General features: G+C 66.6%; 101 protein-coding genes and 1 tRNA gene (1 of these 102 cut by a window edge). 53 read left to right on the top strand and 49 right to left on the bottom strand.

Features of this window, described 5'->3' with window-relative positions; all coding sequences use genetic code 11:
- The coding region (locus SCA01S_RS22490; RefSeq protein ID WP_062783083.1) for a hypothetical protein at positions 1-617 on the top strand (617 nt) is incomplete at its 5' end.
- Positions 618-868: 251 nt separating this feature from the next.
- Here the strand turns inward: SCA01S_RS22490 and SCA01S_RS03705 are convergent.
- Complete coding sequence (locus SCA01S_RS03705) at positions 869-1,912, bottom strand: phospholipase D family protein (protein ID WP_062783086.1); 1,044 nt, start codon at positions 1,910-1,912, stop codon at positions 869-871.
- Between the two features lie 371 nt (positions 1,913-2,283).
- On the opposite strand from SCA01S_RS03705, the gene SCA01S_RS03710 reads away from it, so the two are divergent.
- Positions 2,284-3,183: an HNH endonuclease gene (locus SCA01S_RS03710; protein ID WP_062783089.1), complete on the top strand. Its 900-nt coding sequence runs from the start codon at positions 2,284-2,286 to the stop codon at positions 3,181-3,183.
- A 267-nt stretch (positions 3,184-3,450) separates the two neighbouring features.
- On the opposite strand, the gene SCA01S_RS03715 is transcribed toward SCA01S_RS03710, so the two are convergent.
- Positions 3,451-5,283 (bottom strand): diguanylate cyclase, encoded by a 1,833-nt coding sequence (locus SCA01S_RS03715; protein WP_245652431.1) that lies wholly within the window; start codon positions 5,281-5,283, stop codon positions 3,451-3,453.
- A gap of 75 nt (positions 5,284-5,358) precedes the next feature.
- On the bottom strand, positions 5,359-6,171 hold the full coding sequence (mutM, locus tag SCA01S_RS03720) for a bifunctional DNA-formamidopyrimidine glycosylase/DNA-(apurinic or apyrimidinic site) lyase (protein WP_062783091.1): 813 nt from the start codon (positions 6,169-6,171) through the stop codon (positions 5,359-5,361).
- Between the two features lie 60 nt (positions 6,172-6,231).
- Here mutM and SCA01S_RS03725 point away from each other — a divergent pair, with 60 nt between their 5' ends.
- Genes SCA01S_RS03725 through SCA01S_RS03735 form a run of 3 tightly spaced genes read left to right on the top strand, consistent with a single transcriptional unit; the run spans position 6,232 to position 9,752 of the window.
- A complete protein-coding gene (locus SCA01S_RS03725; RefSeq protein WP_062783094.1) occupies positions 6,232-6,969 on the top strand; it encodes a class I SAM-dependent methyltransferase in 738 nt (245 codons plus the stop codon).
- Positions 6,970-6,984: 15 nt separating this feature from the next.
- Entirely contained in the window at positions 6,985-8,619 is a 1,635-nt protein-coding gene (gene ubiB / locus SCA01S_RS03730; RefSeq protein ID WP_084390759.1) for a 2-polyprenylphenol 6-hydroxylase, read from the top strand.
- 2 nt (positions 8,620-8,621) lie between these two features.
- Entirely contained in the window at positions 8,622-9,752 is a 1,131-nt protein-coding gene (locus tag SCA01S_RS03735) for an acyltransferase family protein (protein ID WP_245652432.1), read from the top strand.
- A gap of 100 nt (positions 9,753-9,852) precedes the next feature.
- Here the strand turns inward: SCA01S_RS03735 and SCA01S_RS03740 are convergent, their stop codons facing one another.
- On the bottom strand, positions 9,853-10,257 hold the full coding sequence (locus SCA01S_RS03740) for a hypothetical protein (protein ID WP_211183227.1): 405 nt from the start codon (positions 10,255-10,257) through the stop codon (positions 9,853-9,855).
- 6 nt (positions 10,258-10,263) lie between these two features.
- Positions 10,264-10,683: a hypothetical protein gene (locus tag SCA01S_RS03745; RefSeq protein ID WP_062783100.1), complete on the bottom strand. Its 420-nt coding sequence runs from the start codon at positions 10,681-10,683 to the stop codon at positions 10,264-10,266.
- Between the two features lie 151 nt (positions 10,684-10,834).
- On the opposite strand from SCA01S_RS03745, the gene coaBC reads away from it, so the two are divergent.
- The 4 genes from coaBC to SCA01S_RS03765 all read left to right on the top strand — a co-directional run bounded on the left by coaBC (position 10,835) and on the right by SCA01S_RS03765 (position 14,873).
- Positions 10,835-12,076 carry a bifunctional phosphopantothenoylcysteine decarboxylase/phosphopantothenate--cysteine ligase CoaBC gene (coaBC, locus tag SCA01S_RS03750; RefSeq protein ID WP_062783103.1) on the top strand — a complete coding sequence of 414 codons (1,242 nt, stop codon included), beginning with the start codon at positions 10,835-10,837 and terminating at the stop codon, positions 12,074-12,076.
- On the top strand, positions 12,073-12,552 hold the full coding sequence (dut, locus tag SCA01S_RS03755; RefSeq protein WP_054131609.1) for a dUTP diphosphatase: 480 nt from the start codon (positions 12,073-12,075) through the stop codon (positions 12,550-12,552). The genes coaBC and dut overlap by 4 nt, the downstream gene beginning before the upstream one ends.
- An 8-nt stretch (positions 12,553-12,560) precedes the next feature.
- Complete coding sequence (locus tag SCA01S_RS03760; protein ID WP_062783106.1) at positions 12,561-13,694, top strand: aminotransferase class I/II-fold pyridoxal phosphate-dependent enzyme; 1,134 nt, start codon at positions 12,561-12,563, stop codon at positions 13,692-13,694.
- Positions 13,695-13,769: 75 nt separating this feature from the next.
- Positions 13,770-14,873 (top strand): helix-turn-helix transcriptional regulator, encoded by a 1,104-nt coding sequence (locus tag SCA01S_RS03765; RefSeq protein WP_062783109.1) that lies wholly within the window; start codon positions 13,770-13,772, stop codon positions 14,871-14,873.
- A gap of 106 nt (positions 14,874-14,979) precedes the next feature.
- On the opposite strand, the gene rpsI is transcribed toward SCA01S_RS03765, so the two are convergent.
- From rpsI to SCA01S_RS03780, 3 genes are all read right to left on the bottom strand, one after another.
- Positions 14,980-15,525 (bottom strand): 30S ribosomal protein S9, encoded by a 546-nt coding sequence (gene rpsI, locus SCA01S_RS03770; RefSeq protein ID WP_062783112.1) that lies wholly within the window; start codon positions 15,523-15,525, stop codon positions 14,980-14,982.
- Positions 15,526-15,527: 2 nt separating this feature from the next.
- Positions 15,528-16,007: a 50S ribosomal protein L13 gene (gene rplM, locus SCA01S_RS03775; protein WP_022675321.1), complete on the bottom strand. Its 480-nt coding sequence runs from the start codon at positions 16,005-16,007 to the stop codon at positions 15,528-15,530.
- Between the two features lie 158 nt (positions 16,008-16,165).
- Positions 16,166-17,275: a COX15/CtaA family protein gene (locus SCA01S_RS03780; protein ID WP_082350099.1), complete on the bottom strand. Its 1,110-nt coding sequence runs from the start codon at positions 17,273-17,275 to the stop codon at positions 16,166-16,168.
- Positions 17,276-17,432: 157 nt separating this feature from the next.
- Here SCA01S_RS03780 and SCA01S_RS03785 point away from each other — a divergent pair, with 157 nt between their 5' ends.
- Both SCA01S_RS03785 and thiS read left to right on the top strand, forming a co-directional pair.
- On the top strand, positions 17,433-17,807 hold the full coding sequence (locus SCA01S_RS03785) for a MerC domain-containing protein (RefSeq protein ID WP_062783115.1): 375 nt from the start codon (positions 17,433-17,435) through the stop codon (positions 17,805-17,807).
- 40 nt (positions 17,808-17,847) lie between these two features.
- Positions 17,848-18,858 carry a sulfur carrier protein ThiS gene (gene thiS / locus SCA01S_RS03790; protein WP_084390760.1) on the top strand — a complete coding sequence of 337 codons (1,011 nt, stop codon included), beginning with the start codon at positions 17,848-17,850 and terminating at the stop codon, positions 18,856-18,858.
- A gap of 72 nt (positions 18,859-18,930) precedes the next feature.
- Here the strand turns inward: thiS and SCA01S_RS03795 are convergent, their stop codons facing one another.
- The gene (locus tag SCA01S_RS03795; protein WP_062783117.1) at positions 18,931-21,195 is read right to left on the bottom strand and encodes an NADP-dependent malic enzyme; all 2,265 of its coding nucleotides are present in this window, start codon (positions 21,193-21,195) and stop codon (positions 18,931-18,933) included.
- Between the two features lie 90 nt (positions 21,196-21,285).
- A complete protein-coding gene (locus SCA01S_RS03800; RefSeq protein ID WP_062783120.1) occupies positions 21,286-22,914 on the bottom strand; it encodes a hypothetical protein in 1,629 nt (542 codons plus the stop codon).
- A gap of 196 nt (positions 22,915-23,110) precedes the next feature.
- On the opposite strand from SCA01S_RS03800, the gene mutS reads away from it, so the two are divergent.
- A complete protein-coding gene (gene mutS, locus SCA01S_RS03805; RefSeq protein ID WP_459541057.1) occupies positions 23,111-25,711 on the top strand; it encodes a DNA mismatch repair protein MutS in 2,601 nt (866 codons plus the stop codon).
- Between the two features lie 119 nt (positions 25,712-25,830).
- Here mutS and SCA01S_RS03810 read toward each other — a convergent pair whose 3' ends face one another.
- Entirely contained in the window at positions 25,831-27,099 is a 1,269-nt protein-coding gene (locus tag SCA01S_RS03810; protein WP_022675595.1) for a NupC/NupG family nucleoside CNT transporter, read from the bottom strand.
- Positions 27,100-27,200: 101 nt separating this feature from the next.
- On the opposite strand from SCA01S_RS03810, the gene SCA01S_RS03815 reads away from it, so the two are divergent.
- From SCA01S_RS03815 to SCA01S_RS03845, 7 genes are all read left to right on the top strand, one after another.
- The gene (locus tag SCA01S_RS03815) at positions 27,201-27,881 is read left to right on the top strand and encodes a queuosine precursor transporter (RefSeq protein WP_028657676.1); all 681 of its coding nucleotides are present in this window, start codon (positions 27,201-27,203) and stop codon (positions 27,879-27,881) included.
- A 65-nt stretch (positions 27,882-27,946) separates the two neighbouring features.
- A complete protein-coding gene (gene argB / locus SCA01S_RS03820) occupies positions 27,947-28,861 on the top strand; it encodes an acetylglutamate kinase (protein ID WP_022675597.1) in 915 nt (304 codons plus the stop codon).
- A gap of 72 nt (positions 28,862-28,933) precedes the next feature.
- Positions 28,934-29,539 (top strand): hypothetical protein, encoded by a 606-nt coding sequence (locus tag SCA01S_RS03825; RefSeq protein ID WP_062783125.1) that lies wholly within the window; start codon positions 28,934-28,936, stop codon positions 29,537-29,539.
- Positions 29,540-29,652: 113 nt separating this feature from the next.
- On the top strand, positions 29,653-29,946 hold the full coding sequence (locus tag SCA01S_RS03830) for a YggT family protein (RefSeq protein ID WP_022675599.1): 294 nt from the start codon (positions 29,653-29,655) through the stop codon (positions 29,944-29,946).
- A 4-nt stretch (positions 29,947-29,950) separates the two neighbouring features.
- Positions 29,951-30,844: a bifunctional methylenetetrahydrofolate dehydrogenase/methenyltetrahydrofolate cyclohydrolase FolD gene (gene folD / locus SCA01S_RS03835; protein WP_062783128.1), complete on the top strand. Its 894-nt coding sequence runs from the start codon at positions 29,951-29,953 to the stop codon at positions 30,842-30,844.
- 76 nt (positions 30,845-30,920) lie between these two features.
- A complete protein-coding gene (locus SCA01S_RS03840; protein ID WP_062783131.1) occupies positions 30,921-31,685 on the top strand; it encodes a hypothetical protein in 765 nt (254 codons plus the stop codon).
- A 1-nt stretch (position 31,686) separates the two neighbouring features.
- Positions 31,687-32,307, top strand: a complete 621-nt coding sequence (locus SCA01S_RS03845) for a MarC family protein (protein WP_062783643.1) — start codon at positions 31,687-31,689, stop codon at positions 32,305-32,307.
- Positions 32,308-32,417: 110 nt separating this feature from the next.
- Here SCA01S_RS03845 and SCA01S_RS03850 read toward each other — a convergent pair whose 3' ends face one another.
- Both SCA01S_RS03850 and SCA01S_RS23000 read right to left on the bottom strand, forming a co-directional pair.
- Complete coding sequence (locus SCA01S_RS03850; RefSeq protein ID WP_062783134.1) at positions 32,418-33,005, bottom strand: TMEM165/GDT1 family protein; 588 nt, start codon at positions 33,003-33,005, stop codon at positions 32,418-32,420.
- 214 nt (positions 33,006-33,219) lie between these two features.
- On the bottom strand, positions 33,220-33,675 hold the full coding sequence (locus SCA01S_RS23000; RefSeq protein ID WP_369405404.1) for a DUF1289 domain-containing protein: 456 nt from the start codon (positions 33,673-33,675) through the stop codon (positions 33,220-33,222).
- A gap of 44 nt (positions 33,676-33,719) precedes the next feature.
- Between SCA01S_RS23000 and SCA01S_RS03855 the strand changes: the two genes are divergently transcribed.
- The 5 genes from SCA01S_RS03855 to SCA01S_RS03875 all read left to right on the top strand — a co-directional run bounded on the left by SCA01S_RS03855 (position 33,720) and on the right by SCA01S_RS03875 (position 39,077).
- On the top strand, positions 33,720-35,285 hold the full coding sequence (locus SCA01S_RS03855; RefSeq protein WP_062783137.1) for a DEAD/DEAH box helicase: 1,566 nt from the start codon (positions 33,720-33,722) through the stop codon (positions 35,283-35,285).
- Positions 35,286-35,503: 218 nt separating this feature from the next.
- Complete coding sequence (locus SCA01S_RS03860; RefSeq protein WP_062783140.1) at positions 35,504-37,009, top strand: sensor histidine kinase; 1,506 nt, start codon at positions 35,504-35,506, stop codon at positions 37,007-37,009.
- Positions 37,002-37,448, top strand: a complete 447-nt coding sequence (locus tag SCA01S_RS03865) for a response regulator (protein WP_062783143.1) — start codon at positions 37,002-37,004, stop codon at positions 37,446-37,448. Before SCA01S_RS03860 ends, SCA01S_RS03865 begins: the two co-directional genes overlap by 8 nt.
- Positions 37,449-37,474: 26 nt before the next feature.
- Complete coding sequence (locus tag SCA01S_RS03870) at positions 37,475-38,560, top strand: sensor histidine kinase (protein WP_255352196.1); 1,086 nt, start codon at positions 37,475-37,477, stop codon at positions 38,558-38,560.
- A gap of 85 nt (positions 38,561-38,645) precedes the next feature.
- The gene (locus SCA01S_RS03875; RefSeq protein WP_054131623.1) at positions 38,646-39,077 is read left to right on the top strand and encodes a hypothetical protein; all 432 of its coding nucleotides are present in this window, start codon (positions 38,646-38,648) and stop codon (positions 39,075-39,077) included.
- 7 nt (positions 39,078-39,084) lie between these two features.
- Here the strand turns inward: SCA01S_RS03875 and SCA01S_RS03880 are convergent, their stop codons facing one another.
- Together SCA01S_RS03880 and SCA01S_RS03885 are read right to left on the bottom strand one after the other, a co-directional pair.
- A complete protein-coding gene (locus SCA01S_RS03880; protein ID WP_062783146.1) occupies positions 39,085-39,585 on the bottom strand; it encodes an MmcB family DNA repair protein in 501 nt (166 codons plus the stop codon).
- A 70-nt stretch (positions 39,586-39,655) separates the two neighbouring features.
- Positions 39,656-40,174 carry a hypothetical protein gene (locus tag SCA01S_RS03885; protein ID WP_082350073.1) on the bottom strand — a complete coding sequence of 173 codons (519 nt, stop codon included), beginning with the start codon at positions 40,172-40,174 and terminating at the stop codon, positions 39,656-39,658.
- Positions 40,175-40,298: 124 nt separating this feature from the next.
- On the opposite strand from SCA01S_RS03885, the gene SCA01S_RS03890 reads away from it, so the two are divergent.
- The 3 genes from SCA01S_RS03890 (at position 40,299) to lldD (ending at position 50,420) form a co-directional block, all read left to right on the top strand.
- Positions 40,299-40,375: transfer RNA gene (locus SCA01S_RS03890), tRNA-Arg, on the top strand.
- 379 nt (positions 40,376-40,754) lie between these two features.
- On the top strand, positions 40,755-49,091 hold the full coding sequence (locus SCA01S_RS03895; protein WP_062783149.1) for a beta strand repeat-containing protein: 8,337 nt from the start codon (positions 40,755-40,757) through the stop codon (positions 49,089-49,091).
- A 195-nt stretch (positions 49,092-49,286) separates the two neighbouring features.
- Positions 49,287-50,420, top strand: coding sequence for an FMN-dependent L-lactate dehydrogenase LldD (gene lldD / locus SCA01S_RS03900; RefSeq protein WP_054131626.1), 1,134 nt, complete (start codon positions 49,287-49,289; stop codon positions 50,418-50,420).
- Between the two features lie 24 nt (positions 50,421-50,444).
- Here lldD and SCA01S_RS03905 read toward each other — a convergent pair whose 3' ends face one another.
- Positions 50,445-51,425, bottom strand: a complete 981-nt coding sequence (locus SCA01S_RS03905) for a helix-turn-helix domain-containing protein (protein ID WP_062783152.1) — start codon at positions 51,423-51,425, stop codon at positions 50,445-50,447.
- A 396-nt stretch (positions 51,426-51,821) separates the two neighbouring features.
- Here SCA01S_RS03905 and SCA01S_RS03910 point away from each other — a divergent pair, with 396 nt between their 5' ends.
- From SCA01S_RS03910 to SCA01S_RS03925, 4 genes are all read left to right on the top strand, one after another.
- Positions 51,822-52,856 (top strand): quinone-dependent dihydroorotate dehydrogenase, encoded by a 1,035-nt coding sequence (locus SCA01S_RS03910; protein ID WP_062783154.1) that lies wholly within the window; start codon positions 51,822-51,824, stop codon positions 52,854-52,856.
- Between the two features lie 11 nt (positions 52,857-52,867).
- Complete coding sequence (gene ggt / locus SCA01S_RS03915; RefSeq protein WP_062783157.1) at positions 52,868-54,649, top strand: gamma-glutamyltransferase; 1,782 nt, start codon at positions 52,868-52,870, stop codon at positions 54,647-54,649.
- Between the two features lie 182 nt (positions 54,650-54,831).
- Positions 54,832-56,613, top strand: a complete 1,782-nt coding sequence (locus SCA01S_RS03920) for an AMP-dependent synthetase/ligase (RefSeq protein WP_107716506.1) — start codon at positions 54,832-54,834, stop codon at positions 56,611-56,613.
- Between the two features lie 37 nt (positions 56,614-56,650).
- Entirely contained in the window at positions 56,651-57,556 is a 906-nt protein-coding gene (locus SCA01S_RS03925) for an EamA family transporter (RefSeq protein ID WP_062783160.1), read from the top strand.
- Here the strand turns inward: SCA01S_RS03925 and SCA01S_RS03930 are convergent.
- Both SCA01S_RS03930 and trmB read right to left on the bottom strand, forming a co-directional pair.
- On the bottom strand, positions 57,520-58,050 hold the full coding sequence (locus SCA01S_RS03930) for a hypothetical protein (protein ID WP_022675298.1): 531 nt from the start codon (positions 58,048-58,050) through the stop codon (positions 57,520-57,522). The two genes, SCA01S_RS03925 and SCA01S_RS03930, sit on opposite strands and share 37 nt — an antisense overlap.
- 156 nt (positions 58,051-58,206) lie before the next feature.
- The gene (trmB, locus tag SCA01S_RS03935) at positions 58,207-58,920 is read right to left on the bottom strand and encodes a tRNA (guanine(46)-N(7))-methyltransferase TrmB (protein WP_062783162.1); all 714 of its coding nucleotides are present in this window, start codon (positions 58,918-58,920) and stop codon (positions 58,207-58,209) included.
- A gap of 100 nt (positions 58,921-59,020) precedes the next feature.
- On the opposite strand from trmB, the gene SCA01S_RS03940 reads away from it, so the two are divergent.
- Entirely contained in the window at positions 59,021-60,319 is a 1,299-nt protein-coding gene (locus SCA01S_RS03940) for an NAD(P)/FAD-dependent oxidoreductase (RefSeq protein ID WP_054131632.1), read from the top strand.
- A gap of 186 nt (positions 60,320-60,505) precedes the next feature.
- Here the strand turns inward: SCA01S_RS03940 and SCA01S_RS03945 are convergent, their stop codons facing one another.
- The 5 genes from SCA01S_RS03945 to lptB all read right to left on the bottom strand — a co-directional run bounded on the left by SCA01S_RS03945 (position 60,506) and on the right by lptB (position 66,027).
- Positions 60,506-60,865 carry a hypothetical protein gene (locus tag SCA01S_RS03945; RefSeq protein WP_062783165.1) on the bottom strand — a complete coding sequence of 120 codons (360 nt, stop codon included), beginning with the start codon at positions 60,863-60,865 and terminating at the stop codon, positions 60,506-60,508.
- A gap of 511 nt (positions 60,866-61,376) precedes the next feature.
- A complete protein-coding gene (ctrA, locus tag SCA01S_RS03950; RefSeq protein WP_022675302.1) occupies positions 61,377-62,078 on the bottom strand; it encodes a response regulator transcription factor CtrA in 702 nt (233 codons plus the stop codon).
- 316 nt (positions 62,079-62,394) lie between these two features.
- Positions 62,395-63,537: a tetratricopeptide repeat protein gene (locus SCA01S_RS03955; protein ID WP_084390785.1), complete on the bottom strand. Its 1,143-nt coding sequence runs from the start codon at positions 63,535-63,537 to the stop codon at positions 62,395-62,397.
- An 86-nt stretch (positions 63,538-63,623) separates the two neighbouring features.
- A complete protein-coding gene (gene rpoN, locus SCA01S_RS03960; protein ID WP_022675896.1) occupies positions 63,624-65,189 on the bottom strand; it encodes an RNA polymerase factor sigma-54 in 1,566 nt (521 codons plus the stop codon).
- A gap of 52 nt (positions 65,190-65,241) precedes the next feature.
- Positions 65,242-66,027 carry an LPS export ABC transporter ATP-binding protein gene (gene lptB / locus SCA01S_RS03965; protein ID WP_022675897.1) on the bottom strand — a complete coding sequence of 262 codons (786 nt, stop codon included), beginning with the start codon at positions 66,025-66,027 and terminating at the stop codon, positions 65,242-65,244.
- Between the two features lie 151 nt (positions 66,028-66,178).
- On the opposite strand from lptB, the gene SCA01S_RS03970 reads away from it, so the two are divergent.
- Entirely contained in the window at positions 66,179-66,574 is a 396-nt protein-coding gene (locus tag SCA01S_RS03970) for a hypothetical protein (protein WP_157088852.1), read from the top strand.
- A 112-nt stretch (positions 66,575-66,686) separates the two neighbouring features.
- Positions 66,687-68,033 carry a TldD/PmbA family protein gene (locus SCA01S_RS03975; protein ID WP_062783174.1) on the top strand — a complete coding sequence of 449 codons (1,347 nt, stop codon included), beginning with the start codon at positions 66,687-66,689 and terminating at the stop codon, positions 68,031-68,033.
- Positions 68,034-68,050: 17 nt separating this feature from the next.
- Here the strand turns inward: SCA01S_RS03975 and SCA01S_RS03980 are convergent, their stop codons facing one another.
- The 9 genes from SCA01S_RS03980 to SCA01S_RS21645 form a co-directional block, all read right to left on the bottom strand.
- Positions 68,051-68,449 carry a group II truncated hemoglobin gene (locus tag SCA01S_RS03980; RefSeq protein WP_062783177.1) on the bottom strand — a complete coding sequence of 133 codons (399 nt, stop codon included), beginning with the start codon at positions 68,447-68,449 and terminating at the stop codon, positions 68,051-68,053.
- A gap of 71 nt (positions 68,450-68,520) precedes the next feature.
- Complete coding sequence (locus tag SCA01S_RS03985) at positions 68,521-70,116, bottom strand: cisplatin damage response ATP-dependent DNA ligase (RefSeq protein WP_062783180.1); 1,596 nt, start codon at positions 70,114-70,116, stop codon at positions 68,521-68,523.
- A gap of 3 nt (positions 70,117-70,119) precedes the next feature.
- On the bottom strand, positions 70,120-71,127 hold the full coding sequence (locus tag SCA01S_RS03990; RefSeq protein WP_062783183.1) for a ligase-associated DNA damage response exonuclease: 1,008 nt from the start codon (positions 71,125-71,127) through the stop codon (positions 70,120-70,122).
- Positions 71,128-71,343: 216 nt separating this feature from the next.
- Positions 71,344-73,296 (bottom strand): ATP-dependent zinc metalloprotease FtsH, encoded by a 1,953-nt coding sequence (gene ftsH / locus SCA01S_RS03995; RefSeq protein WP_062783185.1) that lies wholly within the window; start codon positions 73,294-73,296, stop codon positions 71,344-71,346.
- Between the two features lie 115 nt (positions 73,297-73,411).
- Entirely contained in the window at positions 73,412-74,389 is a 978-nt protein-coding gene (gene tilS, locus SCA01S_RS04000) for a tRNA lysidine(34) synthetase TilS (protein ID WP_500797053.1), read from the bottom strand.
- Positions 74,385-75,374, bottom strand: a complete 990-nt coding sequence (locus SCA01S_RS04005; RefSeq protein WP_062783649.1) for a tetratricopeptide repeat protein — start codon at positions 75,372-75,374, stop codon at positions 74,385-74,387. The genes tilS and SCA01S_RS04005 overlap by 5 nt, the downstream gene beginning before the upstream one ends.
- Positions 75,375-75,606: 232 nt before the next feature.
- Positions 75,607-76,614, bottom strand: a complete 1,008-nt coding sequence (locus tag SCA01S_RS04010; protein WP_062783191.1) for a helix-turn-helix domain-containing protein — start codon at positions 76,612-76,614, stop codon at positions 75,607-75,609.
- Positions 76,615-76,751: 137 nt separating this feature from the next.
- Positions 76,752-79,025 carry a phosphoenolpyruvate--protein phosphotransferase gene (ptsP, locus tag SCA01S_RS04015; protein ID WP_245652433.1) on the bottom strand — a complete coding sequence of 758 codons (2,274 nt, stop codon included), beginning with the start codon at positions 79,023-79,025 and terminating at the stop codon, positions 76,752-76,754.
- Between the two features lie 246 nt (positions 79,026-79,271).
- Positions 79,272-79,430, bottom strand: coding sequence for a YdcH family protein (locus tag SCA01S_RS21645; RefSeq protein WP_022676438.1), 159 nt, complete (start codon positions 79,428-79,430; stop codon positions 79,272-79,274).
- Between the two features lie 388 nt (positions 79,431-79,818).
- Between SCA01S_RS21645 and SCA01S_RS04020 the strand changes: the two genes are divergently transcribed.
- From SCA01S_RS04020 to SCA01S_RS04045, 6 genes are all read left to right on the top strand, one after another.
- The gene (locus tag SCA01S_RS04020; protein ID WP_022676439.1) at positions 79,819-80,016 is read left to right on the top strand and encodes a YdcH family protein; all 198 of its coding nucleotides are present in this window, start codon (positions 79,819-79,821) and stop codon (positions 80,014-80,016) included.
- A gap of 167 nt (positions 80,017-80,183) precedes the next feature.
- Positions 80,184-80,756: a DUF1465 family protein gene (locus SCA01S_RS04025; RefSeq protein ID WP_245652434.1), complete on the top strand. Its 573-nt coding sequence runs from the start codon at positions 80,184-80,186 to the stop codon at positions 80,754-80,756.
- Between the two features lie 57 nt (positions 80,757-80,813).
- On the top strand, positions 80,814-81,734 hold the full coding sequence (locus tag SCA01S_RS04030) for an MBL fold metallo-hydrolase (RefSeq protein WP_043609201.1): 921 nt from the start codon (positions 80,814-80,816) through the stop codon (positions 81,732-81,734).
- On the top strand, positions 81,716-82,393 hold the full coding sequence (locus tag SCA01S_RS04035) for a DUF4230 domain-containing protein (protein ID WP_062783196.1): 678 nt from the start codon (positions 81,716-81,718) through the stop codon (positions 82,391-82,393). The genes SCA01S_RS04030 and SCA01S_RS04035 overlap by 19 nt, the downstream gene beginning before the upstream one ends.
- 164 nt (positions 82,394-82,557) lie before the next feature.
- Positions 82,558-83,544 (top strand): quinolinate synthase NadA, encoded by a 987-nt coding sequence (gene nadA / locus SCA01S_RS04040; protein WP_062783199.1) that lies wholly within the window; start codon positions 82,558-82,560, stop codon positions 83,542-83,544.
- A 203-nt stretch (positions 83,545-83,747) separates the two neighbouring features.
- Positions 83,748-84,869, top strand: a complete 1,122-nt coding sequence (locus SCA01S_RS04045; protein ID WP_062783202.1) for an alkene reductase — start codon at positions 83,748-83,750, stop codon at positions 84,867-84,869.
- 33 nt (positions 84,870-84,902) lie between these two features.
- On the opposite strand, the gene SCA01S_RS04050 is transcribed toward SCA01S_RS04045, so the two are convergent.
- Both SCA01S_RS04050 and lipB read right to left on the bottom strand, forming a co-directional pair.
- Entirely contained in the window at positions 84,903-85,235 is a 333-nt protein-coding gene (locus tag SCA01S_RS04050; protein WP_062783205.1) for a hypothetical protein, read from the bottom strand.
- Positions 85,232-85,906, bottom strand: coding sequence for a lipoyl(octanoyl) transferase LipB (lipB, locus tag SCA01S_RS04055; RefSeq protein WP_022676445.1), 675 nt, complete (start codon positions 85,904-85,906; stop codon positions 85,232-85,234). Before lipB ends, SCA01S_RS04050 begins: the two co-directional genes overlap by 4 nt.
- Positions 85,907-86,027: 121 nt before the next feature.
- Here lipB and SCA01S_RS04060 point away from each other — a divergent pair, with 121 nt between their 5' ends.
- The gene (locus SCA01S_RS04060; RefSeq protein WP_133726781.1) at positions 86,028-86,849 is read left to right on the top strand and encodes a hypothetical protein; all 822 of its coding nucleotides are present in this window, start codon (positions 86,028-86,030) and stop codon (positions 86,847-86,849) included.
- A 51-nt stretch (positions 86,850-86,900) separates the two neighbouring features.
- On the opposite strand, the gene SCA01S_RS04065 is transcribed toward SCA01S_RS04060, so the two are convergent.
- The 3 genes from SCA01S_RS04065 to SCA01S_RS04075 all read right to left on the bottom strand — a co-directional run bounded on the left by SCA01S_RS04065 (position 86,901) and on the right by SCA01S_RS04075 (position 89,186).
- The gene (locus tag SCA01S_RS04065) at positions 86,901-87,527 is read right to left on the bottom strand and encodes a class I SAM-dependent methyltransferase (protein ID WP_022676447.1); all 627 of its coding nucleotides are present in this window, start codon (positions 87,525-87,527) and stop codon (positions 86,901-86,903) included.
- Positions 87,528-87,662: 135 nt separating this feature from the next.
- Positions 87,663-88,613: a 2-hydroxyacid dehydrogenase gene (locus SCA01S_RS04070; protein ID WP_245652435.1), complete on the bottom strand. Its 951-nt coding sequence runs from the start codon at positions 88,611-88,613 to the stop codon at positions 87,663-87,665.
- Positions 88,614-88,670: 57 nt separating this feature from the next.
- Entirely contained in the window at positions 88,671-89,186 is a 516-nt protein-coding gene (locus tag SCA01S_RS04075) for a DUF2141 domain-containing protein (protein ID WP_233250975.1), read from the bottom strand.
- Between the two features lie 296 nt (positions 89,187-89,482).
- Here SCA01S_RS04075 and rpe point away from each other — a divergent pair, with 296 nt between their 5' ends.
- The 3 genes from rpe to purH are packed head-to-tail and all read left to right on the top strand — an operon-like array spanning position 89,483 to position 93,694.
- A complete protein-coding gene (gene rpe / locus SCA01S_RS04080) occupies positions 89,483-90,148 on the top strand; it encodes a ribulose-phosphate 3-epimerase (RefSeq protein ID WP_022676450.1) in 666 nt (221 codons plus the stop codon).
- Positions 90,149-90,152: 4 nt separating this feature from the next.
- Positions 90,153-92,093 carry a heparinase II/III family protein gene (locus tag SCA01S_RS04085; protein WP_022676451.1) on the top strand — a complete coding sequence of 647 codons (1,941 nt, stop codon included), beginning with the start codon at positions 90,153-90,155 and terminating at the stop codon, positions 92,091-92,093.
- Between the two features lie 11 nt (positions 92,094-92,104).
- A complete protein-coding gene (purH, locus tag SCA01S_RS04090) occupies positions 92,105-93,694 on the top strand; it encodes a bifunctional phosphoribosylaminoimidazolecarboxamide formyltransferase/IMP cyclohydrolase (protein ID WP_062783211.1) in 1,590 nt (529 codons plus the stop codon).
- 180 nt (positions 93,695-93,874) lie between these two features.
- On the opposite strand, the gene SCA01S_RS04095 is transcribed toward purH, so the two are convergent.
- Complete coding sequence (locus SCA01S_RS04095) at positions 93,875-95,335, bottom strand: PQQ-dependent sugar dehydrogenase (RefSeq protein ID WP_084390764.1); 1,461 nt, start codon at positions 95,333-95,335, stop codon at positions 93,875-93,877.
- 72 nt (positions 95,336-95,407) lie between these two features.
- On the opposite strand from SCA01S_RS04095, the gene SCA01S_RS04100 reads away from it, so the two are divergent.
- Positions 95,408-95,887, top strand: coding sequence for a free L-methionine (R)-S-oxide reductase MsrC (locus tag SCA01S_RS04100; protein WP_062783217.1), 480 nt, complete (start codon positions 95,408-95,410; stop codon positions 95,885-95,887).
- On the opposite strand, the gene SCA01S_RS04105 is transcribed toward SCA01S_RS04100, so the two are convergent.
- From SCA01S_RS04105 to SCA01S_RS04130, 6 genes are all read right to left on the bottom strand, one after another.
- The gene (locus SCA01S_RS04105; RefSeq protein ID WP_062783219.1) at positions 95,884-96,843 is read right to left on the bottom strand and encodes a ParB/RepB/Spo0J family partition protein; all 960 of its coding nucleotides are present in this window, start codon (positions 96,841-96,843) and stop codon (positions 95,884-95,886) included. The genes SCA01S_RS04100 and SCA01S_RS04105 overlap by 4 nt on opposite strands.
- A complete protein-coding gene (locus SCA01S_RS04110; protein ID WP_022676455.1) occupies positions 96,840-97,616 on the bottom strand; it encodes a ParA family protein in 777 nt (258 codons plus the stop codon). The genes SCA01S_RS04105 and SCA01S_RS04110 overlap by 4 nt, the downstream gene beginning before the upstream one ends.
- Positions 97,613-98,311, bottom strand: coding sequence for a 16S rRNA (guanine(527)-N(7))-methyltransferase RsmG (gene rsmG, locus SCA01S_RS04115; RefSeq protein WP_062783222.1), 699 nt, complete (start codon positions 98,309-98,311; stop codon positions 97,613-97,615). The genes SCA01S_RS04110 and rsmG overlap by 4 nt, the downstream gene beginning before the upstream one ends.
- Positions 98,308-100,161: a tRNA uridine-5-carboxymethylaminomethyl(34) synthesis enzyme MnmG gene (mnmG, locus tag SCA01S_RS04120; protein WP_062783225.1), complete on the bottom strand. Its 1,854-nt coding sequence runs from the start codon at positions 100,159-100,161 to the stop codon at positions 98,308-98,310. Before mnmG ends, rsmG begins: the two co-directional genes overlap by 4 nt.
- 97 nt (positions 100,162-100,258) lie before the next feature.
- The gene (gene mnmE / locus SCA01S_RS04125) at positions 100,259-101,569 is read right to left on the bottom strand and encodes a tRNA uridine-5-carboxymethylaminomethyl(34) synthesis GTPase MnmE (RefSeq protein WP_062783227.1); all 1,311 of its coding nucleotides are present in this window, start codon (positions 101,567-101,569) and stop codon (positions 100,259-100,261) included.
- A gap of 50 nt (positions 101,570-101,619) precedes the next feature.
- Positions 101,620-101,889, bottom strand: coding sequence for a DUF6489 family protein (locus tag SCA01S_RS04130; RefSeq protein WP_022676459.1), 270 nt, complete (start codon positions 101,887-101,889; stop codon positions 101,620-101,622).
- Positions 101,890-102,109: 220 nt separating this feature from the next.
- Between SCA01S_RS04130 and SCA01S_RS04135 the strand changes: the two genes are divergently transcribed.
- The gene (locus tag SCA01S_RS04135) at positions 102,110-102,496 is read left to right on the top strand and encodes a nuclear transport factor 2 family protein (protein WP_022676460.1); all 387 of its coding nucleotides are present in this window, start codon (positions 102,110-102,112) and stop codon (positions 102,494-102,496) included.
- A 192-nt stretch (positions 102,497-102,688) separates the two neighbouring features.
- On the opposite strand, the gene rho is transcribed toward SCA01S_RS04135, so the two are convergent.
- Both rho and SCA01S_RS04145 read right to left on the bottom strand, forming a co-directional pair.
- Positions 102,689-103,945 (bottom strand): transcription termination factor Rho, encoded by a 1,257-nt coding sequence (gene rho / locus SCA01S_RS04140; protein ID WP_022676461.1) that lies wholly within the window; start codon positions 103,943-103,945, stop codon positions 102,689-102,691.
- Between the two features lie 215 nt (positions 103,946-104,160).
- Positions 104,161-104,604, bottom strand: a complete 444-nt coding sequence (locus tag SCA01S_RS04145) for a CopD family protein (protein ID WP_022676462.1) — start codon at positions 104,602-104,604, stop codon at positions 104,161-104,163.
- Between the two features lie 197 nt (positions 104,605-104,801).
- Here SCA01S_RS04145 and SCA01S_RS04150 point away from each other — a divergent pair, with 197 nt between their 5' ends.
- A complete protein-coding gene (locus SCA01S_RS04150; RefSeq protein ID WP_062783230.1) occupies positions 104,802-105,206 on the top strand; it encodes a hypothetical protein in 405 nt (134 codons plus the stop codon).
- 78 nt (positions 105,207-105,284) lie between these two features.
- The gene (locus SCA01S_RS04155) at positions 105,285-106,250 is read left to right on the top strand and encodes a hypothetical protein (RefSeq protein ID WP_062783233.1); all 966 of its coding nucleotides are present in this window, start codon (positions 105,285-105,287) and stop codon (positions 106,248-106,250) included.
- 45 nt (positions 106,251-106,295) lie between these two features.
- On the opposite strand, the gene SCA01S_RS04160 is transcribed toward SCA01S_RS04155, so the two are convergent.
- From SCA01S_RS04160 to hemE, 3 genes are all read right to left on the bottom strand, one after another.
- Positions 106,296-108,458 carry a S9 family peptidase gene (locus tag SCA01S_RS04160; protein ID WP_062783235.1) on the bottom strand — a complete coding sequence of 721 codons (2,163 nt, stop codon included), beginning with the start codon at positions 108,456-108,458 and terminating at the stop codon, positions 106,296-106,298.
- 72 nt (positions 108,459-108,530) lie between these two features.
- Positions 108,531-109,028 carry a TlpA family protein disulfide reductase gene (locus SCA01S_RS04165; RefSeq protein ID WP_245652436.1) on the bottom strand — a complete coding sequence of 166 codons (498 nt, stop codon included), beginning with the start codon at positions 109,026-109,028 and terminating at the stop codon, positions 108,531-108,533.
- Positions 109,025-110,053: a uroporphyrinogen decarboxylase gene (hemE, locus tag SCA01S_RS04170; protein ID WP_054131659.1), complete on the bottom strand. Its 1,029-nt coding sequence runs from the start codon at positions 110,051-110,053 to the stop codon at positions 109,025-109,027. Before hemE ends, SCA01S_RS04165 begins: the two co-directional genes overlap by 4 nt.
- Before the next feature lie 366 nt (positions 110,054-110,419).
- On the opposite strand from hemE, the gene SCA01S_RS04175 reads away from it, so the two are divergent.
- The 5 genes in view from SCA01S_RS04175 to dnaQ are tightly spaced (at most 47 nt apart) and all read left to right on the top strand, a layout consistent with a single transcriptional unit that may run on beyond the window.
- Positions 110,420-111,262, top strand: a complete 843-nt coding sequence (locus tag SCA01S_RS04175; RefSeq protein WP_062783240.1) for a pyruvate, water dikinase regulatory protein — start codon at positions 110,420-110,422, stop codon at positions 111,260-111,262.
- Positions 111,259-111,843: a nucleoside triphosphate pyrophosphatase gene (locus SCA01S_RS04180; RefSeq protein ID WP_062783243.1), complete on the top strand. Its 585-nt coding sequence runs from the start codon at positions 111,259-111,261 to the stop codon at positions 111,841-111,843. The genes SCA01S_RS04175 and SCA01S_RS04180 overlap by 4 nt, the downstream gene beginning before the upstream one ends.
- A complete protein-coding gene (locus SCA01S_RS04185) occupies positions 111,840-112,718 on the top strand; it encodes a shikimate dehydrogenase family protein (RefSeq protein ID WP_062783245.1) in 879 nt (292 codons plus the stop codon). Before SCA01S_RS04180 ends, SCA01S_RS04185 begins: the two co-directional genes overlap by 4 nt.
- Complete coding sequence (coaE, locus tag SCA01S_RS04190) at positions 112,715-113,320, top strand: dephospho-CoA kinase (protein ID WP_062783248.1); 606 nt, start codon at positions 112,715-112,717, stop codon at positions 113,318-113,320. Before SCA01S_RS04185 ends, coaE begins: the two co-directional genes overlap by 4 nt.
- A gap of 47 nt (positions 113,321-113,367) precedes the next feature.
- A protein-coding gene (gene dnaQ, locus SCA01S_RS04195; protein ID WP_054131664.1) for a DNA polymerase III subunit epsilon crosses the window boundary here: on the top strand, positions 113,368-114,043 show its 5' portion. The gene runs 41 nt beyond the window's last position; only the first 676 of its 717 coding nucleotides appear in the window; its start codon is at positions 113,368-113,370; its stop codon lies beyond the right edge, outside the window.

Raw genomic sequence — 114,043 nt, forward strand, 5'->3', positions numbered from 1 at the left:
CTGACTTTCCTCAATTGAAGAAAGATCAGGCTACGGATTTGAAGTTTTTATGCGTCATTCAAGGTAAATATCGCTTTTACCAGCGGGTGACTCCCTCTCATATCGTCAAGAAGAAATGGATGACGGTGTCCGATGAGTTCTCTCTTGTTGAGGGAGAAAAGATCATCTTGATCAATGATGCTCCCGACGCAATTCACGACACGGCTTCTGACGAGCTATATTTTTCTGATTTTTCCATTTTGAAGACGTTTTTCAGCAAGATTGAAGAGATGTACCGTGAGGCTACCGAGGAGGAAGTGAATGCCTTCCTGCAAAATGAGGTGATCAAAGCCGTCCCAGAGTTCACTTCGGACAAAGTGAGCAAGCCGAACCGGCAGCGCATTGCGCTGGCTCAGGCAAAGCTGGCTGCATATACAAAGCAGAACGTCGAGCAGCTTCTTCAAGAGTTTCCTGAATACGTTGCGGATGTCGAGATCGCGGATGGAGCATTCAAAATCACAAGCGATAATGACCTTAAAATGGCAATTTTTTGTATTGAGGAACGGTTCTATACCACTGCCGTCAGCAAGGAAAAGCGCCTCGCGAATTCGATTTTGAAGCTTACTGGGGTGGCCTAAATGCCATTTCGCTGCGAAGGGTATTCCGTCACAGAATGGAAGTGGTCCGATTTGTACGGGGTGAACCGCACCGGATTCGCCGGAGGGATCAGCTCTTGAGTGCCAGATGAACGCATGTCCGCTTTCGGCGGGCATAAAAGGGCCTCTGGATGACCGCTCTCGCGGCGGGCAACGTCCACTATCCTGCACTGGCAGCGATCGACCAACATACGCCATCCCAATGTGGCCTGTTGACAATCGCACTGACCGTCTCACTCTCCCGCTGAGTTAGTTTCGAAGCCTTGTTTTTCGATATACTCAAATAGATGTTCAGAGTTCATCGCAACGCAACGGCGCCCTACAGGAAACCCATCACGGGACGAAATCTCCCGCCCTTGGGTCCGATCGGCGGCCCAAATGGCTGATTTCGGCGTATTTTCCTCACCGAGATCACTCAAAACCGCATCCCAGTCATCGCGGCCAAAGTAGCTTACGGTGTGGTCTTTTTCAACGACGCGAACCACGTCAGTATAAGCGTAAATACCCTTTTTTCTGCCATACCAGTACCAGAGAATCCTGACACTCTTGCGAAGCTCGATCTCATCAGCATCGCCAGCGTCGAAGGTGCAGATATGCTTCAGTCGAGAAGCAAGGATTGGCTGCCCCGTCTCTTCTACCAAGGCCAATTTTGCCTTTTCCAGCTTATCATCGGCTATGTCCGCATCGCCAAAGAGAAAGCCGCTCCCCGCAAAGCGAAGCGGATCTCTGGCCAGTTTCGCAAGAAGTGAGTTCTCACCCTCCGCCCCATGAAGGCTCCAGTCCCTTACTGCAGGATTGGCAGGCGCAGATACAGCTCTATCAAAATCTTTGCGCGTGATAGCCCGAGAGCAACCCCAATAGGCCTCATAAATTTTCTCGAGACGCTCATAGGCAGCGCGGTCAGTTTTCCGGTCGAAGACCACACCCGCCTCCATAAGTGCTGGTTGACAGGCTGCTGAGCCAAGCGCGTTGCGGGACGCGTTCGCGGATCCGATTATAGCCTTGTTATCACCAATAAAGATCTTGGCGTGCAGGTTGTTCAAGACCCTGACCTTGGCATCAGTGTAAGGTAGTTCCTCGCGGCGCAGTCCGAATGCAGTCAAAGCATTGCGAGAGGTGCCTCCCATCCGAATCTCGAGAACGACCTCGGCCTCGCGTGCGGCAGCCAACCGAGCCAGGTCCGGTCCCCAAAACGCAACCGCACAGCGTAGCCTGCCAGCCCCCTCGAACAGCTCTAGGACGGCAGCTGCGAATTGAGCATCTGAGAGAATTTCCATGGGTGCCAATGTGCCGCCTGTTGGACGGGATTTCCAGTTCGGAGCCAGAGATATCGGTGCCTTGCCGGAAGGGCGGCGTTAGCCGCCGATCGTCACCACACAGGGAATTACCGCAAAGCCCCAGGCCCCGTCTTTCGGCGGCACTGCCGCCAGCGTGAATGTAAGTCCGATTTCGACGCCCCGAACACAAGCCCTGAACGACCGGCATTGCGGCGGCAATTCCCTGACTGATGCTCGCCCGCCGTTGGCGGCTCACACCCGAACAACACAATTCGATTGGCAGCCAATAAGGCTACGACGTCATACTACCCAATCTTAAGCCGCGAACTTTAACCTTTTTCGAAAGCCTGCCTTCGGGCTATCTTTCTGCCATGGCATTCGGCGTGTTCATCCATCGGTCTGATTCGATATACGACGACACCCCAGCCGAGCGATACCAGTTTCCGAAACAGTATCTGGAACGCGCCCGAGCCTGCGCCGGCGACTGGATTATTTACTACGAGCCGAGAAAGGTTACAGGCACGCGAGGCTACTACGCAGTGGCCAAAGTCGAGCGTATCATCACCGACCCGACAACGTCCGGCATGTACCTCGCTCTGATCGCGCCCGGCAGCTATCTGGATTTCGCAAGCCCTGTTCCATTTTCTGATGAAGATGGGCCGATCGAACGCGGCCTACTCAACGAGGTTGGAGCCATATCCGGGCGAGCTCAAGCCGCCGTTCGCGGCCTGTCTTCCAGCGACTTCAATCGTATCGTGGCAGCCGGACTGGCCGATGAGAAGCCGCTGCTGCCACGGACAGATTTCCTAATCGACGAACAGATTGTTCGTGAAGAGTCAGCTCCCTTTGTTTTCGATGAGGCGAGGGAACGCGTTTCCGCTATCGTTTCCCGCGTCGTGCGCGATCGCGTGTTTCGCCGAATTGTGTTGCGAGCCTATGATGAACGCTGTGCCGTCACCGGGCTAAAGCTCATCAACGGTGGCGGGCGGGCCGAAGTTGAGGCCGCTCACATCCGCCCCGTGGAAGCCAGTGGGCCTGACATTGTGAGCAACGGCTTGGCCCTTTCCGGCACCGCACATTGGATGTTCGACCGAGGTCTGATTGGACTGGACGACGACATGCGCATCATGATTTCGCGGCAGGCCAATGATCCTGACAGCATTCGATCGGTCATCAATGGCACTGGCCGAATCTTGCTGCCACAGCGCGAAGCTGATCGCCCGCATCCGCAATTTGTCAGGTGGCACCGAGAGCACCGCTTCAAGCTCTGAAGCTGCTGCAGCATTTTCTGGGCGGCAGTCGTACCGAATTTGTTCCCCTGCACCGGTGCCAATCAGCGACGGAATGAGGCGCGAAGATATGGTCTGCGACTCGGCCGAATCGGGTATTGGATTCCGCTCGTGAGAACCGAACCGCGTCACATTTTTCTTGACAGGGGCACGCGTGATGGACCGATTTTCGAATCACTCAACATACTGAAATCAAATCAAATTGTTAGTTTACCAATTGGATTCCCGCTACCGCAGCAGGCCGATGCCTCAGGCCGCCAGGGCTTGCGGGTCGATCACCAGGCGGTTGCGGCCGTCGCGCTTGGCGGCGTAGAGTGCGGCATCGGCGGCCTTGAGCAGGGCCACGCCTTCGCGGTCCATGCCCGGCGCCCAAGTGGCGAGGCCGAACGACATGGTGACCGAACCGAGGGCGCGTTCGCCTTGGCGCACGGTCAGCAGGCTGATCGCCTGGCGTACTTCTTCCACCCTGGCGGACAGCACGTTGGCGTCCGTCGCTGGCGCGATCACCACGAACTCCTCGCCGCCAAAGCGGCAGACCACATCGCCATCGCGGAAGCGGCGGCGCAGTTCGGCGGCCACGGTCTGCAGTACCTGGTCACCGGCATCGTGGCCGAATTCGTCGTTGAAGCGCTTGAAGTGGTCGATATCGCACATCACCACGGTCAGCGGCGCGCCCGAGCGGGAGGCGCGGGCCATTTCCAGGGCTAGCGTTTCTTCCAGATAGCGGCGGTTGAACAGACCGGTCAGCGGATCGCGGATGGTCTGCTCGCGCAAGCCGCGTTGCAGGCGGTGGTTGACCAGGGCCGAGGCGATGTTCTCGCTCAACACCGCCAGGCGAAAGCGGCTTTCGGTGCCGATCGTGCCCTTGAGATAGAGCACCCCGATCACCTCGCCACCGGCCAGGAGCGGTTCGCAGTGGTAGTGATCGGCACCGGCGCCGACATGCGGGCACACGATGTCAGAGCCGGGCTCGTCCACATAGTGGCTTTGCCCGCGCCGCAGCGCCCAGCACTCCTCGGGGGCAAAGCCGGCCTGTTCCGATTCCAGCCCGCCCCAGGTGGCGGTAGGCACCAGCAGGTTGCGCGAATTGTTGTGCACGAACAGCGCGCCGGGAATCTGCGGCAGCACGCGTGGCACGAACACGCGGATGATCGCGGCGAGTTCATCGTCGGTGCGCGCGGCCTGCATGCGATGCGCCATGCCGCCCAGGATCTCGATCACCTCGCCCCGTTCGCGCAGGGTATCGGCATTGTGGCTGAGCGCGGCATTGGCGGCCTGAAGATTTTCGGCCGCCTCGGCCTGGTTGGCCACGGCGCGTTGCAGTTCATCGGCCATAGCGTTGTAGCCACTGGCCAGCCGCTCAAACTCGCGCGAGCCCATTTCGCCGGAAATGCGCGCGTGGCGCTGCCCGGCGCCAAGATCGCCCATCACCGCCAGCATCGCGCCCACCGGGCGGCGGATACGCAGGATCAGCGAGCGCGCCACCAGCGCCAGCATCAGCAGCGTCAACGGCGTGCCGAGAATGACCAGCCAGCGCGTCACGCGCAGCAGTTGCTCCACCGCCGCCATGCGATCGCCCGCCAGCGCCCGCTCGTCGAGCAGCAGATCGTTCACCTTGGCATCGACCAGTTGCATCAGTTCCAGCCCGCGCCCGGCCGCTGTCGCCGCGCGCGCCTGGTCGAACGCGCCGCGGCGCGCCAGGTTGGCGGTCGCCTCCAGCGTATCGGCGCGGCCATTGACCAGCACCTGCAACTGACGCGCCCGCTCGTTCTGTTCGCCGTTGTCGGTCGTCAGGGTGACCAGTTCCGCACTGTCGCGCCGTGCCGCCGCCAGGGCCGGGCCAACCGCGCGGGCGAAATCGGGGTTGTGCGTCAGGGTAAAACCGCGCTGGCCGGATTCGGCCACGCGCAGGCTGCCCAGCGCATGGTTGGCCGTGCGCAACACACGTGAGGAATGATCGAGCCAGCCGAGGTCGTTGTGCATCTGCACCGTCACCGTCAGCAGTGCACCGGCCAGGATCACGATCAGCCCAGCCAGCGCGGCACACAGCAAAACGATACGATGAGACAGCGATCCGACCAAGGCGACCCAACCTGTTTTGACCCGAAGGCGTAGTGTAACAGACGAGCCGCTAAAGAGAAATCGACCTCGGCAATGTTACTTTTGACACACGCCGCAAAAAAACGTCGATCGCCCGCCCTGCACCAAGCGCGCCACTGGCCGGCCACAGGCGCAGGGATCGCCCTCACGGCCATAGACGAGGAAATCCTTGGCGAAGTAGCCCAGTTCGCCATCGGGCCGGGCATAATCGCGCAGGGTAGATCCGCCCGCCGCAATCGATTCTTCCAGCACGGCGCGGATTTCCGGCACCAGCCGCTTGAGCGCAGGCAGCGAAACCGTGCCAGCCTCGCGCTCGGGATGAATGCGCGCGCGATGCAGCGCCTCGCACACATAGATGTTGCCGAGCCCGGCGACGATCCGCTGATCGAGCAGCATGAGCTTGATCGCGGCGATGCGGCCGGCAAAGGCGCGGGCCAGATGCTGCGGCGTGAGCCCCGGCCCCAGTGGTTCGGGCCCCAGCGCGGCAAACGGCGCCCAGGCATCGAGCGCGTCGTCGTCAACCAGGTCGACCGAGCCGAAACGCCGCGCATCGTTGAGCGCGAGGACATGCCCGTTGCCGGTTTCGAGCACCAGGTGATCGTGCTTGCCGATCTCGTCAGGGTCGATTCGCCAGCGCCCCGACATGCCGAGGTGAAACACCATGGTGCGTGCGCGGTCGGTGTGGATCAGGCCATATTTGGCGCGGCGCGACAGCCCGCTGACGCGCGCGCCGGTCAGCGCCTGCACCAGGTCTGGCGGAAACGGACGCCGCAGATCGGCGCGGCGCACGGATACGCGGGAAATCGTCTCGCCGGCAAGAATGCTCGCCAGCCCGCGAACGGTGGTTTCAACCTCTGGTAGTTCGGGCATCGTGCGCTCCTGCTATCATGCTTTGCGCCTGCGGCAATTCCCCTTTAAAGGCCCTGAACCATGACCAGCCCGGATAGCGTGTCCTTCGGTTACGAGGACGTCACCCCTGAGGAAAAGACCGCCCGCGTCGGTGCGGTGTTTTCCAGCGTCGCCAAAAAGTACGACGTGATGAACGATGCCATGTCCGTCGGCATGCACCGCGTGTGGAAGGACCGCTTCGTCGCCCGCGTGAAACCGCGCGAGGGCGAGCAGATTCTCGACATGGCCGGCGGCACGGGCGACATCGCCTTTCGCATGGCGCGGGAGGGCGCCGCGATCACGGTTTCCGACATCAACCAGGACATGCTCGACGTGGGCATCGAGCGGGCGATGCAACGCGGCATCGACGGCCTGGTGTGGTCGCGCCAGAATGCCGAGGAACTCTCGTTCGGCGATCGCTTCTTCGATGCCTATACGATCGCGTTCGGCATCCGCAACGTGACCCGCATCGACCAGGCCCTGGCCGAGGCGCACCGCGTGCTCAAGTTCGGCGGGCGGTTCTTCTGCCTGGAATTCTCCACCACGCAGTGGCCCGGCTTTGCCGAAGTCTATGACGCCTATTCGCACAAGCTGGTGCCCAAGATCGGCCAGGCCATTGCCGGCGACGCGGAATCCTATCGCTATCTGATCGAATCGATCCGCCGCTTTCCCAAGATGGATGAATTCGAAGGCATGATCAAAGCCGCCGGGTTCCGCCACACCAAGGTGGAACCGATCCTGGGTGGCCTGGTGGCGATCCACTCTGGCTGGAAAGTCTAAGCGAGCGCCTTTGCCGTGACCCGTCCTGCCACCCACATCCGCCGCCTGCTGGGCTGGGGCCGCATCCTGGCGCGCCACGGCGCGTTGCGCCTGCTGGAAGAAAGCCCCAACACCCCGGCGCCGGTGCGCCGGCTGTGCCGCATTGCCCGGTTCGGCACGCGCCAGCCGGTAGTGCCCGATTACGCCGGCGCCTTTCGCGCCATCGGTCCGGCGGCGATCAAGCTGGGGCAGACGCTGGCCACCCGGCCCGATCTGGTGGGCGAGGAAGCGGCGCGCAATCTGCTCGCCCTGCAGGACAAGCTGCCCCCGGTCGATTTCGCGCTGATCCGGCGCGAGATCGAAACGAGTTTCGAGCGGCCGCTGGAAAGCCTGTTTTCGCGCTTTGACGAAGAGCCGGTCGGCGCCGCCTCGATCGCGCAGGTCCACCAGGCCTGGACGGTCGACGGGCGCAAGGTGGCAGTCAAGGTGCTGCGCCCCGGCGTGCGCGAAAAGCTGGCCCGCGATATCGAGACCTATGAATGGGCCGCTGCGCATCTGGAAGCGCTGGGCGGCGAGGCCGGGCGCCTGCGCCCGCGCCTGATCATCGCCAATTTCAAGCGCTGGACCGCGCGCGAGGTGGACTTGCGCCGCGAGGCGGCCAGCGCGTCGGAACTGGCCGATGCCATGCACGCCTTTCCTGGCTATCGTGTGCCCGGCATCGATTGGGACCGCACCAATGGCCGCGTGATGACGCTGGACTGGATCGATGGCGTCAAGATCAGCAATCTCGACGCCATCGATGCCGCCGGCCACGATCGCAAGGAAATGGCCAGCCGCCTGGTGCTGGCCTTCCTGACCCAGGCAATCAGCGGCGGCTATTTCCATGCCGACATGCACCAGGGCAACCTGTTCGTGGAGGCCGATGGCACGATCACCGCGATCGATTTCGGCATCATGGGCCGGATCGATCGCCAGGCGCGGCAGTGGCTGGCCGAGATTCTCTATGGCCTGACCACGGGCGACTACAAGCGCGTGGCCGAAATCCATTTCGAAGCGCAATACGTGCCGAGCTATCACTCGGTGGACGAGTTTGCCACGGCGCTGCGCGCGGTGGGCGAGCCGATGCGCGGCCGCCCGGTGAAAGACCTTTCGGTCGGCCAGATGCTCGACGGGCTGTTTGCCATCACCCGCGATTTCGACATGCAGACCCAGCCGCACCTGCTGCTGCTGCAAAAGACCATGGTCATGGTCGAAGGGATCGCGCAGCAGCTCGATCCCGATATCAACATGTGGGAAACGGCAGCGCCGTTCGTGCGCAACTGGATCCGCGACGAACTGGGGCCAGAAGCCGCGATCGCCCAGCGCGTGCAGGACGATGCCGCCACGCTGCTGCGCGTGCCCGCCCTGATCCGCCGGATCGAGGAACGCTTCCCGCCCAAGGGCGGTGCGCCCGAAGCCCCACCCCTGCCCCATGTCGACCTGATGTGGGAGCGCAAGCGCCGCGATGGCCAGGCGCAAGGCGGATCGGGTGGCTGGGCCGGGCTGGTCCTGGCCGCAGCCTTGGGTGCAGCGGCAGTGCTGGGGCTTCAGGCCTGGCACCATCCGCATCCGCCCCATCCGCAAGATATGCCGCCGCCACCGCCGGCCGATGATTGGCATCGCCATCCGTGAACGTGGCTGCCGGTCCTGCACCGCGCCCGGCACCGTTGCCCGGGCTGCGGCTGGCCAAGCGCCATTTCAACGCGCTTGACCTGTCACGCGTCATTGCCGCGTTCTTCGTGCTGTTCTGGCATTACCAGCATTTCTTCGTGCCGCCGGTCGGCTATGGCTTTCACGTCAACCGCGCCGCGATGATCCCGCTCTATCACCCGCTGCGCTGGCTGTTCGATTATGGCCACATGGCGGTGCAGTATTTCTGGGCGGTCTCGGGCTTTGTCTTTGCCCATGTCTATTTTGCCGACAGCACGGCGATGCAGCGGTTCTGGCTGGCCCGCGTGGCGCGCCTGTGGCCACTGCACCTCTTGACGCTGGTGCTCGTGGCCGGGTTGCAGGCGCTTTATAGCCACATCAACGGCACGGCGTTCATCTATCACGAGCAGGACTGGAAGCATTTCCTGCTTTCCATCCCCTTGGCGCACTATTGGGGCTGGCAGCACAACCAGTCGTTCAACGGCCCAAGCTGGTCGCTTTCCACCGAGATCCTCGCCTATGCGGCGTTCTGGGTGCTGCTGCCGGCGATGCGCCGCGCGCCTTTGCTGGTGTCCTTGCCAGTGGCCGTGATCGTCCTGCGCCTGTTCTTCCTGGGCTGGCCCGACGAGCCGGTGCTGACCTGCATCGGCTATTTCTTCATGGGCGTGGCGGTCTATGCCGCCGCGCTCAGGGGCTGGCTGCCGGTGCCGGTGCTGCTGGGCAGCGCAGTGGCCTGCGTTGCCGCCGCCTGGATCGCCACCACCCGCTACCACGCCGAAGACGCCACGATCCTGGCCGGAACCTTTGCCGTGCTGTTTGCCACGCTGGCGATCGACCTGGCCGACAAGCGCGACCTGCTCGCCTTTGGCCGGCAGTGGGGCGAGGCGTCCTATGGCATCTACCTGTGGCATTTCCCGATGCAGGTGGCGCTGGTGCTGCTGATCGATGCCACGCTGGGTAGCCGCGCCATCGCGCAGCAACCTGCATTCCTGATCTTCTTCCTGGTGGCGTCCGTGGCGGCCGGCTTTGCCTCGCACCGCTGGATCGAACGCCCGGCGCAAAAGGCGGTGCTGCGCTGGGCGGGGCGATGGAGTGGCAAGGCCGCTCGGGCGTAGCGCTGGCGGGCTTCGACAAGCTCAGCCCGAACGGGGATCGGAGCCAGTTCCTTGCACTCCGGCTCCGTTCGCCCTCAGCCTGTCGAAGGGCAAAAGCGCCCTACCCCGCCAATTCCCCCACGCGGTGGTGCGGCAGGATGCGCCAGGCGGCGCCCAGCACGATGACGTGCAAGGCTTCCACGGCCATCGGCTGGGCCCATCCCGGATAGGCGCCAACCAGCGCCAGATCGAGCGCCCGGCCAAGCAGCGCGACGCCAAACAGCAGGCCCGGCACCAGCAGCAGATCGCCGTTGCGGCGCCAGGCGCCGACCATCATGCAAAGCGCCGCCACGCCAAAAAATGCGGTGAAATCGGCGCGGATCGTGGCCCAGCCGGCCGGCACCGCCGCGCTCACACCCAGGATCGCCGCACCGGCGTGGGGCGTGAACAAGAACGAAGCGGCCATGAAGACATCGAACAGGCCGAGCAGGAATACCAGCGCCGTCAGGGCAAAGCGGATCGGCATCGCGGTTCAGGCCAGGTTGGCGCGGTGCGGCGCGGGGGCAGGTGCAGGCACCGCGTCTTCCTCAGCCTGGCGGAATGCGTGCCGCGCGCCCAGCAGCAGGGCAATATGCGCCACGTCCAGCACCATCGGCAGCAGCCAGTTGGCATAGGTGCCGAAGGCGACGAGATTGACCAGCCGTTCGGCCAGGGCGCCGATGAAGATGAACGTGGGCACCAGCAGCAGATCGCCGTTGCGCCAAAGTGCGCCGGCGATCATCGCCACGGCGGCCACGCTGAAGAACGAGGTGCAATGCGCGCGGATGATCGAAAGACCATGCGCCGCGCGCGCCAGTTCGGCGCCATCATGCGGCGTCAGCAGCGAAGAGCCGACAATGATCAGATCCACCAGCCCGGCCAGCAGCACGAGCGCGGTCAGCACCACACGCATCGAGTCTCTCCAACGCCCTGTTCTATTTGTCGCAAGTCTGACAAACTTTCGGACAGCTTGCAAAGAAAATGAACGACGCAAATCCGCCGTTTTCCAGCCATCACGGTAGGAAACCTTGCGCCCGCACCGCCAAGGCGGCACAAGCCGCGTCATGATCGCGCCCACGCCCTCTCCCCGCATCCTGCTGATCGTCGGAGGCGGCATTGCCGCCTACAAGGCCTGCGAACTCGTCCGCCTGATCCGCAAGGGCGGGGGCGATGTCACCTGCGTCTTGACCGAGGGCGGCGCCCATTTCGTGACGGCGATGACGCTGGCCGCGCTCAGCGAAAATCCCGTGCACACCACGCTGTGGGATCTGAAGAACGAAGTGGAAATGGGCCATATCCAGCTGTCGCGCCAGGCAGACCTGGTGGTGGTGTGCCCGGCCACGGCCGATCTGCTGGCGCGCATGGCCGCCGGCATTGCCGACGATCTTGCCACCACGCTGCTACTGGCAACCGACAAGCCGGTACTGGCCGTGCCGGCGATGAACGTGCGCATGTGGCAGCATGCCGCCACGGTGCGCAACGTCGGCACCTTGCGCGCATCGGGCGTGACCGTGGTGGAACCCGATGTCGGCGCGATGGCCTGTGGCGAATTCGGCCCCGGCCGCCTGCCCGAACCCGAGGCGATCTGGGCGGCGATCCAAGGCGCGTTGTCAGACAGCGCCAGCCCGTGCGCCGCACCCACCCCTGGCCCACTCGCCGGGCGCCATGTACTGGTGACGGCCGGCCCCACCCACGAACCGATCGATCCGGTGCGTTATATCGCCAACCGATCGAGCGGGCGGCAGGGCTTTGCCATCGCCGCCGCCGCCGCGCAGGCCGGCGCGCGCGTGACGCTGGTGGCCGGGCCGGTCACGCTGCCCACGCCAGCGGGCGTTGACCGCGTCGACGTGGAAACCGCGCGCGAGATGGCTGCGGCGGTGGATGTTGCCCTGCCTGCAGACGTGGCGGTGATGGTGGCGGCCGTGGCCGATTGGCGCACCGCCGATGCCCCGGCGCACAAGCTCAAGAAGGATGGCAGTGGCACCCCGCCGCCGCTCGCCCTGGTGGAAAATCCCGATATTCTGGCCACGCTGTGCCGCGATCCGCGCCGGCCCGCGCTGGTGGTCGGCTTTGCCGCCGAAACCAACGATGTCATTGCCCACGCCGTGGCCAAGCGCGCGCGCAAGGGGGCAGACTGGATCGTGGCCAACGACGTTTCGGGCGACGTCATGGGCGGGATGGCCAATACCGTCCACATCATCGATGCCGAGGGCGTGGACAGCCTGCCCGAAATGCCCAAGGACGCCGTGGCCCAGGCCATCGTCGCCCGCATCGCCCACACCCTTGCCAACGGAACCCCCGCATGACCGTCTCATCGCATTCCAGCCCGGTCCCCATCATGTTCAAGCGCCTGCCGCATGGCGAGGGGCTGCCCCTGCCCGCCTATGCCACCGATGGTGCTGCCGGGATGGACGTGGTTGCGGCCGAGGATCTGGACCTGGCGCCGGGCGCCCGCCATGCCGTGGCCACTGGCCTGGCCCTGGCGATCCCGTACGGGTTCGAAATCCAGGTGCGGCCGCGCTCGGGCCTGGCCCTCAAGCACGGCATTTCCGTGCCCAATGCCCCCGGCACCATCGACAGCGACTATCGCGGCGAACTCAAGGTCATCCTGATCAACCACGGCAGCGAAAGCTTTTCGATCCAGCGCGGCGATCGCGTGGCGCAACTGGTGCTGGCGCCGGTGGTGCGTGGCACCTGGCTCGAGGTGGGCGAACTGGACGATACCGCGCGCGGGGCTGGTGGCTTTGGCTCGACCGGCGGCGTTGTGGCCCTGGGCAATTGAGCGCGCGCATGAACCTGCCCGATTTCCGGCTTGAGGCCTATTTCTCGCACTGGGAATTTGCCGCCCGCCACCACCTGACCGCATCCGACGCGCAAAGCATGACCGTGCGCGAACTGCTGGCGCTAGCCGATCCGGCCGATGCCGCCGCCTTCGATGCGCAATGGCTGGGCTATACCCAGACGTTCGGCGCGCCGGTGCTGCGCGCGGAAATCGCCCGCACCTATGACACCATGACGCCTGACAACGTGCTGTGCTTTGCCGGCGCGGAAGAGGGCATCTATGTGACCAACCACGTGCTCTTGGGGGCAGACGATCACGCCATCGTCATCACGCCCAATTACCAGGCCGCCGAAACCGTGCCGCTCTCGCTTTGCGCCGTCACGGGGGTGCCGCTCGATCCAGAAAATGGCTGGCGGCTCGATCTCGATCGCGTGGCCGCTGCCATCCGCCCCAATACGCGGCTGGTGTCTATCAATTTCCCGCACAATCCCACCGGCTGCATCCCCGATCGCGCCACGCTCGATGGGCTGGTGGCGCTGTGCCGGCGCCATGGCATCTGGATCTTCAGCGACGAGGTCTATCGCCTGCTCGGCCCCGATCCGGCGCGGCACCTGCCGCAAGTGGCCGATATCTATGAGCGCGGCCTGTCGCTCAATGTGCTGTCCAAGGCCTATGGCCTGCCGGGGCTGCGCATCGGCTGGATCGCCTGCCAGGACCACGAACTGCTCTCGCGCATGGAGCGGATGAAGCACTACCTGTCGATCTGCAACTCTGCGCCGAGCGAAGCGCTGGGCATCATCGCCCTGCGTGCAGGCGAGCGCATCGTTGGGCGCAACAACGCCCTGGTGCGCGCCAACCTTGCCCTGCTCGATGCATTCTTTGCCGATTATCCGCACCTGTTCGAATGGACGCGATCGGATGGCGGCTGCGTGGGCTATCCGCGCTGGCGCGGACCGGGTACGGTGGACGCGTTCTGCGAAGACCTGGTGACCCAGGCCGGCGTGCTGTTGCTGCCTTCGGGCATCTATCATTCCGAACTGGGCCCCGTCCCCACCGACCGGTTCCGCATCGGCTTTGGCCGGGCCGACGTGCCCGACAGCATCGCGGCCTTCCGCGCCTATCTCGAAAAGCGGCAGCTCTGATCAGGCCGGCTGTTTTCCTGTCACAATCTGCGCTAACCCCCCCGTGGGGAACGGCGGGCAGGTGATTTGGCGGGCATGTTCGATGCGGGGCTGATCGGCGATATCTATGAAGCGGCGGCCGTGCCCGAACGCTGGCTGGCGGTATTGCAGTCCCTGGCCGAGCGATTGGGCGCACAAGGCAGCAACCTGATCCGCATCGGCCCGCAAGGCATGGCGATCACCTCCACCGATGGCGTCCGCGCCATGACCGAGGCGTTCATGGAGCAGGGCTTCAACGCCCAGAACACGCGCGTGGGCCGCCTGATGGAACGCGGCGCGCATCCCGGCTTCCTGACCGACAGCGACCTGCACACCTCGCAAGAACTGGCGACGCTGCCAATCTATGCGCAATTCCTCACGCCGCACCGTGCCGACGCCGGCGCGGCAACGCTGGTTCAGGGCGCGGGGGACGATGGCCTGATCCTGGCAGTGGAAGGCTTTTCCAGCCATGCCGCCTCGCGCACGGCGGCGCGCCAGCTCGACAGCCTGCGGCCGCACCTGGCCCGCGCCCTGGCACTGAGCGCGCAATTGCGGATGCAGCGCCTGTCGGCCGCGGTCGGTGCGCTGGAATTGGTGAGCGTGGCAGCGGCGGTGATCGATCCGGTTGGCCGAATCGAGGCGATGAACGCCCTTTTCACCCAGGCGATGGACCACCTGCTGACCCAGCGCGCCGGCGCCCTGCGCGCCCTGCACCCTGCCTGCGACAGCCAATTGCGCGCCGCGATCATGGGATTACAGGCCGGCAGCGGCAACCCCGGCGGTGCCTCGCTGCCCTTGCGCGACGCGGCCGGCCTGGCCCGCCATGCCCTGCACCTCGTGCCGCTGCGCGGGGCTGGCCACGATGCCTTTGACAGCGCCGGCGCGGTGATCATCCTGGCCAGTGCCGGCAACCCCAGCGTGCCGGGCGCCGACCTGATCCGCGCGCTGTTCGACCTGACCCCGGCCGAAGCCCGCGTCGCCCGCGCCGTGGCCCAGGGCCTGTCCCCCACCGATATCGCCCAGCGCCACGCCGCCTCGCCCGCCACCGTGCGCACCCAGCTCAAGCACGTTTTCGCCAAGACCGGCGTGACCCGCCAGAGCGAACTGGCCGTCCTGCTCGCCTCGCTGCGCAGCCCGGCCGATGCGGACGCAGCATCCTGACCCGCGCGTAACCTGCAAACAAAAAGGGCCGGCCCTAAGGCCAGCCCTTGATGCGTTCTTTGCCGAAGCGTGCCTGGTGGTTCGAGAACCGCCAGGCGAAGCGCGATTAGCGCTTCGAGAACTGGAAGCTGCGGCGTGCCTTGGCGCGGCCGTACTTCTTGCGCTCCACCACGCGGCTGTCGCGGGTGAGGAAGCCGGCGGCCTTCACGGCGCCGCGCAGCGCGGGTTCGAACTTCGACAGAGCCTGGGCGATGCCGTGCTTCACGGCGCCAGCCTGGCCCGACAGACCGCCGCCCTTGACGGTGGCGATGATGTCGTACTGGCCTTCGCGGCCCGAAACCTGGAACGGCTGGTTGATCACCAGGCGCAGGGTCGGACGGGCGAAGTACACTTCCTGGTCGCGGCCGTTGACCACGATCTTGCCGCTGCCGGGCTTGAGCCACACGCGGGCCACGGCATCCTTGCGGCGGCCGGTGGCATAGGAGCGACCGAAAGCGTCGACTTCGCGATCGCGCAGCGGGGCGGTGGGAGCAGCGGGAGCAACCGGCGCGTCGCCTTCGGCGGCGGGCGCTTCGGCAGCAGCAGGAGCGGGAGCGGCAGACGTCAGGTTCTTGAGGTCGGCCAGGCTCGAGACGGTGTCGTTATCGGCCATGATCAGGCACCCACCTTGTTCTTGCGGTTCATCGAGGCGACGTCGAGCGCCACCGGCTGGGTGCCACCATGCGGGTGTTCGGTACCGGCATAGAGGTGCAGCGCACGCATCTGGGCGCGGCCGAGCGGACCACGGGGGATCATGCGCTCAACAGCCTTTTCCAGCACGCGCTCGGGGAAGCGACCACCCAGGACCTTGTCCGCGGTGACTTCCTTGATGCCGCCGGCGTAGCCGGTGTGCTTGTAATAGGTCTTGGCCTTGAGCTTGTTGCCCGTCAGGCGCACCTTGTCGGCGTTGATCACGACAACGTGATCGCCGCAATCGACGTGGGGCGTGAAGCTGGGCTTGTGCTTGCCGCGCAGACGGTTGGCGATGATGACGGCCAGACGGCCGACCACCAGGCCTTCGGCATCAATAAGATGCCAGTTCTTTTCCACCTCGGCCGGCTTGATCGACCGGGTGACCTTGCTGAGAGCCTTCATGGCTGTTCGGTTCCCTGGATGATGGGTTACCCCATCGCGTGCCAGACTTGGCACAAACGGGGTGAAGAACCGCGCCTTTGTTGCAAAGCGCCCCAAGAGTCAAGCAAACCGGGCCTTTGCGGAGAGGTAAAATAATACCTCTCCCAAAAATGCGCTGATCAGGCCGCGTTTTTGACCCGGCCCAGGGCATGCGCCCCCCACACCGTGCAGATCAGCAGGATCGCGCCGCACAACTGGTGCAGCACCGCCAGCCACAGCGAAACCCCACTATAGACCGTGGCGATGCCCAGCAGCACCTGCGTGCCAAAGGCGCTGTGAATGGCGATGGAAGCCCGGCGCTGCCCTGCCCGGCGCAGCCGGCGGGCCATCACCACCAGCACGGCCACCACCGCCCAGGCCCACCAGCGGTGGAAGAAGTGCACGAGATAGGGATCGCCGGTCAGCGTGGCCCAGGCGCCGCGCGCCCATTCCACGCCGGCAGGAAAGAAGCTGCCCTGCATCAATGGCCAGGCATCCCACGAAAACCACCCGGCGCCCGCCACCACGCCTGCGCGCAAGCCGGCCAGGAACGCGCCATAGACCAGTTGCAGCGCCAGCATGCCCAGCGCGAGCGTACCCAGCCCCGTCAACCGGGCGCGCGCCTCACCCCGCGCCAGGGCGCGCAGATCGAGCATGGTCCACACGATCCCCGCCAGGGTGAACAGCGCCACGCCCAGATGGGTCGCCAGGCGATAGTGGCTGACCTTCACATCGTGGACGATGCCGGACTTGACCATCCACCAGCCCACTGCCCCTTGCAGTGCACCCAGTGCCAGCAGGGCAAGCAGGCGCGGCGCATAGCCGGCCGGGATCTTGCCGCGCAGCCAGAACCACGCGAGCGGCGCGGCAAACGCCAGGCCGATGGTGCGCGCCAAGAGGCGGTGCACCCATTCCCAGAAGAAGATGAACTTGTAGGTCGCCAGCGTCATGCCCGCCGGGCCATTGACCAGGATATATTGCGGGGTCTGGCGATAGGCATCGAATTCGGCCTGCCACTGCGCCTGGGTCAAAGGCGGCAAGGCGCCGGAAACCACATTCCATTCGGTGATCGACACGCCCGATTCGGTCAGCCGGGTAATCCCACCCACCACCACGATCGCCACGATCATCGCGGCCACCACGGCCAGCCAGCGCACAAGGCCCTGCGTCGGAACCGCCTGAGTGGCAGGCGCGCGCGGCGTGGCAGAAGCATGGGGCGCCGATGCAGGCGAAGCAGTGCGGGAAGCCATCATGGGCCGTTCTCTCGCGCCTTGCGCCAGACCGCGCAAGTGGCATTTGGGGGAAGCGCGGTTTTGCACCCCGTCGCCAACGGCCCTTCCCAGCGGGCCCCAACGGCCTTCCGTCAAAACGCTTGAATCATGATACAACATTACATATATGCGCGCCATGAACCAGGCACTCCTCACCCTGCGCAGCCGGCTCGACCGTTTCGGCGTGATCCTCTCGGGGCTGTGCATGATTCACTGCCTGGCCGGGCTGTTCCTGGTTGGCGTGCTGGGCCTGGGCGGCGGAGTGCTGCTCAACCCCGAAATCCATCACATCGGCCTGGTCCTGGCGATCGTGATCAGTGCCGCCACGATTGGCATGGGCGCGCTGCGCCACGGCCATCGCCTGCCGTTGACGCTGGGCCTGGCCGGGCTGGCGCTGATGACGGCGGCGGTGATGGTCGGCCACGGCGCGGCCGAATCGGTACTGACCATCGCCGGCGTGCTGCTGGTAGCCTCTGCCCATGTGGTCAACATGCGGCGGAATGCCTGCTGAAGCCTTGCACCATGCCGTGCCCTCGTTAAAGCACGCAGCCATGGCCACGAACCCGCAAAGCTCGACCCTGTCGCTCACGCTCAACGGCGAACCGCGCCGCGCTGCTCCCGGCACGATTGCCGATCTGGTGCGCACCCTGGACCTCGATCCGGCCAAGGTGGCCGTGGAGCGCAATGGCGATATCGTGCCACGCTCCACCCTGACGCAGGTGCCGCTTGCCGATGGCGACGTGCTGGAGATCGTGCATTTCGTGGGTGGCGGCGATGGCGATGGCGTGGCCTCAGACGATACCTGGACCGTGGCCGGCCGCACCTTCCGCTCACGCCTGATCGTGGGCACCGGCAAGTACAAGGATTTTGCCCAGAACGCCGCCGCGCTGGCGGCCTCGGGCGCGGAAATCGTCACCGTCGCGGTGCGCCGCGTTAATGTGTCGGACCCCAAGGCGCCGATGCTGACCGACTATATCGATCCGCGCCAGGTCACCTATCTGCCCAACACTGCCGGCTGCTTTACCGCCGAAGACGCCATCCGCACCCTGCGCCTGGCGCGCGAGGCGGGCGGCTGGGACTTGGTCAAGCTGGAAGTGCTGGGCGAGGCGCGCACGCTCTATCCCGATATGCGTGAAACCCTGCGCGCCACCGAAGTGCTGGCCAGGGAAGGCTTCCTGCCGATGGTCTATTGCGCCGATGACCCGATCGCCGCGCGCCAGCTGGAAGAAGCCGGCGCGGTGGCGATCATGCCGCTGGGCGCGCCGATCGGCTCGGGCCTGGGCATCCAGAACAAGGTGATGATCCGCCTGATCGTGGAAGGGGCCAAGGTGCCGGTGCTGGTCGATGCCGGCGTGGGCACGGCCAGCGATGCCGCCGTGGCGATGGAACTGGGCTGCACCGGCGTGCTGATGAACACCGCCATTGCCGAGGCGAAAGACCCGATCCGCATGGCCCGCGCGATGAAAGCCGCAGTCGAGGCCGGGCGCGATGCCTATCTCGCCGGCCGCATGGCCACGCGCCGCTATGCCGATCCGTCGAGCCCGCTCGCCGGGCTGATCTGATCGGATCAAACTTGCACAAAAAAGGGGGCGCAGACCGCATGGCCTGCGCCCCCTTTTTTGTCTTCAGCCCTGTCAGGCGGTGATGCCTGCCGCCGCCAGCACCGCCAGGGTCAGCAGGTCGGGTGCGGTTGCCGTCATCGGGGCGATCTGCACCGGCTTTTCCATGTTGAGCAGCATCGGGCCGATCATGGCGTTGCCGCCCAGCTCGCGCAGCAGCTTGGCCGAGATATTGGCCGATTGCAGACCGGGCATGATCAGAACGTTGGCCGGGCCCGACAGGCGGCAGAACGGATAGGTCTGCATGATGCGCGGGTTGAGCGCGGCATCGGGCGCCATTTCGCCTTCGTATTCAAAGCCCGGCTGGCGTTCATCGAGGATCGCCACCGCATCGCGCAGTGCATCGAGCCACTTGCCATAGGGATTGCCGAACGTGGAATAGGACAGGAACGCCACGCGCGGTTCGTGGCCCATGCGGCGGGCGACGGCGGCTGTTTCGATGGCGATATCGGCCAGTTCCTCGGCATTGGGGCGCTCGTTGACCGTGGTATCGGCCAGGAACACCGTGCGGTTCTTGCCCACCATCAGGTGAACACCGAACGGCAGGTGCCCGGGCTTGGGCCCCAGCACGCGGCGAATTTCCTTCATGGTCTGCGCAAACGGGCGGGTGGTGCCCGAAATCATCGCATCGCCATGGCCCAGCGCCAGCAGCAGCGCGGCAAAGACATTGCGATCGTTGTTGACCATGCGGCGCACGTCGCGTTCCAGGAAGCCCCGGCGCTGCAGGCGCGGATAGAGATAAGCCACCATGTCTTCCACCAGCGGGGAGACATTGGAGTTGTGGATTTCAAAGCTGGACGGGTTGGACACGCCCAGTTCCGAAAGCTTGTCGAGCACGCCCTGGGTGCGGCCGACCAGCACCGGCGTGCCATAGCCGAAATCGCGGAACTGGATGGCCGCGCGCAGCACCACTTCCTGCTCGGCTTCGGCAAAGACCACCCGCTTGGGGTTCTGCTTGACGCTGGCATAGACGTTGGTGAGCACCGAGGTCGTCGGGTTGAGCCGCGCCTTGAGGCTTTCGCGATAGGCTTCGAAATCCTCGATCGCCTTGCGCGCCACGCCGGTTTCCATCGCCGCCTTGGCCACGGCCGAGGAAACCCGCTCCATCAGGCGCGGATCGAACGGAGCGGGAATGATGTAGTCCAGGCCAAACTGGTGGTTCTTGCCATAGGCGGCAGCCACTTCCTCGGGCACGGGCTCGCGCGCCAGTTCGGCGATCGCAGAAGCCGCGGCGATCTTCATTTCCTCGTTGATCGCGGTGGCCTGCACATCCAGCGCGCCGCGGAAAATGTACGGGAAACCCAGGACGTTGTTGACCTGGTTGGGATAGTCGGAACGGCCGGTGGCGATCACGCAATCCGGGCGCACGGCCTTGGCCGCGTCGGGATTGATTTCGGGATCGGGGTTGGCCATCGCGAAGATGATCGGCTGCGGCGCCATCTTCTTGACCCAATCGGGCTTGAGCGCGTCGGCCGCCGAAAGGCCCAGGAAAATGTCGGCGCCATCAAGCGCCTCTTCCAGGGTGCGGGCCGGGGTATCGACGGCGTGGGCGCTCTTCCACTGGTCCATGCTGTCGGTACGGCCGCGATAGATCGTGCCCGTGCGGTCGCACATGATCACGTTGTCGTGGCGCACGCCCATGGCCTTGATCAGCTCGGTGCAGGCAATCGCCGCCGCGCCCGCGCCGTTGACCACGACCTTGACCTCGGACATCGCGCGGCCGGTCAGGTGGCAGGCATTGAGCAGGCCGGCGGCGGTGATGATCGCGGTTCCGTGCTGGTCATCATGCATCACCGGAATCTTCAGCCGCTCGCGCAGGGCCTGCTCGATGATGAAGCATTCCGGGGCCTTGATGTCTTCCAGGTTGATCCCGCCAAAGCTGGGCTCCATCAGGGCGACGGCCTCGATAAAGGCTTCGGGATCTTCGGTGGCGAGTTCGATGTCGATCGAGTCGACATCGGCAAAGCGCTTGAACAGCACCGCCTTGCCTTCCATCACCGGCTTCGACGCCAAGGCACCCAGATTGCCCAAGCCCAGGATGGCGGTGCCGTTGGAAATCACCGCCACCAGGTTGCCCTTGGCGGTATAGTCATAGGCCGTGGCGGGATTGTCCGCGATGGCCAGCACCGGCACGGCCACGCCGGGCGAATAGGCCAGGCTGAGATCGCGCTGCGTGGCCATCGGCTTGGAGGCGATGATCTCGATTTTGCCAGGCCGGATCGTGTTGTGATAGAAAAGCGCTTCGCGTTCGGTGAAACGGACGTTGCTTTCCTCGGACATTCGCGCACTCCCGGCAGACTGGAAACTCGTCTTGCCCCCTTGCACATTCGAATGCGCTAGGGAAGGCTTGAGCGCGCACGAAATGATCCCTTACAAATCGCGCGCCTGCCATTTGGGCAGGCCCAGCGGCCGCACGGCAAACAGCAGGCTGCGCCCCTGCTGCCACACCAGGCGCAGGCGTGGATCGGGGTTGCGCGGCAGGCCGGTATCGATCAGCCAGACGTAATCGACCCGTTCCACCGGGGCAAAGCGCAGGGCCGAGTCGATCGAGCGCAGCCGCCCGCTGGCGCAGCGCCGCGACCACACGAATTCCGACGGATCGGCCGCGAAATTGCGCGCCGGGCGGAACCGCGGCACGACCATGTGCAGACCGGGTACGGCCCAGTTGTCGTTCACCCAGGCCTGGCGATAGACGCTAGCCAGGCTGGCGAGGTGATCGCGCCGGGTGTTGCGCCACGCTTCCTCCAGGCAGGAATGTTCCACGAACGTGAGGATGCGGGCGCCCGGCTCGATATGTTCGAGCGCGGATAGCTGCTGGCGATAATCGTCGGCATAATCGACGAAGCTGGCCGCCGTGACCACCGTGCGCAGGCCAAGCAGAACCAGCCCGGCATAGGCCACGGCGCGGGCCACGCGCGGGCGCGCGCCGCTCCAGTCCTGCAGGCCCAGCAACAGCATCATCGCCGGGGGCAGCAGGCGCACGTCGACAAAGGCACTGCCGTTGATATCGCTCGGGATGATCACATAGAGGATCAGCACGCACAGCCCCGGCAGGCCGCGCTGCCAGTTCCACCGCCCGCCCAGCCAGAACCCGCCGAGCAGCAGGATATAGGCGGCCGCCGTGGTGATCACGTCGAGCGCAAACGACTGGTCGCGCAAGGTGATGCCCAGGAACACGCCCTTCTGTTCCCACCGCCAGGCGTTGAGGCTGCGCGCCGGTTCGGGCGAAAACAGCTTCCACAAGACGATGGTCAGCACCGTGGCGAGCAGCGGCCAGCACAGCACGATGAGGCGCCCGGCGGCGGCCTTCCAATCGTGCGTGGCGATCACCGTGCGCCAGCGCGACGGGCGCCACCAGCCCGCCGGCAGGTTGTCCAGCTCGCGGCCAAAGGCATTGGCCCCGACCATCACCGCCAGCAGCAGCCCGCCGATGGCATGGCACAGCATCGCCAGCGGCTGGGCCACCACGAGCAGGCCGGCACGGTCGCGCGGGCGGTGCTCCAGCGCCATGGCCGCGGCAAAGGCGCACAGCGACAGGCCGGTGCCCAGGATATAGTTGAGGAACCCGGTCAGCAGCGGAAAGCTGAACACCCACATCAGCGCCCAGGGCGCGCCATGGCCGCCGCGGGCGTTGGCCACCCGCACCGTGGCCAGGCAGCCGCCGGCAAACAGGCCCGTGGCCAGCACCGTGCTCCACCACCCGGCTGCCAGCACCCCCAGCCAGCCGCCCAGCACTTTCATCAGCACGTCGCCGCCGATGTTGAGCGTGAACACCCACTTCCAGCCCAGATACTTGCCCAGCGGGCTATCCGGCCCAGCCGCCTCGATCGCGGCGGCACCCATGTGTCCCGGCACGTCGATCAGCGGCGGCACATCGACCAGCACGAACGGAAAGCAGATCAGCAGCACGCCCAGGATGATCGCCCGCGTTGAAAGCCAGGGCAGACCCCCGCCGCGCCAATCGAGCAGAAACCGGAACCGCTTGGGGGAAACTTGCATCAGGCCTCTTTTGCGCTGCGTCGGGCTGGGGTGGAAACAGGGATGGATACTGGGCGTGGAGCGCCTGCCCTTATCACGCCGATGCCGCCATGGGGAGCCGTGACACCCGCAGGCCGCCCTGCCGGCCTATCCGGCCTGTTCATAAGGCCCGCCTGCGGGTTTGAGAATGCGCGCCGCCTGGGCTAGCGATAGCGCGATGTCCACCCCCGCCCCAACCCCGATGATGGCGCAATATCTGGCGCTCAAGGACCAGGCGCCCGATTGCCTGCTGTTCTATCGCATGGGCGATTTCTTCGAGCTGTTCTTCGATGATGCCCGCCAGGCCGCGCAGATCCTCGATATCGCGCTGACCAGCCGGGGCGAGCATGGCGGCGCGCCGATCCCGATGTGTGGCGTGCCGGTCCATTCGGCGGAAAGCTATCTTGCCCGCCTGATCCGCGCCGGTTGCCGCGTGGCCATTGCCGAACAGGTGGAAAGCCCGGAAGAGGCCAAGAAGCGCGGCGGCTCCAAGGCCTTGGTGGCACGCGATATCGTGCGCTTCGTCACCGCCGGCACCCTGACCGAGGAAGCGCTGCTCAACCCGCGCGAATCCAATGTCCTGGCCGCCCTCTGCCCGCTGCGCGACAGCGTGGGCCTCGCCTCATGCGACATTTCCACCGGGCGGATGGAACTGGAAGAATGCACGCCCGACCGGCTCGGCGCCGCGCTCGCCCGGCTCGGTGCGCGCGAGATCGTCGCCCCCGATGGCTGGGCCGATGCCCCGCTCGATGCCGTGCCGCGCGACGGCCGCACGTTTGACAGCGCAGCGGGCGAAGCGCGCCTCAAAGAACTGCACGGCGTTGCCACGCTCGATGGCTTTGGCATGTTCGGCCGGGCCATGCTGGCGGCGGCGGGCGGGCTGATCGCCTATCTCGACCACGTCGGGCGCGGGCGCCTGCCGCTGCTGCTGCCGCCGGTGGCGCGCGGGGCCGATGCGCACATGGCGATGGACGAGGCGACGCGCGCCAGCCTGGAAGTGCTGGTATCAGCGAGCGGCACGCGCAAGGGCAGCCTGGCCGAGGCGATCGATCGCTGCGTCACCGGTGCGGGCGCGCGCCTGCTCGCCGAAGACCTCGCCGCGCCGCTGCTCGATCTGGCGCAGATCCGCGCCCGCCTGGAAACGGTGCAGTGGCTGGTCGATGATCCGCTGCTGCGGGCCGATCTGCGCGCCACCTTGCGCACTGTGCCCGATCTCGGCCGCGCGCTGGGCCGCGTCGTCGCCGGGCGCGGTTCGCCGCGCGATCTGGGCCAGTTGCGCGATGGCCTGGCCCAGGCGCGGCACCTGCACGACAGCCTTTCGGCGCGCGCCGATCGCCCGGCCCTGATCGCCGCGCTGTTGCCGCATCTGGCCGGCCATGGCGCGCTGGTCGATCTCTATACCCGCGCCCTGGTGCCCACCCCGCCCACCGAGCGCAGCCAGGGTGGGTTCATCGCCGAAGGCTATGATGCCGGGCTAGACGAACTGCGCGCCGCAGCCGGCAATTCGCGCCGCGCCATCGCCGCGCTGGAAGCCAGGTACCGCGACGAGACCGGCGTTGCCGCCTTGAAGATCCGCCACAACGGCGTGCTGGGCTATTTCATCGAAGTGCCCGCGCGCCATGCCGACCGGCTGATGGCGCCCGATTCCGGCTTTACGCATCGCCAGACCATGGCCGGCGCGGTGCGTTTCAATGCGCTGGCCCTGCACGAGGAAGCCAGCCGCATCGCCGAGGCCGGCGGCCATGCCCTGGCCGCCGAGGAAGCCCATTTCGAAGACCTGATCGCCCAGGCCGTCGCCGCACGCGAGGGCATTGCCGCCACCGCCGCCGCGCTGGCCCGCATCGACGTGGCCGCCAGCCATGCCGAGCGCGCCGGCGAGGGCGGCTGGTGCCTGCCGCAGGTGGTGGAAGAACCGGTGCTGGCAATCACCAGCGGCCGCCACCCGGTGGTGGAAGCCGCGCTGGCCAAGGCGGGCGAGCGGTTCGTGGCCAACGATTGCCAACTGGCCGAGGCTGACCGGCTGTGGCTGGTCGGCGGGCCGAACATGGGCGGCAAGTCCACGTTCCTGCGCCAGAACGCCTTGATCGTGCTGCTGGCCCAGGCCGGTAGCTATGTTCCCGCGCTTGATGCCACGGTGGGCCTGGTCGACCGGCTGTTCAGCCGCGTCGGCGCCAGCGACAACCTGGCGCGCGGGCGCTCCACCTTCATGGTCGAAATGGTCGAAACCGCCGCGATCCTGCAACAGGCCGGCCCGCGCAGCTTCGTCATCCTCGATGAAGTGGGGCGCGGCACGTCGACCTATGATGGCCTGGCCCTGGCCTGGGCCGTGGCCGAGGCGGTGCATGAAACCAACCGCAGCCGCTGCCTGTTCGCCACCCATTACCACGAAATGCAGCGCCTGGCGGAAACCTGCCCGGCGCTGTCGCTGCACCATGTGCGGGCGCGCGAGTGGAAAGGCGATCTGGTCCTGCTGCACGAGGTGACGCAGGGCCCGGCCGACAAGTCCTATGGCCTGGCCGTGGCGCGCCTGGCCGGGGTGCCCGAACCCGTGGTCAAGCGCGCGCGCAGCGTGCTCGACAAGCTGGAAAAGGGCCGCGCCGCGACCGGTGGCCTGGCTGCGGGCCTTGACGACCTGCCCCTGTTTGCCGCCGCCATCGAAGCGGCCGAGGACAAGGTCGATGCGCTGCGCGACAAGCTCAACGCGCTGGATATCGATGCGCTGTCACCCCGCGCCGCGCTCGATCTGCTTTATGAACTCAAGCGCGAGGCAAACGCATAGCCCCTCCACCACCGCTTGCGCGGCGGTCCCCCTCCCCGCCTTCGGCAGGGAGGATCTTCAGGTCCTCCCCATCAGCGATGGGGAGGTGGCGGCCGCAAGGCCGACGGAGGGGCTTGATGTCAAAGCGACAGAAACAGCCCCGCCAGTGCCGCGCTCATCAGGTTGGACAGCGCGCCGGCGCACAGCGCCTTGATGCCCAGCCGCGCGATCACCGGGCGCTGGTTTGGCGCCAGGCCGCCGGTCACCGCCATCTGGATGGCGATCGACGAGAAATTGGCAAAGCCGCACAGCGCAAAGGTGACGATCGCGATGGTGTGATCGGAAAGGCCCTTGGCCTCTTGCAGATCGATGAAGCCGACAAATTCGTTGAGTACGATCTTGGTGCCGAACAGGCCGCCGGCCTGCATTGCTTCGGCCCAGTTGGGCGCGCCCAAGAGCAGGAACACCGGCGCAAAGATCGGCGCGAGGATTTGCTGGAAGGTCAGGCCGGGATGGCCGAAGAAACCACCCGCCCAGCCCAGCATGCCATTGGCCAGCGCGATCAGCGCCACGAACGCCAGCAGCATCGCGCCCACCGCCACAGCCAGCTTTACCCCGGTCTGCGCGCCTTGCGCGGCGGCCATGATCAGGTTGGCCGGGCGCTGTTCTTCCGGCGCCTCTTCCAGCGAAGGCTTGATGTGCGGATTGGTCAGCGCGGCGTCGGCATCGGCATCAACGGCATCGTGCAGCGGGGGCACGTCGGGCATGATCAGCTTGCCCATGAACACCCCGCCCGGTGCCGACATGAACGCCGCCGCGACCAGGTAATCCACCCGCACGCCCAGCCCGGCATAGGCGGCCAGGATCGTGCCAGCCACGCCCGCCATGCCCACGCTCATCACCGTAAACACCTGGCTGGGCGAGAGCGCGGCAAGATAAGGGCGGATCACCAAGGGCGATTCGCTTTGCCCGACAAAGATGTTGGCCGCCGCGCACAGCGATTCCACACGGCTGATGCCGGTCACCTTTTCCAGCGCGCCACCGATCCAGCGGATCACCAGCGGCATGATGCCCAGGTAATAGAGGATGGAGATCAGCGCAGCGAAGAACACGATCGGCGGCAGCACGGCGATCGCCACGCTCTTGCCGCCAAGTTCGGGCCGGGCAAGATCGCCGAACACGAATTCCACCCCGGCGCGCGAATAGGACAGCAACTGCTGCACCGCGCTGGCCGCGCCCTGCAGCGCCGCCTTGCCCGGAGGAAAGCTCAGGACCAGCGCGGCCAGGCCCGCCTGCAGGGCAAAGGCTGGCAGCACCACCCGCCAGCGAATGGCGCGGCGGTTGGAGGAGAGCAGGAATGCGATGGCAAACAGCAGCGCCATGCCGCCAAGACTGGAAAGAATGCGCATGGCGGGATCGCCAACTCCACGTACGGGGGATTTAGACGGTTTCGTTCCTAACCATATTTGGCGCCGCGTCAAAATCAGGATAGAGGCCACCGATGGAAAAGATGCCTTCATCCGCGCCGCAGACCGTCTCCCTGCCCCGCGCACTGTTCGTATTTTCCCTGCTTTACGGCGGGTTAGTGGTTCTTGCCGGCGTGCTAGGGGCCAAGATCGCGAGCCTGGGCACCTGGCCCGTGGTCGGCAGCCTGGCGGTGGAATCGGGCATTTTCTGCTTTCTGCTGCTGGTTGTATTGTCCAGCACCACGGCCGAACTCTATGGCCAGAAGGCCGCGACCACGCTGGTGCGGCTGGGTTTCATCCCGCTGATCGTCTCGATGGTGCTGCTTACCCTGGTGATCCACGCCGTGCCGCCCGCGCCGTTCTGGCAGGGACAGGAAGCCTTTGCCACGGTGCTGGGCCAGGGCGCGCGGATGCAGCTGGCGGGGCTGATTTCCTATGGCGTGTCGCAAACGCTCAACGTGCATGTCTTTGCCCGCATCGGCGGCGGCCAGGGGCAGCGGCTGATGCTGCGCGCCTGGCTTGCCAGCCTGCTCAGCCAGGTGGCCGATACAGTGCTGTTCATCACGCTGTCGTTCTGGGGCGAAAAGGGCGCCGATGGGCACCCGCTGCCGATCGGCGCGCTGATGACCGGGCAGCTCGGCGCCAAGCTGCTGCTGTCCACGCTGATGGTGCCGCCGCTGATCTGGCTCGCGGTGCGGCTTGGGCGCCGGCTCGATCGCGCCTGACACAAATCTTCACGGCGCAAATATTCACTGCAAATTCGGTCGAAGACGGCTAAGGCGCCGCCATCATGGCCACGAACATCGATCAGACCGACTCCTATCGCACCAGCATGCTCGCCAAGGCGGAAACGCTGACCGAGGCGCTGCCCTATCTGCAGCGTTATGCCGGGAAGACCTTTGTGGTGAAGTATGGCGGCCACGCCATGGGCGATCCCGATGCCGCGCGCGATTTTGCCGAAGACATCGTGCTCTTGAAGGCCGTGGGCGTGAACCCGGTGGTGGTGCACGGCGGCGGCCCGCAGATCGGCGCGATGCTCAAGAAGCTGGGCGTGGAATCGCACTTCATCGATGGCCTGCGCGTGACCGATGCCGCCACGGCCGAAGTGGCCGAGATGGTCTTGTCGGGCAAGATCAACAAGGAACTGGTCAGCTGGATCGCGGCGGCCGGGGGCAAGGCGCTGGGCATTTCCGGCAAGGACGCCGGGCTGGTCACCGCCACCAAGGTGGAACGCACCACCAAAGACCCGGAAAGCAATATCGAGCGCGTGGTCGATCTGGGCTTTGTCGGCGAACCGACCGAGATCGATCCCACCATCATCCACACTGCCAGCGCGGCCGGCTTCATCCCGGTGATCGCGCCGATCGGCGTTGGCAAGGACGGGCACACCTACAACATCAACGCCGATACCATGGCTGGCGCGATCGCGGCCAAGCTCGGCGCCTCGCGGTTGTTCCTGCTCACCGACGTGCCGGGTGTGCTCGACAAGGACAAGCGCCTGCTGACCGACCTGACCCCGCACGACATTGCCGGGCTGACGCGCGATGGCACGATCAGCGGCGGCATGATCCCCAAGCTGGAAACCTGCGTCCACGCGGTGGAGGCCGGGTGCGAGGCGGCGGTGGTGCTCGATGGCCGGGTGCCGCATGCCATGCTGCTGGAAATCTTCACCGCGCGCGGCGCTGGCACCCTGATCCACCGCTGACACAGCGTGGGCAGCAGCGAGCGCGACTGACGGCCAATGGAACGAAAGCGGGGGCCAAGCGTGGTTAGGGGCATGATCCGTTCCTGCATGGCCACCGCCCTCGCCTCTGCCATCGTCATCAACCTTGCGGGATGTGACCGGCGGCCTGATCCCGCACCGCAAGCCTCTACCAGCACGCCCGACAGCGCCGAGACCACGCCGCCGGCCTGGATCGTGGCGCCCTCTGACCTGCCGAGCGAAGACAGCGCGCCCGATGCCGCGTCAAAGCCTGCTGCGACGGACGCAGCCGCAGCCGATCCGGCGCCCAATCCTGCCTACGCCGCAGCGCTCAACGCGCGGCGCGATCCGGGCAAGGTGCTGGCAGCCTGGGGCACGGCGGTGGAAGCGCGCGACTGGGCCTCGGTCCGCGCGTTCTGGGGCGATCACGGCAAGGGCAGCGGGCTAGACACCAAGGCATTCACCGCCCGCTGGGGCAAGCTGGTGCAGCCGCGCGTGACGATCGATCCCGGCCAGTCCGAAGGCGCGGCCGGATCAATCTATTACACTGCCCCGGTGACGATCATCGACGGCGCCCGCCGCCTGACCGGCGAAGTGGTGCTGCGCCGGGTCAACGATGTGACGGGCGCCACCGCCGAGCAGCTGCGCTGGCACATCGACAGCACCACCTTGACGCCCTGAGCGGGCCAAGACCCAACGAAATCTTGCGCAAAAGGGCGGCGTTCACCCGATTGCCCTTGGGGCCTAGCCTGGGCTAAAGCGCAGCACCGCTGCCGCCATAAGGAACGCCGCCCGTGCTGCTCTATACCCTTGTCCAGATGATCGATTACCTGATCAGCGTTGTCAGCATGGTCGTGATCGTGCAGTTCGTGATGAGCCTGCTGATCAGCTTCAACGTGATCAACACCAGCAACAACGCGGTCGTCGCGATCTGGCGCGCGCTCAATGCCATTCTCGATCCGCTGCTGGCGCCGATCCGCCGCTTCATGCCCAATACCGGCGGTATCGATTTTTCGCCCATGGTGCTGATCGTGCTGCTGCGCCTGCTGTCTATCCTGCTCAACGGCCTGGCCGCCTCGGGGTACTGATTTCATGACTGCCAACGTAATCGACGGAAAGGCCTTTGCGGCCAACCTGCGCGCGCGCATCGCCACTCTGGCGGCCGAATTCACCCAGGCCACCGGGCGCCAGGCCGGCCTCGCCGTGGTGCTGGTGGGGGAAGACCCGGCCAGCCAGGTCTATGTCCGCTCCAAGGGCAAGAGCACGGTGGAAGCCGGCATGGCCAGCTTCGAACACAAGCTGCCCGCCGATACCGACGAAGCGACGCTGCTGGCCCTGGTCGAACAGCTCAACGCCGATCCCGCCGTCGATGGCATCCTGGTGCAGTTGCCGCTGCCCCGCCATCTTGACGAGCAGAAGGTGATCGCCACGATCAACCCCGACAAGGATGTTGACGGCTTTCACGTCACCAATGCCGGGCGGCTGGCGGTGGGCCAGGCCGGCTTCGTGCCGTGTACGCCGCTGGGCTGCCTGATGCTGCTGCAAGACCGGCTGGGCGATCTGTCCGGGCTCGATGCCGTGGTCATCGGCCGCTCCAACATCGTGGGCAAGCCGATGGCCCAGCTGCTGCTGGCGCAAAGCTGCACCGTGACCGTGGCCCACAGCCGCACCCGCAACCTGCCCGATGTGGTGCGCCGCGCCGATATCGTCGTGGCCGCCGTTGGCCGCCCAGAAATGATCCGGGGTGACTGGATCAAGCCTGGCGCCACGGTGATCGACGTGGGCATCAACCGCGTCGCGGGCGCCTTGGAAGGCAAAACCCGTCTGGTCGGCGATGTCGCCTATGCCGAAGCGGCCGCCGTCGCCGGCGCGATCACGCCTGTGCCCGGTGGGGTCGGCCCGATGACCATTGCCGTGCTGCTGCGCAACACGCTGGTGGCGGCCTATCGCCATGCCGGCCTGGCCCTGGCGCCTGACGCGATCTGATCACGGTTCTTGGCGGAACGTTTCATTGCCAAGTGCTTGCTTGGCCCACGGGCCGGCATTCGATAGAACCGGGGGCATGCTGCTTCGTGCCCCCGGCGTCGCCCTTGCGCTTGCCATCTGCCTTGCCGCCCCCGCCCTGGCCCAGCCGGCCGGTGGACGCGTGCGGATGATCGCCAATCCCAGCGCGCTGATCGGCGCCGATATCGCCACGGCCCAGGCGATGCAGGCCAAGGGCGCGCGCGAGGGGCTGGCCACCAGCATGGCCGAAGGGGCCGAGCTGATCCTGCCGCCGCGCCAGGCAGCCGATCCCCTGCTGCGCCGCAAGGATGCCATGCCGGGCCACCCGCACCAGCCCGATGCCGCCTGGATTGCGTGCGACGGCAGCTTTGGCATCACCCGCGGCCGCTGGAAAACCGCCACCGGAACCGGCGGCTGGTATGCCACGGTGTGGCAACGCCACGCCAAGAAGGGCAACTACCAATGGCGCCTATCGCTGGAAGGCACGGCCGCCAGCCTGCCCGATGCGCCCGAATTCCTGATCGGGCTGGTGGCCGATTGTCCGGCCCGGCCCACGGCCGCCGGGGCAGACGATCGCCCGGCGCCCAAGCCAGCCAAGAACGCGCCCATCGTGCAGCGCCCCCTGGCTGGCGCGATTCCCGCTGACGACGCGCCCGCCGGGTCTGACAGCCAGACCGCGCAATCCAACGATGGCACCCTGGCCTGGCGGTCCACCGTGCGGCCCGATGGCAGCCGCGTCTTTCGCGCCTGGCAGTGGAAAGACGGCGTGATGGCCGACATTGTCCATCTGGACGCCGCCCCCGACCAGCGCCAAGGTGGCTGACATGCTGCAACTGTTCCTGTCCGCCTTCACCACGCTGTTTCTGGTGATAGATCCGCCCGGCTGCGCGCCGATCTATGCCGGGCTGACCACCCATGCCACCGCGCGCCAAGCCACGCAGATGGCGCTGCGCGCCTGCGTGATCGCCACCGGCATCCTTGTGGTCTTTGCCCTGTTCGGCGAAGCCTTGCTCGGCGCGCTGCACATCGAGCTGGCCAGCTTTCGCATCGCCGGCGGCATCATGCTGTTCCTGATCGCACTCGACATGGTGTTCGAAAAGCGCACCGAACGGCGCGAGGAACGCGCGGAAAAGGTGCGCAATGCCCAGCCGCATGTGGAAGACGTCTCGGTCTTTCCCATGGCCATGCCGATGCTGGCCGGGCCGGGCTCGATCGCCTCGATCATGCTGCTGACCGCGCGCGCGCACGGCACCGAGGAAACCGCAGTGGTGCTCGCCGCGCTGGGCGTCGTCATGGTGCTCAGCTTTGTTGCGCTGGTCGCCGCCCGCCCGATCATCCGCGTGCTGGGCGAGCAGGTAGAGGCGGTGGTCACCCGCCTGCTGGGCGTGCTGCTGGCGGCCCTTGCGGCGCAATTCGTGATCGACGGGCTGCGCACCCAGTTTTAAGCGCTGCGCGCGACAAGGGCTTCGACAAGCTCAGCCCGAACGGTTCCGGGGGATAATGCCCCCCGTTCGCCCTGAGCCTGTCGAAGGGCGCCAACGCAGCGCCCCAACCCTCAAACCAGGCCGGCCGTCTGCGCCAGCAGCCAGCTGCCGATCACGATGAACAGCGCGGCGGCAACCATGCGCACCAGGTTCATCGGCACGCGCGCGATCAGGGCATTGCCCAGGAACACCGCCGGCACATTGGCCAGCATCATGCCCACCGTGGTGCCGGCCGTGACCGCCACGGCATCGTGGAACCGCGCGCCCAGCGCGATGGTCGCCACCTGGGTCTTGTCGCCCATTTCCACCAGGAAGAACGCCACCACCGTGGTCAGGAACGCGCCAAAGCGCGCTGGCCGCGCCGCGTCGTCCTCGTCATCGAGCTTGTCGGGCACCAGGGTCCACAGACCCATGGCAATAAAGCCGCCCGCAATGGCATAGCGGAACCACAGGCCATCGAGCAGGTCGGCCGCGACCATGCCGACCAGCGCCGCCAGGAAATGGTTGACCAGCGTGGCGGCCAGAATGCCCAGCACGATCGGCACTGGCCGCTTGAACCGCGTGGCCAGGACAATGGCGAGAAGCTGGGTCTTGTCGCCGATTTCGGCCAGCGCGACCACGGCGGCGGAGGTGCTGAAGGCTTCGAACAAGGGTGCCATGGGTGATACGTTCCGGGCCGGGCGAGACGAAGACAAACGACAGCGCGTGCTTCCGCCCGGCCGAGCGAATCACACAGCTGCCATTTGGTCTTGCCCGCAGCGGGCCGTGTCCGGCCTGCCTCTGCCCGCGCCATGATCTCTCGACCAAGCATGTTGACGCTGGGCGCCGCGCGCGACGCGCGGTGGCTACTCCCCAAGTGACGTGGCCGAGCGGTTAGGGTGCCCCGTGGCCGATGGCAAGGCGTTTTTCACAACGCGCCAGGATCGCACGCTTTTCTTCCGCTCCCGCGCGGTACCATGCGGTAATTTCGGCCATGGTGCGGGCACAGCCACGGCACAGACCACTATCGGGCGCGATGCTGCACACTCCCGTGCAGGGGCTGGCGGGCATGGCGGATGGGCCGGGCGAATCCATGCCACGCCCTAGGCCTGGGTGCAGCGCAGCGCAATTTCCTTGCGTATCGAGGCCATTGCCCCTAAGGGAGCGATCAGCAGGTGCGATGCGCCCGCCGTGATCCAGCGGCAGGTGACAGAGGCCCGGGCAAGCGTGAGATCGACCGTCGCTACGGAAACGATCCGCCCCGGCTGCGCGCATCGTGCCCCACCCGCCTCCCTTTATCACGCAAGGGGTCGCATGTTCGACCCTGCACCCATCGGGCCTGTCGCGCATTGTCGTGGCCGGCCATGGGAGGCATTGCAAAGCATTGGAACTCCATGTCCTATTTTTCTGACCTTGGCCTTGCCGAGCCGATTCTCCGCGCGCTTGAAACCAAGGGCTACACCGATCCCACCCCGATCCAGCGCCAGTCGATTCCCGCGCTGCTCGAAGGGCGCGATCTTCTCGGCATCGCACAAACCGGCACCGGCAAGACCGCCGCGTTCGCGCTGCCCTCGCTGCACCGCCTGGCCGCCGATCCGCAGCCGCGCAAGCCGGCGTCGTGCCGCATGCTGGTGCTTTCGCCGACCCGCGAACTGGCCGCCCAGATCGCCGACAACATGAAGGGCTATGCCAAGAACCTGCGCCTGACGGTCGATTGCGTGTTCGGTGGCATTCCCATCGGCAAGCAGGCCCGCCGCCTGGTGCCGGGCGTCGATATCCTGGTGGCCACGCCAGGCCGCCTGCTCGACCTGATCGACAACCGCGCGCTGACCATCGGCCGCACTGAAATCTTCGTGCTCGACGAAGCCGACCAGATGATGGACCTGGGCTTCATCCATGCGCTCAAGCGCGTGGCCAACCTGCTGCCGGCCAAGCGCCAGAGCCTGTTCTTTTCCGCCACCATGCCCAAGTCGATCGAAGACCTGGGCAAGCAGTTCATCAAGAACCCGGTGCGCGTGGAAGTGGCCCCGCAATCGACCACGGCCGAACGCGTCGAACAGTTCGTCAGCTTCCTCAACCAGCCGGAAAAGCAGGCGCTGCTGTCGCTGACGATCCGCCGCCTGCTGGCCGAAAAGCAGCTCGATCGCGGCATCGTGTTCACCCGCACCAAGCATGGTGCCGATCGCGTGGCGCGCAATCTTTCGGCCGCCGGCATCGATGCCCGCGCCATCCACGGCAACAAGAGCCAGGCGCAGCGCACCGCCGCGCTCGAAGCGTTCCGCCAGGGTTCGTGCCCGGTGCTGGTGGCAACCGACATTGCCGCACGCGGGATCGACGTTTCGGGGGTGAGCCACGTGTTCAACTTCGAACTGCCCAACGTGCCCGAGCAATATGTGCACCGCATTGGCCGCACCGCGCGCGCCGGTGCCGATGGCGTGGCGATCAGCTTCTGCGCGCCTGATGAAAAGCCCTACCTGCGCGATATCGAGCGCCTCACCAAGGTGAAGCCCGATGTCATGCCGCTGCCGGAAAACTTCCTGGCAGATGCGGCACGCCTGCCCGCACCCGTGCGTCGCGCGGCCGAAGACACCGACATGCGCCGCGACCAGCCGCGTGGCCGCGCCGGTGGTGGCCGTCGCGATGGCGGGCGCAGCGACGGTGGCCGCCAGGACGGCGGACGCCGCGATGGCCGCCGTGATGGTGGCCCGCGCCAGGACGCCCCCCGCGCCGACAATCGCGGCGAGCCCCGCCGTGACGACACGCGCCGCAGCGACGCACCCCGCAGTGACACGCCGCGCAGCGCAGACCGCACGGGCCAGGATCGCCGTCGCAGCGATGCCCCGCGCAGCGATGCCGCCCGGCACGACGCCGGTGGTGAAGCGGCTGCCAAGCGCCGGTTTCGCCCGCGCGGCCCGGCCACAACCGGCCAGCACCGCAACAAGGTGCGCCGCGTGGTCTGATTCAGCGGCAGCGCCGATGGCTTGAAAAAGGGGTGTGGGCCACGCGGCCTGCACCCTTTTTTCATGGCAAACCTGCGCGCCGCCGCTGCCATGCCGCGCTCGCCCCGGCGCAAAAATGCCATTGTTGGGGGACGCAGGTGGAACCAACCGGGCCGATCGGCATTCCTGTCGTGGGCGCGCGGCGCCATCTGCGATCGTGCCGCGCGGGAAGGGTTTCAATGCAAACGACGAATCTGACCGCGCTGGGCAGGGATACCCGGGTCAACCGCTTCATCCTGACACTGCTGACCATCGGTTTTGCCGCCCTGCTCGCCGGGCTCGGCGCGGCATTGTGGACGCAGCAACGCAATACCGACAGCGAGCGCTGGGTTGCCCATACGCTGGAAGTGCAGGCGCGCATCGGCGCCTTTGCCAGCAAGGCCGAGCGCATGGAAACCGCCCGGCGCGGCCGCCTACTGAGCGATGATCCCGCGTTCAATGGCCTGTTCGACGAGGCATTGGCCAGCGCGCTCGCCGATCTCGACATGGTCCAGAGCAAGACCGCAGACAATCCCGAGCAGGCCGCCAACATCCGCAGGATGCGGCAATTGCTGAGCGATTACGTCAAGGCCGAAAGGACGGAACGCAGCAGGGGCAGAAGCGCGCAGGCCGCCCTGCGCAGCGATTTCTTCCACGATCCCGTCGTCGTCCATATTCGCGAGATCCGCCAGGTGGCCGACGCCATGGCCGACGAAGAGCGCGCCCTGCTGCGCCAGCGCGAATCGCTGCAGGCGCAAAGCCTGCGCACGTTCAACATGGTGCTGGTGGCGATCGCGCTGCTGATCCTGACAGTGGCCAGCGCCACGATCCTGCTGGTGCGCCGCACCCTGCGCGATCTGCGCGCCTCGCGCCTGGAATTGAGCGCGCTCAATACCGACCTTGAGCGCCTGGTCGATTCGCGCACGACCGAGCTGCAGCGCGCCAACGCCGAAATCCAGCGCTTTGCCTATATCGTCAGCCATGATCTGCGTTCTCCGCTGGTCAACGTCATGGGCTTTACCGCCGAACTGGAAGCGGCGACCGACGTGATCGCCCGCTCGCTGCACGATCCGGCGCAGGCGGGCGCTGCGGTGCCCTCGCCCGCCGATGTGCTGCGCGCAGTGGAGGAAGACCTGCCCGAGGCGATCGGCTTCATCCGCAGTTCCACCCAGAAGATGGACCGGCTGATCAATGCCATCCTGCGCCTGTCGCGCGAAGGGCGCCGCACCCTGGCGCCCGAGACGCTCGATCTCACCGCGCTGGTCCGCTCGATCGCCGATACGATGCAGCACCGTCTGACCGAGACGGGCACCACGCTGACCATCGCGGCGCTGCCCGCGCTCACCAGCGATCGCACCGCGCTGGAACAGATTCTGTCCAACCTGATGGAAAACGCGCTGAAGTACCTTCAGCCCGGCCGCGCCGGTGAAATCCACATCAGCGGCAAGGCCGTGCGCGGCCGCGCCATCATCGAGGTGACGGACAACGGCCGCGGCATCGATCCGCGTGATCATGAACGCATTTTCGACCTTTTCCGCCGCTCTGGCGTGCAGGACCAGCCGGGCGAAGGCATCGGTCTTGCGCATGTTCGTGCGCTTGCCTATCGCCTTGGCGGTGTGATCGAAGTGGTTTCGGAATTGGGCAAAGGCGCCACGTTCCGCGTCAACCTGCCGATCGAATGGAAAGGCGCAGAAGCCAATGGTTAATCAACGTCCCGTCAACATCGTGATGATCGAGGACGACGAGGGTCATGCCCGTCTCATCGAGAAGAACATCCGCCGCGCCGGCATTTCCAACACGATCCATCACTTCATCGATGGCACCTCGGCGCTGTCGTTCCTGCTCGATAGCGAGCACGGCCCCAGCCACAACGGGCCGGCGCTGGTCCTGCTCGATCTCAACCTGCCGGACATGAGCGGGATCGACATCCTCGCCCGGATCAAGAGCGATGATGGCCCGCTGCGCCGCACCCCGGTGGTCGTGCTGACCACCACCGATGACAAGGTGGAAATCCAGCGCTGCTATGACCTGGGCTGCAACGTCTACATCACCAAGCCCGTCAACTATGAAAGCTTTGCCGACGCGATCCGTCAGTTGGGCCTGTTCCTGTCGGTGATCCAGATCCCGAGTGCGGAGGAGGTCTGATCCGTCCCGCCGCGCGCATTCTCTATATCGACGACGACGAGGGGCTGCGGCGCCTCGTCGCACGTGTGCTGGCGCGCAAGGGATATGACGTAACCACCGCGGCCAGCGGCGATGAAGGCATCGCCATGACCGCAAGCCAGGCTTTCGACCTGGTAGCCGTGGACCATTACATGCCGGGTCGCGACGGCCTCTCCACGCTCGAAGGGCTGCGCGCCCTGCCCGATTGCCCGCCGATCGTCTATGTCACCGGCTCGGAAGAGAGCCGCATCGCCGTGGCCGCGCTGAAAGCCGGGGCGCAGGACTATGTCGTCAAGGCAGTGGGCGACGATTTCTTCGATCTTCTGGCGCAAAGCTTTGCCCAGGTGCTGGAAGCCACCGCCCTGCGCCAGGCCCGCGACCGCGCCGAACAGGATCTGCGCGCCAGCAACGCCCGGCTGGAAACCCTGCTGCGCGAGGTCAACCACCGCGTTGCCAACAACCTCCAGATGGTCATGGCGTTCGTCTCGATGCAGGCGCGCAGCGTGGACAACGAGGCCGCGCGCGATGCGCTCTATCGCGCGCACCAGCGCATTGCCACGATCGCCCAGGTCAACCGGCGGCTTTACACGACCAATGACGTCGAATTCGTGGCGATCGACGATTATCTCGCCGCTCTGGCCAGCGACATGGGCGATGCCTGGTCGGCCCAGCGGCCGCGCACGGTGACGGTCGATGCCGATCCCGCGCGGCTGAAAACCGACCTTGCCGTCACCATTGGCCTTGCCGCCAACGAACTGGTCGGCAATGCCTGCAAATATGCTTATCCGGCCGATGCCGAAGGCGAGGTGCGCGTCACCCTGCGCCTGACGCAGCAGGCTGATGCCGAGGCGCGCCTGATGCTGTGCGTGGAAGACGATGGCTGGGGCATGCCGCCCGACGGCACCGTGCATGGCACCGGCCTTGGCACGCGGCTGATCGATGCGCTCACCCGCTCGCGCGGGGCACGCCTGGCACACGAGGCCGTGCATCCCGGCGAGGCTATGCCCGGCACGCGCGCCTGCCTGACGCTTACCCTCAACGCTGATGATCTGTGCCTGGGCGACGAAAGCGTGCCGGCGGATTTCACCATCTGAACCTTGCCGTCGCGGCAGTTTGTGATATTTTTCATATCACGAATACACCATCGATCACAGCAAGCGCAGGCAACGGGGATGGGGCATGGGCAAGAAGCGCAAACGCAACGCGGAAAAGGCGGCGGCTGACCAAGGCCTGACGCGGGCCGTCATGGCACTGCTGGCCCAAGCCATGGCCGAGCCGGACGTGGCGCGCTGCACCCTGTCGATCGACAAGACCACCGGCCTTGCCCGCCTGGCGACGAGCGGCGCGGACGGCCGCACCGCCACGCGCGAGATCGTCGGCCCCGGCCTCGCGCTCGATACGCTGACCAACGCGCCAGACGAACAACCGGATCAATTGCCCAGCGCATTGCCAGCAACCAGCGGGCGCAGCGGTGCCCAGGCCCGTGCCGCCCGCGATGCGCAGATCGTGGCGCTCGCCGCACGCGGCCTTACCCAGACCGAAACCGCACGGGTGCTGTCAGTCTCCCAGGCGCTGGTATCCAAAGTGCTGCGCGCCGCCGCGGCCGGCTAAACCACGCTCAATGGTCGATGCCCCAGGTGGCGCAGGCCGGATCGGCCGCCACCACCTGCCGGCGCAAGGCCGTGCGGGCCAGGCGCTCCACCTCTACCTTGCGGCGCGCGGCGGCCAACGGCAGGCTGGGCGCCGGCCGCACGATTTCCGCATCATAGCCATCGGCCACGATGATGCCGCAGGCCTGCGGCAGAAACGCCGCATCGTTGAGCACGGCGCGATCGAGATGCGGCGCCAGCCCCCAATAGAACCGGTCGCAATGATCGAGGTATTCCGGCCACTTGCTATCGCCCAACAGATCGGCGCGGCTGACCTTGATTTCCACGATCACCACCCGCCCCTTGCCATCGATCCCCATCAGATCGGCGCGGCGGCCATTGCGCAGCGGCATTTCCGCCAGGCACCAGATATCGTTGCGGGCAAACAGCCGCGCCACGCCGCGTGCCACGGCCAAGGCATCGGGCGACAGCGAGGGGGCAGTGGGCGGAACGAGAATCGAATCGGACATGCCGTCAGATTAGGAACATAATGCGAACAGGTAAAGCCGCAGCCCGCCATGGGCTGAATCCCCACACACCCTAGCGTTGCGGCCGAAGATTGAGCGGGGGGATCAGATCGAGCAGCGCAGCGCGCGCGGCCTCGAATTCCTGCCACAGCGCCTGGGCGGCCTGGCGCAGCGCCTCGGGCGTGGCGCGGCCCTGGGCGGCGATCAGAGCGCGCAAGCCAGGTTGCAGCACGGCAGCCAGGTCTTCGATTCCGTCGCGCGCCTGGTCGGCCCGCCAGCCGCCGGTGGCCCGCATGATCGCGGGAAAGTTGCGCACGTCGGGCCGCAACGGTTCGGGAGGACGCCCCGCCAGCACCGCCACCGACCGCGCCGCCTCGTGCAGCGCCATCCACACCGTATCGAGCGGCGACATGCCCGCCAGCCGTGCCCGCGCCGCCAGCCGATCGGCCCCCAGCACATCCGATGCGCCGCCGGGCAACAGCGGCGGCGGGCCGCCCTGCACCGTTTGCCGCGCCTGCTCGCGCAAGGGATCGCGCGGCGCTGAATCAAGGCTTTGGCCAGCGCGGAAGGACTGGAATGGGGGGTGTTCCATGGCGGAAAGGCTAGGCTGGGATTGTTAACCGATTCCTAATTTTCCGCCGTGCCGATGCCATGGCCAGGGGCCGTGCAAAAACCGCTGGCATGCCCTGCCCGCCACTGCTAGGGCGCCACTTCACGCACCCGTAGCTCAGCTGGATAGAGTACTGCCCTCCGAAGGCAGGGGTCACAGGTTCGAATCCTGTCGGGTGCGCCACTTCCCTCAACATCTGATGCTTGATCGCCCTCTTGGCCCGCGCTGCGCGTGGCGCCAGCGCTGCGCCGACGCCGCTCACGGCATTACCGCGTAATTGTGCGTAAGCTGTTCCGACAATAAATTCACCGTGAACACGGCATACCGTTCCGCGCATGACGTTCAGCGGAAAAATACGCACAGTATTGGTATACATACTTAGCAATCAGCAGATTTCAGCCAATATTGTGTTGATTCAGCCTATTCTGCATAACCGCCGCCGAACCTCGTGAATATGCGCCGCCTGGCCCTGGCCGGGCGGATCAACACAGCTGGCGGCCACTTTTTGCGCAAGCGGCAGCGGTACGCCATGTTCTTTTCAACGCCTTGAGGTGTCAAGAAAATGGCGAATATCAACGTCACCGTGTCGGCCTACAACGCCAATGCGCCCTATTCCGCGGCCGATACCGTCACTCTGGCCGATACCGGCGCTGCCATCGCGGCGCTGTCGGCAAGCGATTTTGGCAACCTCGCGGCAAACGGCATCGACAAGATCAATGCCACCGACAACGTGCTGAGCCTGACCGTGGACCAGTACCAGGCATTGGGCGTGGTGACGCTGGCCGCGGGCGACGTGATCACTCTGGCTGACAGTGGCGCCAATATCGCCGCGCTTTCTGCCAGCGATATCGCTGCGCTGGCCGATGCCGGGATCGACCGGATCGACGCCACCGACAATGTGCTCAACCTCAGCGTCGCCCAGTACCAGGCGCTCGGCACCGTGGCCCTGACCAGCAGCGACACCGTGACGCTGACCGGCACGGGCACTGCGCTTTCCGCCCTCACCCCCAGCGATATCGCCGCGCTGGCCGCCGCCGGGGTGGACCAGCTTGACGCGACCAACAACGTCCTGTCGCTGACCCTGGCGCAATACCAGGCGCTGGGCAGCGTGACCGTGGCCGCCAACGACGTCCTCACGCTATCGGGCACGGGTGCCAGCATCGGCGCGCTCAGCGTGGCGCAGATTGCCGGCCTGGCCGCCTCGGGCTTTGACAAGATCAACGCCACCGACAACGTGCTCACCCTTTCGGTCGCGCAGTATCAGGCGCTGGGCACGGTGGAGCTGGTTGCGGGCGACGTGATCACCCTGGCCGACAGCGGCAGCAACCTGGCCGCGCTGTCGGCCAGTGCTTTTGCCGCGCTGGCCGACGCCGGCATCGACAAGATCGACGCGACCGACAATGCCCTCGCCCTGTCTGTGGCGCAGGTCCAGGGTCTGGGCACGGTGGAACTGGCGCGTGGCGACGTGATTACCCTGGCCGACAGCGGCGCGGCGCTGGCCGCGCTCTCTGCCGCCGACATCGCCAATCTGGGCGCCATCGGCATTGACCGCATCGACGCCACCGACAACGCGTTGAGCCTGACGGTGCAGCAGGCGCTGGCGCTGGGCAGCGTGGCGCTGACCGGCAGCGACAGCATTACCCTGGCCGATACCGGCAGCAACCTGGCCGCGCTGACCCCGGCCGAACTGGCGCAACTGGCCACGGCCGGGTTCGACGCGATCGATGCCAGCGATGGGGCGCTTACCCTTTCGCTCGCGCAGATCGGCGCCTTGGGCACCATGGCGCTGACGCCGGGCAACACCGTGATCGCCCAGGCGACGGCTGCCGAGATCGAGGCCCTGTCACCGGTTGCCATCGCCGCCCTGGCGCAGGCCGGCGTGGATCTGCTCGGCCCCAGCGATGGCGAGTCGATGCTCTCCGTGGCGCAGGCCCAGGCCGTGGTCGCCGGCAACCTGTGGTTCACCGGGCACAGCGCGGTTCTGGCCGACAGTGGCGCCGCGATCGCGGCCCTGACCGGCACGAGCCTGGAAGACCTTTACCTCCATGGCGTGACGCGGATCGACGCCATCGACGATGTCCTGACGCTGCATGTGGACCAGGCGCTGGCGGTTGACCAGGCCGGCACCGCCCTGACCGGGGCAGACGTGATCACCCTGGCCGATACCGGCGCCACGCTGGCCGCGCTGGCGGCCGGCACGATCGGCGATCTGGCGCAGCTGGGGATCGACCGCATCGATGCCACCGACAATGCCCTGGCGCTGACCGTGGCGCAGCTCGACGCGCTCGACACTATCGCCCTGACCCAGGCGGACAGTGTCACCCTGGCCGATACCGGCGCGAATCTTGCCGCGCTTTCCGCCGCGACCATCGCTGGCTTGGCGGCGCTGGGGATCGACACCATCCATCCCACCGACGGCACTCTGGCGCTGAGCGTGGCACAGGCCCAGGCGCTGGGCGCCGTGGCGCTGCAAGGCGGCGATACCATCGTGCTGGCCGACAGCGGCGCGCATATCGCGGCGCTCTCTGCCGCCGACATTGCGGCCCTGGCCACTGCCGGGATCGATCGCATCGCCACGACGGGCGGCAGCCTTACGCTGTCTGTCGCGCAGGCCCAGGCCCTTGGCACCATCGCCCTGACCCCATCCGACAGCGTGACGCTGGCCGATACCGGCGCCAGCATCGCGGCGCTTTCGGCAACGGCCCTGGCCGCGCTGGTAACAACCGGCATCGATACGATCGACGCCAGCGACGATGCCCTCGCGCTCACCGTCGCACAGGCCCAGGCGCTCGCCGGCGCGACCCTGTCGGGCAGCGACACGCTGACGCTGGCCGATACCGGCGCGCATATCGCCGCGCTGTCGCTGGCCGACCTGGCCGATCTGAGCGCGCGCGGGTTCACCGCGATCGATGCGCGCGATGACTTGCTCACCCTGTCGCTCGCCCAGGTCCAGGGACTGAGCAACCTGGCCCTTACCGGCGCGGACATGGTCACTGTGCTGGCCACCGGCGCCGAATTCGCGGCGTTGACCACACAGGATTTTACCGCCCTCGCTGCCGCCGGGGTGGATGCCCTGGCGACCACCGACCATGCCCTGGCGCTGAGCGTGGCGCAGGTCCAGGCGCTGGGCAGCCTGGCGCTGGCCGCCGATGACGCGATCACCCTGGCCGACACGGCCGCCCATATCGCGGCACTGACCCCGGCTGACCTTGCCGGTCTGGCCGCGCTTGGCATCGATACGGTCCACGCCACCGATGGCGCGCTTACCCTGTCTGCCGACCAGGCCCTGGCGCTGGGCGTGGTAACTCTGGCCGCCGCCGATACGATCACGCTGGCCGATAGCGCGGCCAACCTTGCCGCCCTCACCGCAAGCGAGATCGCCGCGCTGGCCGCCACCGGAATCGATGTGCTCGATGCCACCGACGATGCCCTGGCGCTGACCGTGGCGCAGGCGCAGGCGCTGGGCTCCATCGCGCTGACCGGCAGCGACAGCATCACCCTGGCCGATGGCGGCGCGGCGATTGCTGCGCTGTCTGCCACGGCGCTGGCCGGGCTGGCCGCCGCCGGGATCGACGCGATCGATGCCACCGACAATGCCCTGCATCTCAACGTGGCGCAGCTTGGCGCGCTGGCCAGCTTGGCCATTTCTGCCACTGACACGCTCACCCTGGCCGACAGCGGCACCCATGTTGCCGCCCTGTCAGCCGCCGCGCTGGCCGCTCTGGTGGCCCAGGGGATCGACACGATCGATACCACCGACAACGCGCTCACCCTGTCGCTGGCCCAGGCGCAGGTGCTGCATGGCGTCACGCTCGCCGCTGCAGACCTGGTCACCGTGGTGGCCACCGGCAGCGAATTGGCCGCCCTTACGGCGCAGGACTTTGCCGATCTGGCCGCAGCCGGGGTCGATGCCCTGGCCACCACCGATCATGAGCTGACCCTGAGCGTGGCCCAGGCGCAGGCGCTGGGCGGGCTGACGCTGGCCGCCGCCGATACCGTCACCCTGCGCGATAGCAGCGCAACGCTTGGCGGCCTTTCGCCCACGGCCCTCGCTGATCTGGTGGCGCTGGGCGTCGACCGCATCGCTATCAGCGACGGCGCGATGCAGCTGGATGCGACGCAAGCGTTGGCTTTCGCTGGCGCCTTGGTGGCGCCGGACAGCACGCTGATCGTGCACGATGCGCAAAGCACGCTGGAAGCGTTGAGCCCCACGCAATGGGCCACCCTCGCCGCGCTGGGCGTCACCACGGTCGGCAGCGTCGAAGGGCATTTCACGCTCGACGCGGCAAGCGCCGTGGCCATGGCCGGGATCGGCCTGGCCGCCAACGAAGTGCTGACCGTCGACGACAACGGTGCGGCCCTTTCCGCTCTCACGGCAGCGCAGCTGGCCACGCTTTCGGCCAAGGATGGCGTCATCGTCATGGTCAGTGACGATGCCCTGGTGCTCGACGTGGCGCGGCTCGATGCTGCGGCGGGACTGGCCTTTGCCACGCAGCATGGCTTCACCCTGGCCGATGACGCCAGCGTGCTCAACGCGCTTTCCCCCACCCAGATCGCGCAGGCGGCCGGCCAGGGCGTGAGTGTGGTCAGCGCCACGCAAGGGGCGCTGGAATGGACGTGGGCGCAGTTCAACGCGCTCGATGGCGGGCACATTGCCAGCGCCACCAGTGCAACGCTGGTGACCACGCAGGCCGAACTGGACGATGCCGGCCTGCCGATGCTGGCCAGCCTTGCCGGCCAGGGCATCGATACCCTGGCATCGGCCACGGGCACGCTTACCGTCACGACCGATCAGCTGGCCGCGCTGGGCCAGGTCGTGCTGGCAGAGGGTGACAGCGTGACCCTGGCCGATAGCGGCGCCGCGCTGGCCGCGCTGGATGCCACGGCGCTCGCCACGCTCGCCGGGCACGGCATCGATACCATCGCCGTGACCGACCACGTCCTGGCACTTTCGCCGGCCCAACTCGCCGCGCTGGGCCAGGTCACGGTCGGTCCGGCCGCCACGCTGGTCCTGGTCGATAGCGGCGTCCACCTGGCCGCGCTCGATACCGCCGGAGTTGCCGCCCTGGTGGCGCAAGGCGTCGATGCGATCGATTCCAGCGATGATCAGATCGTGCTTGGCCTCGGCACGTTCCGCGCGCTGGCGCCGCTCGCGTTCACGCCGGGTGACCAGATCGTGCTGGAAGACAGCGCCACCGCCCTGTCCAGCCTCTCGCTGGCTGACATTGCCCGGCTGCAGGATCTGGGCGTGGCCTATATCGCCGCCACCGATCCGGGCGCAGTCACCTTTTCGCTGGCGCAGTTCGATGCGCTCCATGGCGTGGATGTGGACGCGGCCAGCATCGTCCTGGCCGATAGCGGCGCGGCGCTGGCGGCACTCGATCCGGCCTATCTGGTCCAGGCGGGCATTGCCGGCCTGCGGCAGATCGACGCCACCGACGATGCGCTGACGCTCAGCTATGACCAGTTCCTGGCACTCGATGGCACCGTGGCGCTGACGGCCAGCGACAGCGTGACGCTGACTCTCAGCCCGGCCGTGCTGGCCTCGCTCGACGCCGCCGCCATAGCCCACCTCGCCGGCATGCATGTCGATATCCTGGCCAGCACCGGCGGCACGCTGACGCTGACCCAGGCACAATTCGATGCCTTGGGCAGCATGGTCATGGCCCCGGCCGCTACAGTGACGCTGGCGCTTGCCGGGTCCGCGCTGGAAAGCCTTTCGCCCGCGCAGATTGCCGCCTTGGCCGACCATGGCATCGATGCGATCGACCTGGGTATGGCCATGCCCACGTTGAGCGTGGCGCAGGCGCTTGCCCTGTCCGCTTACCCCACGTCGTCCGGCGGGATCATCATTGAAGACAGCGCAGACCACCTGGCCACACTGTCGCCCACCGCGATCGCGCTGCTCGATGCCACTGGCGCAGTCGCGCTCAGCGCCAGCAGCGGCGCGCTGGTGCTCGATCTGGCGCAGACGCAGGCCCTGCATCTGGCCGAGATCGCCGTCGGTGGCACGCAGCCGGTGACCCTGGCCGACAGCGCCACGGCACTTGCCGCGCTCAGCCCCGAAACCCTGTCGTGGCTCGCTGCCATCGGCGTTGACCAGGTCCACGCGAGCGATGGCCCGCTGACGGTGAGCGTGGCGCAGGCTCTGGCCCTCGGCAGCGTCACTTTTGCCGACGGGGATACGGTGATCCTTGCCGATACCGGCGATGCACTGGCCAACCTTTCCGCCACGGCGCTGGCTGGCCTGGCCGCCGCCGGGGTGGACCGGATCGATGCCACCAACGATGCCCTGGTGCTGAGCAAGGCGCAGTTCGATGCGCTGGGCACAGCCACCCTGACCCAGGGCGACAGCGTCACGCTGGCCATCGCGGCGGGACAGCTTTCGGCCCTGACGCCCACGCAACTGCACGACCTCGTCAGCCAGGGCATCGATATCCTGCGCACGCCCGATGCGAGTGCCGCGTTGACCGTGGCACAGGCCCTGGCGCTGGGCAGCATGGTCTTTGCCGCCGATCTGCCCGCCACCCTGGTCGATAGCGGGGCGCATCTCGCCACGCTGTCGGTGGGCGATATTGCCGCCCTGCGCGCCGCCGGCGTTACGGCCATTGCCGCCACTGGTCATGGCTTTGCCGTCACGATCAGCCAGGCCCAGGCCATCGCCGGCATGACGATAGACCCCGCCAGCACCGCCACGATCACCGATAGCGGCAGCGCGTTGGCGGCACTCTCGCCGCAAGCACTGGCGGCCTTGGCCGATGCCGGGTTCGACCGCATCGATGCCACCGACAACGTGCTGGCGCTGTCGCTGGCGCAGTTCCACGCCATCGCCCCGCTGGGCATCGCACCAGACGACGTGCTGACCCTGGCCGACAGCGCAGCAACGCTGGCCACCCTGTCGCGCACCCAGATCGATGACCTGGCAGCGCGCGGTGTCACCACGATCCACGCCACCGATGGCGCGATCACCGTGGGCGTCGATAGCTGGTCGCGCCTGGTGCAGGACGGCATCGGCTTTGCCCATGGCGACGCGGTCGTGGTGCGCGACAGCAGCACGGCGATCGCCAACCTGGGCGAAGAAACGCTGGCCACGTTTGCCGATAGCGGGGTCACCCGGATTGATGCCACCGACGATCAGATCACCCTGTCCTATGGTCAATTCCTGGCACTGGGCACCGTGGCATTGACCGGCGCAGACACCGTCAGGCTGTGGTTCAACGGTGATAGCCTGGCCACGCTGGATGACGCCGATGTCGCCGCGCTGGTTGCCGCCGGGGTCGATATGGTGGGCACGCTGGGCGAGCCGCTCTATGTCGATCTGGCCACGCTGCACCATCTGGCGCAGGGCGGCCTGGCGATCGATCCCGATGTCACCGTGCGCCTCACGGTCAGCGGCAGCGCCCTGGCGGCACACGACGCGCAGGAACTGGTCGCCCTGGGGACGCAAGGCGTGGATGTCATCCAGGTCAACGGCCCGCTGGCCCTGTCGGTGGCGCAATACGATGCGCTCGGGTCGATGGTCCTGGCGGGCTATGATGGCCGCAGCCTGGTTGATACCGGCGCGCATATCGCCGCGCTTTCGCCCGATGGCCTTGCCGCATTGGCCGCGCGCGGGGTTGGCGTGATCGATGCCACTGACGGCAGCGTGCATCTCTCGCTTGCCCAAGTGAGCGCCATGGACGGCATGTATGTTGCGGGTGAAGACCTTGCCGTGGTCGATCTCACTGCCGAGCAGGCCTTTGCCCTCGACACCGAAACGCGCGCCATCCTGGGCCAGCATGGCATCGATGCCATCGCCGTGACCCAGGGCACGCTCACACTCGGCCTGGCCGATCTCTATCGCTATGCCGACTACACCTTTGCCGGCGGCGACGTGGTCCTGGCCGAAAGCGGGGCGACGCTCGCCAACCTGTCGCCCTATGATCTGGCCTGGCTCTCCGGGCGGGGGATTACCGCGATCGATGCCAGCGATGATGCACTGGTGCTGTCGCTGGCCCAGTTTACCGCGCTGGGCACGATGCACCTTGCCGCTACCGACGACGTGACGATCATGGCCAGCGCCGCCGATCTTGCCGCGCTGTCTCCGGCCGTGTTCGCGGCCATGGATGCCAACGGGGTCGACAGCGTGGAAGTCTCGGGCGGCGGCTTCAGCCTCACCGCGGCCCAGGCGGGGCAACTCGGCAATATCCAGCTGATCGGCTCTGGCCCGATCACGCTGGTCGACACCGGCGCCGCGATCGCCGCGCTCAGTGCGGATACCCTAGCCGGGCTGGCCGGTTCGGGCATCACCGCGATTGACGCCACCACCGGCATCACCATCAATGCCAGCAAATATGAAGCCTTGGGCGGCATCGGCTTTGCCCTGGCCGATGTGGTCACCGTAGCCTCGAACCACAGCTTCACCATGGGCGCCGATGTCGACAACGTGACGCTGACCGGCACCAAGAACCTGGTGGTGACCGGCAATAGCGGCGCGAACGTGATCACCGGCAATGCCGGGCGCAACACGCTGGATGGCGGCGCGGGCAACGATCGCCTGATCGGCGGTGCCGGGCGCGATGTGCTGACCGGCGGCGCGGGGGCTGACAAGTTCATCTTCCGCGATGGCGATTTCGGTGGCAACACGGCCTCCACCGCCGACCGCATCACCGATTTCTCGCGCGGGTCGAAAGACCTGATCTCGCTGATCGGGGTGGATGCCAATACCCATACCGTGGGCGATGATGCCTTTGCCTGGATCGGCAACAGCGCATTCCATCACGTGGCGGGCGAGTTGCGGTATATCCAGACCGCCGGCAACACCTATGTCCAGGGTGATACCAATGGCGATGGCCTGTCGGATTTCTGGATCCGGCTGGATGGCGTCATCAACCTGCAAGCCACTGATTTCCAACTTTGACCGTGGCTGCAAGGTCGGTTTTGGAAAGGGGCGCCATCGGCGCCCCTTTTTTGATTGCATGCAATCATAACCGATCATCGCCGCAGGTTCTCCCCCTCCCCATTGCGGCGCTGCCGTGATAGGGCCTGCCGCCAGGAACGGCCGACGGTAACGGCGACGGCCGCGCCGCATACGGCACAGCAGGAAGCAAGGCAGATGATCATTTCCGCACCCACCGATTTCCGTGGCGCGGCCGCGCGGCGCCTGCCGCCGTTTCTGTTTCATTATATCGACGGCGGATCGGGTGCGGAAACCACGCTGCGCCGGAACGAGGCCGATCTCCAGGCGCTGAGCATCCGCCAGAACGTGCTGCGCGACGTGGGCGGCCTGTCCACTGCCACCACCCTGTTTGGCGAGGACATGGCCCTGCCGGTGGTGCTCGCGCCGGTCGGATTGACCGGCATGTATGCCCGCCGCGGTGAAGTGCAGGCGGCGCGCGCTGCGGCTGCCCATGGCGTGCCGTTCACGCTTTCCACCGTGTCGGTCTGCCCGCTCGAAGAAGTACAGGCCCAGTGCCCCCGCCCGATCTGGTTCCAGCTCTACGTGCTCAAGGATCGCGGCTTCATGCGCAACGTGCTGGAACGCGCCAAGGCCGCCGGCATCAAGACCCTGGTGTTCACGGTCGACATGCCGCTGCCCGGCTCGCGCTATCGCGATGCGCATTCGGGCATGTCGGGCCCCTATGCCGGGCTGCGGCGCATGATCCAGGCGATGACCCACCCCGCCTGGGCCTGGGACGTGGGCCTGCGCGGCAAGCCGCACGACCTCGGCAATGTCTCGGCCTATATGGGCAAGCCCATGGCCCTGGGCGATTACATCGGCTGGCTCGGCAACAATTTCGATCCCGGCATCGGCTGGAAGGATCTCGAATGGATCCGCGCCTTCTGGGACGGGCCGATGGTGGTCAAAGGCATCCTCGAACCGGAAGACGCGCGCGATGCGGTGCGGTTTGGCGCCGATGGCCTGGTCGTCTCGAACCATGGCGGGCGCCAGCTCGATGGCACGCTGTCTTCCGTCGCGGCGCTGCCGCGCATTGCCGATGCGGTGCAGGGCGATCTGCGCATCCTGGCAGATTCGGGCGTGCGCACCGGGCTCGACGTGGTGCGCATGCTGGCCAGCGGCGCCGATGCGGTGATGCTGGGCCGCGCGTTCATTTATGCCCTGGCGGCGCGCGGCGGCGCTGGCGTGGGCCAGTTGCTCGATCTCATCGCCCGCGACATGCGCGTGACCATGGCGCTGACCGGCGCACGCACCGTGGCCGATATCGGCGCGCACACGCTGGCCGGCTGATCGCGCCAGCTCCGTTGGCCCGCATCACGCCGGGGTGGCGGGCGGCGGCGTAGTGGGTGGTGAAGCGCCCGCCAGCGCACCGATCCTCCGCACCGCCGGCGCATGCAGGCCCAGCATGGCATCCAGCAGGGGCAGGCGCTGCTCGACCAGCCGGGCCGGAGTGCGCCCGGTCACCAGGCGCACTTCGCGGATCAGGTGCGACTGGTCATAGAAATGATCGGCAACGCTGGCAGCCTGCTGCGGCGTGGTGGCGGGATCGGCCAGCAGCGCGGCGGCGCGCAGGGCGCGATGCTGCCGCGCCAGCTGCTTGGGCGGCAAGCCGAAATAGCGATCGACCAGGCGCTGCAGCTGGCGCGGGGAATAGCACGCATCGCGATAGAGATCGTCCACCACCGGTGACATCGCGCGGGCCAGCCAGGCCTGCACCTCATCCACCAGGCGCACGTGCGCGTCAGACAGGGCATGCAGCCGCGCCTGCAGTACCGGCACGCTGCGTGCCACCAGTTCGGCCAGGGTAAAGGGCCGAACGCCGTGCCCCTGGGACAGGTCTGCCGCCAGCCGGCGCACCCCGCCGCCCAACAGTTCGCCCGCATCGCGCAGCCGGTTGCCGTGCTCCGAGGCGGAAAGGCCGCCAGTCAGCGCCGCCCAGCCCAGCGGCGACAGCAGCGCGCCGAACACGTGCCAGGGCCCGGCAATCTCGATCCGCGCTGCGGCCCGCAGTGGCGTGATAACGCTGGCCGGCGCGCTCGCATCGGCCAGGCCGCCGGGCAGCCGCAGCAGCCCTTCCCCGCGCAGGAATATCGCCAGCATGGCTGGGCCGGCCGGCAGCATGTCTTCCTGCAGCGGATCGGCGCCGCATATCTGGAAAAAGCTGCCGATATAAGGCGCCAGGGCAGGCGGCGCGGGCCAGTGATCAAGGGTCAGGCTATCCCCGCCAGTGTCGGTGCGTCCCCAGGAACGCAGGCCGATACCCGCAGGGTGCCGCGGCGCCGTGGCATGGTTCATCGCTGCACCCGGAACGGCTGCCGATACTGTGATCTTTCGTATTGCCCCATGGCTGCCAGCGACCATCCAAGCCACTGTCATGTCAAGCAATACAAAGCGATACTTCGATAATGGATGAAAAAACGGCGGCTGGGCCAAGGGCCAAGCCGCCGTAAAGTGGAGAACCCGATACATCACTGCACCGAGCCCTTCGGGTCGCAAAGCGGACCTAAGCGATAGGTCGATTCCCTGATTGTATGGATTCGACAAAATCGGTGGCATCCGCGCCACAGCGGAAAAGTTTTCGCCCCACCTCACGACACTAAACCATGCCAAGCGTGTTTTGCGGCTTGGCGGCGCGCGCGCGGCCCGCAATAGGAAGCCCTTCCCCGACCGCACCCAACGCATGGCCCGTTAATGCTCTATCGTCTTGCACGTCCTTTGCTTTTTCGTTTGCCGGCAGAAACCGCACACACGCTGACGCTGCGCGCGCTGGCCATGGCGCCGGCCGGCGGCCGCGCCGCGCCGGAGCCTGCGCTGGCGCAGCGCGTGGCAGGGATCGTGTTCCCCAATCCGGTCGGCCTGGCCCCAGGGTTCGACAAGAACGCAGAAGTGGCCGACGCGCTGTTCGGGCTGGATTTCGGCTTTGTCGAAATCGGCACGGTCACCCCGCGCCCGCAGGCCGGCAACCCGCGCCCGCGCCTGTTCCGCCTGGTCGAGGACGAAGCGGTGATCAACCGCATGGGCTTCAACAACCACGGCGCCGAAGTGGTCAGCCGGCGCCTGACCCAGCGCCTGGGCAAGCCCGGCATCCTGGGCGCCAATATCGGGGCCAACAAGGATTCGGTCGATCGCGTGGCCGATTACGCGGAAATGACGCGGATCATGGCGCCGCTGGCCACCTATCTCACGGTCAACATCAGCTCGCCCAACACGCCGGGCCTGCGTGCGTTGCAGGATGAAAGCGCGCTGGGCGATCTGCTCGATGCGGTGATCGCCGCGCGCGCGCCGCACAAGACGCCGATCTTCCTCAAGCTGGCGCCCGATCTGCAACGGTCGGATATCGACGCGATCTGCCGCATCGCGATGGACAAGCGGCTCGACGCCCTGATCGTGAACAACACCACGATCACTCGCCCGGCCAGCCTGCGTTCGGCCCATGCCGGCGAAACCGGAGGCCTCTCGGGTAAGCCGCTCGCGCCGCTGGCGCTGGAAATGCTGCGTGCGTTCCGCAGCGCCACGGGCGGCGCCATTCCGCTGATCGGTGTGGGCGGCATCGCCAGTGCCGAAGATGCCTGGCAACGCATCCGCGCCGGGGCCAGCCTGATCCAGATCTACAGCGGCATGGTCTATCATGGCCCCCGGCTGGCGCAGCACATCATCACCGGCCTCGCCCGCCGCGTGCGCGCCGAAGGCATGACAAGCATTGCAGAGGCGGTCGGGACGCAATAGCCATTGCTGCCATGACCTTGCGCAGCCTCTCCCCGCTTGCCACCGCTTCCCTCGCGGTTATTTCCACGCTGGCCCTGGCCGCCTGCCAGACCATGCCCGGCGCCACACCGGGTACGGCAACCACGCCGGCCCCCGCGCTCGCCCTCACCCCGGGCCGCACCGATGGGGCCGATGTCGGCCGCCAGGGTCTGGTTTCTGCGGCCGATCCGCGCGCGGCCGATGCCGGGGCGCAGATGCTGCGCCAGGGCGGCTCGGCCACCGATGCCGCGCTCGCCACCATGCTCGCGCTGACCGTGGTGGAACCGCAAAGTTCCGGCATCGGCGGTGGTGGTTTCCTGATCATGGCCGATGCCGCCGGCCAGGTCGATACGGTCGACGGGCGGGAAAAGGCACCTGCCGCCGCCACGCCGCAGTGGTTCTTCAAGAATGGCCAGGCCATGGCCTTTCCCCAGGCGCGCCCCGGCGGGCGCAGCGTGGGTGTGCCCGGCTCGCTGCGCCTGGCCGCGCTGGCCCATGCCGAACATGGCAAGCTCGCCTGGCACATGCTGTTCGCCCCGGCGATCAAGCTGGCGCGCGATGGCTTTGCCATTACCCCGCGGCTCTATCATGCCCTGGCCGACAATCCCGATATCGCCGGCCTCGATCCGGCCGGGAAGGCGCTGTTCTATGGCGCCGATGGCCAGCCGCTGCCGGTGGGCACGATCGTGCGCAACCCGGCGCTGGCCGATACGCTGGAAGCGGTGGCACTCCATGGCGCCGACTGGTTCTATTCCGGCAGCAATGCCCAGGCGATCGCCACCAAGGTGGGCACCGCCCCGGTCAACCCGGCGCCAATGACCACGGCAGACCTCGCCGCGTTCAAGGCCGTGCCGCGCCCGCCGGTCTGTGGCCGCTATCGCCAGTATCGCATCTGCTCGATGGGGCCGCCCTCGTCGGGCGCCACCACGGTGCTGGCCACGCTGGGCCAGCTCGAGCGCTTCGATCTGTCCGCGCTGGGGCCGGACAATCCGGTGGCCTGGCACCTGCTGGCAGAAAGCGAGCGCCTTGCCTATGCCGACCGTGATCAGTACCTGGCCGATCCCGACTTCGTGAAAGTGCCGGTGGCCGGCCTGGTCGATCCGGCCTACCTGGCGCAACGATCGCAGCTGATTTCGGCGCAGACCGCACTGCCCCACGTTTCCGCCGGGATTCCGGCCGGGGTTACTGCGCGGCTCGCTCCGGCCAAGCCGCAGCCCGAATTCGGCACCTCGCATTTCGTTACGGTGGATCGCTGGGGCAACGCGGCCAGCTATACCTCCACGGTGGAAAGCGCGTTTGGTTCGGGGCTGATGGCCGGTGGCTATTTCCTCAACAACGAACTGACCGATTTCAACCTCGATCCGCTGCGCGATGGCCAGCCTACCGCCAACCGGGTGGAAGGCGGCAAGCGACCGCGCAGCTCGATGTCGCCCACCGTGGTGTTCGGCCCTGACGGCCAGATCCGCCTGGTGGTGGGGGCCGCTGGCGGCGCCACGATCCCCGCCCAGGTGATCCGCGCGCTGATCGGCGTGCTCGATTGGCACCTTACCGCGCAGCAGGCGCTGGCCCTGCCCGTGCTGTTTGCGCCTGGTGACCGCGTCTGCGTCGAACAGGGCACCCGGCTTGAGGCGATGATCCCCACGCTGGTGGCCATGGGCCATGCCCAGACCCAGGCATGCAAGATGCCGCTCAAGGCCAACGCCATCGAACGCGTGGGCGATCGCTGGCAGGGCGCGGCCGATCCGCGCAGCGAAGGCGCCGCCATCGCCCAGTGACTCCGCGGTCATCCAGCTGCCCCGTGGCAGCCGGATGACTGCCCGCAAACCCCGCTTGCCGTAACGGAACGCGCGGCCTAGCTATCCGTTTTGGGAACTGGTCCGAATACGGGCCAGCAGGGAGAGTGTGCGTGTCCGTGGGTGAAAACCAAGCTGCCGTGCAAGTGGCACAGCTGGCTGAAATGCCGAACCTGGTCAGCCTGTTTCTGGCCCGCGCGGCGCAGCATGGCGATGCGCCGTTCCTTTCGGCCAAACGCCAGGGCACCTGGGTGGCGCAATCGTGGCGCAGCGTGGCCGATCAGGTCTGCCTTCTGGCGCAGGCCCTGCGCGCCCTCGGCCTCAATCCCGGTGACCGGGTCATGCTGGTGTCGGAAAACCGCCCCGAATGGTGCATTGCCGATATCGCGATCATGGCCGCCGGGCTGGTCACCGTGCCCACCTACACCACCAATACCGCGCGCGATCACCTCCATATCCTGGAAAATTCCGGGGCGCGCGCGATCATCGTATCGAATGCCAAGCTGGCCCAGCCGCTGCTTGCCGCCGCGCTCAACGCGCCTTGCGCCGAGCATGTGATCGGCATCGAACCGCTGCGCCAGCAGCAGGCCGGCACGCTGCATTTCCATGATTGGGAAACCCTGCTGCAGGGCGATGCCGCCGCCGCCCGCGCGGCCGTGAGCCAGCGGATTGCCGCGATTCGGCGCGAGGATCTGGCCTGCATCATCTACACCAGCGGAACCGGCGGCGCCCCGCGCGGGGTGCGCCAGCACCATGGTGCGATCCTCGCCAACGTGGCCGGCGCAGCCCAAGTCCTGGCCGAGGATTTCCACCTGGGCGATGACCAGTTCCTCTCGTTCCTGCCCCTGAGCCACGCCTATGAACACACCGGCGGGCAATGGCTGCCGATCGGCGTGGGCGCGCGCATTGCCTATGCCGAAAGCCTGGAAAAGCTCGCAAGCAACATCGAGGAAGTGCGCCCCACGATCATGGTGGTGGTGCCGCGCCTGTTCGAAGTGCTGCGTGCCCGGATCATCAAGCAGATCGAAAAGCAGGGGCGTGTGGCGACATGGCTGATGGACCGCGCCCTGGCGATCGCTGCCCACCAGGAAGAGACCGGGCATCTGCGGCTGATCGATCGGCCGCTCAACCTGCTGATCGAACGCACCTTGCGCCCCAAGGTGCGGGCGCGCTTTGGCGGGCGGATCAAGGCGCTGGTATCGGGCGGCGCGCCGCTCAACCCCGAAGTCGGGCTATTCTTCGAGGCCATGGGGCTGACCATGCTGCAAGGCTATGGCCAGACCGAGGCTGGCCCGGTGATCGCCTGCAACCGCCCGGCCGCCGGCATTCGCATGGATACCGTCGGCCCGCCGCTTGCTGGCGTGGAAGTGGCCATCGCGCCCGACGGTGAAATCCTGGTGCGCGGCGAACTGGTGATGCACGGCTATTGGCACAACGATGCCGAAACCGCCCGCGCCATCCAGGATGGCTGGCTGCACACCGGCGATATCGGCCACATCGATGGCCAGGGCCGCATCAAGATCACCGATCGCAAGAAAGACATGATCGTCAACGACAAGGGCGACAATGTCTCTCCGCAAAAGATCGAGGGCATGCTCACCCTTCAGCCCGAAATCGCCCAGGCCATGGTATCGGGCGACAAGCGCCCCTACGTGGTTGGCCTGATCGTGCCCGATGCCGAATGGGCGATGCAGTGGTCGGTGGAAAACGACGCCCCCCACGATCTGGCGCGGCTGGCCGATCTGCCCGCCTTCCGCAGCGCGATGCGCGAGGCGGTGGACCGGGTGAACCGTGATCTGTCCGTGATCGAAAAGGTGCGCCAGTTCACCTTGGCCGACGAACCCTTTGCCATCGCCAACGAGGAACTCACCCCCTCGCTCAAGATCCGCCGCCACAAGATTCGCGAACGCTATGGCGCGCGGATGGACGCGCTGTACAAGGGATAAGGCTGGCAGACCGGCGCGCAGGCGCTAAGGGAAGCCGATGTCTCGCACCACTTCCCGTGCCACGCTGGCCGGCGCCTGTGCCACGCTGGCCGCGCAGGTTTCGGGCAATCTTGGCGCCGGTTTTGCCAAGCAGTTGTTTCCCCTGGTCGGCGCGGGTGGCGCCACGCTGCTGCGCGTGGCGCTGGCGGCCTTGGTGCTGCTGGCCTGGCGGCGGCCGTGGCGGCGTCCGGTGCCGCGCGCGTTGTGGCCGGGCCTAGCCGCCTATGGCGCGATCCTGGGGATCATGAACCTCCTGATCTACCAGGCGTTTTCGCACATCCCGATCGGCATTGCCGTAGGGGTAGAGGTCATGGGGCCGCTCGCCATCGTGCTGGCTGCCTCGCGCCGCCCGCATGATTTCCTGTGGCTGGCCTGCGCGGTAGCTGGCCTGGCGCTGTTGCTGCCCTGGCATCCTGGCCAGACGCTGGACCCGCGCGGGCTGCTGTTGGCGGGCGGCGCGGCGGTGTGCTGGGCCAGCTATATCGTCACAGGGCGGCACGTGGCGGCGGCACTGGGCACCGATGCGGTGGCCTGGGGCATGGCCGTAGCCGCCGTGGTCGTCGTGCCGATATTGGCGCTGGTGAGCGGCAGCCCGGCGCTGCTCATGCCCCACGCCCTGGCCACGAGCCTGGCCATCGCCATACTGTCCAGCGCGCTGCCCTATGGGCTTGAGATAGAGGCGATGCGCCGCCTGCCCGCAGGTGTCTTCGGCATGCTGCTCAGCGCTGCGCCGGCGGTTGCCGCGCTCACCGGCTGGGCCTTGCTGGGCGAACGGCTCACCCCCGATCAATGGCTGGCGATCGGCCTGATCGTGCTCGCCTCGGCCGGCACCGCCGCCACCAGTGCGCAGCGCGCGCGGGCCGTGGCTCAGGCCGCTTCTTCCAGCGGCACGAAATCGGGATAGAACGTCGGCGCGCGGGTGGACCAACCCGGTGCCGTGGCCGCTGCCTCGCTGATCGATTGCAGCAGGTCCTTGCGCCGCAACGGGCGGATTTGCGGCAGGGCAGCCGCGCCGCAAAACGCCGCCGGCAGCCAGGGCCGCACCTCTGCGCCCAGCAGGCGCTCATAAAGAAAGCGATAGGCGGAAAACCCGTCGAGCCGGTCCTGGCCCAGATCGAATGCGCTCAGGCGGATCAGCGCCCCCATGAACCGCTCGATGCCTTCGGCCGCCGGGCCTTCGGGCAGCATCGTGCGCAACAGCTTGAGATCCTGATAGACCACGTATTGCGTGCGGATCGCCGCGGTCTCGGCCGCCGTGCGCGCCCAGATCTGGAAAGCATCGCGCCGGCCCAGCCCGATATCCAGGCTGCGCCGGATATAGCGCTGGGTCGCCGCCGGAAAACTGGCAAATTCGCGCAGTTCGTTCAGCAGCTGGGTGGCAGTCTGGTGGTGAGACATGGCGCGCTCCGATGCGGCGGTCCGTGCCGTTCGCACCTGTCCCGCCGATAGGGCAAACGCTACGCCTCGATAGTTAGCGCGCCATTAATCAGCCCATGCGCACGGGCCCCGCCCGCCGGTTATGGCAAACTGCACCAAAGCCCGCAGCGCCCTGGCTCAGCTGCGGGTGTACCGGAAATACCAGATTTCATGGCCTTGGGCGCGGGCCTTGGCGGCATAGCGGGTTTCGGGCCAGCCGCTGGGGCGCTGCTGGAAATCCTGCGCGGTCTGCGCCTGCCAGCGGAACTGGTCGGTGTGGCGGCGCATCACCATCAGCGCGTGGCGCAGATAGATCGGATGGTCGGTGCCAAAGCGGAATTCGCCGCCCGGCTTGAGCTTGCGCGCGAACAGATCGACCGGGCCGTCGTTCATCATGCGCCGCTTGGCGTGGCGCGCCTTGGGCCAGGGATCGGGATGCAGCAGATAGAGGAACGACAGCGCGCCATCGGGCACGCGTTCCAGCACTTCCAGCGCATCGCCGTGGTGGATGCGCACATTGCCCAGCGGCGGATGGGCGCCATTGTCGCCATCCACATGGGTCAGCGCCTGCGCCACACCGTTCAGGAACGGCTCGGCGCCGATAAAGCCATGGTCGGGCAGCAGGTCGGCGCGATAGGCCATGTGCTCGCCGCCGCCAAAGCCGATCTCGAAATGCAGCGGGCAATCGTGCCCGAACAGCGCCTGGGCCGTGACCGGGCCTTGCGCCGGCACCGCGATGCGGGGCAGCAGGGTATCCACCAGAGCCTGCTGGCCCTGGCGCAGGGGCTTGCCCTTGGCGCGGCCGTAAAGGCGGTTGAGCGTGGTCGGATCGCCGGATTTGTATGCCGTCATGGGGCGCAGCCGATGGCAGGGGCGCGCGTTGCGGTCAATGCCCGGCGCACATACTGCACGGTTTCGCTTGATCTGTGATCGATCTTGGCAATGATCGGCCATGGCCACCGCACCGCTGATCGATCGCCCCCACACTTACTATTCCGCCAGCCTGGGCGACGATACCGCCTGGCCGGTGCTGCAAGGTGATCACAGTGCCGATGTCGTGGTGATCGGTGGCGGCTTTACCGGCGTCAACACCGCGCTGGAACTGGCCGAACGCGGACTGTCGGTGATCCTGGTCGAAGCCAACCGCATCGGCTGGGGCCAAAGCGGGCGCAACGGCGGCCAGGTAACCGGCAGCCTTTCGGGCGAAGGCGAACTGCGCAAGCAGTGGAAACGCCGCCTGGGCGCAGAACTTGACGATTTTCTCTGGTGGCTGCGCTGGCACGGGCAAGACGTGATTGCCGCGCGCGTTGCCCGCTATGGCATCGCGTGTGACCTCAAGAACGGGCACATCCACGCCGCGATGAAGCACTCGCACATGGCCGAGTTGGAAGAAACCTTTGCCCAGGCCTGCGCGCGCGGCATGGGCGATGATGTCGTGCTGCTCGATGCGGCCGGCATGCGAGACCACCTCGAAAGCCCGCTCTATTGCGGCGGCCTGCTCAACAGCCGCAACATGCACCTGCATCCGCTCAAGCTGTGCCTGGGAGAGGCCAAGGCCGCTGCACAGCTCGGCGTGCGCCTGTTCGAGGGCTCGCCGGTTGTCGACATCGTCCACGGGCCGCGCCCCCGCGTGGTCACCGCCCAGGGCAGCATCAGCGCCGCGCAGGTGATGATCGCTGGCGATGTCTATCACAAGCTGGAACGCAAGCGCCTGGGCGGGCTGATCTTTCCGGCGGTGGGCGGGATCGTCACCACCGAACCGCTGGGCGATGCGGCGCGCGCGATCAATCCACACGACCTGGCGGTCTATGATTGCCGCTTCGTGCTCGATTACTATCGCCTCACCGCCGATGGGCGCCTGCTGTTTGGCGGCGGCGCCAACTATTCCGGCCGCGAATCGCGTTCGTTCGCCGATGAATTGCGCCCGGCGATCGAGGCAACGTTTCCACGGCTGAAGGGCGTGAAGATCGAGCATGCCTGGTCCTGCGCCATGGGCATCGTCATCAACCGCGCGCCGCAACTGGGCAAGCTGGCCAATAACGTGTGGTATGCCCAAGGCTATTCCGGCCACGGCGTCGCCACCAGCCACGTCGTGGCCGAAGTCATGGCCGAGGCCATCGCCGGCACCCTGGAACGCTTCGACATTTTCGCCGCGCTCAAGCCGGTGCGCGTGCCGCTGGGCGACTGGCTGGGCAACCCGCTGCTGATGCTGGGCATGCGCTGGTATCTGCTGCTCGAGAAGTTCCGCTAGGCGTTTTACCGCGAATTGATTCCAGATTTTCGGAATTTAAGAAGAAGAATAGTATTTCGCGCAGAGGCGCAGAGGCGCAGAGCAAATGGAATCTCCGCGCCTCTGCGCCTCTGCGCGAATCAGATTGGGTCAAACCCAAATATTGCGGAATAGTGTGCATGTCCGAAAGCGCCCAAATGTGGACATCTACGGCAGTAAATCGTGTAAGAAGTCCAGTGTCATGTCGTTTCCGCTAGAAGCTAAAAGCTCAGAGCAACCATTTTTGATATGATGAAGTTCAATGTGGCCGTTTTCGCGATCCTCGATCTTCCGGACGCCGTCGAGCACGCACAGCACTCCGAATACAGCCGCCCTCGCCGCGTCTTGGCCGAACTCTTCGACGAGGGCGCGCTCGGGGCCGCTAAGGTTTTTCATCCATCTGGAACGCCGCGACCTCTCCTCCGAACGAAGTCGTCCCGGCGGATTTTGCCAAGTTTTCGCAAGCTCGACAGATAGTCTATCCAGTACAACTAGCTGGAGCAGGTCTACAAAAGCTTTCTGGTCCATAAAAGACATTTACGCGCAAGAGTGCCGATGCTCAATGTCCGCTTCCCTCCGACCTCGGCGATTCCTGGCGCAAGCGACATCGATAAACAAATGACCGCTTCCGACGCGCCAACTGAGGCGCCCGAACGTCGGCTATTATGGCGATCGTGGCGGAGGACCGGGAGATGGCCAGATCGGCTACTCGCGCCCATTTGAGGACATACTGGCGTTTTGCACAAGCAAAACAGCTGGACCCCGGATCAAGTCCGGGGTGACAATAAGTTTTTATTTCAATTATATTTTCCGTCACCCCGGACTTGATCCGGGGTCCAGCTTGATAACGTGCACCATGCCTGCAATCACTGCGCAGAGGCAGCCAACCACCAAAACACGACACATCCGCCCGGCAGCACGGCCGTAAATTCATCCGCTCGACGCTCGCCCGCACACCCAATGTTACACGTGAAACACCAAACGAAAACGGCCCGTCGTGGGAACGGGCCGCTTCGGGATTGTGCGCAGGAAAAGAGGATCAGGCCGCTTCGATGGCCGTCATGTCGTCGGGATCGCGCAGCACATAGCCACGGCCCCAGACGGTTTCGATGTAGTTCTCGCCGCCGCAGGCATGGGCCAGCTTCTTGCGCAGCTTGCAGATGAACACATCGATGATCTTGAGTTCGGGCTCGTCCATCCCGCCATAGAGATGGTTGAGGAACATTTCCTTGGTCAGCGTGGTGCCCTTGCGCAGCGAGAGCAGTTCCAGCATCGCGTATTCCTTGCCGGTCAGATGCACGCGCGCGGCGTCCACTTCCACGGTCTTGGCGTCGAGATTGACCGAAAGCTTGCCGGTGCGGATGACCGATTGCGAATGGCCCTTGGACCGACGCACCACCGCGTGGATACGGGCGATCAGCTCTTCGCGGTGGAACGGCTTGGTCACATAATCGTCAGCACCGAAGCCGAACGAGCGGACCTTGGAATCCATTTCGGAAATGCCCGAAAGGATCAGCACCGGCGTCTGCACCTTGGCGACGCGCAGCTTTTTCAGCACGTCATACCCGTGCATGTCGGGCAGGTTCAGGTCGAGCAGGATGATGTCGTAATCATACAGCTTGCCGAGATCGAGGCCTTCCTCCCCCAGGTCGGTGGAATAGACGTTGAACCCTTCGGCCGTCAGCATCAATTCGATAGCCTTGGCCGTTGCCGGCTCGTCCTCGATCAGCAGCACGCGCATGGATCAGCCCCTTCTTGCCATTCCCCGGCACAGCCCCCTACTGAGGCGCATGCCCATCATTAACCATATGACCTATGAACATGAAAGGTTAATTTAACGTAAGCACAGGTCCGGTGTCGGCAGCCATTTGCCAGCAATCATCGCTGCAAACCCCGCCCTCGTCGCATTCCCGCAAATCCTTACCGCGCCGCTTCCCCCAAAGCGACAACGGCAAGGCTTGCGAAGACCAATCGTAAGCCCACACGGTTAACGTGCTTTTCCATGCGCCATCGGGAAGAACGGCAATGGCAGGCGAGGATTCGCGACGCGAAAACGCTCAATCGGCGGCAATGCCCAGGCGCGCGGCGGCATCACGCAGCTTTTGCGCATTGGCAGGCTGGGTCTTGAACGCCGCCAGCCCCTTGGCCAGCGCCTTGGCTGCGTCATCGCGCCGGTCCTGCTGCACACGACTGCGAATCAACAGAATCCAGCCATCGACGTTGCCGGGGTTGCGCGCCAGCCGCGCTTCCAACCCATCGACCATGCCGCGCTCCATCGCCGCACGCGTGCCGCTGTCCACGCCGCCGGTCTGCGCGCCCGACGCGGTTTTCAGCTCGGCATGGGCCGGCCCCGGCAGCGCGCCTTTGCGGCGCTCGGCATCCTTGCCCTTGCCCTTTTCCTTGGTCTTGTCCTTGTCCACCTTGGGCAGGCGGGCCTGGGCATCGGCAATCGCCAGGCGCTTTTCCACCTCGATATGGTGGCGCTTGCCCACGCTGCGGATCACGCTGCGGATATCGCTGGCATAGGGCGCGTCGGGCGGCGTTTCGCTCAGCTGCGCAAACCAGGCGCGCAGGGCACGGCGGTGCTTGCCGGCCAGATCGAGCGACAGCGCCTTGAAATAGCGCGCCCGGGCATTCTTGGGATCGATCGCCAAGGCCTTGTCAAAGGCGATTCGCGCCCCGCGCGGCATCTGCCCTTCGCGGCGCGAGGCCATGACCAGCGCCTCGCCCAGGAACGAAAAGCTTTCGGCATGATCAGGATCGAGCGCCGTGGCCTTGCGCAGCGCACGCGCGGCGTCCTTGTAGCGGGCGTTCTGGAAATAGGCCCAGCCCAGCATGCGCCAGCCCTGCACGTCTTCGGGCTCGTCCTTCAGGCGCTGTTCCATCCGCGTGATCGTATCATCGACCACGGGCGAAGGTTCCGGGCTCGGCTCGGCATCGGGCGCCGCGTTCGAGGCGTCGGCCGCAGGCGCACTGGCATCGGGCAGCGGCGCGGGCACTGCACTGTCTAGCACCACCGGGGTCACTTCCGGCCGCTCGGGCTGGCCGGCGGCCTCGGCCAGTTCGGCCGGACGCTCCAGGCGATAGATGCCGATGCCGCCGCCGATGATCGCCGCCACCGTCAGCACGCCCACCGCCACACCGCGCCAGACCGGGGGCTTGGGCCCGCCAGCGGCAGAACTGTGGTCGGCTTCGTTCATCACATCTTCCCTCATGCCGCACCAGGGCGGCCCGATTTCGCCCGGCACCCGTGCGGCGCCGCATTATCCCGCGCCGCCCGGTGCGGTCAACGCACCCCGGCCAGCGCCTTTTGCCGGCGCCGCTGGACCGAGCTGCCCAGGCCAATCGCCTCGCGGTACTTGGCCACCGTGCGCCGCGCCAGGTCAAAGCCGCGCGCTTTGAGCAGATCGACCAGCGCATCGTCCGACAGGATCGCCTTGGGATCCTCGCCATCGATCAACTGGCGGATCGCCGCTTTCACCGCCTCGGCCGAAACCCCCTCGCCATCGGTGCCCGCCACACCCGAGGTGAAGAAATACTTCAGTTCGAACGTGCCGCGCAGGCAATGCAGATACTTGTTCGAGGTCACGCGGCTGATCGTGCTCTCGTGCATCTTGACCGCTTCGGCCACGGTGCGCAGCGTCATCGGGCGCAGGTGCGACACGCCGTGGCGAAAGAAGCCTTCCTGCTGCTTCACGATCTCGGCCGCCACCTTGAGAATGGTTTTCTGCCGCTGGTCCAGCGCCTTGACCAGCCAGTTGGCATCGGCCAGCCGCTCGCCCAGCCAGGCCCGCGCCGTCTTGTCCACGCAAGAGCGGCGCATTTCCACGTAATAGCTGCGGTTGACCAGCACGCGCGGCAGCGTGGCAGGGTTCAGGCTGATCGCCCAGCCGGGCACCTCCGCTCCGGCATCGTCAGCCGGATCGCCCGCGCCGCGCGCTGGCTGCACCAGGATATCCGGGCTGATCGCCTCGGCCGGGCCACTGCCGATGCGCAGGCCCGGCTTGGGATCATAACCGCGCAATTCGGCCAGCATGTCGGCAAAGTCTTCCTCGTCCACGCCGCACAGGCGGCGCAGCCGGGCCAGTTCGCCGCGGCCCAGCAGATCGAGATTGTCGAGCAGCCGCGCCATCAGCGGGTCATAGCGATCGGCCTCGCGCGCCTGGAGCGCCAGGCATTCGCCCAGCGTGCGCGCGCCCACGCCGGTGGGATCGAGCGTCTGCACCAGCGCCAGTGCCGCTTCCACCCGGCTCAGCGGCAGGCCCAGCGCCTCGGCCACCTCGGGCAGAGCCATGCGCAGGTAGCCGGTCTCGTCCAGCTGATCGATCAGCCAGCGCCCCACGAACAGCAGTTGGGCATCGGATGTCGTGGCGCCGATCTGGCCATGGAGATGCTCGGCCAGCGAGGCAGCGCTCGCGCCGCGCTCGTCGATATCCGGCCCTTCGCCCCCGCCACTGCCGCCACCGTCGGCGCCGATCGTCCCTTCGCGCAACCCGCTGCTGGCCAGATCAGACAGGGCGACGGCGCCATCACCGGTATCGCGATCAAGATCGAGCGCGGTGGCATCGATATCGAGCGGGCGGTCCTCGGCGGCGCGGCCCTCGCCCACCAATTGGTCGACCGGGCTCGATTCGAGATGGGTGCGCCGCAGGTCTTCGCCCGGGGCATCTTCGCCCGCAAGCGCCGGCCCGGCATCGCCCATTTCCAGCAACGGGTTGGCGTCCAGCGCCTCACCAATGAAGGTTTCCACCTCAAGGTTGGACAGCGCCAGCAGCTTGATCGCCTGCTGCAGCTGCGGCGTCATCACCAGCGATTGCGACTGGCGGATATCGAGGCGTGGACCAAGAGCCATGGCGGCGGGTATCAGCCGCCCATGGTAAACAGAATGCGAAAGCCGTGCGGCTTCACAACGTAAAGCCCTCGCCCAGATAGAGCCGCCGCACGTTGGGATCGGCCACCAGCGCCTCGGGGCTGCCGGCAAACAGCACCTGGCCGCCATAGATGATGCAGGCGCGATCGACGATATCGAGCGTTTCGCGCACGTTGTGGTCGGTGATCAGCACACCGATGCCGCGCTTCTTGAGATCCTTGACCAGATCGCGGATGTCGCTGATCGACAGCGGATCGATCCCGGCAAACGGTTCGTCGAGCAGGACGATCGACGGGCGCGCGGCCAGGGCGCGGGCGATTTCACAGCGCCGCCGCTCCCCACCCGAAAGCGCCATGGCCGGGCTTGCGCGCAGCCGCGTAAGGCCAAACTCGTCGAGCAGCCGATCCAGTTCGGCCGCGCGCGTCGCCTTGTCGGGCTCCACCAGTTCCAGCACGGTGGCGATGTTCTGTTCCACCGTCATGCCGCGAAAGATCGAGGTTTCCTGCGGCAGATAGCCCAGCCCAAGCACCGAGCGGCGATACATCGGCAGCTTGGTGATATCCACGCCATCGAGCAGGATGCGGCCCGAATCCGGCCGCACCAGGCCCATGATCGAATAGAAGCAGGTGGTCTTGCCCGCGCCGTTGGGGCCAAGCAGGCCCAGCACTTCCCCCTTGCCCACCGACAGCGAGATATCGGTCAGCACTGCCCGCTTGTCATAAGACTTGGCGATGGACACCACTTCCAATCCCCCTTGGGGAATCGGCACGGCGGCACCGGTGGCGGGTTCAGACGCGAGCGCGGAGGAAGAGCCAGTCATTCCCTGCTCATAGCCCGGACCGGCGCCACGGCAAACCCCAACGCGGCAGGATTGGCGCGATTGGTGCATGGCACGGCCGCGTGGACACGCTTGCACCGCGCGCACGGCCATGGTGTTATGCTGGTGGCGTTATGCCGGGGGAGAGGTGATCATGACAGCGAACAGGCCATTCATGGCCATGGAGCCAAGCGTGGCCGATCGCGCCGCCCGGCTGGAAAGCGCGCACAAGCGGGTCAGCAATGCGGTTGCCTATGGCCTGATGGTCTATACCGCGCTGCAGATTTTCCTGACGATGCGCGCTTTGGAAGAGGCCGACAACACGCTGCTGCCGATGATCGCGCTGGTCGTGCTGGTCGGTGCGATCATCCCGCTCTATCGCCGCATGGAAAAGCGCTGGGACGCCACCGCCGCCCGCCTGGCCGATGATCCGCCGGCCCTCGCCGCCGCGCTCAACCGCGCGCGGCTGACGGTGTGGGCGGTATCGATCGGGCTGCCGCTGCTGGTGACCGTGCTGATCGAAGGGCTGATCGCGCTGTTCGCCCACTGATGGCCGCCTGATTGCCCCCCTGATTGCCGCTTCGCGTCCCAGCGGCTAGGAGCAGCGCACGCCAGCCCGGTGTGGCTGGCCCCCGGTGTTTCAGGTTTGGAGTGCGCCCCCGATGTTGACCCCCACCCAGGCCCAGGAACGCTGCCAAGCCCTGATCGAACGCGCCCGGCGCGCCGGCGCAGAGGCGGGCGATGCAGTCTATCTCGCCAGCGGCGCGGAAAGCGTGAGCGTGCGCCTGGGCGCGCTGGAAGACGTGGAACGCTCCGAATCCGAGCATATCGGCCTGCGCGTGTTCGTCGGCGGCGCATCCGCCTCGATCGGATCGACCGACCTCGCCGATGCCGCGCTCGATGAACTGGCCAGCCGCGCCGTGGCCATGGCCCGCGCCGCACCGGCAGATCGCTTTGCCGGCCTGGCCGATGAACAGCTTCTGGCGCGCGGCCCCTTCCCCGATCTCGACCTCGACGATCCGGCCGAGCCCGCCCCGCAAGAGCTGCGCCGCCTGGCCGAGGAAGCCGAGGATGCCGCGCGCGCCGTCCAAGGCGTGACCAACAGCGAGGGCGGCAGCGCCAGCACCGGGCGCGGCGTGGTGGCACTGGCCACCAGCCATGGCTTTTCCGGCGCCTATGCCGCCAGCAGCCATTCGGTTTCGGCCAGCGTGATCGCCGGCGAAGGTGGCGCGTTGCAGCGCGACTATGCCTGGGCCAGCACCCGCTTTGCCGCCGACCTTCCCCCACCTGCCCAGATCGGGCGCGAGGCGGGCGAACGCGCCGTGGCGCGGCTTAACCCCGGCCGGGTGAAAAGCGGGGCGATGCCGGTGGTGTTCGATCCGCGCGTGGGCGGCTCGCTTGTCGGCCATCTGCTCGGCGCCATCTCGGGTTCGTCGATCGCCCGCCGTTCCAGCTTCCTGCTCGACTACGACGGCGCCCAGATCTTTGACAGCAGCGTGACCATCACCGACGATCCGCTGCGCCGCCGTGGCCTGCGCTCGCGCCCGTTCGATGGCGAAGGGCTGCCCACCGCCCCGCGCAAGCTGGTCGATGCCGGGCGCCTGACCGGCTGGCTGATGGACAGCGCGGCCGCGCGCCAGCTGGGCGCCATGCCCACTGGCCATGCCTCGCGCGGGGGATCGGGCGCGCCGCATGTCACCGCCGGCAACGTGGTGATCGAGCCGGGCACGCTCACCCGCGCGCAACTGATCGCCGATATTGCCGATGGGGTCTATGTCACCGAACTGATCGGCAGCGGCGTCAACGGCGTGACCGGCGATTACAGCCGCGGCGCCGCCGGCTTTCGCATCGTCAACGGCGAAATCGCCGGCCCGATCGCGGAGTTTACCGTGGCCGGCAACCTGCTGGCCATGTTTGCCGCGATGATCCCGGCCAGCGATCTCAAGATCGAACGGGGGATCGACGTGCCGACCCTGCGCATCGATGGCATGAGCGTGGCCGGCGACTGAGGCGCGGCGTTTTCACGTCAGCCGCGCGCCATGCCCAGCGCCATGCGTTCCAGCGCATCGCCCATGGCTTGGGCCACCTCGGCATCGGCCGGCGCCACCTCGGCAATCGCGCGGCGCATCGCTTCGGCCCATTGAGCCGCCGTTTCGCGATCGATCGGAAACGGCTTGTGCATCGACATCATGCACTTGCCGGGATTGCTGTCCCACCAGTCACGCGGCCCACCGCACCATCCCGCCAGGAAACTGGGCAGGGATGCGCGCATCGGTGCCAGGTCTGCCGCATGCATCGCCCGCAGCGCGGCATAGGCCGGGTCGCTTTCCATGAGGTCATAGAACCGCTCGGTGATCGCGCGCAGCGTGGCGTGGCCGCCGATGCGGGCAAATGGCGTTTCAACGGATTCGGCAGTCGCTGCCATGGCAGGCCTTTCGCGCGAGGGAGGGGATGCTTCCCCCTAACCGCCCCTGCCCCCAGCCACCTTGACCCTCATCAATCCGCCACCATCGCGCGCAAGGTGTCCAGCCGGTCGGCCTCGTGCGCGGGCTTGTCGCTGCGGATGCGGTGGATGCGCGGGAAACGCATGGCCAGGCCCGATTTGTGCCGCTTGCTGGCATGGACCGAATCGAATGCCACCTCCAGCACCAGCTGGCGATCAACCTCGCGCACCGGGCCAAAGCGGTTGACCGTGTGCTGGCGCACATGGCGATCGAGCCACTTCAGTTCCTCGTCGGTAAAGCCGAAATAGGCCTTGCCCACTGGCAGCAGGTCGGCCCCGGCATCGGGATCGCCATCCCAGCAACCGAACGTGAAATCGGAATAGAACGAGGATCGCTTGCCGCTGCCGCGCTGGGCATACATCAGCACGCAATCGATCAGCAGCGGATCGCGCTTCCACTTGTACCACAGCCCGGCGCGCCGCCCGGACACATAGGGCGCGTCGCGCCGCTTGAGCATCACTCCCTCGATCGCGTCATCCCGTGCACGGGCGCGAATTTCGGCCAGCTGGTCCAGGTTGTCGGCCTCGATCACCGCCGAAATATCAAAGCGCTGCGGATCGAGCTGAGGCATCAGCGCCTCTAGCCGGGCACGCCGCGCGGCCCAGCCCAGCGGCCGCAGGTCTTCGCCCTGCAGCTGCAACACGTCATACAATCGCACGAACGCAGGATAATCGGCGAGCATGGCCTTGCTTACGCTCTTGCGCCCCAGCCGCTGTTGCAGCGCGTTGAAGCTGGCCGCCCCACCCGCTTCGCCGCCCTGGTGGCTGCCGCGCACCAGCAATTCGCCATCCAGCACCGCCGGGATTTGCAACGCGCCGATCAATTCGGGAAAGCTGGCGGAAATATCATCCCCACCGCGCGAATAGAGCCGGGTTTGCCCAGCCACGTGCACCAGTTGCACGCGGATGCCGTCCCATTTCCATTCGGCGACAAACGCGCCCAGGTCCACCACCGTATCTTCCAGCGGCTGGGCCAGCATGAACGGGCGGAACAGTGGCAGGCTTTGCGCATCGGGCGGCGGCGCGCCATCAGCGGCCCAGGCAAACAGATCGGCATAGGGCGGCGCCTGGCCGTGCCACAGCTCTTCCACCTGTTCCACATCCACGCCAAACGCCTGGGCAAACGCCACCTTGGCCAGCCGCGTCGACAGGCCGATGCGCATCGCCCCGGTCGCCAGCTTGAGCAGAGCATAGCGGCCATTGGCATCGAGCCGGTCGAGCAATCCGGCCAGCCGCTCCGCCGCCGTGGCGCGGGTGGCGCCGGCCAGAACCTCCACCGCTTCGCTTACGCTGGGCGGGGGCAGTTGCGGTGTCTGCGGTTCGGGCCACAGCAGGCTGGCGGTTTCCGCCGTATCGCCCACATAATCGCGCGACAGGCGCCACAGCACCTCGTCCACCCGCGCATCGAGCAGCGCGCGTATTGTGCCCGCCTTCACCGCTGGAAAATTCAGCCCATCGGTCAGCGCGGCCAGCGCCCAGCCGCGGTCGGGATCGGGCGTGTCGCGCAGATACTGCGCCAACAGCGCCAGCTTGCCATTGCGGGATCGGGTATAGACCAGGCCATCGACCAGGGCGGCAAAGCGTTCCATCGCTCAATCGTCCTCGTCTTCATAGCCGACCATGGCCAGCGCGCGGGCCTTGCGCTGGTGCAGCGCGCACCAGCGCAGCAGCGCTTCTTCGCGGCCATGGGTGATCCAGGTTTCAGCCGGATTTACCTCGGCAATCGTCGCGGTCAGTTCGTCCCAATCGGCATGGTCGGAAATCACCAGCGGCAGTTCGACATTACGCTGTCGCGCCCGTTGCCGCACCCGCATCCAGCCCGATGCCATGGCAGTGATCGGATCGGGCAGGCGCCGGCTCCAGCGGTCGTTGAGCGCCGATGGCGGGCAGACCACGATGTGCCCGGCCAGTTCCGCCTTGGCCACGCCTGCGGCCGGGCGCAGTTCGCCCAGATCGATGCCCCATTCGCGATAGAGCGCGCACATCCGCTCCATCGCGCCATGCAGAAAGATCGGCGCATCGTGCCCGGCCTGGCGCAGTTCGGCGATCAGGCGCTGCGCCTTGCCCAGGGCATAGGCACCCACCAGCACGCAGCGCTGCGGATGGGCCGCCTGCGTTTCGCGCAGCCGCGCGATTTCCTCGGCGATCGGCGGGTGGCGGAACACCGGCAGGCCGAACGTCGCCTCGGTAATGAACACGTCGCACGGCACCGGCTCGAACGGGGCACAGGTGGGATCGGGGCTGCGCTTGTAATCGCCGGTCACCACCACGCGCTGCCCGTCGCGCTCCAGCAGGATCTGCGCCGATCCCAGCACGTGGCCCGCCGGCACGAACGTGGCGCGGATGCCGCCGGGCAGCGCGATCGTCTCGCCATAGTCCACCGCCTGCGCGCCTTCGGGCATCACGCCATAGCGCAGGCCCATGATCGCCAGTGTCGCCGCGGTGGCTACGGTCTGGCCATGGCCGCCCCGCGCATGGTCGGAATGCCCGTGCGTGACCAAGGCTCTCGGCACCGCATGGGCCGGATCGATCCAGGCATCGGCGGGCGGCAGATAGATGCCCTGTGGCTCGGGGCGAATCCAGGCAAGATCGATGGGCATGCGGGGTGACAATGGCCCGCGCGCCGGTTGGGTTCCAGATGGGCGTTGGGGCGAGGTTCACGCCCCTCCGTCAGGCCTTCGGCCTGCCACCTCCCGGAAAGCAGGGAGGACCAAAAAAATCCTCCCCATCACCGATGGGGAGGGGGACCGCCCGCGCAGCGGGTGGTGGAGGGGCTGGCGGAGCGCAACGCTCCGCCAGGCCGAAGGAGCGGACTGTCAGGCGCCGTGCGGCTGCAGCCCGCCATTGCTGCCACCGCCCAGGAAGCGGCGGCCGGCGCGCGGCACCGTGGCACCGGGTGCGGCGATCGGCCGCGCCGGGCCACCAAAGGTTTCCGGGCGTTCCAGCTGGCCGCCATCGACGAGGATCTTGATCTCGTCACCGGTCAGCGTTTCATATTCCAGCAGCGCCTGGGCCAGCACGTGCAGCTTGTCTTCATTGGCGCGCAGGATGTCGACAGCGCGGGCATAGCCCTGGTCGACCAGCGCACGGATTTCGCTGTCGATCAGCTTGTTGGTCTCTTCCGAGGCCATCATGCGGGCCGAACCGCCCATGCCGAGATAGCCTTCCTGCTGGTCTTCATACTGCAGCGGCCCAAGCTTTTCCGACATGCCCCACTTGGTCACCATCGAACGCGCCAGTCCCGTGGCATACTGGATATCGCCCGATGCGCCCGAAGAGACCTTGTCATGGCCAAAGATGATTTCTTCGGCCACGCGCCCGCCCATCGAAACCGACAGGTTCGCGTGCATCTTGTCGCGGTGATAGGAATAGCTGTCCCGCTCGGGCAGGCGCATGACCATGCCCAGCGCGCGGCCGCGCGGGATGATCGTGGCCTTGTGGATCGGGTCAGACGCCGGCTCGAATACCGAGACGATGGCGTGGCCAGCCTCGTGATAGGCGGTCATCTTCTTTTCGTCTTCGGTCATGACCATGGAGCGGCGTTCCGCGCCCATCATCACCTTGTCCTTGGCGTCTTCAAACTCCTGCATGGCGACGAGGCGCTTGTTGCGGCGCGCGGCCAGCAGGGCAGCTTCGTTGACCAGGTTGGCCAGGTCCGCACCCGAAAAGCCGGGCGTGCCGCGCGCGATCACGCGGGGGTTGACGTCGGGCGCCAGCGGCACCTTCTTCATGTGCACGCCCAGGATCTTTTCGCGGCCCTCGATATCGGGAACCGGCACCACCACCTGGCGGTCAAATCGGCCGGGACGCAGCAGCGCGGGATCGAGCACGTCGGGACGGTTGGTGGCGGCAATGATGATGATGCCTTCGTTGGCCTCGAAACCATCCATTTCCACCAGCAACTGGTTCAGCGTCTGCTCGCGCTCGTCGTTCGAATTGCCCAGGCCGTGGCCACGATGGCGGCCGACCGCGTCGATTTCGTCGATGAAGACGATGCACGGCGCGTTCTTCTTGGCCTGCTCGAACATGTCGCGCACGCGGCTGGCGCCAACGCCCACGAACATTTCGACAAAGTCCGAACCCGAAATGGTGAAGAACGGCACGCCTGCTTCACCCGCGATGGCGCGGGCCAGCAGGGTCTTGCCGGTGCCGGGCGAACCGACCAGCAGCGCGCCCTTGGGAATCTGCCCACCGAGCTTGGAAAAGCGGCTGGGATCGCGCAGGAATTCCACGATTTCCTGCAGTTCCTCGCGCGCTTCATCGATGCCGGCCACGTCATCGAACGTCACCCGGCCCGAACGTTCGGTCAAAAGCTTGGCCTTGGATTTACCAAAGCCCATCGCGCCCGAACCGCCACCCTTCTGCACCTGGCGCAGGGCGAAGAACGCCACGCCCAGGATCAGCAAGAACGGCAGCGACTGCGCCAGCACCCAGACCAGCATGTTGGGTTCTTCCTGCGCCTTGCCGGTGTAGGGCACGTTGTTGTCCTGCAACAACTTGGGCAGCAGATCCTTGTCACCATCCACCGGGGTGGTGGTGAAGGTCTGGTCGTTCTTCAGGGTGCCGGTGATCTTGTCCGCGCCGATCTGCACGTCGCGAACGGCGCCTTCAGCCACGCGGGCGCGGAAATCGGAGTAGCCGATCTGCGTGCCCGAAGCATCGCCGCGCGCCCCGAACATCGAGACCACCAGCAATAGCGCAAGGAAGATCCCTCCCCACACCAGTAGACTCTTGATCCAGGGATTACCCTGCGGCTGGTCATCGTTCATGGGCGTCACGCAATCCTTTCAGACAGGGAAGGTAGGTGCGATCCGCTGAATGGCAAGTTGCCGAATCGAACCCAGGCTGCCCAAGCAGGCAATAACGGCACGAAAGGGGCGCTTTTCACCCCGCGCGATGGGGCGGAACGCGCAAAAAGTGCCAGGTTGCCCCCTTCCCCTCCCCACGCAGGCCGGCCAGCGTCGCCACCTGGCCCTTCGCCAGCGCGGCATGCCAGCGCGCTAGTTCGGCGCCGCGCGGCATAAGCGTGGCCCCCATGGCGTTCAGCACCAGCTCCAGCACGCGCAGGGCCAGTGCCTGTGGCATGCCATCCGGCACGGCCAGCCGGCCATGCGCCTCGTCCCAGCCTTGGGCGAACAGGCGCTGCGCCGCCCAGTCCAGCGCGGCGTCGGCTTGGGCCAGGTGCTGCGCGCTGGCTGCCCAACCAGCCGGGTCCAGCCACGCGGCGCCGGCCAACCCAAAACGCACGCGCACCCGTTCAAACCGGGTGTCCTGGTTGGAGGGATCATCCGCCGCGACAACGCCCGCCGCTGCCACCACGTCGGCCAGTTCGGCCCGGCGCCAACCAAGCAGCGGGCGCAGCAGTGGCAGCGCGGGATCGCCCGGCACGCCCGCCCGCGCGCGCATGCCGGCAAGCCCGCGCACCCCCGCTCCACGGTTGAGGCGCATGGTCAGCGTTTCGGCCTGGTCATCAAGATGATGGGCGGTGGCCAGCGCAGCGAGCCCCTGCCCCCGCGCCCAGCCGGCCAGCGCGACATAGCGCGCGGCGCGAGCCCGGGCCTGGATCGCGCTGCCCCTGCCCAGATCGATGCGCAGGGTATGATGCGGCACGCCCAGATCAGCACACAGCGCCGCCACCGCGCGCGCCTCTGCCGCCGCTTGCGCACGCAGGCCATGGTCGACGGTGGCCACAGCAATCTGCCCTGGCGCATGGGCGGCGGCCAACACCAGCAAGGCACAGCTGTCAGGCCCGCCGGAAACCGCTAGGCCCACCCGGTCTGTCTCCGGCAGGTTCAGCGCGGCCCAGTCCCCGGCAAAGCGGGTCAGCGCGGCTTCGGGGATTGGGCCGGGCGCCGGCTCAATCGCACTTCACCCCTTTGATCGCGTTTTCATATTGCCCCTTGAGGCGCCCGGCGATCTGGTCGGGATAGGCATCGCGCAGTTCGGCAAAGGCGCCGCAGGCACGCTTGGTATCGTTGATGCGCGTCATCGCCACGCCCAGGTAGAGCAGGCTGTCGGGCGCGCGTTCGCCCTTCTTGTCACCCAGGTAGTTCTGCAGGAACCACTGCGCCGCCGTGCCGGGCTTGCCGTCTTCGAGATAGGCACGGCCGAGCAGATTGCGCGCCAGGCTGATCTGCTTGGCCTTGGGATAGGCCATCACGAACTTGTTCAGCTGGACCTGCGCCTCGGGATAGAACTTGGCGTCATAGAGCCGATAGCCATAAGTATATTCATCGGCCTGCTTGTCCCCGGTCGAGGGCATCTCGATCGCGGCAACGGCGGCCACCCGGTCGGCAGAGGCCTTGGCCGATGCGGGCGTGGCGGCCGGTGCCTTGGCCGGCGGCTGTGTCGGGCCAGCGGCCGGGCGCGGCGCCAGGCCGCTGCCGGCAGCCGGTGCGGGCGTGATGCCCGAAGGATTGGCGCCAGCCGGATCGGTTGCCGCCGCCGGCGGGGCCGCGGCGGTTTCCAGGGCAGACACGCGGGTGTCCAGCTTGCTCAGGTGGTTCTGGTTTTCCTCGGTCGCGGCGGTCACCTGGCGCAGTTGCGCTTCCACCGCATCGAGGCGGGACAGCACATCGGTGAGCGGGGTCGTCGCCACCGTGGGCACAGCCGGCGTGGGGGCCGGCGCCGTGGGCGTGATTTCCGGGCCAAAGGCGCGGCCGGCGCCATCGGGAAACACCTTGCGCTGCAAGGCGCGGATTTCTGCCTCCAGCCGGCGCAGCCGGGCTTCGGTGGTTTCGCCAGCGGCCTGGGCATGCGCTACCTGTGGCACCACCGGCACCACGGCCAGGGCGATGCCCAAGGCGGAAAACAACGCGGGGCTGGCCCGGCGGAACAAGGTCTTCATGGTAACTCCCGTCTCGATCATCTGCCGCCCCACGGCAACATCCGCCCCCCAGCGCATGTCCGTTCCTGAAAAGCTATATGCATCGGCCCGTTCGGCGCGTTTCGGGTCCGGTCTCAGGGCGTGTGGTGCAATGGCCGCAAAGTGCCGCACCGCGCGCGCGAAGTCGAGCCTTGTTGCAAGGACTTTGCCCCGCCCACGCCTTTGCCCGCCAAGCCTTTCGCCAATCGCGCGCTCAGTTCACCACGGCAGGCGCCGTAGCGGCCACCGTTGGCGCCGCGGCCGGCTGCACCGCAGCGTCACCGCCATCGGGGGCGCCCGCCGGGACAGAGCGCGCCGCCGTGCGCCGCACCAGGCGGTGGGCCGGGCCGGCAGCAGGCGTGGCGCTGGCCTGATCGGCTGCCTGATCACTTGGCGGCGGGGCGGCGGCATGATCGGCCCGCGCCCACAGCGCCGGACCGCTGACCGCCACGTCCTTGACGATTCCCTGCTTGTCGGCAATGCGCGGCACGGCCTGGCCGCCGATGGTGATCGTCAGCGCATCGGGCCGGCCGGTCCACAGCTTGGGATCGGTCACGCCATCGGGCACGGTATAGGTTTCGCCCTTGGCCATCAGCTTTTGCACCAGCTGCTTGCCACTGCCGTCATAGAACTTGACCCAGATGCGGTCTTCCTGCGCGGTGAACACCACCGGGCCATTGGGCCGCGCGGTCGGCGCTGGCGCGCTGGGCTGCTGCGACGCCGGCTTGGCTACGGCCGGCTTGGGCTGTTCGGGGCCGACCAGCGCCGGCAGTTCGGCCGAGGGCCAGTAATAGCTGCGCCAGAACACCAGCCCCAGGCCCAGCACCGCCACCACCAGCAGCCCGGCCAGCCAGCTGATCAGGCGCGAAGGGGTCTTGGCCGGATCGCCCGCTTCGAACTGGTGGATCACGCGGGTTTCGGGCGCCGGTGCGCGCGCACTCAGTTCGCGTCGCACCGCTTCGGCGATCGGCGCCTCGTCCAGGCCCACGGCCTTGGCATAGCTGCGCGCAAATCCGAGGGCATAGGGGCGACCGGGCAGGCTATCATAATCGCCCGCCTCCAGCGCCTCGACATGGCGGGCAGTGATGCGGGTGCGCGCGGCAATATCTTTCAGCGAAAGGCCCTGCGCCTCGCGCGCGGCGCGCAAGGTGGGGCCCACGCCCGCCGGGGCGGCGGCGTCCGGCTGGGGGGAATGAAAATCTGACCCGATCGAGTCGGCCAAGGCGCGGCTCCCGTCTTCTCTGCTTGTTTTGCAACCCGGTGGCTTGATGAAAAGCCGGTAAAAGGGGATCGTTGCAATTGCGCGAAAGTCAACCGTTTTGCGGCGCGCAACCGGCCAAAACGGTCATGCGAACCCGATCAGTCGCAATCGATGCCCTGCGCGCTGGCCCACTGCGCCACCACGCTGCGCATGTCGGCATGCGGCTCGCGCAGCCAGCCAGCCATGGCGTTGCGGATTTCGCCCAGATCGATCGTGCGGATCAGTTCCTTGATCGGCCCGACTGCGGCCGGCGTGATCGACAGGCGGGTAATGCCCAGGCCCAGCAGCGCCAGGGCTTCCAGCCGCCGGCCGCCCATTTCGCCGCACACCGTCAAGGCCGTGCCATGGGGCGCCACATCGCGCACCACCCGCGCCAGGAAGCGCAGGATCGCGGGGCTGAGCCAGTCATAGCGTTCGGCCAGCTTGGGATGGGCACGATCGGCGGCAAACAGGAACTGCGTGAGATCGTTGGTGCCGATCGACAGGAACGACAGGCGCGGCGCCAGTATATCGAGGCATTCGGCCAGCGCCGGCACTTCCAGCATGGCGCCATAGCGGATCGCCTCGGGCAGCACTTTCTTCTGCTTGCGCAGGAACGCCACCTGGCTTTCGAACACGGCCTTGGCCGCATCGAATTCCCACGGTTCGGTCACCATCGGGAACATGACGTTGAGCGTGCGCCCGGCCGCCGCCTCGATCAGCGCGCGCGCCTGGACCTTGAGCAGCCCGTCGCGTTCCAAGGCCACGCGCAGCGCGCGCCAGCCCATCGCCGGGTTTTCCTCGGTTTCGCCATCGTTGTGGCGCAGATAGGGCAGGACCTTGTCCCCGCCGATATCCACCGTGCGGAACACCACCGGGCGATCGCCGGCGGCATCGAGTACGTCGCGATAGAGCCGCTGCTGCCGCTCGCGCTGGGGCATCGTCGCGGAAACCAGGAACTGGAACTCGGTGCGGAACAGGCCGATACCATCAGCACCGGTCAGCGGCAGCATCGGCATGTCATCGCGCAGGCCGGCGTTGATCATCACCGTGATGCGCTGTCCGTCGCGCGTGATCGGCTCCACGTCGCGCATCGTGGCATAGTGGGCCTGCCGCTCGCGATTCTTGGCAAAGCGCGCCTCGAACGCCTCGATCAGGCTGGGCGCCGGGCGTACGTCGATCACGCCCTGGTCACCATCGAGCAGCAGGGTATCGCCTTCGCGCACCTTGCCGCGCAGCGCGCGCACGCGGCCGACCACGGGAATGCCCATGGCCCGCGCCACGATCACCACGTGCGCGGTGAGCGAGCCTTCTTCCAGGATCACGCCCTTCAAGCGGCGGCGATCGTATTCCAGCAGTTCGGCCGGGCCCAGGTTGCGCGCGATCAGGATCGCATCGCCTTTCAGCCCCAGGCTGGCGGCAGTGCCCAGTTGCCCCGACACGATCCGCAGCAGGCGGTTCGACAGGTCTTCCAGATCGTGCATCCGGTCGGCCAGCAGGGGATCGTCGATCTGGCGCATGCGCATGCGGGTGCGCTGCTGCACGCGCTCGATCGCGGCTTCGGCGGTCAGGCCGGAATCGATCGCCTCGTTGATGCGGCGGCTCCAGCCTTCGTCATAGGCGAACATGCGATAGGTCTCGAGCACCTCCTCGTGCTCTCCGCCCACGCCGAATTCGGCCTGGCTGGCCATGCGGTCGATCTGCTCGCGCATCTTGTCGAACGCGCGATAGACCCGCTGGCGCTCGGCCTCGGTATCTTCGGCCACGACATGCTCGATCGTCACGCGTGGCTGGTGGAACACGGCCTGGCCCACCGCCAGGCCCTTCACCAGGGTCTGGCCCTTGAGGCGATCGGGCCCGGTCAGGTGGTCGGGCACGCCGGCCACGTCTTCATCGTCGATCAGTTCGGCATTGGCGATCAGCTCGGCCAGGACCATCGCCACGGTCTGCAGCGCCTCGATCTCCACCTCTTCATAGCGGCGCGGATCGACATGCTGCACGGCCACCACGCCCACGGCGCGCTGGCGGCGCACGATCGGCACGCCGGCAAACGAGTGGAAGCGTTCTTCCCCGGTTTCCGGGCGGAAGGCAAAGTCGGGATGCGCGGCTGCCTCGGCCAGGTTGAGCGTCTCGATGTTCTGGGCGATCGTGCCGACCAGGCCCTCGCCCACGGCCAGCCGCGTGACGTGAACCGCCGCCTGTTCCAGCCCGCGCGTGGCGAACAGTTCCAGCATCCCCTCGCGCAGCAAATAGATCGAGCAGACCTCGCTGTTGAGGTTTTCGCCGATTACATCGACGATGCGGTTGAGCTTGGCCTGCGCGCCGGATCGCGAGGCCATGACCTCGTGCAGCGAGGTGAGGATCGCGCGGGCAGAGGCGACGGCAGTCAACATGACCAAAGGCCTAGCGCAGCCCATGCCGTTTGCAAACGGGGCCTGCCGCCATTGCGGAAATATTCGTATGCAACTGTGCCGCGGCCGCCAGCGGCGCTCTGGGCAAAAGGCCGGTCCCCGTGGGGGAACCGGCCGTGTTTGTCAGGCGTGGCCGCCGCAATCGGCCGCTCACGCCTGTTACAATCCAGGGGTATTGATCGTTTTCAGGTTATGTTCGCTTGGTTGGTTGGTTCCGGCGCAAAGGGATCAGTGAATCAGCGCCAGTTCTTCCTTGATGCGCAACTTGCGCCGCTTGAGCTGCATGAGCAGGGCCACGTCGGGGGCTGGCCGTGCCATTTCCTCGGAAATCCGGCGTTCCAGGCCGGCGTGCTTTGTCTGCAAGGCGTTGATGTGCGTCGTTTCCATGCGTTGACCTCCTGAGGGGCGCGGGCCGGGATAGGCCGCTGCCCGGTCAAAACCCGTGCGAGAGACATTCCCGCGCGGCTGGCTCCGGTGTCTGCGGCTCCGATGCTTCTGTTCTGCGAGTCGCTGACAGTCGGTGCGTTGTCATGCTCCCACATTCGCCGTATCTTGCAAGTGGAACCGCGCCGGGTCGCACCGGCATCGCGTTCATGTGTAGAGGGCGATGACGAAATGTGCACCATCAACGGTCAACGGGTTTTCCAGCGGCCCCGCGCGCCGTTGGCCGGTGCGTGGTCGCCAGCGTGAGTCGGCAACCTGAACAACGCTAGGTGCAGATGGGAGGCGATGTGGCAGCTTGGGGTAGCAAGGTCGGTTTCGGGGAGTGGTTGGTGTGACCGAAGAGGAAATGCGCAAGCGGCTCGAAGCGCTGCGGCTCGAGCATCGCGACCTTGACGTGGCGATAGATGCGCTGAGCGCCAATGGCGTGGCCGACCAGCTGCAGGTGGCGCGCCTGAAAAAGCGCAAATTGCTGCTGCGCGATCAGATCAGCATGCTCGAAGACTATCTTATCCCTGATATTATCGCCTGATTTCAAACGATTGCATACCGTATTTACCGATTCCGCCTGCCGTGCAAAGCGTTCCGTATCGAGACAGCGGCAAAGCGGTGGCACTTGGCCACTGCCGGGGCATTGAGCCGGCGGGGCGATCGGCCTTAAAGCCGGCTTTGATCCATGGCCGGCGCATCCGCTCGGGCATGTTCGTACCCAGCAGGCCACCCATTCCGATCGCCACCATGCCCGTCACGCCCAGCGCCAATCCGCGCATCATCGAAGCGCTCTATGCAGAGGCGCTGGCGCTGGCCGATCGCGCGCGCGATGCGTTCGAGGCCTTGCGCCGCCAGCCGGCCAACGATGCGGCACCGCCAGCCGGCGGCAGCCTCGGCGCGGACGAAGACCTGGCGCATGTCCAGGCGAGCTGCGAGGCGCTGCGCACCACCACGCGGATCATGCATTGCCTGGCCTGGCTGCTCAACCACCGCGCCTGGTTCGCCGGCGAACTGACCGAGCTGCAACTGCGCCGCCACGGCCGCCTGATCGCCCATTTCCCGGCAAGCGACCCGGCCTGCATTATCCACCTGACCCTGGCAGCACAGGCGGTAGTGCACGAGAGCGAACGGCTTTATCAGCGCATCACCCGGCTGGAACAGGCCTGGCAGCGCCAAGGCATGGCCAACGCCGCACCGCACGATCCTCTGACCGACCCACTGCCCGCAGCGCTGATCCACCTGCGCGAGCGGTTGGGCCTGGCGCTGGCCGAGGCGGGCTGAACCGACGCGCCACGTCGTGCCTTGCGCATGGGGGCGGCCGTCCCCATAGCACGGGGCATGGCCAGTTCCTCCCTTCCCGATCGTTCCACGTGGAACACCGGCATGGCCGCCCAGCTTGAACCGCTGGTGCGGCGGGTGCTGGCACCCAATCCATCGCCCTATACCTATACCGGCACGCAGACCTATATCGTCGGCGCCGGAAACGATGTGGCGGTGATCGATCCCGGCCCCGATGGCACCGGCGCGGCGGGCCATGCCGATACCAACGGCGAAGGCCATGTCGCGGCAATCGTGGCGGCGGTGGGCAGCGCCCGCATCGCCGCGATCGTGTGCACCCATACCCACCGCGACCACAGCCCTGCTTCACGCCCGCTGGCGGCATTGACTGGCGCACCGATCATCGGCTGCGCACCGCTGGCCCTGGAAGATGATGGCCCGCGCGCCGATGCGGCGTTCGACCCGGATTATCGCCCGGCCCGCGTGCTGGCCGAAGGCGAGGAACTGCGCGGCGATGGCTGGACCTTGCAGGCCGTGGCCACGCCCGGCCACACCAGCAACCACCTGTGCCTGGCCCTGGTGGAAAGCGGCGCGCTGTTCACCGGCGATCATGTCATGGGCTGGTCCACCAGCGTGGTCTCGCCGCCCGATGGCGACATGGCCGCCTACATGGCCTCGCTGCAAAAGCTGTATGACCGGCCGCAGGACCGCGTCTATTATCCCGCGCACGGTGATCCGATCGACAATCCGCACCAGTTCGTGCGTGGCATGCTGGGCCATCGCCGCCAGCGCGAGCGGCAGGTGCTGCGCGTGCTGGAAGGCGGGCTGCACAATATTCCCGCCATGGTGGCACAGATGTACAAGGGACTGGACCCGCGGCTGACCGGTGCCGCGGGCCGCTCGGTATTGGCGCATCTGCTCGATCTGGAACGCCAGGGCCGGGTTGTTCGTTCGGGGGAACAATGGACGACAGCACGCTGAATAGCCCGCCCCTGTCAGGGAACTCTCCCCAACCCGCGCCCACGGTAGTGGTGGCGCGGCGCAGCGCTCTGCCTTGGCTGCTGTTCGTGGCGGCACTGGCGCTGGCCGGGCTGTTTGCCTGGCTCCTGTGGAAACCACAGGACATCGGCGACCCGCTGGCCACCAGCCTGGTGGCGTTCGAGCGGCAGAACAGCCTGACGGTGTTTAGCGCCGAACTGGCCCCGGTGGTGTCGAGCGACGACAGCCGCCTGTTCGGCCTGGTGCAGTCAAAGCAGGTGGCGGTAATCCCGGCGCGCGTGGATTACACCATCGATCTTTCGCAGATGAACCGCGATCGCATGGCGTGGGATGCCACTAGCCAGACGCTGTCGGTGCGCCTGCCACCCCTGCGGTTGAGCCGACCCAACCTGGACGAGGCGCGCGCGCAATACCTGCGCGAAGGCGTGTGGATCACCCGCGCTGCGCAGGACAAGCTGACGCGCGACAACACCCGCCTGGCAGAACAGCTTGCCACCAACCAGGCTGCCAATCCCGTGCTGATGGGCCTGGCCCGCAGTGCCGCCAAGGATGCCGTGCGCCAGAACCTGGCCATTCCGCTCCAGGTAGCCGGCTATGGCAAAGTCACCGTCAACGTGACGATCGATGGGGACACCCGCTAAGGCCCCTCGGCAAGATCCTCCCCATCCCCGATGGGGAGGTGGCAGGCCGCAGGCCTGACGGAGGGGCATTTCCCCAATCCCGGCTTGGCAACACGCGCCCGCGCCCCTAAGTCGCAGCCCAAGGAATCCGGGCGTGCCGCATCGCCTGGAAGCAGGAGCATCCCATGACGGCCCAGCCCACCAACTTGTCAGGCCTTGACCTGCGCGCGGAAATCGATCGCCTGCGCATCGAACGCAAGGCCGTGATCCTGGCGCACTATTACCAGAAGCCGGAAATCCAGGACCTGGCCGATTTCGTGGGCGATTCGCTGGAACTGTCGCGCAAGGCGGCAGCGACCGACGCTGAAGTGATCGCCTTTTGCGGCGTCCGCTTCATGGCCGAAACCGCCAAGATCCTCAGCCCCGAAAAGATCGTGGTGCTGCCCGACATGGACGCCGGGTGCAGCCTTGAGGATTCCTGCCCGCCCGATCAGTTTGCCGCCTTCCGCGCGCAGCATCCCGATCATATCGCGCTCACCTACATCAACTGCTCGACCGAGGTGAAAGCCCTGTCGGACGTGATCGTGACGTCATCGAGCGCCGAGACGATCCTCGCCAAGATCCCGCCCGAACAGAAGATCATCTTCGGCCCCGACCGGCACCTGGGCGGCTATCTCAACCGCAAGTTCGGGCGCGACATGCTGCTGTGGCCCGGCGTGTGCATCGTGCACGAAGCCTTCAGCGAAACCGAGTTGCTCAAGCTCAAGGCGCAGCATCCCGATGCGCCGATCGCCGCGCACCCGGAATGCCCGGCGCACATCGTCGACCATGCCGATTATGTCGGGTCGACCAGCGGCATCCTGAACTATGCCAAGGCCATGACCGGCGATACGCTGATCGTGGCGACCGAGCCGCACATCATCCACCAGATGCAGTTGGCCATGCCCGGCAAGACATTCATCGGTGCGCCCGGTGCCGATGGCAACTGCAACTGCAACATCTGCCCCTACATGGCGCTCAACACGCTGGAAAAGCTCTACCTGGCGCTGCGCGATCTGACGCCACGGGTGGAAATCGAGGAAACCCTCCGGCTTGACGCCAAGAAGAGCCTGGATGCCATGCTGGCGATGGCCAGCGGCACCGTGGGCCAGGGCGATCTGGGCCGGCCTTGAGCGGGGTTTGAGCCTGCCGGGCGCACGCCTTGACCTGCTGATCCGCGAAAGCCCGGGAGCCTTTATGGCCTTCCGGGCTTTTCTTTGCCGGTTTCAAGAAAACCTGCCGCCGCCCTGCCCGTGCCCCCTTGCGCGGCGGAACGGTCGCGGCCAATATACGTTGCAAAGAAAAACCCATAATGCATTTCCAGCAAGAGGCCTGCATGACCGAGACTTCCAGCCAGCCCCACCACGCCGCGCTGTTCCAGCCGATCGATCTGGGCGCGATCCATGCGCCGAACCGCATTCTCATGGCCCCGCTCACCCGCGGCCGCGCCGGGCGCGATGGAGTGCCCACGCCGATCATGGCCACGTATTATCGCCAGCGCGCCAGCGCCGGCCTGATCATTTCCGAAGCCACCGGCATCAGCCGTGAAGGCCTGGGCTGGCCCTATGCCCCCGGCCTGTGGACTGACGCCCAGGTCGAAGCGTGGAAGCCGGTGACCGAAGCCGTGCACGAAGCCGGCGGACGCATCGTCGCGCAGCTGTGGCACATGGGCCGCGTCAGCCATCCCGATCTCAACGATGGCCAGCCGCCGGTCTCTGCCTCGGCCACGCGCGTGCCGGGCCATGTCCATACCTTCGAAGGCCGCAAGGACGCGGTCGAAGCGCGCCCGCTGCGCCTCGATGAAATGCCGCGCCTGCTCGATGACTATGCCCGCGCGGCCGAAAACGCCAGGAAGGCCGGGTTTGACGGGGTGCAACTGCACGCCGCCAATGGCTATCTGATCGACCAGTTCCTGCGCGATTCGGCCAACCTGCGCACCGACGAATATGGCGGCAGCCCGGAAAACCGCGTGCGCCTGCTGCGCGAAGTGATGGAACGCCTGATCGGCGTGTGGGGGGCAGAGCGCGTCGGCGTGCGCCTTTCGCCCAACGGCGATTCGCAAGGGGTGGATGACAGCAACCCCGAGGCCGTGTTCGGCCTGGCCGCCCAGGTTCTCGAAACGCTCAAGCCGGCGTTTGTGGAACTGCGCCAGCCCGGCCCGAATGGCACCTTTGGCGCCACCGACGTGCCGCAGCAGGATGGCCTGATCCGCAAGATCTATACCGGCCCGCTGGTGCTCAACAGCGATTACACTCCGCAGTCTGCCGCGGCCGACATTGCCTCGGGCCGGGCCGATGCGATCAGCTTTGGCCGCCCGTTCATTTCCAACCCGGACCTGCCCGCGCGCATCGCCAAGGACGCCCCGCTGGCGCCCAACCGCAACGTGCCCGAATCGTGGTACTTCCCCGTGCCCGAAGGCTATGCCGACTATCCCACGCTGGCCGAAGAAACCGTCTGACGCGCCAATCACCCAGCGGCCAGGATCGGCGCGTTATTGCGCCGGTGCCTGGCTCTGGGCAGCGGGGGCAGGTGCTGCGGGCGCGGCTGTGCCGCCTGCAGCCCCTGCAGCATCGGGCGTGGCGCTTTCGGCCGCATCGCTCGATGCTGCCTGTGGCGCAGCGCCGCTGGCCTTGGCCTTGGGCGCGGGTTGCAACGGCGGAGTGCCGGTAGCGCCATCAAGATCGATCATCGCATCGCTGACACTGCCGGGCAGAACCTCGCCACCGGCGGCCTTGGCCGCGCCCTTTTCCGGTTCGCTGCCCTTCTGGCACCCGCCCAGGGCAAGCAGCAGGACGACCGCCGATAGGGAAAGCAGGGTCTTCATGGCTCCATCTCCACCGGAGGGCATGGCACGTCGAGCTTGGACAGGAACGCCGGCAGGCGCGCCAGCAATGCATCATCCCATTGCGCGCTGCTGACCGAACGGCCGAGGTCTTTCAGGCTGGTCACGCCAAACTCCTCGATCCCGCACGGCACGATCCCGCCGAAATGCGAAAGATCGGGCGACAGGTTCACCGAAAAGCCGTGCATCGTCACCCAGCGGCGAATGCGCACGCCGATCGCGCCGATCTTGGCCTCGCGCCCATCGGCCCCGGCGCACCAGATGCCGATGCGCCCTTCCGCGCGCCAGGCCTCGACGCCGAAATCGCCCAGCGTATCGATCACCCAGCCTTCCACGGCATGGACAAACCCGCGCACGTCGCGCGCGCGCTTGCGCAGATCGAGCATGACATAGCCGATGCGCTGGCCCGGCCCGTGATAGGTATAGCGCCCACCGCGCCCGGCCTCGACCACTTCGAACCGGGGATCGAGCAATTCGGACCGATCGGCGCTGGTGCCGGCGGTATAGACCGGCGGATGTTCCAGCAGCCACAGCATGTCCGACGCCGTGCCATCGGCGATCGCGGCGTTGCGAGCGGCCATCGCCTCCAGCGCGGGGCGATAGGGCACCGGGGCGGTTTCACGGACGATCTCGATGGTATCGGGCGCAGTCATGATGCCTTGCGACTTGGCCCCGAATGCCGCCCGAAGCAAGGGGGCAAGACACCGGGAAGGGAGGTGCGCCGAGCCGCAGGCTTTGCTAGGACCAAACCGAAACGAGCCCCGAGGACTATACGTGACCAAACCGTTGATCGCCCCATTGGACAGCATGGCCGCCTGGCAGGGCGCCACGCGCATCGTTTCGGCCAATGCCGATCTGCTGATCGCGATTGCCGGGGTGTTTTTCCTGCTGCCGCTGCTGGTTGGCGCGGTGTTCATCGCGCCGCCGGTCATTCCCCCGCAGGTGACGCAGCAGCAGCTCGCGCAGGTGATGCAGGATTATTACACGCGCAACCTGCCCTACCTGCTGCCGCTGTCGCTGTTCCAGATCGTCGGCTTCATCACCATGCTGGTCTGCGTGCTCGATCGCTCGCGCCCCACGGTGGGCCAGGCGCTGCGCAACTGCGCGGCGCGGGTGCCCGCCTATTTCCTGGCGCAAGTGCTGATCGGCCTCTTCGCGCTCTTGCTGATGATGGTGGTCAGCGGCGTGCTGCTGGGCCTGCGCGTGCCGGCGCCGCTGGCGGCTGGCGCCGGGTTGGCGGCAGTGGTCTATCCGCTTCTGCGCACAATCATGGTCGGCCCGGTGCTGGGCGTGGGGCGCACCCACAACCCGATCATGGCGATCCGCGCCAGCGTGGCGCTGACGCGGGGCAATACCGCGCGCATCCTGGCGTTCCTGGGCCTGGCCATGGTGGTGTTCCTGGTGGCGATGAGCGTGGTGATGATGGTGGTGGGCCTGATCACCACACAGCTGCTCGGCGCCGAAAACGAAAGCGCGCGCCTGATCAACGAAGCGATCTCGGCGCTGCTCTATTCGGTAGGCTATACCTATTTCGTGGCGATGCTGGCTGGCATTCACGGGCAGCTGACCGCCGATCTGCCCCGCCCGTTTCTGTAACTCAGAAAATGAAACGCGCCCGTTCCATTATGGAAGGGGCGCGCCGGGCGATCAGTCTTTCCAGCCCCACGAGATCACGCAGGGCGGCACGTTGATCGGCTCGAAACCCTTGTCGATGCGGTGGAAATAGCGGCTCATCAGTGCGCGCGCGCGGGCCGTGTACTGATAGACCAGGAACGCCCCGCCCGGGCGCAGCACCCGCTGCGTCGCGGCCATGATCGCCGGCCCCACGCCTTCGGGCAGCGTGGTGAACGGCAGGCCCGACAGCACATAGTCGGCATGGTCAAAACCGTGCTGGCGTACGATGCTTTCCACCTCGGCCGCAGAGCCGTGCACCGCGATGAAGCGGCTGTCGCCGATGGTGCGGGCCAGGTAGTTGATGAAATCGGGGTTGGTGTCGATCACGATCAGCCGCGCATCGCGGCGCAGGCGATCGAGCACCGGCTGGCAGAACGTGCCCACGCCGGGGCCATATTCCACGAACAGGTCACAGTTTTCCCAATCCACCTTGGACAGTACGCGCGCGATCGTGCGGCGCGAGGACGGCACGATCGCGCCGACCATCACCGGGTGCTTGATGAAGCCCTTGAAGAAAATGCCTGCTGGACCGAACATCCGTTCCGCCTTGCGCCGGACCCGCTGATGCAAAGGAGCGCGCGCCGCCTGGGTCGAATTCATTGTGGACAGGCATCCCTATCTTGGTGCGTGAACCGCGCAAGTTGCAAATCCGTGGCACTATTGCAAGCGTTCGCCGCAAGGCCCAGCGCGATGCGACGAACCGTTATCGGACAGACACCCTGCGCAACCAGGCGTTTACCGTTGCAAATGGCGGGTTTCGGCCACCGGGGTCAACGCCCGGCCCGTGGCAAACCATGCGGAAAGGTTGTCGATCATCAGTTGCCCCATGGCCGTGCGCGTGGCGACCGAGCCAGAGCCGACATGGGGCAGCAACACCGCGTTGTCCTGCGCGACAAGGTCGGCAGGCACATGGGGTTCACGGGTAAAGACATCGAGCCCGGCAGCCAGGATCGTGCCTTGCTGGAGCGCCGCGATCAGCGCTACTTCATCCACCACGCTGCCGCGCGATACGTTGATCAGCACGCCCTGCGGCCCCAGCGCGCGCAGCACCGCGGCATCGACCAGCCCCGCCGTGGCAGCGCCACCAGGCACCACCACCACCAGCACATCGACCGCCTCGGCCAGGGCGAGCGCCGTGGGATACCAGGGATAGGCCACGCCCTCCTGCCGCGTGCGGCCGTGATAGGCGATGGCCACGCCAAAGCCTTCCAGGCGGCGGGCCACCGCCTTGCCGATCGCGCCCAGCCCCAGGATGCCCACGCGCCGCCCGCGCAGCGTGGGCGAAAGCGGAAAGGCGCCCTGTTCCCACAGCCCGGCGCGCAGGTGCCGCTCGGCCTGGGGCAGGCGGCGGATCGTGGATAGCAGCAGGCCGAGGGTCAGATCGGCGACTTCCTCGTCGAGCACGCCGGGGGTGTTGGTCACCATTACGCCGCGCGAGGCGGCCGCAGCCACGTCAATATTGTCATAGCCCACGCCAAAGTTGGCGATGATTTCCAGCGCCGGCAGGCGGTTCATCACCTCTGCCCCCAGGCGGCCGAACAGGGTGTTGGTCGCCAGGGCGCGGATCGATCCGGCGGCGGCATCGTCCAGCCCGTCCCACAGGCGGTGCACGGCAAAGGCCGCTTCCAGCGGCTGCATGGTGAACGGCGGAAAGGGCGCGGCGGCGAGGACGGCAGGTTTGGTCATGCCGCGCATGTTAGCGCGCGAACGGTTGAAAAGTCAGCCCTTCATCCCGGCAATCGCTCAAGGATAGCGCAGGCGAATGCGCGTCGACAGGTTGGTGCGCGGCACGGAAAGGCGCACCGCGCGGAATTCCAGCAGGCTTTCGATCGAGCCGGGATTGCCTGAAAAGCCAAAGCCTTCGGCCGGCAGGCCCATCGGCCCGATGCGGTTGAGCGAGCCGGAATTGTCCTCGTCATGATAGACGGCGAGGGCATAGATGCCCGGCTGCGGCAGGAACAGGCACATATGCGTCTTTTCCGCGCGGGCCGGCACGCGCGCGACATAGAGCGAACCGCCATCGATCAGGAACTTGCGCTGGTCATCGGGATAGACGGTGAGCGCAATCACGCCGCGATCGGATCGCACCTTGTCGATCGTGACATTGAGCCAGGTATCGCTGGGCGGGCCGGCGCAGCCGAGCGGCGGCAGATGCACGCCATGCTTGGCCGCCATCGCGGTGCCCGGCAGCAGGGCCAGCGTTGCACCCAGCGCCAAGGCGCCAAGCGTGGTCTTGAGGGATTCGATCAGCGTCTTCACCCCATCTTCGATGACAAGCCCGGCCGCCAATGGCAAGGGGGCGCAAGGCCGCAGGGCGCGTTCGCGGCGCGACCGTGGCATTGCTGCATGGGTTGATCGCCGGCCTGGACAAATCCGCGCGCTTTCGGAGCAAACCCGCGCCAGACCGGCCCGAAACTGCACAACGCGTGTGGAAAATACTGCAAAGAGCGCTTGTGGCCCCGATTCGGCGCGGTTAAGCGCCGAACGGCGCCCGCTTGGCGATTTGGCCGGGCCGGGCTATTTCTTGCCCAGAATTGCGATCGGACCCGTTGTCGATGACTGCCTTGCCGATAATTTCCCCGTCGATCCTATCCGCCGATTTTTCCCGACTGGGCGAGGAAATCCGCGCGATCGATGCCGCCGGGGCTGACTGGATCCATGTGGACGTGATGGATGGCCACTTCGTGCCCAACATCACGATCGGGCCGGCCGTGGTCAAGGCGCTGCGCCCCCACACCACCAAGCCGTTCGACGTGCACCTGATGATCAGCCCGGTCGATCTCTACCTTGAGGCGTTTGCCAACGCCGGGGCCGATATCATCACCGTGCATCCCGAAGCCGGGCCGCATATCCACCGCACCGTGCAAGCGATCAAGGCGCTGGGCAAGAAGGCCGGGATCGCGCTCAACCCCGCAACGCCAGCCAAGATGCTCGATTACCTGATCGACGATATCGACCTGGTGCTGATCATGAGCGTGAACCCCGGGTTTGGTGGGCAAAGCTTTATTTCCAGCCAGCTGCGCAAGATCGAGGCGGTGCGCAAGATGATCGACAAGACCGGCCGGCCGATCCACCTGGAAGTGGATGGCGGAGTGGATGCCAAAACCGCGCCGCTGTGCGTGGCCGCCGGCGCCGATGCCCTGGTCGCCGGCACCGCGACCTTCAAGGGTGGGCCCGATCACTATGCCGCGAATATCGCCGCGCTGAAAAGGATCGACTGACCCCGTGGGCGAACCAGGCTTCTCCATCGCACCCGGCCAGCCCGCCAAGGGCAAGGCCATTTCGGCGGACGAAGCCAGCCCCGCCCTGCCCCTGGGGCTGGAAAACGAACCCTTGCGGCGCGATGCGGCCGCCGCCGCTGCTGTGGTCCGCCCCCTGCCGCCGATGCCCGCCGACGAAGACATGCCGCTGCGCCCCGAAGTGGTGGAGCCCGGCCGCGCCCTGGCGCTGGCGGATTTTTCGCCGCCCCCGGTCAGCGCGGGTGAACGCTTCATGCGTTTTGCCTATCGCCTGGGGCTGCCGGCCGCCGCGCTGCAACCCTTTCGCAAGCGTTCTCGCCCGCGCCTGACGGCGACGGTCAGCAACCCGCTTCCGGGCGATTCCGGCGCAGGCAAGGCATTGCGCGCGGGGCATTTCCTGGTCCACGGCATGAAGACCCCGATTGCCGATACTGAGTTCACCGGGCCACGCCTGCCGCCGCCGTTCGAGCGGATGGTGCATGGCTTTGCCTGGCTGCCCGATCTGGAGGCCAGTGGACCACGCGCGCAATGCACCCCCGTGGCCGAACGCGTGCTGGGCATGTGGCTCAATGCCAATCCCCAGCCCAATGCCAGCCCGGCGTGGGATGTGGGGCATACCGGCCACCGCCTGCTCACCTGGCTGATCCACGCGCCGCTGCTGCTGTCGGGCAACGACAAGAAGTTTCGCAGCCGTGTGCTGCACGCCATGGCCGAAACCGCCCGCTGGCTCGATCGCCATGTCACCCGTGCGGATGACAAGCTGGGCGAAGTGGCCGGCTGGGCGGCGATCACCGCCGCCGGGCTGCTGATGGCCGATGGTGGCCCGCGCCGCCTGTTTGGCGAGGCCGGGCTGATCCGCGCACTTGGTGACATGGTGGGCGATGATGGCGGCGTGCTGTCGCGCAGCCCGCTGGGCCAGATCGAGGCGATCACCATCCTGGTGCGGCTCAAGGCCTGCTATGCCGCCGTGCGCCGCGATCCGCCCCAGCAGATTGAAACGATCCTGTCGCTGCTGGTCCCGCCGCTGCTCGCGCTGCTGCATGGCGATGGCGCGCTGGGCAGCTGGCAGGGCGCGGGCGCGGTACAAGCCGACCATATCGCCACGCTGATCAAGGCCAGTGGCGTGCGCACCCGGCCGCTGCGCGATGCCCGGCAATGGGGCTACCAGCGCATTACGGCGGGCAAGTCGGTCCTGCTGCTCGATGCCGCGCCGCCGCCGATCGCCCGCCACGCGCGCGAAGGCTGTGCCTCTACCCTGGCGTTCGAATTCAGCCATGGCGCCGAGCGACTGATCGTCAATTGCGGCGGCGCGGCCTTTGCCGGCGGGCTGATCCCGCTGCGCCTCGCGCAGGGCCTGCGCGCCACGGCGGCCCATTCCACGCTGACGATCGACGATTTCAATTCCACTGCCGTGCTGATCAACGGCAAGCTGGGCAGCGGCGTTTCCGAAGTGGAAGTGGACCGCCGCACGCTGCAGGCCGATGGCAGCTATGCCGCCACGGCGCCCGGCCCGATGGGCCAGTCTGCCACCCGGATCGAGGCGAGCCACAACGGCTATGTCAGCCGCTATGGCCTGATGCACCAGCGCATCCTGATCCTGCGCGATGATGGCACCGAACTGCGCGGTGAAGACCTGCTGGTGCCGCACGGCAAGAAAGGCAAGCGTGGCATGATCGGTGTTGCCTTGCGCTTCCACCTTGGCCCGCATATCGAGCTGGCGCAGGGCCAGGACGGCCTTGGCGTTACCCTTGCCCTGCCCGATGGCGGCCTGTGGCAGTTCCGTTCGGGGCGTGAGCCGGTGACGATCGAGGAATCGCTCTGGGCCGATGGGTTGGGCCGCCCGCTGGGCACGCGCCAGCTTGTCATCACGGCCAAGATCCCGCGCAGCGGAGAGAGTTTCTCCTGGCTGCTCAAGAAGATGAGATAGGAATTTTCAACGTGAGCGATGTGACGATCCGGCGGGCGCTGCTTTCGGTGTCTGACAAGACCGGCCTGGTTGACCTGGGCCAGGCACTGGCCGCACACGGCGTGGAACTGGTTTCCACCGGCGGCACGGCCAAGGCGCTGCGCGAGGCGGGCCTGGCGGTGAAGGACATTTCGGAACTGACCGGCTTTCCCGAAATGATGGATGGCCGCGTCAAGACGCTGCACCCCAAGGTGCACGGCGGCCTTCTGGCCGTGCGCGACAATGCCGAGCATGCCGCCAGCATGGCCGAACACGAAATCGGCGCGATCGACCTTGTCGTCGTGAACCTCTATCCGTTCGAAGCGACCGTGGCCAAGGGCGCGGACCGCGACGAAGTGATCGAGAACATCGACATCGGCGGCCCCTCGATGGTGCGTTCGGCGGCCAAGAACCACGATTACGTCACGATCCTGACCGATCCGGCCGACTATGCCACGGTGATCGCTGAACTGGCGCAGACTGGCGGCAAGACCACCCTGCCGTTCCGCCGCGCGATGGCGGCCAAGGCCTATGCCACTACGGCCGCCTATGATTCGGCGATTGCCACCTGGTTTGCCACCGTAGACCAGCAGCAGCATTTCCCCGCCACACTGGCCAGCGCGCACAGCCTGGTGACGACGCTGCGCTATGGCGAAAACCCGCACCAGTCCGCCGCGCTCTATGTTCCGCGCCGCGCCACGGTTCCTGGCCTGCCCCAGGCCGAGCAGATCCAGGGCAAGGAACTGTCGTACAACAATTATAACGATGCCAACGCCGCGCTTGAACTGGTGGCCGAATTTGCCACCGACAAGCCGACCGTGGTGATCGTCAAGCACGCCAACCCCTGCGGCGTCGCCAGCGCGGATACGCTGCTCGACGCCTGGCAGGCTGCCCTGGCGTGTGACAGCGTTTCGGCCTTTGGCGGCATCGTGGCGGTCAACCAGCCGCTCGATGGCCCCACCGCCAACGCGATCTGCGAAATCTTCACCGAAGTGGTCGTGGCCCCCGGTGCCGATGCCGCCGCGCGCGAGGCGTTTGCCCGCAAGAAGAACCTGCGCCTGCTGCTGGTCAGCGAACTGCCCGACGCGCATCGCGCCGGCCTGGTGACCGTGCCAATCGCCGGCGGCCTGCTGGTGCAGGACCGCGACAATGGCGCGATCACGGCTGACGACCTCAAGGTCGTGACGCAGCGCGCGCCGACCGAACAGGAACTCAAGGACGCGCTGTTCGCCTGGACCGTGGCCAAGCACGTGAAGTCCAACGCCATCGTCTATGCCAAGGATGGCGTGACCGCCGGCATCGGCGCGGGTCAGATGAACCGCCGCGACAGCAGCCGCATTGCCGCCGCCAAGGCCCAGGAAGCCGCCCAGACCCATGGCTGGAGCGAAGCCCGCACGGTGGGCGCCGCCGTTGCCTCCGACGCGTTCTTCCCCTTTGCCGATGGCCTGATGGCTGCAGTGGAAGCGGGCGCGACGATGGTGATCCAGCCGGGCGGCTCGATCCGCGACGAAGACGTGATCAAGGCCGCCGATGAGGCCGGCCTGGCCATGGTCTTTACCGGGATGCGCCACTTCCGCCACTGATCGCGGATTTCGGAACGCAAAAAGGGGGCGGTGCCACGCGGCGCCGCCCCCTTTTCTTTGCTCCCCTCCCGCTGGCGGGAGGGGCCGGGGGAGGGAATGTTTGGCCCCTCCCGAACCGCTGGTGGAGAAAGCGACACGCCCTCCCCCACCCCCTCCCGCACGCGGGAGGGGAGCCCATTGTTACGGCTGCGGCTTGTTGAGCACCGAATCCGGGTTTTCCTGGATGCGGATCTTGCCCATCGGCGGCTTGGGCGGCAGCGGGGTATCGGCGATCTGGGTAATCGCCGGGGCCGGCTTGGCGCCCGGCGCGGTGACGCGCCAGATCACGCCGCCCACATCGTCGCTGACCAGCAGGGCGCCGTCCTTGGCAAAGGCCACCCAGGTGGGACGGCCATGGGCCTTGTTGTCCTTGGTGAGGAAGCCGGTGAGCACGGGCGCAGGCGGGGCCGGCAGCACATTGCCGTGGCTGTCGAACCGCACGAAGACCACGTCATAGCCAGCGAGCGGGCGGCGGTTCCACGAACCGTGACGAGCGATGAAGGCGCCCCCGGCAAAGCGATCGCCCATGGTATTGCCGCCGCGCGCAAAGGCCAGGCCGAGCGGCGCGACATGGGCGCCCAGACCGTATTCCGGCTTGCGCACGTATTCCATCAGGTACTCGGGCATCGGCTCGGTCACGCGCCAGTCGATGTACTTCTTCCAGTAGACCCAGGGCCAGCCATACTGCGCGCCGAGCGGCACGTTGGTGAGGTAATCGGGCACGAGATCGGGGCCGAGCATGTCGCGCTCGTTCACCACGGCCCAGAGTTCGCCGGTGTAGGGATTGAAATCCATGCCGTTGGGATTGCGCATCCCGCCGGCAAACTGGCGCACGCGGTGCTTGTCAAAGTCATACTCGAAGATCGCGGCACGCTGCGCCTCGGCATCGATGCCGTTTTCAGCGATATTGCTGCCCGAACCGACCGAGATGTAGAGCCGCTGGCCATCGGGGCTGAGCGCCAGGTTGCGTGCCCAGTGCATGCCGGCCGGCGGCAGATCCATGAGCTTTTCTGGCTTGCCCGGCAGATTGGTCTGCCCCGGCTGGAACGGCCAGGAAACCACGCCATTGTGGTTGGCGACATAGAGCCGGCCGTCGCGCCACACCATGCCGAACGGCGAATCCAGCGCCGGATTTTCCATGACAAAGCGCTGGCTCGCCTTGCCGCTGCCGTTATCGCGCAGCACCACGATCTTGTTGGGCGAGGGTTCACCCGCACCGGCCTGGCTGAACAGGAAGCCGGCCACCAGCCCGGTGAGGCCGCCACCACCATGATCACCCGCGGGCGCATTGGTTTCGGCGGTCAGCACGTCGCCATTGGGCAGGACCGCCAGCGTGCGCGGGTGGTCAAGACCATCGGCAAAGCGGGTGACGACCAGCCCCTGCGCGGCCACCGGCGCTTCGCCCGCCTGCCAACCGATCGGCTTGGCAATGCCGACGCCGGGAATGGTCTGCGGCGAAGGCTCGGCCATCTTGGGATGGGGGCCCGAGGTTTCGTCGGTGGTATATTGGCCGGCCGGGCCACGGATGGCCCACGCCAGGAACGCGGCAACGGCGATCACCAGCAGGCCAAGGGCGATGAGGAACTTCTTGAGGGTGCTCATGCCGGGCAAACTAGGGCGGCCAGGGCTTCGCTGCAATGACAGCTTGCGGGAAATGCGCTAAGCCCCACCGCCATGTACGATTTTCAATTCGATAGCGCTGACAAGCCCACCCTCTATGCCGATCTCGTCGCGGCCGCGCGCGGGCTGATCCATGGCGAAAGCGATGGCGTGGCCAACATGGCCAATGTCGCCGCGCTGCTGGCGCTGGCCCTGCCCGATTGCAACTGGACCGGGTTCTATCGCCTGATCGGCGATACCCTGGTGCTCGGCCCGTTTGCCGGCAAGCCGGCCTGCATCCGCATTCCACTGGGTAAGGGCGTGTGTGGCACCGCCGCGGCTACTGGCGAAACGCAGCTGGTGCGCGATGTCCACGCCTTCCCCGGCCATATCGCCTGCGACGCGGCCAGCGCCTCTGAACTGGTCGTGCCGATCAAGCGCGACGGCGTGGTGATCGCGGTGATCGACCTCGACAGCCCGACCGTGGCGCGGTTTGACGAGGAGGACGCGCGTGGGATTGAGGCACTGGCGGCCGTGCTGGCCGGCGCGATTTAAATCGCGCCGCCAGTCAGCCGCTGGCAGATCAGGTCAAGCTGGTCGAGCGTCTTGTAGCGGATCACGACATTGCCGGTGCGTGGATCGGCATCGGCATTGATCGTCACCTTGAGGCCGAGGAATTCCTCCACATGGGCCTGCACGGCGGCGATATCGGCGCTGTCTGACGGATCGCGTTCGGCACGGGCACGGCGCGGGCCACTTTCCGGCTTGGTCGCGCGCTTGGCCATGCGCTCGGCATCGCGCACCGAAAGGCCCTTGGCGATAATTTCCTGCGCCAGCGGCAGCGGATCGGGCACGACCGCCAAGGCACGGGCATGGCCCATCGACAGGTCGTCGCGCTGGACCATGTCCAGCACTTCCTCAGGCAGCGAGAGCAGCCGCATGAGATTGGCGACATGGCTGCGCGACTTGTCAACAAAGCGGGCGATTTCCTGCTGGGTCAGCCCGTCGTTGTCGGACAGGCGCTGATAGGCGCGGGCCTCTTCCACGGGGTTGAGATCTTCGCGCTGCAGGTTTTCGATCAGCGCCAGCGCGGTGACCTCGCGCTCGTCTAGCTGGCGGACGATAGCGGGGATTTCGTGCACGCGGGCGCGCTGCGCCGCACGCCAGCGGCGTTCGCCCGCCACCAGCTGATAGCGGCCACCAGCCATGGGGCGCACGATCACCGGCTGAATCACACCGCGCGCGGCGATCGACTGGGCCAGTTCGTCCAGCGCCTCTTCATCGAAATGGCGGCGCGGCTGATCGGGGTGCGGCTCGATCTCGGCCACCGACAGCAGCGCGACGCCGGTGGTGGCCCGCGCCGGGGCTGCGGCCGCAGGCGTGCCACCGGTTGCGGCGGACGCCGGACGGACCAGCGATTCCTCGCGCCGGGTCTCGCCCAGCAAGGCGCCCAGCCCCCGGCCCAATGCGGCGCGCTTTACCGGTGCCTTGACGCCGTCTTCGCCGCTCATGCCGCCTTCCTCCGTTCCGGCAGGCGCCCGATCAGCTCGCGCGCCAGTTTCATGTAGGCCTGCGATCCCGAGCAGGCATGGTCATAGATCAGCGCCGGCAGCCCGTGGCTGGGCGCCTCGGACAGGCGCACGTTGCGCGGAATCACCGATTCGAACACGAGATCGCGCAGGCACGATCGCACATCGTCGGCCACCTGGTCTGTCAACCGGTTGCGGCGATCGTACATGGTCAGCACGATGCCCAGGATGCCCAGATCGGGATTGAAGCGTTCCTGCACCCGCTCCACCGTCTGCAAAAGCTGGCTAAGCCCTTCCAGCGCAAAGAATTCGCACTGCAGCGGAACCATCAGGCTATCGGCTGCGGCCATGGCATTGAGGGTCAGCAGGCCCAGGCTGGGCGGGCAATCGATCAGGCAGATTTCGTGCGTCGTGTCACGGTGCAGTGCAGCACGCAGACGGCCGGTGCGATCATCCACGCTGACCAGCTCCACCTCGGCGCCTGACAGGTCCACCGTGGCGGGGATGATATCGAGGCCGGGAATGCGGGTGGGAACGGCGCATTCCGCCACCCCTGCCCCGTCGATCAGCATGTCATAGGAAGACCGCTCGCGATCGGCGGCGTTGAGGCCGATCCCGGTGGAGGCATTGCCTTGCGGGTCAAGGTCAACCAGCAGCACTTTCCAGCCAGTAGCGGCAAGTGCGGTCGCGATATTGATAGCGGTGGTGGTCTTGCCCACGCCGCCCTTCTGATTCGCAATGGCGATGGTGATCATCGACGGGAGCCTCGTTGGGAAGCCGGACCCGGCTGGCGGGCAGGCTTCGGGGGATGGCCACCCAGCAAGCGACCGGCGATCACGCCAGCGGCGGGATCGGTCAGCGATTGTTCCACGTGAAACACATGGCGCCAGGTTTCAGGCAGTATAGCCACTTCTTGCCCTGCCTTCGCCCCTTTTGGCAGCAACCACAGCGTTTCCGGTGTGGAAAAACGCGAAGAAATCGTCAGCAACTTGTCAAGCGGCGCAAAAGCGCGTGCGGAAAGTACCGCATAGGTCTGATCGGGCAAGTCTTCGACGCGTGAAAGCACGACGTTGACGTGCGACAGCCCAAGCTCCGCCGTCGCGCGCGCCAGCCAGTCGGTGCGCAGCCGGCGCGAATCGACCAGCGTCACCGGTCGCTGCGGTTGCAGGGTAGCGATCACCAGGCCGGGAAACCCGGCCCCGGTGCCCAGATCGAGCCATGCGCCGTCGGGCAATGTTTCACGTGGAACAGTCAGCAGCTGAGCGCTGTCGACGATGTGACGCTGCCACACCATGGGAATGGTGCCGCGCGCGATCAGGTTCTGCCGCTCGTTCTCCGCCACCAGCAGTTCAACCAACCGGTCCAGGCGCGCCATGGTGGCGTCATCGGTGCCCAGTGTCTGGTGCAGCCAGTCCTGGGCCTGCGCCTCGCTCTCGATCATGGCGGTCATGCTGCCACCATCCGGCGACGGGCATGGACGAGCAGGCTGGCCAGCGCGGCCGGGGTGATCCCCGCCAGACGGCCGGCGGCTGCCAGCGTTTCGGGCCGGGCGGCACTCAGGCGTTCGACCATTTCGGCGGAAAGCCCGGGCACGCGGTCATAGGGAAAATCCTCGCCCAGCGGCACGGTCTCGTTGGCGCGCAGGTCACGCAGCTCCGCTTCCTGCCGCGCGAGATAGGGCGCATAGGCAGCGTCTTCTTCCACTTCCTCGACCAGCAAGGCGTCGTCGGGCATGGCATTGGCAAGCCAAGGTGCCAACCCGGCCAGCGTCACTTCGGGGAAGCGCAACCATTCCATCAGGCTGCGCCGCGCACCATCGGCGCGAACCGCCAGGCCGGCGCGTGCCATCTCGCTCGGGGTGGTTTCCTGGGCCAGTCCCTCTTCCAGCCTGGCCCGCGCGTCGAGCCGCCGTTCGAACCAGGCGCGGCGCTCATCACCGACACAGCCCGCCGCAATCGCCAAGGGCGTCAGCCGCGTGGTGGCGTTGTTGGCGCGCAGGCGCAGGCGATATTCGGCCCGCGCGGTAAGCATGCGATAGGGCTCGCTCACCCCGTGCAGCGTCAGGTCATCGATCATCACCGCCATATAGCTCGATCCACGATCGAGCGCTGCGGGCGCGGTGCCCAGCACGGCGGCAGCGGCGTGCATGCCCGCGACCAGTCCCTGCGCAGCGGCCTCTTCATAGCCGGTGGTGCCGTTGATCTGCCCGGCGCAATAGAGGCCAGGCATGGCGCGCACTTCCAGGCTGGGGCGCAGCGCACGCGGATCGATATGATCGTACTCCACAGCATAGCCGGGCACGACGATAGCAACCTGCTCCAACCCTTCCATCGAGCGCATCATCGCCAGTTGCACATCAGCGGGCAACGAGGTGGAGAGGCCGTTGGGATAGACCAAGTGATCGTCCAGGCCTTCGGGTTCGAGGAAGACCTGGTGGCTGTCGCGATCGGCAAAGCGGTGAATCTTGTCCTCGATCGACGGGCAATAGCGCGGGCCACGCGCGCCGATCGCGCCGGTGAACAGCGGCGAGCGATCGAGGCCACCGCGAATGATATCGTGGGTCTGCGCATTGGTGCGGCTGATCCCGCAGAAGATCTGCGGCAGCGGACGTGACTGGCTGAGCGGCGACATCGTCCATGGATCGGCATCGCTGTGCTGCTCTTCCAACCGCGCCCAATCGATGGTGCGGCCATCCAGGCGCGGCGGTGTGCCGGTCTTGAGCCGGGCCATCGGCAGGGCGGCATCGCGCAGCTGGGCCGCCAGACGATGGGCGGCGTCTTCGCCGATGCGGCCACCTTCCATCCGCTCTTCGCCACGGAACAGGCGCGCGCCCAGGAACGTGCCGGTGCACAGCACCACGGCCGATCCCTCCAAAATGGATCCATCGGCGAGGTCGATGCCGACTACGCGGCCACCGGCCAGGCGCAGCGCGGCTGCTTCGCCCGGAACGACGGTGAGACCGGCTTGGCTGTTCACCACCGCCTGGACCGCCGCCTTGAACCGCTTGCGATCAGCCTGGACACGCGGCCCCTGCACCGCACTGCCTTTCGAGCGGTTGAGCATGCGGTAATGAATAGCGCCAGCATCGGCCGCCCGCGCGATGACGCCATCAAAGGCGTCAACCTCGCGCACGAGGTGTCCCTTGCCCAAGCCGCCGATCGCCGGGTTGCAGCTCATCGCGCCAATCTTTTCGGGATCGAAGCTGACCAGCGCGGTGCGCGCACCCATGCGCGCCGCCACGCAGGCCGCCTCGACGCCCGCATGGCCGCCGCCGACCACAATGATGTCGAAGGAATGCATGCCCTCTGCCCTATCGCTCTGCGCGCCTTGGGTCAAACTTGTGTTTCACGTGAAACATGCGGAGGGGAGATTTGCGCCGCGTGAAAAACCCGTTCGCCTATTTGCCGATGCAGAAGCGACCGAACAGCGCATCGAGCATGTCTTCGGTGCCAGCACGGCCCGTCAACCCATCCAGCGCGCGGCGGGCCAGGCGCAAGTGCTCGGCCGCCAGCAGCGGGTCGAACTCCAGCGTCGCTGCCGCAAGGTTGTTGTGCACCTGCGAAAGAAGTGCATGCTGGCGGGCATTGAGCGCCGCCTCACCCGGCCCTGGCAAGCTAGCCCGGGCATGGCTGACGAGATCGCGACGCAAGGCATCGAGCCCTTCGCCGGTATGAACTGAGAGACGATGGCGGGGCGCAGCCTTGGCCGGGGCGGCCGGATCGTCGGCACGCGCAGCCAGTTCCCACAGCGGCACGGTAGCGTCAGCCGGCCCTTCCCCCTCAGGGCCGAGCCAGAGGATCAGGTCGGCCCGCGCAGCCTCGGCGCGTGCACGGGCAATACCGATCCGCTCGATCTCGCCGGCACCCTCGTCACGCAGCCCGGCGGTATCGGCAAAGGTGAAAGGCACACCATCGATTGCCACGCTGCGCGTCAGAACATCGCGCGTGGTGCCGGGCTCCGCCGCAGTGATGGCGGCCTCTGCCTCGACCAGCGCGTTGAACAGCGTGGACTTTCCGGCATTGGGCGGGCCGGCCAGCACCACGCGAAACCCTTCGCGCAACGGCTCTGCACGTGGGCGGTCTAGCCACGCGGCCACCTGCGCCGCCTGCGTTGCGGCCTGATCGGCAAAGCCTGGCGGCAGCAAGGCCACGCCTTCGCCAACGTCATCCTCATCGGAAAAGTCGAGCAGTGCCTCAAGCTGGGCAGAAAGCATCAAGACACCCTGGCGCCAATCCTCGACCTGACGGGACAGCGCGCCATCGGCCATCGCCAGAGCACTGCGCCGCTGCAATTCGGTTTCGGCATTGAGCAGATCGGCGAGACCTTCGGCCTCGTTGAGATCGATGCGGCCATTGAGGAACGCACGGCGGGTGAACTCCCCCGCCTCGGCCGCGCGAAGGCCAGGCAAACGAGCGAGCGCGGCAAGCACGGCCTGAACCACGGCGCGGCCACCATGAAGATGGAGTTCGGCGCTGTCTTCGCCCGTGGCGGTATGCGGACCGGGCAACCACAACACCATCGTGGCATCGAGCAAGGCGCCATCGGCAGGATCGACCAGCCGGCGAAACGTGGCGCGGCGCGGCATAGGCAAGCTGCCTGCCAAGGCTGCCAGGGCCATGCCAGCGGCCGGCCCACTGATCCGCACCACGGCAATGCCGGCCGGCGGCGCTCCGGAACTGAGGGCAAAGATCGTCGGGTTGTCGCTCATGCTGCGCCGCTTATCACGCGGCGGGCCCAGTGCCTACATCTCGGCGGTGCCTACTTCTTGTCGCCGCCCATGCCGGCCTTGAAGCCAGCCATGGCCGCCCCGGCGCCCTGCTCCATGAACTGCTGGAACAGCTTGAGGCCGATTTCGCCCATCGGCGCCAGTTGCTTGGCATAGCCCTGGAGTTGGTCCACGCTGCTTACGCCCTGCATCGCCTTGGCCACGGCATCGACATAGACGTCATTGGCTTTGGAAACGTCTGGCAGGCCGAGAAAGCGGCGGGCCTCTTCCGGGCTGCATTCGATCTCGACATTCACTTTCATGGCCTGCTCCCAGGAATTTGTCGTGGCTTGCGGCACGGAAGGTGTCACAGTCGGCCAGGCACGCCAAGCCCATGATCGACCGAAACGGTATCGCGACCGATCAACCGCTGCAGGCTTGCCCATGCCGCGTTGCGCCGGATCAATGCGCCCGGCCACGCGTTGTTTCACGTGGAACATGCCGGGTGCCGGCAGTCGCGCGCCCTTGGCTGGGAGACGTATCATGCAGCTTGGATTGGCCGCCTGGCACCGCGCCATGCTTGCGGGATGCCCCGAAGACCTGCTCACCGAACTCCTGGCTGACGATGCCGTGTTTCACTCGCCGGTGCTGCACACCCCGCAGGTGGGCCGCGAGGCGGTGGCACTGCACCTGTCGGCCGCCTGCCGCATCCTGGCCTTGGGACGCTTTGCCTATGTGCGCGAACTGGCCGATGGCCCGGAAGCGGCGCTGGAGTTCGAGGCGACGCTCGATGGTGTGGCGGTGAACGGCGTGCACCTGCTGCGCTTCGATCTGGAAGGGCGGATCGTCGATGCCAAAGTGATGGTGCGTCCGTTTGCTGCGGCAGACCTGCTGTGGCGCAAGATGGCCGAGGCGCTGGAAGACGGGTGAATGATCGGGGCGTTTGTGCCAGCGCCCTTTGACAGGCTCAGGGCGAACGGAGGGCTGGGACCGTCCATACGGCTGTTTCCGTTCGGGCTGAGCCTGTCGAAGCCCTCACCCCATCACCAGGCTGGACGCAAAAAGGGGTGGAAGGCATGGCTGCCTCCCACCCCTTTTTTGCGCAGCAAACCCTTGGCGGGATTACTGGTTCATCGTGGCGAAGAAGTCTTCGTTGGTCTTGGAATCCTTCATCTTGTCGAGCAGGAATTCCATCGCGTCGACCGTGCCCATCTGCATGAGGATGCGGCGCAGCACCCACATCTTGCTGAGCTGGTCGCGCGGCACCAGGAGTTCTTCCTTGCGCGTGCCGCTCTTGCCCACGTCGAGCGCGGGGAAGATGCGCTTATCGGCGACCTTGCGGTCGAGCACGATTTCCGAGTTGCCGGTGCCCTTGAACTCTTCAAAGATCACTTCGTCCATGCGGCTGCCGGTGTCGATCAGCGCGGTGGCGATGATCGAGAGCGAGCCACCTTCCTCGATGTTGCGCGCCGCGCCGAAGAAGCGCTTGGGGCGCTGCAGAGCGTTGGCGTCAACACCGCCGGTCAGCACCTTGCCCGACGAGGGAACGACGGTGTTATAGGCGCGGCCAAGACGCGTGATCGAGTCGAGCAGGATCACCACGTCGCGCTTGTGTTCGACCAGGCGCTTGGCCTTTTCGATGACCATTTCGGCAACCTGCACGTGGCGCGTGGCCGGTTCGTCGAAGGTGGAGGAGATGACCTCGCCCTTCACCGAGCGCTGCATGTCGGTCACTTCTTCGGGGCGTTCGTCGACCAGCAGGACCAGCAGGAACACTTCCGGGTGGTTGTCGGTGATCGCCTTGGCCATGTTCTGCAGCAGCACGGTCTTGCCGGTGCGCGGCGGCGCCACGATCAGCGCGCGCTGGCCCTTGCCCTGTGGGCTGACCAGGTCGATCACGCGGGCAGACTTGTCCTTGACCGTGGGATCGAGCGTATCGAGCTTGAGGCGCTCGTTGGGATAAAGCGGCGTGAGGTTGTCGAAGTTGACGCGGTGGCGCACGGCCTCCGGCTCGTCAAAGTTCACCTTCATCAGGCGGGTGATGGCGAAATAGCGCTCGCCATCCTTGGGCGCGCGGATTTCGCCTTCCACGGTATCACCCGTGCGCAGGCCCCATTTGCGGACCTGGTTGGGCGAGACATAGATGTCGTCCGGGCCGGCGAGATAGTTCGCTTCCGGGCTGCGCAGGAAGCCGAAGCCGTCGGGCAGAACCTCGATCGTGCCGATGCCGAGGATTTCCTCGCCGTCTTCGGCCACTTCCTTGAGGATGGCGAACATCAGATCCTGGCGGCGCATCGTGCTGGCGCCTTCCACGCCCAGCTCTTCGGCCATTTCGACCAGCTCGGCGGGGGTTTTCTTCTTGAGTTCTTTCAGATGCATTGCGTGTGTTCCGTCAGCGGAAATAGGCTGGAAAAATGGCCGGCGGGCCGATGGGCTTGGAGAAAGCAGGCCGTGAGCGCGCCAGTGCGCGCCCGGGTATGTGCCGGTCGAGATGTGCGTTATGACGGGAAAAGCCCGGCGTCAATTGAGGATTGGTGAAGGGTGCGGGGCTTGCGGCCAGCGCTGGGCCTGGCCGCCGCCATGTACGCCGTCGCTCAGAACGGCTTGATGATCACCAGGATGACGATGATCGCGCCGAGCACGCCGGGCACTTCATTGAGCAGGCGCAGCTGCTTGCCGGTGAGGCGGCGTTCGCCCCGCGCCAAGGCGCGATGATAGCGGGCGAGCCAGATGTGATAGCCGGTCAGCGCCACCACCAGCAGCAGCTTGGCATGGAGCCAACCCTGGGTGAACCAGCCGCCCGAAATCGCCATGGCCAGGCCCAGGATCCACACCACCGCCACGCTGGGCGCCATGATGATCTTCATGAGCTTGCGCTCGCGATCGGTCCACACCGCGTTTTCGGGGGAATTGACCGGCGTTTCCTGGTGATAGACGAACAGGCGGGGCAGCATGAACAGCCCGGCCATCCAGAAGATCACGAAGATGACGTGGCCAGCCTTGAGCCAGAGATAGAGCATCGAGAGCACCTGGAGCATGAGGGTCTTCTAGCGTTGCGCGAGGGGGACGGGAACGGGCCTTTCGACGGGCAACGTGCGGCACGCCGAACGGCTCCACAGCATCTCGGCCTTTAAGGCGATGATTGCAAGAACCTTGCCCGCTCGGGTAGGAGGGGGCCAAGCAGGCGAGCCAATGAGGGGGACGCCACGTGTTGCAGGCAGGCCGCCGATTGCTGATGCACCATCCGCGCCTGGGTCTGATGATCCTGGCGCTGGTGCTGGGCCTGCGCGTGCTGATCCCGCCGGGGATGATGCCGGTGCCCAACGGCGCGCGCGGCATCGTGGTGGCGCTGTGTGATGGCAGCGGCCCACTTGGCGCTGACGTGAGCAAAGCGAGCCGGCGCACGATCACCCTGCCAACCAGCCATCCCGCCAAGACTGACGGCACGGCCAATCCCGGCCCTTGCGCATTCGGCGTGCTGGCCAATGCCATGATCGGTGGGGGAGAAGCCCCTGCCCTGCCCCTGGCGCCCCCGCTGATTGCGCCCATTACGCCGGCGCTGGTGGCGGCCCTGATGCTGGCGGCGATTGCCCGCACGCGACCACCGGCGCGTGCGCCACCGCAAGGCGCCTTCGGCTAAGCCAAGCACACCGAGCATTTTTGTTTTTCCGGCCCGCGCTGCATCGGTGGCGGGGCCGCCTGTCGGGATATCCGATCCATGCCACGCCTGTTTTCGCGCGCCCTTGCGGCTGCGCCCTTTGCCCTTGCGCTGTCGTCCACCCCAGCGCTGGCCTGTGCCAGCTGCGGCTGCACGTTCACGTCTGACTGGCTCAACCAGGGGCTGGTCACCCAGCCCGGCCAGGCCGCCACGCTGCGGGTGGATTATGTGCCGCAAAGCCAGTTGCGCACCGGCACCAGCAAGGTCGATACCAGCCAGCTGACCATTCCCAACGATCGCGAGATCGAACGCTGGACCGACAATGTCTATCTCACCGCCAGCTATGACCGGCAGTTTGCCAGCGACTGGGGCATCAACGTGGCCGTGCCGCTGATCATCCGCCCCCATGCGACGATTGCCGAAGATACCGATGCAGAAAGCCGGTCACGCACCCATGGCCTGGGCGATATCCGGGTGACGGCGCGCTGGCAGGGCCTGTCGACGCCCAGCGGCGTGACCGGGCTGCAGTTCGGGCTGATCCTGCCCACCGGCGGCTTTCACCAGACGTTCCGCAGCGGCCCGGCACAGGGCGAGGAAGTGGATCGCGGCTTGCAGCCGGGCACCGGCACCACGCAGGCGGTGATCGGCGCCTATCACTATCGCCGGTTAGGCCGGGATTGGGCGCTGATGGTGCAGGCCCAGGCGCAGATCGCGCTCAATGCGCGGCAGGACTATCGCCCCGGCACGATCGGTGAAGCATCGCTGGCGGTGCAGTGGATGGGCCTGGGCCGCGTGGTGCCGCAGTTGCAGATCAACGCGCGGATCAATGGGCAGGACAGCGGCCTGAATGCCGACGTCGAAAACAGCGGGGGCGAACAGGTCTATTTTGCCCCGGGCCTTAGCATGCCGCTGGCGGCGCGGGTTTCCGCCTTCGCCCACGTCCAGCTGCCGCTGTATCAGCGCGTGGTCGGCTGGCAGCTGGCACCCCGCGTGAACCTGGCGGCGGGGCTTACCGCGCGGTTCTGAACGGTTTTCCGGTGGCGCCCATCTGGCGCCACCGGGACACCGGGATCACTGCGCCGGCTTGAGCCAGCGGGCCATCCAGCCAAAGATGGTCTGGTGCCATTGCAGCGAGTTCTTGGCCTTGAGCACCCAATGGTTTTCATCGGGGAAAACCAAGAGTTCGGACGGGATGCCGCGCCGTTGCAGCGCGGCAAAGCTGGCGAGGCCCTGGGTATAGGGAATGCGGAAGTCGTTCTCGCTGGTGATCACCAGCATCGGCGTCTTCCACTGCGCCACGTGGTTGACCGGGTTCCACTTTTCAAAGGCTTCGGGAGCCTCGTAATAGGGGTGCCCGCCGTGTTCCCATTCGTCGAACCACAGCTCGTCGGTTTCATAGGCCATGGCGCGCGCATCGAACACGCCATCGTGCTGGATGATGCACTTGAAGCCATCGGGCCACTGCCCCTCGATCCAGTTCATCATGTAGCCGCCATAGCTGCCCCCGGCCGCACAGGCATTGCCGGGATCGACCGCGCCATCCTTGGCCGCGGCCGCCACCATGCCCAGCTTGAGGTCTTGCAGCGGCTTGCCGCCCCAATCCTGGTTGATGCTGTCGGTAAAGGCCTGGCCGTACCCGGTCGATCCGTGAAAATCGATGGTGATAGCGGCATAGCCCTGCGCTGCCCACAGGCGCGGGTTCCAGCGGGTGGACCAGCCATCGCTGAACGAGCCCTGCGGCCCGCCATGGACAAGCAGCACGGTCGGCAGCTTGCCCACCGCACCCGCCGGCTTGAGGATCTGGCCCCACACCGTATCGCCGTTGGCCCCCGCAAAAGAGAACCGCTCCACCGCCACCGAGGCCATGCTGGCCAGCGCCGTAGTGCCCAGATCAGTCAGCCGCGTGGCCTGCTGGCCCGGCTTGCCCAGATAGAGTTCGGGCACGGCATCGATGGCATCGCGCTTGAGCAGGAACGCCCCGCCCTTGAGCATGGCGATCTGCGAAACGTGGCCTTCGCGGCCCTTCTGGAACGCCAGGCGCGTGGGCTTGCCCGTAGCGAGATCGACGCGGAACGCGGGCGTATCGAGCAGGTCCTGCGCCGTGACGATCAAGGCCTTGCTGTCGGGCGTGAAGGCCAACGAGCCGGCGGAGCGATCCCAGCCCTGGGTCAACGCGCGGCTCTGCCCGGTCTTGAGGTCCATCAGTTGGATCACCAGGCGATCGGCCTCGTACCCCGGGCGCGCCATCGCCGCCCAGGCCAGCCAGCGGCCATCGGGCGATACCGCCGGGGTGGTATCGGTGCCACGGTTGCTGGCCGTCAGGTTGCGCGGCGCGCTGCCATCGACAGGTGCCCACCACAGATCGAGATTGGTCGAGCGCGGCTCGTCACGATCGGCCTGGCGCGCGGCATAGATCACCGCGCTGGAATCCGCGCTCCACGTCAGTTCGCTGCCATCGCCGAACGGTTTGCTGGGTGCGTCGCCGACCAGGCCGCCCTTGGCTGGATCACCATCGAGCGCATGACCGGATGCCGGATCGACCTGCCCGGCCTTGAGCGCGAAGGCAAAGATGCGGCTGTGGATGCCCGGCGTTTCCCAGGTGTCCCAATGGCGCACGAAGCCGGCACCATCGCGATAGAGCCGCCCGCTGCCCGGGCCGGGCAGGCCGGTATTGCCGTCGCCATGGGGCAGATCGGCGCAACCGCCAAACGTGGCACAGGCGCGGGCGATATCGCCCCATACCGCCAGCCGTGTGCCATCAGGCGAAAGCTTGAACCCGGCCACCTCGGCGGCAAGGTCGGTGACCTTGATCGGGCCGCCGGCACTGCCATCGGCGCCGGGCAGGACCGACCAGACCTGCGCGGTCTTGCCATCCTTGTCAGACAGGAACCACAGCCGCCCATCGGGGGCAAAGGCGGGATCGCTGATGCTGCCCTGCCAGGCCAGCTTGACCGGCGTGGCGCCCTTGCCACCCAGCGGTAGCAGCCACAGCGCAGTGCTGCGCTTGTAGCTGTGCGGATCGGTGGTGGTGACGGTGTAGGCCGCCAGGCGCCCATCGGGCGACACGGCAAAACTGCCCAGACGCGGCAGCGTGACGAGATCCTGCGCGGTCATCGCCGGTGCGGCGGCGGCCGATGCGGATGCCACGGCCGGAGCGGGCGTCGCTGCCAGGGCGAGAGGGGCCGCGCCAAGGGCCAGCGCGGCAAGCGAAAGCGTGTGGGTGAGCTTGTTCATGGGCCGCATGGGTACCCTGCCCCCGGCCCAGCGCAAGAGGGAACGATGCAGCAGGCGCCTCAGCTGGCCGCGCTAGCCCGCCAGCGCCTTGGCCAGCGCCTGGTCGAACCGCGCGGCATCGAGCGGCCCAAAACGCGCCACGATCGTGCCATCGCGCCCATAGATGCGGGTTTCGGGCAAGGCAGTGGGCAGATCGCGCGGCCGCACATGGGTATCGGTGGCGCGGATCAGCGGAAAGTGCACGCCCATGCCCGCCGCCAGGATGCGGCTGCGGCTGGCGGCGGTATCGAGCGCGATGCCGACCATGCGCAGGCCTTGGCCGCTGCCGCCCTGGGCGTGATATCGCTGCCACGTGGCATCGAGGATGGGCATGTCATGCCGGCACGGCGCGCACCAGGTGGCCCAGAAATGCACCACCACCACGTCATGCGCAGCCGGATTGATGGCAAATGGCGTGCCATCCAGCGTCGTGGTGGCCAAAGGTGGCAAGCGATCGGGCGCGGCCTGTGCCGTGGCTGCGCCACCCAGCGCAGCCACCGCCAAGGCAAGCACCAGCGCTCCCCGTTTCACGGGCGCTGCCAGCCTCGGACCGTGGCCAGCAGCTGCTCGACATGGGCGATCGGGGTGAACTGGCCGATGCCGTGGCCCAGGTTGAACACATGCGGACGATCGGCAAAGGCATCGAGCACGCGCCGGGCCTGGCGGTCCAGCTCGGCCCCGCCGGCCAGCAGCAGCAGTGGATCAAGATTGCCCTGCACCGGCATGCCCGCCGGCAATTCGCGCGCGGCCCACAGCGGATCGATGGTTTCATCCACGCCCACCGCATTGACCCCGGTTTCGCGGGCATAGGCGGCCAGCTTTTCGCCCGCGCCCTTGGGAAAACCGATCACCGGGACATGGGGATAGCGTGCCTGGATCGCCGCGGCGATACGGGCATTGGGCGCGATCACCCAGCGTTCGAATTCGGCGGGTGCCAGGCTGCCGGCCCAGCTGTCGAACAGCTGCAGGCCTTCGGCGCCGGCCTCGACCTGGCCAGCGAGGTATTCGATCGTCACCTCGACGATGGCATCGATGATCGCCTGGAACGCCTGCGGATCGCGATAGGCATAGCTGCGCGTCTCGTGATGATCGCGGCTGCCCTCGCCCGCCACCATGTAGGTCGCCACGGTCCACGGACTGCCAGCAAAGCCCAGCAGGGTGGTCTGTGGGCCCAAGGCCGCCTTGACCCTGCCCACGGTAGCGTAGATCGGCGCAAGACGCTCTGGCACGGCCTGGAGGGCACTGAGCGCGGTATCCACCAGCCGGGGAGCAAGACGCGGTCCCTCGCCCGCCGTGAAAGTCAGATCCTGGCCCATGGCATAGGGCACGATCAGGATGTCGGAAAACAGGATGGCCCCGTCAAACCCGAAGCGGCGGATCGGCTGCAGCGTGATCTCGGCGGCAGCCTCGGTATCATAGACCAGTTCCAGGAACCCGCCCTTTTCGGCCCGCAAGGCGCGATATTCCGGCAGGTAGCGCCCCGCCTGGCGCATCAGCCAGATCGGCCGGCGGGAAAGGTTCTGGCCACTGAGCGTTTCGAGAATGGGACCGGGCATCGTTCTTGTTTTTCCAATCCAATCAAAAAAATAGAATCTTATTAAATGGGATGATGAAGGTAGTTGGCCCTGTGGAAATCGGGGATAGCCAAGCTCTGCCCGATTTGTCCCGGATGCTCCACAAAATTCGCGTGGCGCGAATCCCGATGACTCCCGATGCAAGACAAACTTGTGCCCGTTACCCACAGGCTGTGGGAAAGGCTGTCCCCATGGGGATGAAAGGGCCCGTGGATGACTCGCTTCGGGGGTGAAATCGGGGGCGAAACTTGTCGCCAGTTTCATCCCGTGGTTTATCCTAGCGCTTTCCACAGGGTTACCCCGGCGGCCCTGCAACGCGGTGCGCCGGCTTGTTCACAAAGGGTTCCCATGCCGCGTCTGCACCTTCACCTGCTGTCCGACTCAACAGGTGAAACCCTTGAAATGATTGCCAAAGCGGCCCTTGCCCAGTTCGAAGATGCCGATGTTGTGCGGCATTTTTGGCCGATGGTCCGTTCGCAGCAGCATCTTGACCGCATTCTGGGTGAAATTTCCGCTAACCCTGGCCTGGTGCTGTTTACGCTGGTCAACACCGAAACGCGCGATCGGCTGGAACAACGCTGCGCCACGCTGGGCCTGCCCTGCGTGGCTGCGCTCGATGCCGTGACCAATGCGCTGGAACAGCAATTGGGCCAGGAAGCGCAGGGCCGGCCGGGCCGCCAGCACATGATGGACGAGGCCTATTTCCAGCGCGTCGATGCCATCCAGTTCACCATCGCGCACGACGATGGCGTCGGCTGGGAAAACTGGGAAGAGGCCGATATCCTGCTCGCCGGGGTCTCGCGCAGTTCCAAGACGCCCACCTCGATCTATCTTGCCAATCGCGGCTACAAGGTGGCGAATATCCCGATCGTGGTGGAAAGCCCGCCGCCGCCCACGCTCTATACCGTGCGGCGGCCGCTGATCGTGGGGCTGACGACCAGCCCCGAACGCCTGATCGCGGTGCGCCGCAACCGCCTGCTCTCGCTCAACCAGGCGCCCGAGACCGCCTATGTCGACAGCGAGCACGTGGCGCGCGAGGTGCAATATGCGCGGCGGATGTTTGCCGACAATGGCTGGCCAGTGATTGACGTTTCGCGCCGATCCATCGAGGAGACGGCCGCAGCGGTGATCACGCTCTACAACGAGCGCAAGGTCGCCGGGGACGCCAATCCGGGAATGAAGGCTCTATGATCGTACTTGCTTCGCAAAGCGCCTCGCGCAAGGCCATGCTCGATGCTGCTGGCGTGCCCTATGAAGCGCGCAGTTCCGATGTGGATGAAGGCGAGATCAAGCGCGAGCTGATCGGCGTGCCGGGCTGCCAGGTGGCGCAGATCCTGGCCGAGGCCAAGGCGATGCCGGTGTCTGCCGCCATGCCGGGCCGGCTGGTGCTGGGCGGGGATTCGCTGGTGGAGGTGTGCGGCCGCTCGTTCGACAAGCCGCAAAGCCGCGAGCAGGCGGCCGAACACCTGCGGTTCTTTTCCGGGCAGACCATGCAGTTGCACAGCGCGGCCGTGCTGATGCGCGATGGCCAGGTGACCTGGCGCCATTGCGAGACGGCCAGGCTCAAGGTTCGCCGGCTTTCCGACAGCTTTATCGACAGCTATCTCCACAAGGAATGGCCGGCGGTTTCGGGCTGCGTGGGCGTGTTTCGGATCGAGGCGCTGGGCGTGCAGCTGTTCGAAAGCATCGAGGGCAGCCACTTCACCGTGCTGGGCATGCCGCTGCTGGCGCTGCTCGCCGCGCTGCGCACTGCCGGGGAACTGCCGGAATGAGCGAGGCGCTACTCCCCTATGCCGAGGTAATCGGCGATCCGATTGCGCAGTCCAAAAGTCCGGTAATCCATGGCTATTGGCTGGAACAGTTGGGCCTGGCCGGTGCGTATCGCCGCGCCCACGTGCGCAGCGATGGCCTGGCCGATTACCTCACCACCCGTCGCGCCGATCCCGCCTGGCGCGGCTGCAACGTGACCATGCCGCACAAGCAGGCGGTGATCCCGCTGCTCGACCGGCTCGATCCGCTGGCCGCGCGGATCGGCGCGGTGAACACCATCGTGCCCGAACAGGGCGCGCTGGTGGGCTATAACACCGATGCTCCCGGGTTCATGGAGCCGCTGGCCCCCTGGCTGGCCGACGCCCACCTGTTGCGCATGGCGCGGGTGATGGGCACCGGTGGCGCGGCGCGGGCGATCGTCGCGGCGCTGTCCGATGCCGGGTTCCTGATCGTGCTGGCTGGGCGCGATCCGGCCAAGGCGCGGGCGCTGCTCGATGAACTGGCGCGCGGCAGCGATCATCATGCGGTCGATATCGCGCATTTTGCCGATCCCACCGATTTCGCGTTCGATGATCGCCAGGGGCTGTTCGATCTGGTGGTCAATGCCTCGCTGCTGGGCATGACGGGGCAGCCGGCCCTGGCCTATGACCTGTCGCACACGCCGCCGGGCGCGGTGTTCTATGACATCGTCACCAGCCCGCTGGAAACCGACCTGCTGGCGCGGGCCAGGGGCGCCGGCCATGACACGGTCGATGGCCTGGCCATGCTGATCGGCCAGGCCGACCATGCGTTCCGCCACTTCTTTGGCGCGGTGCCGCCGCGCGGGGATGCCGATGCGGAACTGCGCCGCCGCCTGCTGACGCCCGTTCCGGCATGAGCCGGCCTTTCGTGCTCGGGCTGACCGGCTCGATCGGCATGGGCAAGTCTGCCGTGGCGCAGATGATGCGCGAGGCAGGCGTCCCGGTGTTCGATGCCGATGCGCAGGTGCACCGCTTGCAGGGGCCAGGCGGAGCGCTGCTTCCCGCGATCGAGGCGGCCTTTCCCGGCACCACCGGCCCCAACGGCGTCGACCGGGGCAAGCTGGGCGCGTTGGTGTTTGGCGATCCCGCCGCGCTCGCCCGGCTGGAGCGAATCGTCCATCCCGCGGTTGCCGCGGCGCGCGAGTCGTTCCTGATCGAGCATGCCGGGGAGCGCCTGGTGGTGTTCGATATCCCACTATTGTTTGAAAAGGGCCATGGCGCCGGGCTCGATGCCGTGGCGGTGGTTTCTGCTCCGGCGGCGGTGCAGCGGGCGCGGGTGCTGGCGCGGTCGGGCATGACGGCGGAAAAATTCGCGCAAATCCTGGCACTTCAGGTGCCCGACGCGGAAAAGCGTGCGCGCGCCGATCATATCATCGACACTGGACTTCCGCTCGACGAGACCCGGGCCATGGTTAACGATCTGATCGGCCAGCTTGGGGAAAAAAACCCGTCGGCTTGATCGCCGCGCCCCTTGCCAGCCCCGGCCGGCAGGTTCACATATTGGGCATGCGTGAGATCGTCTTCGACACCGAAACGACGGGACTCGATCCGCAAGGCGGTGACCGGCTGGTTGAACTCGGCTGTGTGGAAATGGTCAATCGGGTGCCCACCGGCGCCACCTATCACGCCTATTTCAACCCCGAACGCGACATGCCGGCAGAGGCTGAGGCCGTGCACGGCCTGTCGGCCGCCTTCCTGGCCGACAAGCCGCGCTTTGCCCAGTGTGCCGCCGATTTCCTGGAGTTCATCGGTGATGCGCCGCTGGTGGCGCACAACGCCGGGTTCGACTTCGGCTTCATCAACGCCGAACTTTCCGCCATCGGGATGGAGCCGGTCAGCCGCGATCGCATGGTCGATACCGTGGCGATCGCGCGGCGCAAGCATCCCGGCGCCAAGCTCAGCCTCGATGCGCTGTGCACCCGCTATGGCATCGATCGCAGCCATCGCACCAAGCACGGCGCGCTGCTCGATGCCGAGCTTCTGGCACAACTTTACGTCGAATTGATGGGTGGCCGGCAAATCGGCCTGGAACTTGCGGCAGAGGTCAGCGTCTCTTCTGCAGTTACCGGCGCTGTGGCCGCGGTTGCGGCCGTGGCCGAAGTGACTGTTGCCAAAACCACCCGGATCTTCCGCGAGCCCCGGCCGCATGCGGCCAGCGAAGCGGAATTGGCCCGCCATGCGG

This window comes from Novosphingobium capsulatum NBRC 12533, assembly GCF_001598375.1.
Classification (GTDB): domain Bacteria; phylum Pseudomonadota; class Alphaproteobacteria; order Sphingomonadales; family Sphingomonadaceae; genus Novosphingobium; species Novosphingobium capsulatum.

Bases quoted from the DNA above. Each gene is read 5' to 3' on its own strand.
- SCA01S_RS03705 (WP_062783086.1), bottom strand. From the start codon at position 1,912: ATGGAAATTCTCTCAGATGCTCAATTCGCAGCTGCCGTCCTAGAGCTG.
- SCA01S_RS03710 (WP_062783089.1), top strand. From the start codon at position 2,284: ATGGCATTCGGCGTGTTCATCCATCGGTCTGATTCGATATACGACGAC.
- mutM (WP_062783091.1), bottom strand. From the start codon at position 6,171: ATGCCCGAACTACCAGAGGTTGAAACCACCGTTCGCGGGCTGGCGAGC.
- SCA01S_RS03725 (WP_062783094.1), top strand. From the start codon at position 6,232: ATGACCAGCCCGGATAGCGTGTCCTTCGGTTACGAGGACGTCACCCCT.
- SCA01S_RS03740 (WP_211183227.1), bottom strand. From the start codon at position 10,257: ATGCCGATCCGCTTTGCCCTGACGGCGCTGGTATTCCTGCTCGGCCTG.
- SCA01S_RS03745 (WP_062783100.1), bottom strand. From the start codon at position 10,683: ATGCGTGTGGTGCTGACCGCGCTCGTGCTGCTGGCCGGGCTGGTGGAT.
- coaBC (WP_062783103.1), top strand. From the start codon at position 10,835: ATGATCGCGCCCACGCCCTCTCCCCGCATCCTGCTGATCGTCGGAGGC.
- dut (WP_054131609.1), top strand. From the start codon at position 12,073: ATGACCGTCTCATCGCATTCCAGCCCGGTCCCCATCATGTTCAAGCGC.
- SCA01S_RS03760 (WP_062783106.1), top strand. From the start codon at position 12,561: ATGAACCTGCCCGATTTCCGGCTTGAGGCCTATTTCTCGCACTGGGAA.
- SCA01S_RS03765 (WP_062783109.1), top strand. From the start codon at position 13,770: ATGTTCGATGCGGGGCTGATCGGCGATATCTATGAAGCGGCGGCCGTG.
- rpsI (WP_062783112.1), bottom strand. From the start codon at position 15,525: ATGGCCGATAACGACACCGTCTCGAGCCTGGCCGACCTCAAGAACCTG.
- rplM (WP_022675321.1), bottom strand. From the start codon at position 16,007: ATGAAGGCTCTCAGCAAGGTCACCCGGTCGATCAAGCCGGCCGAGGTG.
- SCA01S_RS03780 (WP_082350099.1), bottom strand. From the start codon at position 17,275: ATGGCTTCCCGCACTGCTTCGCCTGCATCGGCGCCCCATGCTTCTGCC.
- SCA01S_RS03785 (WP_062783115.1), top strand. From the start codon at position 17,433: ATGAACCAGGCACTCCTCACCCTGCGCAGCCGGCTCGACCGTTTCGGC.
- thiS (WP_084390760.1), top strand. From the start codon at position 17,848: ATGGCCACGAACCCGCAAAGCTCGACCCTGTCGCTCACGCTCAACGGC.
- SCA01S_RS03795 (WP_062783117.1), bottom strand. From the start codon at position 21,195: ATGTCCGAGGAAAGCAACGTCCGTTTCACCGAACGCGAAGCGCTTTTC.
- SCA01S_RS03800 (WP_062783120.1), bottom strand. From the start codon at position 22,914: ATGCAAGTTTCCCCCAAGCGGTTCCGGTTTCTGCTCGATTGGCGCGGC.
- mutS (WP_459541057.1), top strand. From the start codon at position 23,111: ATGTCCACCCCCGCCCCAACCCCGATGATGGCGCAATATCTGGCGCTC.
- SCA01S_RS03810 (WP_022675595.1), bottom strand. From the start codon at position 27,099: ATGCGCATTCTTTCCAGTCTTGGCGGCATGGCGCTGCTGTTTGCCATC.
- SCA01S_RS03815 (WP_028657676.1), top strand. From the start codon at position 27,201: ATGCCTTCATCCGCGCCGCAGACCGTCTCCCTGCCCCGCGCACTGTTC.
- argB (WP_022675597.1), top strand. From the start codon at position 27,947: ATGGCCACGAACATCGATCAGACCGACTCCTATCGCACCAGCATGCTC.
- SCA01S_RS03825 (WP_062783125.1), top strand. From the start codon at position 28,934: ATGATCCGTTCCTGCATGGCCACCGCCCTCGCCTCTGCCATCGTCATC.
- folD (WP_062783128.1), top strand. From the start codon at position 29,951: ATGACTGCCAACGTAATCGACGGAAAGGCCTTTGCGGCCAACCTGCGC.
- SCA01S_RS03840 (WP_062783131.1), top strand. From the start codon at position 30,921: ATGCTGCTTCGTGCCCCCGGCGTCGCCCTTGCGCTTGCCATCTGCCTT.
- SCA01S_RS03845 (WP_062783643.1), top strand. From the start codon at position 31,687: ATGCTGCAACTGTTCCTGTCCGCCTTCACCACGCTGTTTCTGGTGATA.
- SCA01S_RS03850 (WP_062783134.1), bottom strand. From the start codon at position 33,005: ATGGCACCCTTGTTCGAAGCCTTCAGCACCTCCGCCGCCGTGGTCGCG.
- SCA01S_RS23000 (WP_369405404.1), bottom strand. From the start codon at position 33,675: ATGCGCGACAGGCCCGATGGGTGCAGGGTCGAACATGCGACCCCTTGC.
- SCA01S_RS03855 (WP_062783137.1), top strand. From the start codon at position 33,720: ATGTCCTATTTTTCTGACCTTGGCCTTGCCGAGCCGATTCTCCGCGCG.
- SCA01S_RS03860 (WP_062783140.1), top strand. From the start codon at position 35,504: ATGCAAACGACGAATCTGACCGCGCTGGGCAGGGATACCCGGGTCAAC.
- SCA01S_RS03865 (WP_062783143.1), top strand. From the start codon at position 37,002: ATGGTTAATCAACGTCCCGTCAACATCGTGATGATCGAGGACGACGAG.
- SCA01S_RS03875 (WP_054131623.1), top strand. From the start codon at position 38,646: ATGGGCAAGAAGCGCAAACGCAACGCGGAAAAGGCGGCGGCTGACCAA.
- SCA01S_RS03880 (WP_062783146.1), bottom strand. From the start codon at position 39,585: ATGTCCGATTCGATTCTCGTTCCGCCCACTGCCCCCTCGCTGTCGCCC.
- SCA01S_RS03885 (WP_082350073.1), bottom strand. From the start codon at position 40,174: ATGGAACACCCCCCATTCCAGTCCTTCCGCGCTGGCCAAAGCCTTGAT.
- SCA01S_RS03895 (WP_062783149.1), top strand. From the start codon at position 40,755: ATGGCGAATATCAACGTCACCGTGTCGGCCTACAACGCCAATGCGCCC.
- lldD (WP_054131626.1), top strand. From the start codon at position 49,287: ATGATCATTTCCGCACCCACCGATTTCCGTGGCGCGGCCGCGCGGCGC.
- SCA01S_RS03905 (WP_062783152.1), bottom strand. From the start codon at position 51,425: ATGAACCATGCCACGGCGCCGCGGCACCCTGCGGGTATCGGCCTGCGT.
- SCA01S_RS03910 (WP_062783154.1), top strand. From the start codon at position 51,822: ATGCTCTATCGTCTTGCACGTCCTTTGCTTTTTCGTTTGCCGGCAGAA.
- ggt (WP_062783157.1), top strand. From the start codon at position 52,868: ATGACCTTGCGCAGCCTCTCCCCGCTTGCCACCGCTTCCCTCGCGGTT.
- SCA01S_RS03920 (WP_107716506.1), top strand. From the start codon at position 54,832: ATGCCGAACCTGGTCAGCCTGTTTCTGGCCCGCGCGGCGCAGCATGGC.
- SCA01S_RS03925 (WP_062783160.1), top strand. From the start codon at position 56,651: ATGTCTCGCACCACTTCCCGTGCCACGCTGGCCGGCGCCTGTGCCACG.
- SCA01S_RS03930 (WP_022675298.1), bottom strand. From the start codon at position 58,050: ATGTCTCACCACCAGACTGCCACCCAGCTGCTGAACGAACTGCGCGAA.
- trmB (WP_062783162.1), bottom strand. From the start codon at position 58,920: ATGACGGCATACAAATCCGGCGATCCGACCACGCTCAACCGCCTTTAC.
- SCA01S_RS03940 (WP_054131632.1), top strand. From the start codon at position 59,021: ATGGCCACCGCACCGCTGATCGATCGCCCCCACACTTACTATTCCGCC.
- SCA01S_RS03945 (WP_062783165.1), bottom strand. From the start codon at position 60,865: ATGGACCAGAAAGCTTTTGTAGACCTGCTCCAGCTAGTTGTACTGGAT.
- ctrA (WP_022675302.1), bottom strand. From the start codon at position 62,078: ATGCGCGTGCTGCTGATCGAGGACGAGCCGGCAACGGCCAAGGCTATC.
- SCA01S_RS03955 (WP_084390785.1), bottom strand. From the start codon at position 63,537: ATGAACGAAGCCGACCACAGTTCTGCCGCTGGCGGGCCCAAGCCCCCG.
- rpoN (WP_022675896.1), bottom strand. From the start codon at position 65,189: ATGGCTCTTGGTCCACGCCTCGATATCCGCCAGTCGCAATCGCTGGTG.
- lptB (WP_022675897.1), bottom strand. From the start codon at position 66,027: ATGACTGGCTCTTCCTCCGCGCTCGCGTCTGAACCCGCCACCGGTGCC.
- SCA01S_RS03970 (WP_157088852.1), top strand. From the start codon at position 66,179: ATGACAGCGAACAGGCCATTCATGGCCATGGAGCCAAGCGTGGCCGAT.
- SCA01S_RS03975 (WP_062783174.1), top strand. From the start codon at position 66,687: ATGTTGACCCCCACCCAGGCCCAGGAACGCTGCCAAGCCCTGATCGAA.
- SCA01S_RS03980 (WP_062783177.1), bottom strand. From the start codon at position 68,449: ATGGCAGCGACTGCCGAATCCGTTGAAACGCCATTTGCCCGCATCGGC.
- SCA01S_RS03985 (WP_062783180.1), bottom strand. From the start codon at position 70,116: ATGGAACGCTTTGCCGCCCTGGTCGATGGCCTGGTCTATACCCGATCC.
- SCA01S_RS03990 (WP_062783183.1), bottom strand. From the start codon at position 71,127: ATGCCCATCGATCTTGCCTGGATTCGCCCCGAGCCACAGGGCATCTAT.
- ftsH (WP_062783185.1), bottom strand. From the start codon at position 73,296: ATGAACGATGACCAGCCGCAGGGTAATCCCTGGATCAAGAGTCTACTG.
- SCA01S_RS04005 (WP_062783649.1), bottom strand. From the start codon at position 75,374: ATGAAGACCTTGTTCCGCCGGGCCAGCCCCGCGTTGTTTTCCGCCTTG.
- ptsP (WP_245652433.1), bottom strand. From the start codon at position 79,025: ATGTTGACTGCCGTCGCCTCTGCCCGCGCGATCCTCACCTCGCTGCAC.
- SCA01S_RS21645 (WP_022676438.1), bottom strand. From the start codon at position 79,430: ATGGAAACGACGCACATCAACGCCTTGCAGACAAAGCACGCCGGCCTG.
- SCA01S_RS04025 (WP_245652434.1), top strand. From the start codon at position 80,184: ATGTTCGTACCCAGCAGGCCACCCATTCCGATCGCCACCATGCCCGTC.
- SCA01S_RS04030 (WP_043609201.1), top strand. From the start codon at position 80,814: ATGGCCAGTTCCTCCCTTCCCGATCGTTCCACGTGGAACACCGGCATG.
- SCA01S_RS04035 (WP_062783196.1), top strand. From the start codon at position 81,716: ATGGACGACAGCACGCTGAATAGCCCGCCCCTGTCAGGGAACTCTCCC.
- nadA (WP_062783199.1), top strand. From the start codon at position 82,558: ATGACGGCCCAGCCCACCAACTTGTCAGGCCTTGACCTGCGCGCGGAA.
- SCA01S_RS04045 (WP_062783202.1), top strand. From the start codon at position 83,748: ATGACCGAGACTTCCAGCCAGCCCCACCACGCCGCGCTGTTCCAGCCG.
- SCA01S_RS04050 (WP_062783205.1), bottom strand. From the start codon at position 85,235: ATGAAGACCCTGCTTTCCCTATCGGCGGTCGTCCTGCTGCTTGCCCTG.
- lipB (WP_022676445.1), bottom strand. From the start codon at position 85,906: ATGACTGCGCCCGATACCATCGAGATCGTCCGTGAAACCGCCCCGGTG.
- SCA01S_RS04065 (WP_022676447.1), bottom strand. From the start codon at position 87,527: ATGAATTCGACCCAGGCGGCGCGCGCTCCTTTGCATCAGCGGGTCCGG.
- SCA01S_RS04070 (WP_245652435.1), bottom strand. From the start codon at position 88,613: ATGACCAAACCTGCCGTCCTCGCCGCCGCGCCCTTTCCGCCGTTCACC.
- rpe (WP_022676450.1), top strand. From the start codon at position 89,483: ATGACTGCCTTGCCGATAATTTCCCCGTCGATCCTATCCGCCGATTTT.
- SCA01S_RS04095 (WP_084390764.1), bottom strand. From the start codon at position 95,335: ATGAGCACCCTCAAGAAGTTCCTCATCGCCCTTGGCCTGCTGGTGATC.
- SCA01S_RS04100 (WP_062783217.1), top strand. From the start codon at position 95,408: ATGTACGATTTTCAATTCGATAGCGCTGACAAGCCCACCCTCTATGCC.
- SCA01S_RS04105 (WP_062783219.1), bottom strand. From the start codon at position 96,843: ATGAGCGGCGAAGACGGCGTCAAGGCACCGGTAAAGCGCGCCGCATTG.
- SCA01S_RS04110 (WP_022676455.1), bottom strand. From the start codon at position 97,616: ATGATCACCATCGCCATTGCGAATCAGAAGGGCGGCGTGGGCAAGACC.
- rsmG (WP_062783222.1), bottom strand. From the start codon at position 98,311: ATGACCGCCATGATCGAGAGCGAGGCGCAGGCCCAGGACTGGCTGCAC.
- mnmG (WP_062783225.1), bottom strand. From the start codon at position 100,161: ATGCATTCCTTCGACATCATTGTGGTCGGCGGCGGCCATGCGGGCGTC.
- mnmE (WP_062783227.1), bottom strand. From the start codon at position 101,569: ATGAGCGACAACCCGACGATCTTTGCCCTCAGTTCCGGAGCGCCGCCG.
- SCA01S_RS04130 (WP_022676459.1), bottom strand. From the start codon at position 101,889: ATGAAAGTGAATGTCGAGATCGAATGCAGCCCGGAAGAGGCCCGCCGC.
- SCA01S_RS04135 (WP_022676460.1), top strand. From the start codon at position 102,110: ATGCAGCTTGGATTGGCCGCCTGGCACCGCGCCATGCTTGCGGGATGC.
- rho (WP_022676461.1), bottom strand. From the start codon at position 103,945: ATGCATCTGAAAGAACTCAAGAAGAAAACCCCCGCCGAGCTGGTCGAA.
- SCA01S_RS04145 (WP_022676462.1), bottom strand. From the start codon at position 104,604: ATGCTCCAGGTGCTCTCGATGCTCTATCTCTGGCTCAAGGCTGGCCAC.
- SCA01S_RS04150 (WP_062783230.1), top strand. From the start codon at position 104,802: ATGCACCATCCGCGCCTGGGTCTGATGATCCTGGCGCTGGTGCTGGGC.
- SCA01S_RS04155 (WP_062783233.1), top strand. From the start codon at position 105,285: ATGCCACGCCTGTTTTCGCGCGCCCTTGCGGCTGCGCCCTTTGCCCTT.
- SCA01S_RS04160 (WP_062783235.1), bottom strand. From the start codon at position 108,458: ATGAACAAGCTCACCCACACGCTTTCGCTTGCCGCGCTGGCCCTTGGC.
- hemE (WP_054131659.1), bottom strand. From the start codon at position 110,053: ATGCCCGGTCCCATTCTCGAAACGCTCAGTGGCCAGAACCTTTCCCGC.
- SCA01S_RS04175 (WP_062783240.1), top strand. From the start codon at position 110,420: ATGCCGCGTCTGCACCTTCACCTGCTGTCCGACTCAACAGGTGAAACC.
- SCA01S_RS04180 (WP_062783243.1), top strand. From the start codon at position 111,259: ATGATCGTACTTGCTTCGCAAAGCGCCTCGCGCAAGGCCATGCTCGAT.
- SCA01S_RS04185 (WP_062783245.1), top strand. From the start codon at position 111,840: ATGAGCGAGGCGCTACTCCCCTATGCCGAGGTAATCGGCGATCCGATT.
- coaE (WP_062783248.1), top strand. From the start codon at position 112,715: ATGAGCCGGCCTTTCGTGCTCGGGCTGACCGGCTCGATCGGCATGGGC.